Raw genomic sequence first — 114,609 nt, forward strand, 5'->3', positions numbered from 1 at the left:
GCTAATAGCAATGATGATCCGACATTGAATAACGCCATCACCGACCAGAACGCCACCGAAGACAGCCTATTCAGCTATACCTTTGCTGCCGGTAGCTTCGGCGATGTCGATGCCGGTGATACCCTGACCTACAGCGCGACCTTAAGCGGTGGTACCGCACTGCCGAGCTGGCTCAACTTTGATAACGCCACTCGTACCTTCAGCGGCACACCGTTGAATGCGGATGTCGGCACCCTGACGGTAGACGTTATTGCTGATGATGGTAATGGCGGCACCCCGGCGACCGATAGTTTTAATCTGGTTATTACAAACACAAACGATTTACCGAGTGGGAGCGTTACCATCACCTCGGATGGTACCCCAGCTGAGAATGAAACTCTCAGCGTTACCGACACCCTGAGCGATGAAGACGGCCTGGGTGCTATCACTTACCATTGGCAGCGAAACGGCACCGACATAGGTAGTACGGGTAACAATTACACTTTAGTGGATGCGGATGTCGGTCAAACTATCACAGTAGAAGCGCGTTATATTGATATGACTGGCGTGGTAGGGAGTTTATCTAGTGCGCCTCTAAATATAGATGTAGTGCCAATTGAAATTATACCAACAGTCGCGATATCTGCTCCTGCTCCTGCTCCTGCTCCTGCTCTTGTGTCTGAAAGTGTGGATGACCCTGAGATTGAAGAGGTAGTTGAGGATGTGATATCTGATATTGAAACAGTGGTTACTCCAGCAGAAAAGGTTGCGGCTGTAACACCTGAAGAGGTTCAAGCATTTGTTGAGCCGGAAATACCTGCTTTTACTATTGAGGATGCTAAACCTAATCATGTGATTAAACCGCTAGCATTAGCAATAGGGAACCAAACATCCATCGTTACTGACCTTAAAGCTAATTGGGCTCAATTATCAGACCCGCTTTTGTTAGTTAATTCAAGTGGGTTTATGAATGGTTTGGATGAAGTAGAGAAAGATTTCCAAAAACAAATATCTCTAGATCAGATGGTTGTAGGCAGTGGGATTGCGATGTCCACAGGGCTATCCATCGGGTACGTTACGTGGCTAATAAGAAGCGGTGTTTTGTTATCGAGTGTTCTTACTTCTTTGCCAGCTTGGCGTTTTGTTGATCCTTTACCTATTTTATCGACAATGGATGGTACTGATTTATATGAAGATGATGAAGATTCACTTGAAGAGTTAGTTCAAAAAGAGACGTCGCAAGACAAATCTATAAGTAAGGATCCTTAATGTGCTAGACAAAATTTTCGGAAAGCATAGCTCCAAAGCTAGAATAGCACTAGGGCAAGCAAGCATTATAGTGAGTCTTGTCTTGATGGCTGCAATGACAGGTTTATTGCCAAACGAAGGGAATATAAAGCGCGAGGCACGAATAGTGCTGGCAGAAACAATAGCCGTAAACAGTTCATTATATATTACGCGCTCTGATATTCGTCGTATGCATTCTGTTTTAGAAGTGACGGTAAAAAGAAATGCAGATTTATTGTCTGCTGGTGTACGTCGCAGAGATAGTAAATTATTAGCGGATATCGCTGAACACTCTTCTTATTGGGAGCCTCTCGAAGGCTTGGCATCAACGGATACGGATGTGGTGGTTCCAGTTTGGGAAGGCGATCAGCAATGGGGGCAAGTTGAGCTTCGGTTCACTCCAATAGAAGCTCAGGGGATTTGGGGATACTTAACTAATCCTGTTGTTATATTTATCATGTTTTTAAGCACATCTTGTTTTGTTATTTTCTTTTGGTATTTAGGGAGAATGTTAAAGCAGTTAGACCCGTCTCAAGCTGTACCTGACAGGGTTCGATCGGCACTTGATACCATGGCTGAAAGTCTTTTAGTTATGGATATTAAACAAAACATCGTACTGGCAAACCAAGCATTTTCTACGTTAGTAGATCGTCCTGCTGAAAAACTGGTTGGGCTCAAGGCATCCACTTTTCCGTGGCTTGATAATAATAATGATGCCTCTGTCGACAAGTATCCATGGAAAATCGCGATGGAAAGTGGTGAACCGATCACTAACCATATTGTTCGTTTGCAACTACCTAATAAACTCAATAAGTCATTTATGGTTAACTGCTCTCCTGTTCTGCTTCCTGGCGGGAAGGTCGGTGGTGTGCTGGTTAGTTTGGATGATGTCACCGCTTTAGAAGAGAAGGATATTGAGCTAAGACGCTCAAAAGAAGAGGCCGAAACGGCCAACCTAGCTAAGAGTGAGTTTCTGGCAAACATGAGCCATGAAATCCGCACGCCCATGAATGCTATTTTAGGATTTACCGAACTGTTACGCCGTGACCGAGGAGGTTTGCAGCCTGACCAACGTAAGCATTTGAATACTATTTCATCTAGCGGACAGCATTTATTGGATCTGATCAACGACATTCTTGATTTATCCAAGGTAGAAGCAGGGCACTTAGATGTTGAAGTAATAGATTGTAAACCTGCTCAGGTAATTCAGCAGGTCATGCAGACTATGAAAGTAAAAGCGGATGAGAAGGGTCTTGAGCTTAAATTTGAAGCGTTGACAGCTTTACCAGAAGAGATAAAAACGGACCCAGGAAGAGTTAGACAAATTCTTACTAACTTAATTGGTAATTCGATTAAGTTTACTGAACAAGGCTCAATTACTGTGCGCGTTTCAGTCCGGGATCGTACAAACCCTCAATTAAAAGTAGATATTATTGATACCGGTATTGGTATGACTGAACAACAAGTTGGTTCTGTATTTGATCCGTTCGTACAGGCTGATAGCTCAATTACGAGACGCTTTGGTGGAACCGGCCTAGGACTTTCTATTAGTCATAAATTTGCTCATGCACTGGGCGGCGATATTCTTGCCAGTAGTGATTATGGCCAAGGGAGTATTTTTTCATTAATTTTAGACTTGGAAGATACAGTGGGGGCCGCATGGTTAACACCTGATGACTTACTGTTTGAAGTGGAGCATGAGGAGTCGAGTGATGTCATTAAGTGGAAGCTCCCGGTAGCTGACATTCTTGTCGTTGATGATGGAAATGAAAATAGGGAGTTACTGAAGCTCGTATTAGAAGACCTAGGTATAAAGGTGACGACTGCTGTTCATGGGCAAGATGGGCTAGAAAAAGCATTACAACATAGTTTTGATGTGATCTTGATGGATGTACAGATGCCTGTAATGGATGGCTACGCAGCGGTTAGTGAAATGCGCAAAATGGGTTTAAAGCAGTCTGTTGTTGCATTAACGGCACATGCGATGAAAGGGATAGAAAAGCGTTGTATTGAAGCGGGATATAGCCACTACATGACTAAGCCAATCAACATAGAAGCGCTTGTCCAGTTATTGGCGGAGCTACTTGGTGGTGAGAAAGTGGTTGAAAAGACATCATTAACACCGCAGCGAATTAATCCATCTTACATTGATAAGTTTTCTTCTGAACCAGAGCAAGTTGATCGAGAAGGTGAACAAAGTGTTTCTTATCCACCGATCGTATCCACTTTAGCGGTTAACAAGAAATTTATAGACATTATTAAACGTTTTATTACTAAGCTTGAGTTGCAGCTTGAACAGATGAAAAAAGCTTTAAGAGAAGATGACTTTTCTGATCTATCTGATTTGGCGCACTGGCTTAAAGGGTCTGCGGGTAGTGTTGGTTTTGATGACTTTACTGAGGTCGCAAAAGAGCTTGAAGATGCTGCAAAAGCAAAAGACAAAGAGAGTGCTGAAAGTCAATTATCCAGTGTTGAGCAGCTTTATCAGCGAGCTCTTTTAGGGCTTGAACCTTCAAATAATATGATGGAAAAGCCTGATAATACTGAAGCAAAAAAGAGAGTAGTTCAGGAAAAATCGCAGTTAGAATCTTTTGCTAGAGGGCCTATACGTTCGTCATTGATTGAAAATAACCCTAAGTACCAAAAAATTGTAGACCGTTTTATTACTCGTTTAGAAGAGCAGTCCCTTGAAATTGATAAGGCTGTCTATAATCGCAATTATAATGATCTTGGTAAGTTATCTCATTGGCTGAAAGGGTCAGCGGGTAGCCTTGGCTTTGATGATTTAACCGAGCCTGCGAAGGAGCTTGAAGCAGCTGCCAAACGGCATGATCAAACTTTAGTTGAAGAAAGCTATGCTCAAATTAGGTCACTTATTCTTCGAGTAGAAAATGTTAATCCGAATCTCTTTGCCGCAGTCGAGAGTACTCAAAGTGACGACTAATATGCTTAACCTTATTACGATTAACGGATTTATTTTGTTTTCTATCAAGGTTAAGTGGTTTTACAGAGAAGGTTGCTTGAAGTGTGCCTAAAGTGTCTTACACTTAAACTCATGCACGATGCGATAGGTTGAATTAAACCTGTGTGAGAAATATGGAACTTAACTCGGATGTTCTTGATGTGAGTGACAATACAGTTTTGACAAACTCCTTGATTATGATGGTTGATGATGAACCTATCATGATTGATCTGATTCAAGCTTTTCTTGAAGATGCGGGTTACGAAAATTTTTTAGGACAAAGTGATTCGACATGCGCTGTCGAGCTAGTGGCTGACCGTAAACCGGATGTACTGCTGCTTGATTTAGTAATGCCGGATGTTACGGGGTTTATGGTGTTAGAAGCTTTAAGGGGCATGGAGCAAACAAAGCATCTTCCAATTATTGTTCTTACATCATCAAGTGATGGTGCTACAAAGTTAAAAGCGCTTGAATTGGGAGCGACTGACTTTTTAGGCAAACCGGTTGACCCCAGTGAGCTTGTGCTCAGGGTTAGGAACATACTCACGGTTAAGGCTTACCAAGATCAATTAGCATATTATGATGCGTTAACAGGCTTGCCTAATCGTAAGCTTTTCTTGGAGCGCTTAACGGCAGCAGTTGATGCATCACAAGTCAGTAATGAGCAACTGGCAGTTATAGTAATACATTTAAATACGTTTAAAGCTATTAATGATAGTTACGGACCTAAGGTCGGAGATGATGTATTAAGAGAGTCTGCTATTCGGTTACAGAGCTGTTTAAGTGCATTGGAGATGAGTGGTACTTTACACAATCAAGATCCATTGAAGATAATTTCTAAGATCTCTGGTGATGAATTTTCGATTTTACTGAGTTATGAGTTATCTGATGATGAGCTTTCATACGTAGCGGAACGTTTAATAAAAACGTTTGAAGAACCCTTTATTATCGATAAACAAAGTTTATATATCAGTATTAGTTTGGGAATCGCAATGAGTCAGCGTGATGGAGATGATGCTGATATCGTCTTGAAAAATGCGAGTTATGCGGCTCATCACTCACATGATGAAACAACAGGCCAGTTACAGTTTTATTCGAAAGAAGCAAACCAGCATCTGCAGGAACGTCTGCAGATGCAGCAAGACTTAACAAAAGCAATTAAAGAAAAAGAGTTTTACTTGGTGTTTCAGCCACAAGTTGATGCGTTTACAGGTCAAGTTAAAGGAGCGGAGACATTACTGCGCTGGGCGCACCCTGATAAGAATTTTGTATCTCCTGCTGTTTTTGTTCCCATTGCAGAGCAAAGTGGGTTAATGGAAGAGATTGGTTCTTGGGTGTTATTAAGCGCTTGCCGTCAAGCGGCCAGTTGGCAGCAACAAGGGATGAGTGATGTATCAATCTCAATTAATGTATCGAGCCAACAGTTTAGCTCAGATAATTTTGTGCAATTTGTTGGCCAGTGCCTTCAAGATACCAATGTTCGCCCAGCATCAGTGGTGATTGAAATGACTGAAAGCTTGGCAATGAGCGATATTGATAAAACGAATGCAATTCTCAATCAGCTTCAAGCTTTAGGGCTGAAGGTCTCCGTAGATGATTTTGGTACAGGTTATTCTTCCCTTAGTTACTTAAAAAGCTTTCCATTAGATGAGCTTAAAATTGATAAAGCTTTTGTTGATGGGCTTCCTGACAATAAAGGAGACCAGGCGATTACTTCTGCCATTATTACTATGGCAAAGAAGCTCAATTTTTTAGTGGTTGCAGAAGGCGTCGAAAATCAAGAACAGGCTGATTATTTAGCAATCGCTGGTTGTGATTTATTCCAAGGCTACCACTTTGCAAGGCCGCTTGAAGTTGAAGCGTTTCAGGCGTTTTATAAGCAGCACAGATAATCACTTTTATTGTTTATTACTATCTTTTTTTGAAAGGTAAGCCCTTCGATAGTTCGCTAATTTGTGTCCTCATGAGAGCCTCTTCTTCCTCTAAAAACTGAACAATTGCCTGTTTGAATGAGGGGTTGCTGATGTAATGGGAAGACCAGGTCTCTATGGGTTCAAACCCTCTTTGTATCTTATGTTCTCCTTGTGCGCCTGGGTCAAACCGCTGTAGGCCATGTTGCATGCAATACTCTATACCTGTGTAAAAGCAGGTCTCAAAATGCAGGCTGTGAAACTCTTCAATGCATCCCCAGTAACGTCCATAAAGTGTTTGGCTATCTTTAAAGCATAGCGCGGTTGCTACATACTTAGACTCATATTGTGCGGCAAACAAGACTATTTGCTCGGGCATGGTTTGTAATAAATTGCTAAAGAAATCTTGAGTCAGGTACCCCTGTCTGCCACGTTTTAAGTGTGTTAGGTGATAGCAGTGGTAAAAGGTGTTTAATAGCGACTCTGTAATATCACTACCTTCAATGCACTTAATGGTAACGCCTTGCTCTGCGATTTTTTGCCTTTCACGTTTAATGCTTTTTCTCTTGCGAGAGTTAAAACCCTCTAAGAAATGTTCAAAACTCAGATAATCTTTGTTAAACCAGTGATATTGGGTGCCTAACCTGCATATAAAATTTTGGGCTTTCATGTGCTGATGTTGCTCGCCTTCAAAAAAAAGGCCATGCCATGATGAGATTCCTCTTTCAGCACAAACTTGTTTAATAATTTGGCTTAAGAGGGGGAGTACCTCAGTAAGTGGTTTGTTTGTAGCGATGCGAGGGCCTGTTGCAGGCGTAAAGGGGACCGATGTAACAAGTTTTGGATAATAATCTAACCCATGGCGCTCATAAGCGTCGGCCCATGCCCAGTCAAAAACATATTCCCCATAAGAGTGGTTTTTCAAATACAAAGGGAGAATCAGAATGCACTCGTCGTCTTCGAACAAGCGAAGATGAAGAGGTTGCCAACCTGTTTGAACTGATACAGCGCCACTGGACTCTAATGCTTCAAGAAACTCATAACGAATAAAGGGGTGGGACTTGCCTGCAAGGCGTTCCCAATCAACTGAGCCGATATCAGTAATGCTTTTGGATAGATCAAATCGATATGTCATGCTTTATACTGTTGTTTATAGTGACTATTTTCAATGTAATTTAGCGATTTTATTAAGGGGATTGCAATGGATGAATTAGAACTTGAATTTGAACTCGACACACGTCTCTCTAATGACTGTATTGTCATGGGTGATTTTCCGCTTTGTCGTCTCTTGTTGATGAATGATTCAAACTATCCGTGGTTTATTTTAGTTCCACGCAGAGCCGGCGCTACTGAAATTTATCATTTACCCAAAGAAGAGCAGCATCAGCTTATTGATGAATCTTCGATGGTTGCCGAAATTATGGCAGATAGCTTTAGTGCAAGAAAAATGAATATAGCGAACTTAGGGAATATGGTCCCGCAACTACATATCCACCATGTCGCCCGTCATGAGGACGATCTTGCATGGCCAGGGCCAGTATGGGGCAAGCATCCAGCGGTTCCTTATACACAAGAAAAGATTGATAAAATACATTCACGTATCAAATCGATGATCACGGAAGAGGTATCCTTTGTCTTGAATGAAAATATGGGCTAGTTGTCGCTGTAACGTTGCGCTAATTCAGGTATAATTTTGCCCTTTGTTTATACCTGATTTTTAAGTGGTGCTGGTGAACAGCATCCAGCAATAGATAGGAACAGTAGACTATGCGCAGCCATTATTGCGGCGATTTGAGAAAAGAACATATCGGCGAAGAAATTACTTTAACAGGCTGGGTACATCGCCGCCGTGATCATGGTGGAGTTATCTTTCTTGATGTACGTGATCGCCAAGGTATCGCTCAGGTTGTTTTTGATCCAGAACGTGAAGAAAGTTTTGCTATAGCAAACAGTGTTCGTAGCGAATATGTTATTGAAGTTAAGGGTTTGGTTCGTCATCGTCCAGACGGTACGGTAAACAGTGATATGCCTACGGGTGAGATTGAGGTGTTAGGTTTAGAACTGAACATCCTTAATAAAGCTGAGACACCTCCGTTCCCGCTAGATGATCATCAAAAAGTAGGCGAAGATGTTCGCTTGCGTCACCGTTATATCGACCTTCGTCGTCCTGAAATGCAGGAAAAATTACGTTTTCGTTCTAAAGTATCGAACGCCATTCGTAACTACCTAGATGATAACGGCTTCCTTGATATCGAAACGCCTATCTTGAACCGTGCTACGCCAGAAGGTGCGCGCGATTTCTTGGTGCCAAGCCGTACGCATGAAGGTGCTTTCTTTGCACTTCCACAGTCTCCACAGTTATTTAAGCAGCTGTTAATGGTTTCAGGCTTTGACCGTTACTATCAGATCGCTAAATGTTTCCGTGATGAAGATCTGCGTGCTGACCGCCAGCCTGAATTTACCCAGATTGACATTGAAACATCCTTTATGGATGAAGAAGCAATCATGGGTATTACAGAAACTATGATTCGTAAATTGTTTCTTGAGTTAAAAGGTGTCGACCTGGGTGATTTCCCTCGCATGCCTTACTCAGAAGCGATGCAACGTTTTGGTTCTGATAAGCCGGATCTTCGTTTTTCCATGGAGTTGGTTGATGTTGCTGACCTGATGGCTGAGATCGAATTCAAAGTCTTTGCAGGTCCTGCTAAAGATCCTAAAGGCCGTGTGGCTGCTCTTAAGGTTCCTGGTGGCGCTAAACTGACGCGTAAAAACATTGATGACTACACCAGGTTTGTTAGCATTTATGGTGCTAAAGGTTTGGCTTGGATCAAGGTTAACGAAATTGAAAAAGGCGTAGAAGGTCTTCAGTCTCCCATCATTAAGTTCTTAGGTAATGATGTGACGATGGCGATTATGGAGCGTTTGGGTGCTGAAAATGGCGACCTTGTGTTCTTTGGCGCAGATAAAGAGAAGGTTGTTTCTGAAGCACTCGGTGCGCTACGTATCAAAGTGGGTGAAGACCTTGAGATGTCTCAGTGCGAATGGGCTCCATTATGGGTTGTTGACTTCCCAATGTTTGAAGAGACCAGCGATGGTGGCTTAACCGCACTACATCATCCGTTTACTGCACCAAGCTGTACGGCTGAAGAGTTGAAAGCGGATCCTTTATCGGCGTTGTCTCGTGCTTACGATATGGTTCTTAACGGTTGCGAGCTCGGTGGTGGTTCAATCCGTATTCATAACCAAGAAATGCAGGCTCAAGTCTTAGAAATCTTGGGCATCTCTGATGAAGAAGCTGATGATAAGTTTGGATTCTTGTTGAATGCTCTTAAATATGGTGCTCCACCGCACGGTGGTTTGGCATTTGGTTTGGATCGTCTCATTATGTTGATGACCGGTACTGACTCTATTCGTGAAGTTATCGCCTTCCCTAAAACGCAGAGTGCATCTTGTATGATGACGAATGCGCCAGGTGAAGTAAGTGCAGCTCAGCTTCGCGAGCTTAATATTAAGTTGCGTAAAACACCTTAGTAAAGAGTATTAGAATAGCGTTACATGTACGAAATATAAGCTGCCTGCGGGCAGCTTATTTGTAAGTACTTATAAGTTAATGCTTTATTTGCGTATTACAGCAGACAAGGGAGAGATCGATGGCAGGCCATTCGAAGTTCGCTAACATCAAGCACCGCAAGGCTGCACAAGATGCGAAGCGGGGAAAGATATTTACTAAACTTATTCGTGAGCTAGTAGTAGCAGCGAAAGAGGGTGGTGGTAACCCAGATGACAACCCTCGTTTGCGTGCAGCGATAGATAAAAGTCTTGGCTCTAATATGAAGCGAGATACTATCGAGAAAGCAGTGCAGCGTGGCGCGGGCGGCGGCGAAGGCGAAAACTACGATGAATTAACCTATGAAGGTTATGGTTCAGGTGGTGTTGCTTTTCTAGTTGAAACGATGACAGACAATGTAAATCGTACGGTTTCTCAAGTGCGTTCGGCATTCTCAAAAGCGGGTGGTAACTTAGGTACCAGTGGCTCGGTTGCTTACTTGTTTGAAAAGAAAGGTCTATTATCTTTTGAGGCCGGTGCAGATGAAGATGCTATTATGGAAGCGGCATTAGAGCTAGGCGCTGACGATGTTGTTACTCATGACGATGGCTCTATCGATGTGTTTACTACACCTGCAGACTTTTTGGATGTTAAAGAGGGCTTGATTGCGGCGGGTCTTGAAGCTGCGCATGGAGAGGTTTCAATGATTCCATCAACCACAGCTGAATTGGATGCTGAGGGCGGTCGTAAAGTGTTACGTTTGCTTGATACGCTGGAAGACCTCGATGATGTGCAAAACGTATATCATAATGCTGAGATCCCAGAAGAATCTTTACAAGAAGAGTAACGCTCTGTTTAGTGATTTAAAAAGCCGAGGCTCTTTTCTGTAGAGTCTCGGCTTTTTTGATGGTTGTATATTTGTTATGAAGGCTATGCTTATGAGTATTGGCTGAGTGTGTGAGGTTCTGTGTGATAAACAAGGTTGTTGAATGATCATTTTAGGTATTGACCCTGGCTCGCGTATAACAGGCTATGGCCTAATTAATGTGGTGGGTGCTCGTAATGAATATGTAGCCAGTGGTTGTATTCGTATTAAAGGGGATGAGCTACCAGAGCGCCTAAATCAAGTTTTTGCAGGTGTGACTGAGGTGATCAGACAGTTCTCACCACAAGAGATGGCTATTGAGCAGGTTTTCATGTCTAAAAATGCAGACTCTGCACTAAAGTTAGGCCAAGCTCGTGGTGTCGCTATTGTTGCTGGGACACAGCAAGAACTGCCTGTGTTTGAATACGCCGCACGCTCTATCAAGCAATCAGTGGTAGGCAAAGGCTCAGCTGATAAGGTACAAGTACAGCACATGGTTACACAGATACTTAAGCTTCCTGGTTTGCCGCAGGCCGATGCGGCCGATGCGTTGGCTATTGCTTTGTGCCATGCCAATACACGCTTAGGCATGATCAAAATGGCAGGTGCAACAGGGCGTCGGCAGGGGCGTTGGAGGTAATATGGATTACGCGACACTTATTTTTATTGCGGAATTAATCGGGGTATCTGTTTTTTCAATTACGGGTGCCTTGGCAGCGCAAGGCAAGCGAATGGATATCCTTGGGGTGGTTGTGCTAGCTATTGTTACCTCACTAGGGGGGGGAACCATTCGCGATATAACGCTTAATGCATATCCTATTGGTTGGGTTATTAATAATACCTACCTTTGGACAGCCATTGTCTCAGCGGTTTCTGCATTTCTAATTTGCCGATATTTTTTATACCCCCGTAGAACAATGTTGGTGCTAGATGCGGCGGGGCTGGCGTTGTTTGCTGTATTAGGTGCAGAGAAGGCGATGTCCCTTGGAATGGGGCCTATCATCGTCATAATGATGGCCTGTATTACCGGCTGTGCTGGCGGCATGATTCGAGATATCTTAACGCGAGAAATCCCTCTGATCCTGCATAGGGAAGGTGAGCTTTATGCGACATGTGCCATTTTAGGGGCTGTATTTTATGTTGTGTTTTTTGGTTTGATTGAGGAGCGAATATTAGCAATTGCTTCCATGTTAATTATCTTCATTACTCGTTTAGCGGCGATATTTGGCGACCTTTGCTTGCCAGAATTTATTGTTGCGGGTCATAAATTGGAGTCACCAGAAGAGGCAAGAGACCGGTAGCTCTTTCTACTCGAAAGCCGCTTTTAATAAGTTTTGAGTATAGGGGTGAGAAGGCGCGCTGAATAAGGTGTCAGCATCACTATGCTCTATTACCTCTCCTTGCTTCATGACCAGTACTTTATGACTCAGAGCTTTCACGACTGATAAGTCGTGACTAATGAATATATAGCTAAGGGCATATTTTTTCTGTAGATCTTTAAGCAGCTCAACAATTTGTACTTGAACGGTCCTGTCCAGGGCAGACGTTGGTTCATCAAGGATAATAACGTCAGGTTTGAGAATGAGTGCGCGTGCAATCGATATGCGCTGTCGCTGCCCGCCAGAAAACTCATGTGGATAGCGGTGTCGAACCTCGGGGTCAAGGCCTACTTCGAGCAGCGCTTTGGTTATTAGCGATTCTCTTTCTGGTCCTTTTCCTATGTTATGAACGGTTAGCCCTTCAGCGATACATTCTTCAACTGACATGCGTGGGCTGAGGCTGCCAAATGGGTCTTGAAAGACCACTTGAAGCTGTCTCCTTAAAGGTTTTATTTCACTTTGGTTTAAACTATCGATTCTTTGGTTGTGAAAGCTGATTGCTCCTTCGCTATGGATTAGACGAAGTATTGCTAGTCCCAGTGTTGTTTTTCCTGAACCGGACTCTCCTACAACGCCCAGTGTCTCGCCTCGTTGCAGGCTGAGGCTAACGCCGTTAACCGCTTTAATATGATCGACAGTTCTGCCTAAAAAACCGCGTTTAATAGGAAACCAGATTCTAAGATCATCAGTTTCTAAAATACACTCACTATTCTTAGCTACTGGAAGAGGCTTTCCGGTTGGTTCGGCTGTGATTAGTTGTTGTGTGTAGCTGGCTTGCGGCTGATTAAAAATTTGTTGAGTATTACCCCGCTCTACAATTTCTCCTTGGTACATGACACAGACGTTCTTTGCATAGCGCTTAACTATATTAAGGTCGTGAGTAATCAGCAAAATGGCCATGCCAAGCTTTTGTTGTAATTCTTGTAATAGTTCGAGTATTTGCTTTTGTACGGTCACATCTAAAGCCGTGGTTGGTTCGTCAGCAATGAGTAGATCAGGCTCGTTGGCAAGCGCCATCGCGATCATGACGCGTTGCCGTTGTCCGCCAGATAACTGGTGAGGGTAACTAGCTAACCGGCTTTCAGGGTCCCTGATGCCGACTAAAGTAAGCAGCTCTAGGGTGCGCTCTCGTGCTGCACTCCCTTTTAATAGTTTATGTAGCCACAGGCTTTCGGCGATCTGTTTCTCTACTGTATGAAGAGGATTGAGAGAGGTCATCGGCTCTTGGAATATGATGCTGATCTGGTCTCCTCTTATATCTCTAAGCGTTGTTTCCTCGGCTTGTAGAATATCCTTTCCCTGATAATGAATACTGCCAGTAGGGTGGCTGGCTTTAGGGTAGGGAAGTAAGCGTAATAGGGAGAGGGCCGTGACTGATTTCCCAGAGCCTGACTCACCGACTAAAGCCATTGTTTCGCCTTTATTAACCTCAAAGCTAACAGACTTTACCGCCGTTACTGCTGAGCTTCCTTCGCCAAATTGAACACTCAGATTGTCGACCTTCACTAAGCTTTGTGTTGTTGTAGCTTGTGAGTTAGCGTGCATGGTCATAGCAGTGTTTTCCTAGGATCAAAGGCATCACGTACCGCTTCACCGATAAAAATAAGTAGCGTTAACATAACGGAAAGCGTCATAAAGGCAGAGAGTCCTAACCAAGGAGCATGAAGGTTGTCTTTACCCTGGGCAATGAGTTCACCTAATGATGCCGAGCCTGGTGGTAAGCCAAACCCAAGAAAGTCTAATGCGGTGAGGGTAACGATACCGCCGTTGAAGATAAAAGGCATAAAAGTAAGGGTCGCAACCATCGCGTTGGGCAAGATGTGGCGGAACATAATTTGCTGATTCGAAACGCCTAAGGCTCTTGCCGCTCGAACGTACTCTAAGTTTCTTCCGCGAAGAAATTCAGCACGTACTACGTCAACTAGATTCATCCATGAGAAAAGCAACATAATACCCAGTAGCCACCAGAAGTTTGGTTCAACAATGCTGGCAAGAATGATTAATAAAAACAGTACAGGCAGTCCCGACCAAATTTCAATAAAGCGCTGAAAATACAGGTCGACTTTACCGCCATAGAAACCCTGTAAAGCCCCAGCGATAACACCAATGACAGAGCTTGTAAGTGTGAGAACTAAGGCAAATAGAATGGATATGCGAAATCCGTAGATGACGCGTGCCAGAACATCGCGTCCTTGGTCATCTGTACCTAGTAAGTTTTCAGTACTCGGTGGTGAGGGGGCAGGGACAGGTAAATCGTAATTGATGGTGCGGTGGTCATATCGCACGGGGGGCCAGACAATCCAACCATTTCCCTCTTCAGTAATGAGCTCTTGGACGAAGGGGTCTTTGTAGTCAGCTGCAGATTGGAATTCACCGCCGAACTCTGTTTCGTAATATTCTTTTACAACAGGGAAGTAGAAATTATTTTGGTACTTAATTAAGAGTGGCTGGTCGTTAGCAATAAATTCTGCGAACAGGCTGAGTAAGAATAAGGCAAGAAAGATCCATAATGACCAGAAGCCGCGACGGTTTATTTTAAAATTAGCAAGTCGTCGTTGATTGATAGGGCTCATGATTATTGCTCCCTACTTTCAAAGTCAATACGCGGGTCAACCGCTACATACATGAGATCGCTGATGAGCTTCATGAGTAAGCCAATTAGCGTGAATATGTAAAGTGTGCCAAAAATAACCGGGTAATCTCGGTTAATAACGGCTTCGTAACCCAGCAGCCCAAGACCATCAAGAGAAAAAATAACTTCAATGAGCATTGATCCAGTAAAGAATATACCGATCAATGCGGCGGGCATGCCGGCGATAATAAGCAGCATGGCATTACGAAAAACATGTCCATATAGCACGCTCTTTTCTGTTAGTCCTTTGGCACGTGCGGTGAGCACATACTGTTTGTTTATTTCATCTAGAAATGAGTTCTTAGTCAGCATGGTTAGTGTAGCAAAACTGCTGATTACCGAGGCAACAACAGGCAGGGTGATGTGCCAAAAGTAGTCACCAATTTTTTCTAATAGTGAAAGCTCGTCAAAATTTGAAGAAGTCAGTCCTCTTAATGGGAACCAGTCAAAATAGCTTCCGCCAGCAAACAAAACAATCAGTAAAATAGCAAATAAGAAATTGGGAATCGCATAGCCAATGATGATAGCTGTGCTGCTCCATACATCGAAACTGGAGCCGTCTTTTACTGCTTTTCTAATACCTAGTGGGACGGATATCAGATAAGTGAGTAGTGTTGTCCATAGGCCCAGTGAGATAGAGACAGGAAGCTTTTCAATAATAAGATCGATAACACTTTTATCACTGTAAAAGCTTTTACCAAAATCAAACGTTAAGTAGTTACCCAGCATTTGAAAGTAGCGCTCATGTGCAGGTTTATCAAAGCCGTATAGTGCTTCTATCTCTGCGACTAAGCGTGGATCAAGCCCACGCCCTCCGCGATAGCTACTATCATTACTGTTCTGGTTGGCTGTTAAGTCGCCACCACCGGAACTGCCAGGAACAGAGCTATTACTTAAGCCCTCAAGTTGAGCAATAGTTTGCTCAACAGGGCCGCCTGGTGCTGCCTGAATAATAAGGAAGTTGATAGTGAGAATGCCGATCAGCGTTGGGATAATCAGTAGCAATCGTCTAAGAATATAAGCAGCCATTAATTAGCAGGCTCACTAATAGCTTTTTTTACCCACCATGTATCAAATCCTAAATCATAAGTAGGTTTTGCAGCAGGAAAGCCAAACATCTTTTTATAGGCAATACGGTAGCTGCGGCTGTGGAACTGCGGAATAACATAGTAGTTCCACTGTAGGACCCGGTCTAGAGCGCGAGAACGCAGTACCAATTGTTCGCGATCAGGCGCTTGTATGATCAATTGAATCAGCTTATCTACCACAGGGTTTTCAATACCTATAAGGTTGCGACTGCCAGGTTGTTGTGCATTCTTAGAGCCCCAGTATTCAAGAAGTTCATTTCCGGGTGATGAGGATTGGCCAAATGAACCCACAACCATATCAAAGTCAAAAGCGCGTAAGCGGTTGATATATTGAGAAACATCAACTATTCGAATGGTTGTTTCTATGCCCATTCGTTGTAGATTTTTGATCATGGGCGCTACAATGCGCTCAAACTCTTTTTGAACCAATAAGATTTCAAACACCATCGGTTTATTGGTGGCCTTGTTAATTAGTTTTCCGTTAGTAAGCTCCCACCCGGCCCGTTTTAATAAGCGTAAGGCTTGTCTTAGTTCTTTTCGGATTTTCCCCGAGCCATCGTAGCTAGGTGCCTGATAAGCTCGGGTAAATACCTCATCAGGAAGTTGAGCCCTGAAAGGCTCTAAAATTTCTAATTCCTCGGATGATGGTAGGGCTGTGGCAGCCATGTCAGAGTTTGAAAAGTAACTATGGGTACGTGTATAAGCACTGTAAAACAGGTTGTTATTAGTCCATTCAAAATCAAAGGCATAGCTGAGTGCTTGGCGTACTTTAGGGTCTTTAAAGTAAGGCTTGCGAGTATTAAACATAAAAGCCTGCATGCCTGTTGGTTTGCTATGATTAATTTCTTCTTTGATCAGTTTGCCGCTGTCAAATTGTGGCCCCGAGTAGCTGGTGGCCCATTGTTTTGATGAGGTTTCTTGGCGAAAATCGTAAGCACCGGCTTTAAAGGCTTCGAGTGAGACGGTGCTGTCCCGGTAATAATCATAAGTTATTGAGTCGAAGTTGAAGCGGCCTTTATTAACGGCAAGATCTTTTCCCCAATAATCAGGGCTTCTTTGGTAGGTAACCGAGCGCCCAGATTCAAACTTAGCAAGTGTATATGGGCCTGAGCCAATTGGAATGTCTATGGAGGGTGTTGAAAAGTCACGGTCTTGCCAAAAGTGCTTAGCCAGAATTGGAATTTCACCCACAATCAAAGGGAGCTCTCGATTACCGTTATTCTTAAAATGGAATTTAACAGTGAGTGGATCTACCGCTTCAATATTTTGTATATCACCAAGATAAGACTTGTAAAAAGGGGCGCCTTTTTCAAGTAATTGATTAAAAGTGAAAATGACATCTTCAGCAGTAACAGGTTTGCCATCAGAAAAGCGTGCTGTAGGGCGAAGGTAAAACGTGATGCTTTCTCTCGAGTCTGGCATATCTACGCTAGCAGCTAAAAGGCCGTACTGAGAAAAGGGCTCGTCCAAAGCCTTGCTCATTAATGAATCATATATAAGCCCAAGCCCATTGGCGGAGTTGCCTTTAATGATAAATCCGTTGAAACTATCAAATGTGCCTAGTGCCCACTGTTTGATGTCGCCGCCTTTTGGGGCATTAGGGGTGGTGTACTCAAAATGACTAAAATCAGGGGCGTATTTTAGGTCCCCATGCATTGATAAACCATGTTCGGCAGCACTGCAAGAGAGAGGTACTAAACTTAAAAGCGCTGCGCGAATGAAAAGTTTTTTTAGCGAAAACATAGACATAAACTAAAATCCAGAAGGTAAGCTGCTACTGATATAGCAGTTATATCAGTGGCACACAGATAATACTACTGTTCAGTTTTACTCTTTTTTAGAAGTGTAGTGTTTAGCTGACTCAGTTAATGCTTCGTGTAGTGTGCGACGAGGCGTTTTATCTAAAGTGAGTCTTTGTAGTTCGTGGTTTAAATAGGCGTGTTTGCTGCTATTGCCTTCAGCAAGGCCTTTAATTAAATCTTGATCCATCCACTTTTGAATGCGTTTATAAAGGAATACTTTAAAAGCAATGGCTGTGATGGTAGCAACGGCAATGATAAAAACGTCGAGCATATCCATGATTAATTCTGCACTATTCGTGTATCAGTAATAAAAAGTTTTAATTGCTGACCAGGTTTTATAATAATTGAATCGCTACGCAAGTTGTTCCATTCGCGAATATCAGCGACATTGATATTGTAGCGGTCAGCAATAACAGATAATGAATCACCGCTGCGGACCTTATAACCAATTTTTTGTAACGCTAGTGCTTCATCAGTACTGAAGCTTGCAGGTAAAGCACCGATGCGAAATTTTTGCCCAACCTTTAAAGTACTGTCTGATGATAGGTTGTTCCATTGAGCGAGCTCCTTTACGCTGGTTTGATAGCGCTGGGCAATAGCCCAAAGAGTGTCACCAGGCTTCACCTTATGCTGTGAAATAGAGGTTGTTCTTCTCGTTTTCTGTTTTCTAGGTGTGGCTGATGGTGTAAAGGTTGCGTCTTGAGGGATGAGTAGTGTTTTTCCTGCGCGTAACTTATTGGACGCTAATTGATTGGCATTTTTAATCATGCTGATAGGTGTTTCAAATTTTTCGGCAATGACGCTTAATGAATCACCAGATTTTATTTTATACTCCACCCATTGAGAGCGCGATAAAGAAGTAAGCTCACTCATTGCTGCGTGCAAGTCTTGAGATTGTTTTTCAGGAACAAGCAAGCGATGTGGTCCTGATGGATCACTCACTTTACGTAATAGCCCAGGGTTCAGTTGTTGTAGTTCTGCTAGGCGAATCCCGGATACGCTAGCGGCCTGCGCTAGGTTAATTTGCCCTTCGGTTTTAACTACAGAAAAGTAGGGCTCATTTTCAATGGCAGGTACGTCCATATTGTATTGGTCTGGAGAGCGAACAAAAGAAGCGATAGCAAGAATACGTGGTACATAAAGGCGAGTTTCACGTGGGAGTTTAAGGGACCAGAAATCCGTTGGTTTGCCTGCTTCTCGGTTTTTTCTCATGGCTTTTGAGACAGTACCGCCGCCAGCATTGTAGGCTGCCATCGTCAGTAACCAGTCACCCTTGAAGCGTTTGTTGAGGTGTTCAAGATAATCAAGTGCAAAATGGGTCGAGTCGATTATATCTTTGCGCCCGTCATACCAGCTGTTTCTTTTGATACCTCGGTATTTTGCTGTGCTGGGTATAAACTGCCATATGCCAGCGGCATGTCCTGAGGAGTATGCTTGAGGGTCGTAGCGGCTTTCAACAGCGGGTAATAACGCAATTTCAGCGGGAAGACCGCGTTTTAGAACCTCATTTAAAACATAGTGATAATAACGCGCTGCGTTTTCGGTAATACGGCGCATATGCCCCGGATATTTGCTATACCAGCCAATCTGAATATCAACAGCATCATGTTGAGCTTCGTTAGTTAATTGAAGATGCTGACGAGTTAGTTCCCATAGGTCATCAGGAGGTTGTGGGTAGTTTTGTAAAGATTGTGGTTCTGAGTAGATCTCGCTGTTGTCAGTGAAGACAACACTAGGTGTTGTCTCTGGTGTAGCGGGTGGCTCTGGCTGAGTCGTCGCCGTGTCATTTTTTTGTACTGTCTGGCAGCCAGTAATTAGGCTTGAAACAATTAACATTGAAGCAATTAAACAACGCGACATACAATTTACCCAGCAAAATTTGATGCGTAATTTTAGCAGGCTTAAATAGGGGGTCAATGCACCTTATTGCTCAGAAGTTATTTTTCCACTCTCTTATGGCAGTAAAAGCGTCTAATTCATTGTTAACACTAGATTTTATGTAGGAACGAGCTGCCTCTTGTACTGTCTCTTCTTGGCTACGCATAAAGGGGTTGACCATCAATTCTTGAGAGATGGACGACGGTAATGTAGGAATATTTTGCGCTCGAAGCTGTTTGCATCGCTTTATGGTGGTGCTTATATCTAGGTTATTAGGCTCTACAGCGCTGGCAAAAGCTAGATTAGCCAGTGAATATTCATGCGTACAATAAATGCTAGTTTCATGAGGTAGTGTTTTAAAATAATCCATATTTTTTAACATTTGCTCAGCCGTTCCTTCAAATAAACGGCCACACCCTGCTAGAAACAATGTATCTCCACAAAAGAGCTGCGGTGTTTCTGTACTTTTAAAATAACAAATGTGATCAAGTGTGTGTCCTGGTACCTCTTTAACTGTCATGATTTCCCCTAAAAGAGTTATTTTGTCGGAATCTTTTAGAGGGTGAGATATTCCTTTAAATGGTGAGCTTTGGGGGCCGTAAACGGGTACTGAGTAAAGCTCAACAAGTTGCTTGACGCCGCCAGTATGGTCGCCATGGTGGTGTGTTAATAAAATAGCGATTAGAGGGGTGTTAGTTTCGTTTACCGCTTTAATGACGACTTCGGCATCGCCGGGGTCGACCACCACCATTCCAGAATAATCTGCATTAGTTAGCATCCAGATGTAGTTGTCATCAAATGCAGGAAGTGGCAATACATTAAACATAGTAAACCTCATCTTTTTTTATTAGTTGAGATTACCCTAAATGGTGATGACTGTTAACATGTAGGCTTAGTTAATGTTTAGGTTGGTAGCGCTTCAATATGAATTTTCATACCCAACAACCCCTTGAAGAACTGGCTGAGGCACTAAAGCAGTGGTTCTCAAATGATCTAGGCAAAGAGTTGTTAAATGCAGAGCAGCAGATTCTCGACCAGCTGTTACCGAGTTTGTATGGCGTGCATTTGGTGCAGATGGGTGTTGATCCGACAATCGACTTGGCTAGTGAAAGCGCTGTTGCTCATACTTTTATTGTTTACCATAAACTAGAGTTGGGGATGCAGCCGAATAGTCTTATTGCACAAAATGCTGAGTTGCCGCTTGAGCATAATAGTGTTGACGTTGTCTTGTTGCATCACTCGTTAGATTTTGCTGCCAGCCCACACCAAGTTCTACGTGAGGCTGCGCGCGTGCTTCGCCCCGGTGGCCATTTACTAATCGTAAACTTTAATCCTGTTTCATGGTGGGGCTTGTCGCGTTTTTGGACGCGTAAAAGTAAAGAGCCCATTTGGCAAAAAGCACACTTTATTAGCCATCACCGTTTAGTGGACTGGATCAATCTATTGGAATTAACAGAGCTGAAAACTAAAAGTGATTATTTTTTGCCGTCATATGAGTCATCAAATGTGAGGCGAAAATTCGGAAAGTTACAGGGTGTAGGGAGACAGTATTTATCTCGCTTTGGTGCTTTTAATATTATTCTCGCTCGAAAAGATGTGGGCGGCATGACCGCGATACCCCCTGAAAAATCTGGGAAGCGTTTTATTAGACTGCCGGTTGCTGAGCCGGCTACAAGAGGGCAGGCACGTGAAAGCCGTTGAAATATTTACTGATGGAGCTTGTAAAGGCAACCCGGGTCCAGGTGGTTGGGGAGCCGTTCTAAGATATGGTGAAACCGTTAAACATCTCTGGGGTGGAGCTAAGGACACAACTAATAATCGAATGGAGTTATTAGCCGCAATTGAAGCGCTTTCGGCTTTGAAGAGTACTCGCCCCGTTATTCTGACGACTGACTCGCAGTATGTGCGTAAAGGTATTACTGAGTGGATTGCAGGGTGGCGCAAAAATGGTTGGAAAACAGCCGCTAAGAAGCCGGTTAAAAATGCCGACTTATGGCAGCGCCTAGATGAATTATCCGTGCAGTATGAAATCGACTGGCGTTGGGTTAAAGGGCATAGCGGGCATCCAGAGAATGAGTTAGCGGATGATCTTGCAAATCGTGGTGTAGATGAGATTTTAAAAAGGGCCTAAAACAGAATGCGTCAGATTATCCTCGATACAGAAACAACCGGCCTAGAGTGGTCCGAAGGGCACAATATTATCGAAATCGGCTGTGTTGAGATGCAGCGAAGAAAGTTAACAGGTAATCATTACCACCAGTATACAAAACCTGTTCATGAAATTGATAAAGAGGCGATGGCTGTTCATGGTATTACACATGAATTTTTGTCTGATAAGCCACGTTTTAACGAAATAGCTGATGCGTTTTTGGACTACATTCGTGGTGCTGAACTAATCATCCATAACGCAACTTTTGATATAGGTTTCCTAGATGCTGAGTTAGGTCGTAATGGTTACGATGTCCGCATAGCTGATATTTGTACTATTACTGATTCTTTACGCTTGGCGCGGCAAAAGCACCCAGGGCAAAAGAATAACCTGGATGCACTATGCAAGCGATATGGTATCGATAACTCGCACCGTGATCTACATGGCGCTTTATTGGACTCAGAGATACTTGCTGATGTTTACCTGGCGCTAACGGGTGGTCAAACGTCATTACTGTTAAGTGATGATGGTGATCAGGGACAAGAAGGTGACGAAATTGCTATTAAGCGTATGGGAGCGGAATCATTAGGTTTGGCTGTTTTAGCTGCAACAAGTGATGAGCTTGTCGAGCATGAAGCGTTTCTAGATAGGCTTGATAAAAGTGCAGGTGGTGAATGCGTGTGGCGTAAACCTGTCGCTGAATTGAATAGTTAATCTAGTTTGAAAATACAGTAAATAAAAACGGGCTATCTAGCCCGTTTTTTTATGATGATAATTTCCTTAGTGAGGAACGCTGCCTTCGTAAAAATAACTATCCTAGTGCTACGGTAACAGCGATATAGCCGACAATACTCATCACAACAGTGTAAGGAAATGCCATAACAACCATGCGTCCATACGAGAGGCGAATGAGTGGTGCTAGTGCTGATGTTAGCAAGAAGAGGAAAGCAGCCTGGCCGTTTGGTGTAGCAACACTTGGGATGTTAGTTCCTGTATTGATAGCAATGGCGAGAGCGTCGAAGTGACTGCGCGTGATTTCACCCGCTTCAAGTGCTGCAGCAACTTCGTTGATGTACACCGTGGCTACAAAGACGTTATCACTGATAGCAGAAAGCAGGCCGTTGGCTATAAAGAAGAAACCGGGTTGGTCTTTCAAGTCCATCGCAAGCACTGCATGAATGATGGGTTGAAATAGGTGCTGATCATGTATAACTGATACAACAGCAAAGAAAACAACCAAAAGAGCAGTGAAGGGCAGTGCTTCTTCGAAAGCTTTACCAATTTGATGTTCTTCTGTAATGCCATTAAAGGCGGTGAGTAGTACGATGATCGTCAAGCCGATCAAGCCTACTGCAGCAAGGTGAAACGCTAATGCGAGTACTAGGAAGATAGATACTAGCACTTGAACAGCGAGTTCAGCTTTGTGGCGAAGAGTACGTTTCTTCTCTTCTTCTGCGGCAAAGTCCTCAAGAATGTGACGAACTCTAGAAGGAATCTCTACGCCATACCCAAAGATGCGAGTCTTTTCTAGGATGAAGCAAGTAAGCAGTCCTGCTACGAGAACAGGCATAGTGATAGGGGCCATTAATACGAAGAACTGAATAAAGTCCCAGCCTGCTTTTTGAGCAATTAATAGGTTTTGGGGCTCACCTACTAGAGTACAAACACCACCTAGAGCTGTACCTACTGCGCCATGCATCAATAAGCTTCTTAAAAAAGCACGAAAATCTTCTAAGTCATTCCGGCTTGTCTCTTCAACCGACTCATCGTCAGCATGATCATGATCGTGGTCATAATGCTTACCAGATGCAACCTTGTGATAAACGGAGTAAAAACCGACACCTACGCTAATAAGTACTGCTGTTACCGTCAGTGCATCAAGAAAAGCTGATAATAACGCAGCAGATAAAGAAAACAGCAATGACAGCATTGCTTTGGATTTTACCTTTAAAAGAATAATGGTGAAAATCCATAGCAGCATGGTTTTCATGAAGTAGATACCCGCCACCATAAACATTAGCAGTAAGATAACTTCAAGGTTGCCGCTTACTTCATGATAAACCGATTCTGGAGAAGCCAATCCAATAACGATGGCCTCTATGGCAAGAAGTCCGCCAGGTTGCAGCGGGTAGCACTTGAGCGCTAGTGCTAGTGTAAAAATAAATTCAAATATAAGGGTCCAGCCGGTAACAACGGGGCCTGCAACCATCAATAAGATGGGGTTTAAAATCAGAAAGCCAATAATGGCCTGCTTGTACCAGACGGGAGAATTTCCTAGGAAATTACGCATTAGCGCCTGAGGAAAAGTGATGGTCATTTATTATTGCCCTAATTGTTAAACAGGTCGTTTACTACAAACGGATATTCAAATGTTGGTGTAGACTAGCAGTAGATTGATAAAACCTGAATAGTTATACGTCAATAGTGGCTAATTAATTCCGTATTATAGTTTGTTTGTGACATAGATCAGGCGAGGGTTGGTACTTGATAAACATTTAGATAAGTACATCCCCCAATTTTCATAAGAAAATCAATGATAAAAGAGCAAGGAGCGGCAGTGGAGGAGTGTTATATTGTTGGCTCATCAGGGGCCATGTATTTACATAAAACGGGTGGTTATCTGCATGCCACTTTGGATGATTTTGCTAAAGAAGATGTTGAGGCGGTCTACCCAGTGGGAGAGATGAGAGGTTCGCGCATCAATTTAGTGATTCTGAAACGTGGCTCCTCTATTTCCTTGGAAAAAGCCAATCTTAGAGGGTTGTTGTCTGTCTCTCAGAATGAACAAGAATATGTAACGTTATCCCGAGCTGCGCAGCTCGTTGTTTGGCATAATGAACATCGTTTTTGTGGCCGCTGCGGGCATCAAATGAAGCATCATGCCGTGGACTTAGCAAAGCACTGTGAAAGCTGTTCTTTGGTGCAGTATCCGCGTATATCACCTTGTATCATTGTGTTGGTTGTTGATGGTGAACGCTGTATTTTGGCGCGTTCGCCTCGTTTTAAGCCGGGTGTTTTTAGTACGTTAGCGGGTTTCATTGAGGCTGGTGAGACTGCAGAGTCGGCGGTGCATCGAGAAATCAAAGAAGAAGTGGGCGTAGATGTTAAGAATGTGCGCTATGTTGAAAGCCAGTCTTGGCCTTTCCCTCATTCTCTGATGTTAGGTTTTTTCGCGGATTATGCTGGAGGAGAATTAATACCTGATGGTGTAGAGATTGAGGAGGCTAATTGGTATCACCGTGATGAGATGCCTAATTTGCCACCCTCATTTGCGATTTCATCGACATTAATTGAACGCTTCCTTAAAGGTGGCGTCTGATTTATGGCTTGTTTTTAAAGAGTTTTCCTAGCTTTGTCGCGAGCATGACATTACCTTCAGCGCGGAGTTGGCCTTTAAGGAAGGCGCTCATGCCGTCTTGCTCTCCGGTAACGACTTTAATAAAGGTATCGGCATCCATAAGTAATGTAATGGATGGGTCTTGATGTTCACCTTGTTGGGTTGTGCAGGTTTGTTCTTTAATCGAAATATAAAAATCGTCGTCATCTTCTAGTAAAAACTGAAAGATGGCATCAAGGCTACCAGCAGCGTCTGCTTGGAAGCGTGAGGGTAGTTTTTCAATAACGCGAGTTACGGTAATATCTGAACTCATTATAAATACATTCCTGTCAGGAAAAGTAGCGTACAGTTGATTCGTTAATTCGCTTTTATGTTACATTACCGCACTTAATACTGATAACTCTTTTTCTGGAGAAACCTGTTGTCTGAATTTTTCTTTGAATACGGCCTGTTTGCTGCGAAAGCATTCACCGGATTAGTGGTTGTGCTACTGTTAGTAGCCGGCATCATAATGGTAAGTGCACGCAATCGTCGGGATGACGGTGATGGCGAGGTTGATGTTACCTCTATAAATGATCTCTACGAAGACATGAAAGATACAGTTGAAGCCGCTGTATTGGATAAAGATGCCTATAAGCAGCTGCTTAAACAGCAGAAAAAGCAAGATAAGCTTGAAAGTAAGCAGCGCAAGAAAGAAGCAAAAACCGCCCCGTCTAAAGAGCCTGAAGATAAAAAACGTATTTATGTGCTTGATTTTGATGGGGACATTAAAGCCAGCGAAGTTGAACTGCTAAGAGAAGAAATTTCTGCAGTGCTAACTTTTGCTCGTCCTTGTGATGAGGTTGTAATTCGTTTGGAAAGCGCTGGTGGTATGGTGCATACCTATGGCCTGGCAGCTTCTCAGTTGGCGCGTATTAAAGCCAGTGGGATACCACTAACTGTCTGTGTTGATCAGGTAGCCGCCAGTGGTGGTTATCTTATGGCATGCTTGGCCGACCGCCTGATTGCTGCACCGTTTGCATTGGTGGGTTCTATCGGTGTTATTGCGCAGGTTCCAAATTTTAACCGCGTATTAAAAAAGCATGATGTTGATTACGAGATGTTCACCGCTGGTGAGTATAAGCGTACCGTCACAATGTTTGGTGAAAATACCGAAAAAGGTAAGCAGAAATTTGTTGAGGAGCTTGAAGATACACATGCTCTTTTCAAGGAGTTTGTTTCTGAATATCGCCCGCAATTAAATATTGAGAAAGTAGCGACCGGTGAAGTATGGTTTGGCAAGCGTGCTTTAGCTGAAGAGCTGGTTGATGAGCTTTCTACATCAGATGATTATCTGATGACGGCGTGTAATGATGCCGATGTATTTAGAGTACGTTACGAGATGAAAAAAACGCTTCAAGAGCGTTTAAGTGAGATGGCCATTCAAACCTCTGAGGGTATCGTGTCTAAAATTTGGACACGCGTCTCGAATAGCCGTTTTATGACACGATAAATAAAATTTTTCTATAGCTCATTTATGAGCTATATTTTTTATATAGATGTTTTAAACAAGACTTGAAAGGAGGCGGAGCTTGCAGCGGTCTAAAACGGCAAACCAAATACTAAAAGCTGCTGAAGCTTTATTTTCTGAACAGGGGTTCTCAGAAACAACAATGCGTCAGATTACTGCGGCTGCTGATGTGAATTTGGCAGCAGTGAACTATCACTTTGGTTCTAAGCAGGGACTTATTCAAGCTGTTTCTGAGAAATACTTAACGCCTTTTTGTGATTATATTGATGACGCTGTTACTGAGCGTTTATCAAGTCAGTCTGGTGTTACTGTTACCTCGGACGAGTTGATGGAAATGGTGATGCGAGCATTGTTAGAAGTGAGGCATGATAATACGCATGCTTTATCTATGTTCATGCGTCTACTTGATCTCTCCTATATGAAAAGCCAGTCAGTGCTGCGTGAATACATGTTCTTGCAACACCATGTGAAGCTTGAGCGTTTCTTAGAGCTTTTGCGTAACGATTCATCTCCTATGGAAGATGATGAGTTTTTCTGGCGCCTGCATTTTCTTATGGGCTCTATGGTTTTTACTTTATCGAATTTCCACACGCTGATTGCTATCGAAAAAAGTGAATTTGATAAAGAAGTTGAGATAGAAAAGGTTCTACATAGAATGATTCCTGTTTTAACGGCAGGGTTGCAAGCCCGCTCGGATAAAACTTTCTTCTGCCGACTCTGATTAAACCTCTCATGCACTTGCAGTTAAATATTAAACAACAGGTTTTAACCGTACACTTACCAGAAGGTAGTCGGCAATTTCATGTATCGACTGCTTTTAATGGTGTCGGTGAAAAATCTGGCTCAGGCTGTACGCCCAGAGGTCTGCACATCATACGTGCCAAAATTGGCGAGAATTCTCCTCTTAATTCGGTCTTTGTTGGTCGCCGTTTTACCGGCGAGATCTATACGCCTGATTTGGCCAAATTGAACCCCAAAAGAGACTGGATACTGACGCGGATTTTGTGGCTCAGCGGAAAAGAGCCTAACCGTAATCGCTTAGGTTCAGTCGATAGCATGCAACGCTATATCTATATTCACGGCACTCCTGATACTGAGCCTATGGGTGTTGCGCTGTCACATGGTTGTATTCGTATGCGTAATCTAGATGTGATTGAGTTATTTGACCTGGTTCCAGTTGGAACTGAATTATTGATTGAGGAGTAGTAATGTCTTCTGGGCGTTTGATGCTGGATGTGCAAGGGTTGTCATTAGTACAGTCTGAGCGGGATATGATTAGTCATCCAGAAGCGGGAGGGTTAATACTTTTTGGTCGCAATTATCAGTGTAAGTCACAGCTAAGTGATTTGGTTGCAGATATACGAGAACAAAATCCGGGCATTTTGTTGGCGGTGGATCATGAGGGGGGGCGGGTGCAACGTTTTCGCCATGAGTTTGTAAGAATTCCTCCCATGCGTATGCTTGCTCAATTGTGGGTAACGGATCCTGAGAAAGCACAACAGGTTGCAGAAGATATTGGTTGGCTTATGGCGGCTGAGCTCATTAACCATGATATAGATATAAGTTTTGCTCCGGTGCTTGATATTGATTGGTCTCGCAGTGAAATTATAGGCGATCGAGCGTTTGGTCAAAACGCTCCACAAGTTATTTCACTTGCGAGTAGTTTTATGGCAGGAATGCATGATGCTGGTATGGCAGCAACAGGGAAGCATTTTCCTGGACATGGTTGGGTTGCTGCGGATTCTCATCTTGACACCCCCTGTGATGAGCGCGGTTTTGAGGTGTTGTGTGCAGATGATATTAAGCCTTTTAAAACACTAATTGATCAGGGCTTAGACGCTATCATGCCTGCGCATATTATTTACCAGCAGATGGATAACAAAACTGCAGGTTTTTCAGACTTCTGGCTTAAGGCAATATTACGTGAAAAGTTGGGCTTTACTGGGGTGATCTTCAGTGATGATCTGAGCATGGAAGGGGCTTCTGCTGTTGGCGGGTTTGTCGAAAGGACGCAAGCGGCGCTTGATGCGGGGTGTGATATGGCGCTTGTGTGTAATAACCCAGAAGGTGCTGAGCAGGTGCTTACCTATCTTGAAAGTTATCAAGGGCCTTCTACAGTCTCTATAAATATCATGAAGCATAAAAAGTACACTTTTGATGAGCAGCGCTTTGAGCGTGTACAAGATTTAATATTACGATTAGAGGCATAGTTTAGGCATGGATGTAAAAGAAACGATCAATGGGTTTAATGCCTGGTTGGTTCAGTATTTATCATTAGGTCAGGAGAATGGCTGGATTTTAAGTGTGTTTATCATCGTTCTAGTGACGCTTGTGGGAGCCTTTGTTGCGCGCAAGGTGTTTGATCGAATGGCTGATCAGCTGAAACGCACCAAAAATACTTGGGATGATATCTTGCTTGACTCTGCAAGACGTCCTGCTGTAATGATGGTGTGGGTGTTAGGCGGTAGTTGGGCTTTTGATGTTATCGATGCAAAAACAGGGACGGTATTGCTAGACGTAATTGAGCCTTTGCGTAAAGTAGCTGTTATTGTTTTGTTGGGTTGGTTTCTTATACGCTTTGTTCGCGCGGCTGAAAAAGCTTTAATTGACCCTGCTGGAATTGATACGACACTGGATGCAACTACGATAAGCGCAATGGGTAAGTTGCTGCGCTTATCGCTGATAATAACGGTCTCATTGGTTGTGTTGCAAAGCTTTGGGTATAGCATTTCTGGTGTTCTGGCATTTGGTGGGATTGGCGGCTTAGCGGTTGGTTTTGCTGCAAAAGACTTGTTAGCTAACTTTTTTGGTGGCCTGATGATCTATATGGATAGGCCGTTTAAAGTAGGTGATTGGGTCCGCTCTCCCGATCAAAATATTGAAGGAACTGTTGAGGATATCGGATGGCGTTTAACGCGTATAAGAACATTTGATAAGCGTCCTTTGTATGTGCCTAATGCCACGTTTGCCAGCATCTCTGTTGAAAATCCTTCTCGTATGACGCATCGCAGAATCTATGAAACAATTGGGGTGCGCTATTGTGATCTTAAGGCAGTGAAAGGGGTGGTTGTTGAAGTACGTGAAATGTTACGCCAGCATCCTGATCTTGATCAGTCGCAGACACTGATCGTCAATTTGAATAAGTTTGCCCCGTCCTCTCTCGACTTCTTTGTTTATACCTTCACTAAAACAACTAACTGGGTGCGTTTTCATCAAGTAAAAGAAGATGTGTTGCTAAAGATTATGGATATCGTTGAGAAACATGGGGCTGAAGCGGCCTTTCCTACCAGTACGGTTCATCTTATACCTGAAGGTGAGTTTCAGCTTCCCATAGAGACGCTTAAATAGGTCTGTTGCATATAGGGCGTGAGCTCACCGTAAGATTTACGGTGAGCTTTGGTGCTTTGGGGTAGGTGTTTAGTTTAGCGGAGTTGCGTAAACAAGAATGCCAAATAGCGGATGATCTATATAATGTGCTTCTTTGGATTTCATGCGGCGCGGCTCATCTAGTACTGCTGCAATCGTTTTCTGAAATCCGTCCTCAAGTGTAACGGTGCGGCGCAGTTGTAGATCTGGTTTGAAATGTAGATAGTGTCCACGATCTACTGTTATAGCGCCTTCAAGTTCGTGATAGCCATCATCCATTACACTTCCTGCACGAATGGAAACGGGCTTAGAGCTTCTGCCTTTTCTTACGGATTGAGTCCACGCTTTATGGTAAATGACGCGTAGGCCGCTGGTATTACGAATTCTCTTATCGGTGCTTTTTAGCATGAAGCTACGAGCTGAGCGCTCGTTGTATCCGCCGCTAGATAGGCTAATGCCTGATGCAGGCGGTTTATCGGGAGTTGGCCAGTATTCGCTATAGGCAGAGGCATTGTCACGGCTAAAGATGAGAACTTCTATTCCGTAAACTGTTGCTGCTTGAGCGTTGTGCTGTAAAGTCAGCGACAGAAAAACGAAACATAAAGAGATCAGTTTTTTCATTTGTGTACCTTACCCAGTTCTTTTAGCAGGTTTTCGACAGCATTGAAGCGTTGTTCAGTCTCTTCCATCTCTAAAGAAAAGCGGAGATGGCTAGCGCCTTCAAGTTTGTATTTATTTTGTTGTTTTTGCACTAATGTCACAAGCGTAAAAGGGTCTACCTTGGTAGCTTGATCGAATTCAAGGCGACCACTTTGGCTGCCTGCATCCAATTTTATGATGCCGAGTTGTTCTGCCTGTAATTTTAGCGATGTCAGCCTGAACAGGTTCTTAGTCGTTTCAGGTAATAAGCCAAAACGGTCAATCATTTCAATCTGAAGTTCTTTCAGTTCGGTATCGTCTTTTGCGCTGGAAATACGTTTATACATGATTAAGCGGCTATGTACATCGGGTAGATAGTCATCTTTTATCAGTGTAGGAATATGTAAGTTGATTTCCGCTCCGTGATGAAGAGGTCTGTCCATGTTAGGTGTTTTGCCGTCCTTAATGGATTGGATAGCCTCTTCAAGCATTTCCATATAGAGAGTAAAGCCAATGCCTTGGATTTGACCGCTTTGATCGTCGCCTAATAGCTCGCCTGCGCCACGTATTTCAAGGTCATGAGTGGCGAGGGTAAAGCCTGCGCCTAGGTCGTCAGCTAAGGCTATTGCTTCAAGTCGCTTGGTGGCATCTTTGCTAACGTTTTTTTCGGGAGGTGTCAGCATATAGGCGTAAGCCTGGTGGTGAGAACGGCCAACGCGGCCTCGTAGTTGGTGTAGTTGGGCCAGACCAAACTTGTCGGCACGGTCAATAATAATGGTGTTGGCGTTAGGGATATCGATACCTGTTTCAATAATAGTGGTGCACAGCAAAATGTTATGACGCTTATGATAGAAGTCAGTCATGACCTGTTCCAGTTCTCGTTCACGCATCTGGCCGTGGCCTATGCCTATGCGTGCTTCTGGGACTAGTTCTGCTAATTCTTGTGCGGTTTTTTCAATGGTTTTGACTTCATTGTGAAGATAGTAAACTTGTCCTCCACGCAAGAGTTCACGTAAAACCGCTTCTTTAACGAGCGGCCCGTCTGATTCGCGTACAAATGTTTTAACAGCGAGTCTTCGTGCTGGTGGCGTAGCAATAATGGACAGGTCGCGCATGCCTGACATGGCCATGTTGAGCGTGCGAGGAATGGGCGTCGCTGTCATGGTGAGGATGTCAACTTCTGAGCGTAGTGACTTGAGGCGCTCTTTTTGTTGTACGCCAAAGCGGTGTTCCTCATCAATGATTACCAAGCCTAAGTTCTTAAATGTGATATCGCCTTGTAATAGCTTGTGTGTGCCGATGATGATATCGATTTGGCCTGTTTTAAGCTTTTCTATCGCCTCTGTTTGTTGCTTAGCGCTTCTAAAGCGTGAAATAAGTTCAACCGTAACTGGCCAGTCTGCAAAGCGGTCTCTGAAGTTCTCAAAGTGCTGCTGGGCTAGCAGGGTGGTAGGTACAAGAATGGCTATCTGTCTTCCTGAGTTTGCTGCGATAAAAGCAGCGCGCATGGCAACTTCTGTTTTACCAAAGCCTACGTCACCGCATACCAGTCGGTCCATTGGTTGGGGGGATATCATGTCGCGAATAACGGACTGAATGGCTGTTTCTTGGTCGGGTGTTTCTTCGAATGGAAAGCCAGAAACAAACAGTTGATAGTCTTCATCTGGGTCGCTAAAGGCAAAGCCTTTGCGAGCAGCGCGTCGTGCGTAAATATCTAGTAGCTCGGCTGCAGTGTCGCGCACTTTTTCTGCTGCTTTTTGGCGTGCTTTGCTCCATTGCTCCGTACCAAGGCGGTGTAGCGGGGCAAGCTCGTCGCTGCTACCGCTATATCGGCTAATTAAGTGTAGAGAAGCTACCGGTACATAAAGTTTTGCGTTATTGGCATAAGACAGCGCTACAAACTCATTGGTCTGCCCGTCAAGATCGATGGTTTCAAGACCAAGATAGCGCCCAATTCCGTGGTCTATATGTACGACGGGTGCGTTAGGCGCGAGCTCTGCGAGGTTACGAACGACGAGGTCTGTTTGGCCTTTGTCTTTGGCGCGTCTTCTGCGTTGGAATACTTGTCGTCCAAAGAGTTGTGATTCTGATACAACATGAATATCGTCGTCAGTACTTAGCCCTCGATTGATAGGGTATACCGTCAATGCGCAGCTGAGATCGCTATCAATAAACGATTGCCAGCTATCAATCACAGTTGGCTTAATATTGGCTTTAGTCAGTAACTCTTGAAGCGCTTCGCGTCGGCCAGGAGATTCAGCGCAAAATAAAATCTTGTGATTGGGACGTTCTTCTAAAAAACTCTTCAGCAGCGATAGTGGTGAGGATGACTGAGCATTTATTGTTAGCTCGGATGTTTCTTGATATGGCAAATTGAATCTGCCGGCGGTGTCATCTGCTACAGGGTCTGCGCTAAATTGAATGCGACGGAATTGCTTGAGGGCGCCGAAGAACTCGTCTTTAGGGGTGAATATTGCGCTAGGTGGCAAAATGGGGCGTTCGATATCATGGCGGCGCTCTTCATATCGGCCGTTAACATCGTTCCAGAATTGCTGGCAAGGTCTATCAAGGGAGCCGTCGGATATTATCAAAGTCTCTTTGGGTAGGTAGTCAAAGAGTGTTGCTGTCTCGTCAAAGAAAAATGGTAGGTAGTACTCGATTCCTGGTGGTGCAAAGCCGTTGCTGACATCTTGGTAGGTTGGGCAGCGGCGTTGGTCAACATCGAAGGTGCTGCGCCAGTTCTGTTTAAAGCGAGAAATGGCCTCTTCTGTTAGCGGTACTTCGCGCGCCGGTAATAGACGAATCTGCTCAATTTTGTCGATAGATCGCTGTGATTCAGGATCAAAGGTGCGCAGTGTGTCAATTTCATCATCAAAAAGATCAATTCTAAAAGGCGTTTCTGCACCCATAGGGAAAAGGTCAATGATGGAGCCTCTAACGGCGTATTCTCCATGCTCGTTCACGGTATCGACAGCGCGATAGCCTGCATTGCTAAGTTGCTGTCTTAAGTTATCAATGTTAAGAGATTGGCCTGTTTGTAGCAGTAGTGAATGTGCCTGTAAAAAGGTAGAGGGCGCAATTCGGTGCATAAGCGTGCTGATAGGCACGATAACAACACCATGTTTGAGTTGAGACAGCTGCTTTAATGTGCTTACGCGTGTTGAGGTAATGTCCTGATGAGGTGAAAACGTATCGTAGGGCAGGGTTTCCCAATCAGGAAAAGGAAGGATCTCTAAGTTTTGAGCTGCCGAGTAAAAATGAATTTCATTCTCAAGTAGGCTTGCTGTATCGCTGTTGCGTGTGATGACCAAGGTTAGCTGTTGATGCTTTAGCGCTGCTTGGGCTATTAATAACCCAGCGGCACTTTGGTGTGCTTGCCCCACCCATTTGATATCACCTGGTTTTGTCGGTATCGGAAATATCAAATTTGTCACGAAACCTCTCCTGGTTCAGAATATTTAGAAGCGCCCTATATTACAGATTGGCTCAAGGAAGAGATATAAGTGCTTGAAAAATCATCCGGCTAAAGTACTAGGATGAGAGTGTTTGCCCGCGGGCCTATAAAAGGGGATAATGTTTCGCAAATTTTTAACGTGCGTTGATGTAAAGTTGGAGAAGCCTGTGAGCCAAGATCAAGTATTCGCTGAATGGAAAGAACGCGAAGCGACAGCAGAAGCAATGATTCCTTTGATCGGTCGTTTGTACCGTGATCGTAATGTCGAAACTTCTGTTTATGGTCGTCTGATTGTTAAACGTTCTGTAATTGATGTGCTTAAAGCGCATCGTTATGTGCGTCAGATGGAAGCTCAAGAGCTGACAGTACTAGAAACATATCCAGTGCTGGAAGCACTTGAGTCTTTGGATGTGAGCGGTGCTCATATTGATGTCGGCAAAATGGCTGCGCAGTTCCGTGAAAGTGGAAATGGCCGTACCATGAAAGAGTTTCTTGAAGAGCAGTTATCTTCAGTTATCGGTGTAGAAGATCGACAAGGTACTGATGTTGTACTTTACGGTTTTGGTCGTATCGGTCGTTTGTTAGCGCGTTTGCTAATCGAGCGTACTGGTGGAGGCCAGTCTCTACGTTTGCGTGCGATTGTTGTGCGTAAAGGTAAAGCTGATAATGATCTAGAAAAGCGTGCTAGCTTGCTACGTCGTGATTCTGTACATGGCTCGTTTAAAGGTACGATCCAGATTGATGCTGAAAATAACACACTGATTGCCAATGGTAATGAGATTAAAGTTATCTTCGCTAACGCTCCAGACCAGATCGATTACACAGAGTACGGTATTAACAATGCTATCGTCATTGATAACACGGGTATGTGGCGTGACAAAGAAGGTCTTTCTTTGCACCTTAAATCAAAAGGTGTCGCGCGCGTACTACTGACGGCTCCTGGTAAAGGCGTTAAAAATATTGTGATGGGTGTTAACCATCACGATATCGAAGATGAAGATTTGGTTTTGTCTGCAGCTTCTTGTACTACCAATGCCATCACGCCTGTTTTGAAAGCAGTAAATGATGTATATGGTATTGAGAATGGTCATGTTGAAACTGTGCACTCTTACACAAATGACCAGAACTTGATTGATAATTACCATAAAGGTGATCGTCGCGGTCGTGCGGCTGGCCTGAATATGGTTATTACAGAAACGGGTGCAGCTAAAGCCGTTTCTAAAGCTTTGCCTGTTATGGAAGGCAAGCTAACGGGTAATGCTATTCGCGTACCAACGCCAAATGTTTCAATGGCAATTTTGAATCTAAACTTATCAAAAGAAGTTGAGCGTGAAGGTTTGAATGACTACCTTCGTGAAGCATCATTGCACTCTCCATTGCAGAAGCAAATTGCTTATAGCAACTCTCCTGAAGCTGTGTCGAGTGATTTTGTTGGATCGCGTGCGGCCGGTATTGTTGATGCACTGGCGACTATCGCAACAGGTAACCGTTGTGTGCTGTATGTATGGTATGACAATGAGTTTGGCTATAGCTGCCAGGTAATTCGTATGGCTCAGAAAATGGCTGATGTCACTTTGCCTGCTTTCCCTAAAGCTAATAAATAGTTGATATTTGTCAGGAAAAAACCGCTTAGTGCGGTTTTTTTTGATCTTTTATTTTATATTCCAAAAAGAAATAAGCTTATATAAAATGCGTCTAGGTGATTTGCCTAACTAAGCCCAAGGTAGCAGCGGTTTAACCAGGGCTCTTTGTAGATATGGAGTGTGACGCTCAGGTATACTTGGAAAGTTTTTAGGTGGGGTTATTCGTTTTCTTAAATAAGAAGATCAGAAGTGGGGCATTTAGTGAAAGCTAAGCCTATCCGCTGTATCTGACACGAAGGAAACTAGATCTCGAAAAATTTAATCGTGATTGGGTGAGGTGTATGATCAAGATCAATAAAGGTCTAGATCTACCGATAACGGGTTCTCCGGAACAGGCTGTAAAAAGTGCTGTCGCGGAAATTCGGTCGGTCGCCGTGATTGGGCCAGACTATATTGGTTGTAAACCAACAATGGCCGTCAAGGTGGGTGATCGAGTTAAACTCGGTCAAGTGGTCTTTTCCGATAAAAAAACTGAAGGTGTTCAGGTCACTGCTCCAGGTGCTGGTGTAGTAACTGAGATCAACCGAGGAGAACGTCGGGTTCTTCAATCGGTTGTTATTGAGCTGGACGCTGAAGAAGAAGCAATAGAATTCGCACGTTACGATGCTGCTAAATTAGCAGATGTAACACGTGAACAGGTGGTTGAAAACCTACAAGCCTCTGGTTTGTGGACGGCCTTGCGTACTCGTCCTTTTAGTCGTGTGCCTGCTGTCTCAACTATACCTGCTTCTATTTTCGTAACTGCAATTGATACCAACCCTTTGGCTGCAGATCCTGCATTATTCATTAATGAATATGCTGAAGATTTTGCCAATGGATTGAAGCTGCTAACTAAGCTGTCTGAGAAAGCGGTTTATCTGTGCAAAGCACCTGGTACAAAAGTGCCGAGTGTTGATGGTGTTACTGTTGAAGAATTCGACGGTCCTCATCCTGCAGGTAATGCTGGTACTCATATACATCATCTTGACCCCGTGTCTCGTACAAAAACTGTATGGACTATCGGTTATCAAGACGTTGTTGCTATGGGCAAGCTCTTTACTGATGGTCGACTATTTGTTGAGCGTTTTGTTTCAGTTGCTGGACCGCATGTTAATAAGTCGGCTGTTCTTAAAACCCGTGTGGGCGCTAAGTTAGACGAGTTAACAGTCGGTTTGTTGCCTAGTGGCGAAAACCGTTTGATTAATGGTTCAGTTTGGAATGGTGCGACAGCTAAAGGGCCGTTGGCATATCTGGGGCGATATGCAAACCAGGTAACTGTATTGACCGAAGGTAACAAACGTGAATTCTTTGGATGGGTTATGCCTGGTTCCAATAAGTTTTCTGTTCTGAACGTCTTTACATCGTTCCTCTCGTCTGGCAAAAAGTTCGATTTTACAACCACCACAAATGGTTCTGAACGAGCAATGGTTCCTGTGGGACAGTTTGAACAACTGATGCCGCTGGATATTTTGCCAACTCAATTGCTACGTGCGCTAGTCACTGGGGATATCGTAACTGCAATGCAGTTAGGTTGCCTAGAACTCGACGAAGAAGATCTGGCTCTTTGTACTTTTGCTTGCCCTGGTAAGTACGAATACGGACCAATCCTTCGCGATAATCTGACGCGCATAGAGAAAGAAGCCTAAGAGAGGCAGCGTATGAGTATCAGAAATATACTTGATAAAATGGAGCCGCATTTCCATAAAGGCGGCAAGTACGAAAATTGGTATGCGTTGTATGAAGCAGCAGATACCATCTTTTATACACCGGCATCTGTGACCAAAACAGCGTCGCATGTGCGGGATGGTATCGACCTTAAACGTATGATGATTTTGGTCTGGATGTGTACTTTTCCGGCAATTTTTGCGGGCATGTATAACGTTGGTTACCAGGCGAATACTGCAATGGCTGGCATGGGCCTGACTGAAGCTGAAGGCTGGCGTGGTGCTATTGCTGGTGCTTTGACTGGATTCGATGCAAGCAGTGTGTGGGATAACATTATCCATGGTGCTGTTTATTGGTTACCTATTTATATAACAGTCTTTCTTGTAGGCGGCTTCTGGGAAGTTTTGTTTGCAATGAAGCGCGGGCATGAAGTTAACGAAGGTTTCTTCGTAACCTCAATCTTGTTTGCATTGATTCTTCCTCCAACTGTTCCGTTGTGGCAAGTGGCGCTAGGGATCAGCTTTGGTGTGGTTATCGGTAAAGAAGTGTTCGGTGGAACAGGTAAAAACTTCCTGAACCCTGCACTTACTGGACGTGCATTCCTATTCTTCGCATATCCTGCGCAGATGTCTGGTGATGCTATCTGGACTGCTGTTGATGGTTTCTCAGGAGCAACACCTCTAGGTTTGGCTGCAGCGGGTGGTGTTGATGCCATTCTTGCTCAAAACCTGACATGGATGGATGCTTTCTTGGGCCAAATTCAAGGTTCTGTAGGTGAAACATCAACTATCGCCATTATGATTGGTGGTGCAGTATTGCTGATAGCTAAAGTGGCTGCATGGCGTATTGTTGCTGGTGTATTTGCAGGTATGGTCGGAATGACTATGCTGCTAAATATTATTGGTTCTGATACTAACCCGATGTTCGCTCTGCCGTTCTACTGGCATTTTGTGTTAGGTGGATTCGCATTCGGTATGTTCTTTATGGCGACCGATCCGGTTTCTGCGTCAATGACCAATACCGGTAAGCTATACTTCGGTGCGCTGATCGGCATCATGGTGGTGTTAATTCGTGTAGTTAACCCTGCATTCCCTGAAGGTATGATGCTAGCGATTCTGTTCGGTAACTTGTTCGCACCATTGATTGACAACTTTGTCATTCAGGCGAACATTAAACGGAGGATGGCACGCAATGTCGGCTAATAACGATACTATCAGTAAAACGATTACCGTCACCGTATTACTTTGTGTGGTCTGTTCAGTAATCGTATCTGCAGCTGCAGTACTTCTGAAGCCTCAGCAAATTGCTAACAAAGAACTAGACAGAAAAACGAATATTCTGGCAGCTGCTGGTCTAATGGATTCGTCTAAGTCTGTTGATGAGTTGTTTTCACAGATCACTACTAAAGTAGTTGATCTGGAAACTGGCAAATTTACTGATGCGGTTGATGCTGCAACATTTGATGCACGTAAAGCCTCTAAAGATCCTGCTTTATCGAGTAAGTTGGATCGTAAGGATGACATCGCATCAATCAAACGCCAGGCGAAATACCAGACTGTATACTTGGTTGAATCTGAAGGTGAGCTTGAAAAGGTCATTCTGCCAGTTCATGGCTATGGTCTTTGGTCAACGCTTTATGGGTTCCTTGCATTGGAAGGTGACTTAAATACAGTTGTTGGTTTAGGTTTTTACTCTCATGCTGAAACCCCTGGTTTGGGTGGTGAAGTAGATAACCCTCTTTGGAAGTCGCAGTGGCCAGGTAAGAAAGTCTATGCTGATGGCGCTATGGAGCCATTGTTAGGCTTGATTAAAGGTAAGGTGAATCCTGATGCTGCAAATGCAGCTCATCAGATCGATGGCCTTTCCGGTGCGACACTTACCAGTGATGGTGTGTCTCGTATGGTGAAGTTCTGGATGGGTGAAAACGGTTATGCGCCGTTTCTTACTAACCTGAAAGCTGGGGGGGTGTAAATCATGTCTGAAACTAGAGATATTTTGACGGGCCCTATCGTCAAAAACAATCCAATTGCATTGCAGATTCTTGGTGTGTGTTCCGCTCTGGCGGTAACAACGAACATGAATACTGCGTTTGTAATGACGTTGGCAGTAATTTCAGTAACAGCATTTTCAAATATGTTTGTGTCTATGATTCGTAATCATATACCTAGCAGTATTCGTATTATCTGTCAGATGGTTATTATCGCATCGTTGGTAATTGTTGTTGATCAGATTTTGAAAGCCGTTGCTTATGATGTTTCTAAACAGTTATCAGTTTTCGTGGGTTTGATTATCACGAACTGTATCGTAATGGGTCGTGCTGAAGCTTTTGCCATGAAAAATCCTCCTGGGATCTCTTTCATGGATGGTATCGGTAACGGGCTAGGTTACGGTGCCGTACTGATGTTTGTTGCTTTTTTCCGTGAATTGTTCGGATCAGGCAGCCTGTTTGGAATCGAAATTCTTCCATTAGTCACTAATGGTGGTTGGTATCAGGCCAATGGTATGATGTTGTTGCCGCCAAGTGCTTTCTTTATCATCGGCGGATTCATCTGGATTATACGTGCCTATGATAAAAAGCAGGTAGAGGCTCCTGAGTTTATTATGGCGCCCAACTCTAAGAAGGGGGCTGTATAATGGAGCAATATATCAGTCTGGCTATTCGGGCTATTTTCGTCGAAAACATGGCGTTGTCCTTCTTTCTCGGGATGTGTACTTTCTTGGCTATTTCAAAGAAAGTGCAAACTGCTATTGGTTTAGGTATTGCGGTAATTGTAGTGCTTGCAATTACTACACCTATCAATAACTTGCTTTATAACGGCTTGCTGCGTGAAGGCGCGCTGTCATGGGCGGGTTATCCAGAAGTAGATCTGAGCTTTTTGGGTTACATTTCTTATATTGGCGTTATCGCTGCGATCGTTCAGATCCTCGAAATGGTATTGGATAAGTTCTTTCCAGTACTATATAACGCATTAGGAGTGTTCCTTCCTTTGATCACTGTAAACTGTGCCATTATGGGTGCTGCTCTCTTCATGGTAGAGCGTGACTATAACTTTGGTGAAAGTGTAGTTTACGGTGTGGGTGCGGGTGTTGGTTGGGCGTTGGCAATTGCGGCGTTAGCGGGTATTCGTGAAAAATTGAAGTATAGCGATGTTCCAGAGGGACTACGTGGTCTAGGCATTACCTTCGTTACTGTTGGTTTGATGTCTTTAGGTTTCATGTCTTTCTCTGGTGTGCAGCTGTGATTTTGCTTAGACGTGAACAACAGAAGGATGGATTAAGCCTATGAATGCTGAAATCGTTCTCGGTGTTGTCATGTTTACCGTTGTGGTGCTTGCACTTGTAGCGGTAATTCTGGCAGCCCGTTCAAAATTGGTAAGTTCTGGTGATGTGACTATTAGCATCAATGATGATCCAGAAAAAGCGATCACAGTGCCTGCTGGTGGCAAGCTTCTACAGACGCTTGCAAACGTTGGTATTTTTGTGCCATCGGCTTGTGGTGGTGGTGGTACTTGCGCACAGTGTAAATGTCAGGTTCTTGATGGTGGTGGTTCTATGCTGCCAACTGAAGAGTCGCACTTTACAATGCGTGAAGCAAAAGACGGCTGGCGCTTGTCATGTCAGGTTGCTGTAAAGCAAGACATGAATATTGAGTTGGAAGAAGAGATCTTTGGTGTTAAGAAGTGGGAATGTACGGTTGAGTCAAACCCGAACGTTGCTACATTCATTAAAGAGCTAACATTGCGCCTGCCTGAAGGGGAAAACGTAGATTTCCGCGCCGGTGGTTATGTGCAATTGGAAGCGCCTGCTCATGAAGTTCATTATAAAGACTTCGACATTGAAGAAGAGTACCGCGGCGACTGGGATAAGTTTAACCAGTGGAAGTATGTATCTAAGGTGACTGAACCGGTTATCCGAGCATACTCTATGGCAAACTATCCTGAAGAAGTGGGTATTGTTAAATTCAATATTCGTATAGCTTCTCCGCCTCCAGGTAAAGATGACCTGCCTCCAGGTTTGATGTCTTCTTATGTTTTCAGTCTTAAGCCGGGTGATAAGATCACTGTGTACGGACCGTTTGGTGAGTTCTTTGCAAAAGATACTGACAATGAAATGGTCTTCATCGGTGGTGGTGCGGGTATGGCGCCGATGCGTTCGCACATTTTCGACCAGCTGAAACGGTTAAAATCTTCACGTAAGATGTCGTTTTGGTATGGCGCGCGTTCACTGCGCGAGTGTTTCTATAATGAAGAATACGATCAGCTTCAAGCTGATAACGATAACTTCGAGTGGCACTTGGCGCTGTCAGACCCTCAGGAAGAAGATAACTGGGATGGCATGACAGGCTTTATCCATAACGTGTTGTATGAAAACTATCTTAAGGATCATGAAGCGCCTGAAGATTGTGAGTTCTACATGTGTGGACCACCTATGATGAATGCCGCAGTTGTTCAAATGCTGTTGGATTTAGGTGTAGAGCATGAAAATATCTTGCTTGATGACTTTGGTGGTTAAGCCTTGATAGATGCACTATATCGTGCCCTTAAATGGCCGGCAGCATTGCTGCTGGCCTTTTTGTTTTTAGTAGGGTGTAGCGAAAATAAACAGAATTCAGAGGTCGTTTCCTTTTCTGGGGTGACGATGGGTACTACATTTACCGTAAAATGGGTAGGTGTTGATAATGCTCGTGTGGTGACTATCCATGAGGAAGTGACAGGCGCGTTAGCTGACGTTAACCAAGCAATGTCGACATATATAGCAGACTCCGAGTTGTCTATTCTTAATCAATTGCCTGCAGAGAGTGAAGCAGAGCTTAGTGATTCATTATTTTTTATACTAAGTCTTGCGCAAAGTATTAGTAGAAAAACGGTAGGCGCGTTTGATGTTACAGTAGGGCCTCTTGTTAATCTGTGGGGCTTTGGGCCTGATGGCCGTGTTATTAAGGCGCCGACTGATAGTGATGTTGTGCGCTTACAGCAACAGACGGGGTTCGAAAAGCTGGTAATTAACAGTGCTGCTCAAAAAGCGCTGAAGAAAACAGATTTATATGTAGATCTTTCTGCGATAGCGAAAGGCTACGGTGTTGATGTCTTAGCTGGAATTATGGAGAAATATGAAATCCATGACTACCTTGTTGAGATTGGTGGTGAGTTAAGGGCAAAAGGGCATAAGCCAGGTAATCAGGATTGGAAAATTGCGATTGAAAGTCCTGTTAATGGTGAAAGAAAAGTACAAAAAATACTCAGTATCAGTGATACAGGAATTGCTACTTCAGGCGACTATAGAAATTATTTCGAAGAAGATGGTATTCGTTACTCTCATACGATAAACCCAAAAACAGGCAGGCCGATAACACATAAGTTGGCTTCGGTAACTGTTTTGATGCCTACTTGCGCTGAAGCGGATGCAATGGCTACGGCGTTTATGGTTATGGGAGGAGAACGTGCGTACGAATTTGCAGTGAAGCATAATATAGATGCTTTCTTTATTGTAAAATCTAATCAAGATTTTATTGAAAAAATGACACCAGGCTTTGATGAACGCCTAGTGAAGAGAGGTTGATGTGGATATTTTTGTCTTTGTTTTTGCAAGCTTGATGTTAATCATTCTGGCTATGTCGGTTGGCGTTATTATGGGAGGCAAACCAATAGCGGGCTCATGTGGAGGTATGGCTAACCTGGGTATGGATACTGCGTGTGATATTTGTGCGGGTGACAAGTCTATATGTGAAGATGAAGACGAAAAAAATCGTCGTATCGCTGAATTGGCTAAATCAGCAGATCTAGCTTATGAAGTTAAGTCTAAAAGCTGATTGTTGTCTTTCTAGTTGTGGCTTATTCTGTACTATGTGGTCCTAAGTAACTGACAATAAAGATAAACTAAGGGGATATTGATGGCTGTTTATGACTATGACGTTGTCGTGATTGGTTCAGGTCCGGCAGGCGAAGGGGCAGCAATGAATGCTGCTAAGCACGGACGTCGTGTAGCGATTGTTGAAGAGCAGGATTCTGTTGGTGGTAACTGTACACATAAAGGGACTATTCCTTCTAAAGCGTTACGTCACGCGGTTAAGCAGATCATCGAGTTTAATACTAACCCAATGTTTAGAGATATTGGGGAGCCGCGCTGGTTCTCTTTTTCAAAAGTACTCAAGCGTGCCGAAAAAGTGATGTCTAACCAGGTTATGCTGCGAACCAATTTTTATGCGCGTAATCGTGTTGATGTGTTTTTCGGAAGAGCAGAGTTTGAGAACAGCAACACTATTATAGTAAAAGAAACGGCGAAAGGTGATGAGACGCTGCGTACCAAAAGTGTAGTTATTGCTTCAGGTTCACGCCCGTATTGTCCACCAGATATTGATTTTACCCACCCACGTATTTATAACTCAGATACTATCCTTAAGCTAAGTCATACGCCGCGTACATTAATTATTTATGGTGCTGGTGTAATCGGTAGCGAATACTGCTCTATTTTCAGCGGCCTCGGTGTGAAGGTTGACCTAATCGATACTCAGGATCGTTTGCTGTCATTTCTTGATGGCGAAATTTCTGATGCGCTGAGTTATCACTTGCGTAATACAGCCGTTAAGATTCGTCATAACGAAGAGTATGAAAGCGTAATAGGCGATGAGCACGGTGTTATTTTGAACCTTAAATCAGGCAAGCGTATTCGTGCAGACGCTTTTCTTTGGTGTAATGGTCGAACAGGGAATACGGATAATATGAACCTTGAGGCGAGTGGCCTCAAGGCAAATAGTCGTGGGCAATTGACTATAGATCAGCATTATAAAACTGACGTGGAAAATATTTACGCGGTTGGTGATGTTATAGGCTGGCCAAGCTTGGCTTCTGCTGCCTTAGATCAAGGTCGGTCTGCTGCTGCCGACCTAGTTGGCGCGGATAGCTTTCGATACATAGATGAAGTGCCGACAGGGATTTATACCATTCCCGAAATCAGTTCGTTGGGTAAAACCGAAGAGGAGCTCACGGCTGAGCGGGTTCCTTATGAAGTTGGACAGGCCTTTTTTAAAGATACTGCACGTGCGCAAATTTCAAGCCAGCCTGTTGGTATGCTGAAAATTCTATTTCACCGTGAAACACTGGCTATTCTTGGTATTCATTGTTTTGGTGATCAGGCGTCTGAGATTGTGCATATCGGGCAGGCTATTATGCGCCAAGAAGGTGAAGCTAATACGATCGAGTATTTTGTTAATACTACATTTAATTATCCTACAATGGCTGAGGCTTACCGTGTGGCTGCCATAGCAGGGTTAAATCGTATTGCTAATTTGTAAGAGGCTTCTTAATTGAAAAAGATCGGGCTAGTCCCGGTCTTTTTTTTGAACATCGTTATTATAAAAACTGTCTTCGTAGTACCTGCCTTTAATACCTAGTTTTTTTTCTACAAAACGATTGAAGCGGCTCCAGATGAAGAATGCTGGCGTCATCATAATGCCGATTGCTAGCATAAGGCCGCTCCCTTCATAACCCTCTGGCATCTGCAGTGTCACCCAGTCAATAAATCCTAAGTGGCGGCCTAATAAGTAGCTGCTTATTAAAAAAGCAAACCCTAAACCGGTCGCTAAATGGTGGAGCGTGTTACTGCTCATAATCGATTATTTCCTGTAAAGATGGATGCGTAAGCTTGGTAAAAAAGGTTCAGGGTCGATGAGGCTGTCTGATCGTTGAGCTCGGTTGCGTAGTGTGGGTGCTGTGCTTGTTAACAAGTTATGTTCGGGTAATTCGGCTTCATCTAAGAGAGGGGTCAGTATAGGTAGCGGGCAATTTTTTGCAAGACGTCGCCAGTTATTATCATCTGTTTTCCATGCAATGTTAGCGCGTACCACGGGTACTTGAGTTTGGATCTGGGCCATCTTTGTACTCTTGTGTAAGGGAGATAGCTTTTCTATTTGTCTGACAACGTGTGGCTGCGATGTATCTAGTTTTAATAGCATTTGCATTGCGTTTTCTGCACTGAGTTTTTTTATGCTTCGCCCGCTGTTGTACCAACTAAACCTCACGTTGTGAGGAGTCGAGTCTAATAATGGAATATGTCGATAGCATTGTTTTAAGTGTATGCGGCCTAGTCCTTGATTGTTTAGGGTTATCGCTAGTGTTTTAGAGCGTTGATGTAATTGTTCTGATGCTGTGTTTAGCTCAGATTTTTGTAGTAAACCAACAGATGTGCGCAGTTTGTCTTTTACAGTGTTTAATTTAGCAGCGGCTTCAAGTGTTTCTCTATTTGCGCCGACTAAGCCGTAGCAAGATTGCGTTCTACGCCCGTCAGTGTCATCACTATGCCAGATGTTGCTATAGTAATATCTGGCCTGCTCCAATGCTTGTTGTTGTGTAAAAGCGTCGAGCTCTTTTGAAGGAAGTGATATGGCCAGGTGTGATTTTGAGAGTTGTTTGTCAAAAGTAAGCAAAGACTCCGTCAGCTGCTCGAATGCATCGACTATATTCGTGAGTAGCGCAGGAGTAATTGCCATGCCAATTATTGATCGGTCTCAGGGAGTTGGAATGCTTGAGTTTGAATAACGCGTTGTGCGATAAGCATGCGGCAGTTTTCAGGAATGCGATGAAAGGAGATAGCTATATGGAAATTATCTTCGTCTGTGATAACGCGTTGAACCTTTGCGTACAATAAAACTCCTAATAGTGGATTCGAGAAAATAAGCTTTATCTCGATGAAGTCCCCTACATGATATATATTGTCCGAGGTAACAAACTGCATACCGCCTTCGCTTAAATTTACGGATTGCTTGGTAAGACGTTCAATTTTTAAGCCGCTGTTAGCGAGTGTGCGAGTAATTAACTCGAGCTTTTTGGCTTGTAGTGAGAAGAGTTCAGCCAATAAGGGTTGAGACTTGCTTAATTGAATGAGCAGGTCAGTTTGTTGCTTATCAATTTCTTGAACATCGGAGAGCAGTTCAAAATATGGAGATACTTCAAATTGAGCCGGTTTATTAGAATGGTTTGCTTCTTCAGGGGTCACTCGTTGAACTTCTAGTGCAACATTTTTTTCGACCCTATAAAACTGTCTTCGCTCCTGACTCACAGTCACCTCCTGTTCACGTGTTTGTGGCTAGAGTATAGCGGAGATTTTCTTAATATTGTTAGAGTTACTAACCCAACTGTGATTTAATCCGCGACCATGTTCAGACCCTTTTCTATATATGTAGGCCTGCGGTATACCGCAGCAAAGCGCAGTAATCATTTCATCTCTTTTATCTCCTTGGTTTCAATGCTAGGGCTGATGTTGGGAGTGGCTGCATTAATTCTTGTTTTGTCTGTAATGAACGGCTTTGATCGTGAATTAAAAGATAGAATTCTTGGCATGGTTCCGCATGCCACTATCACCGGTTATGAAAATCCTATTGCTGATTGGCAACAATTAGCATCTGTTGTTGAGCAGGATTCAAGGGTGATAGCTACGGCACCTTTTATCAATGCGCAAGGTATGCTGACATATTCAGGCCAAGTGCGTGGCGTTATGGTACAAGGTGTAGATCCTGTTGCTGAGAGCAAAGTATCTATTGTTTCACAACACATGCTTAACGGTGAATGGAGTAACCTTAAGAGTGGTGGGTTTGGAGTGGTTCTGGGTGATCTGTTAGCACGTTATTTGGGTGCGCGTATTGGAGATAAGGTAACACTGGTATTGCCTGAAGCATCAATTAGTGTTGCTGGTGTCACTCCAAGGTTAAAGCGTTTCACAGTTGTGGGTATTTTTTCAGTGGGTGCCGAGCTTGATAGTTCACTCGCTTACATACACATAGATGATGCTGCCCGTTTAAAGCGCATTCGTGAAGGTGTTGAGGGCGTACGAGTAACTTTTCAAGACCTATTTAAAGCGCCGGTTGCTGCCAGAGAAATAACGTCTACTCTTGATGGCTATTTCCTTGTTTCAGACTGGACGCGTACTCACGGTAATCTGTTCCAAGCTATACAGATGGAAAAGAAAATGATCGGTTTACTGTTATTTCTTATTGTATTTGTGGCAGCTTTTAATATTGTTTCAACACTGGTTATGGTGGTAACAGATAAGAAATCTGATATTGCCATATTGCGCACATTGGGTGCGACACCTGGCATGATTATGCGTATTTTTATGGTACAGGGTATTGTTATAGGGTTTGCTGGCACCTTGATTGGTGCGGCGCTTGGTGTCCTTCTGGCGTTGACTGTGACTGATTTGGTTGCCTGGATCGAGCAAGTTCTTGGAATGCAGTTCTTATCTTCTGATGTGTATTTTATTAGTTATCTGCCATCACGTTTGGATTGGAATGACGTGGGTGTTATTGGTGGTTCTGCCTTGTTAATTAGCTTTTTTGCTACGCTCTATCCTGCGTGGAAAGCGTCTAGAACACAGCCAGCGGAGGCTTTGCGGTATGAGTAATGAGTCAGTACTGGTTTGTTGTGGCGTAGGTAAAACATACACTGAAGCGGGAAGTCCTTTAACGGTCTTAAGCGAAGTTTCCCTCAATGTTGCTAAAGGGGAGCGTATTTCTATTATTGGAACATCAGGCTCTGGTAAGAGTACATTACTGAACACGCTAGGTGGATTAGAAGCACCAAGCGAGGGTGAAGTCAGTGTTGGTGGCGAGTCGTTATACGATGTCTCTGAAGAAAAGAGAGCGCAGATTCGTAATCGCCAACTAGGTTTTGTTTATCAGTTTCACCATCTGTTGCCAGAATTTGACGCTATTGAAAATGTGGCAATGCCTTTATTGCTAGGCAAGGTTGCTATTAATGAAGCGCAGACGCGCGCAAAAGCGATGTTAGAGGCGGTTGGTTTATCTGCTAGACTATCTCATAAGCCTGCACAACTCAGTGGTGGGGAGCGTCAGCGTGTGGCTATAGCAAGAGCCTTGGTTACTCGGCCTGCGTGTGTGTTGATGGATGAGCCCACCGGGAATTTGGATAATAATACCGCAAATGATGTGCAGAAATTGATGGAGAGCTTAAACCAAGAGTTCAAAACATCATTCATTATAGTAACGCATGATGCTGAGTTAGCACATAGAATGGATAGAGTGTTGGAGCTGCGTGATGGTGGTTTACACGAAGTAACAAGGTAAGTCGTGTTTTTCCTTATGTTAACTACTGCATGTGGTTAATTTTTTCGCCTGCCTGACCATGTTTTTCGAACGCGCCATATCCATAAAAATGAGATAGTAAAATAAGCGATTACGCCAAATATAGCTCCGCAGAACAGAGATCCTGTTATTAGGGGCCACCAGATAACAGATAAGTCATGTGAAAGAGCTTCATAAGAAAACTCTAACTCCATGTCTAGAATAGGTGTGCCGAGCAGGTAAGTTCCTACTACATAGCTGAAATAAAATATGGGGGGGATTGTGAGTGGGTTGGTGATCCACACTAAACCAACTGATATAGGCATGTTGCTGCGAACAAAAAGAGAAAGTACCGCAGCAATGATCATTTGCATCGGTACAGGTAAAAAGGCACAAAAAACACCCACGAGAAAGGCTTTAGCAACAGATTTACGTGTTAAATGCCAAAGTGCAGGGTCGTGTAAATGACGGCCTAGCCAGCTGAGATGTTTGTGGTTACGTAGTGATGACTCATTTGGCATGAATCTTTTGATAAGCTTCCGAGGCATAGGAAGTATACTTCATCAGAAAAAGATAAACGTATTATGCACAGCGCAGCTGTGTAAGCCAACATAGAGATCATGGATGATCATATATATTGTAGGTTTTTTTGTCATAGCTTGGCTTCCCTCTTTGCCATCATTATATTGGCTGGTTTGTTTTCCTGTACTTTTGACTCTTTCATTTTGTTATTTTCGATCCCTGCGTTTTCAATTGTTGGCATTAATGGCCGGTTTGGCTGTGGCCTTGATCTATGGTCATACGCAGTTACAGCATCGCTGGCATCCCGCAGATGCCGCACCAACTTGGCGGATAGAAGGTGTTGTTGAAGGGCTTCCTGAGTATAAAGGCAAGCACATAAAATTTAACATACGTATTAAGAAAGTCCTTAATGTGGTTGTGGCTGGGGTCAGGCCTCAGAGCACTCCACGTTTCATTAGATTGAGTTGGTATCGTACTAATGAGCAGCTAACGCCTGGCGACTTGCTTGAGCTTGATGTGAAACTTCGTCCACCTCACTCTTTATGGAATCCAGGTGGTTTCGATTATGAGCAATGGGCTTTAGGGCGTGATATTGATGCTGTTGGCTATGTAAAAGCACTTTATGTGCATCAGCCTGCATCGAGTGCCTCAATAGATGTATGGCGGTTTAGTTTGATTGAATGGCTGGGCAATCGTTTGAGGTTCCAGCCGGTTGTATTATCAACATTGCAGGCACTGCTGCTTGGCGATAAAAGTGGGTTTGTCGATTGGCAATGGTCTTTGCTGCGTAGTACTGGTACTACACACTTAATGGTTGTAAGTGGTCTGCATATTGGTATTTGCGTGTTATTGGGTTGGTGGTTTGGCCGTATTATTGCTGTTTTAGTGTTTAGGGGTAAGGAGTCTCGAATCCCGCATCACTGGTTATCTGTGGCTGTTGCTTTACTGGTGAGTGGTGGTTATGTTGCGTTGGCCGGTTTTAGTATCCCGACACAAAGGGCGTGGGTTATGGCGGCGGTGTTACTGGGAGCGCAATTAGTGATGCGTCGGCCTAGTGTGTGGTTTCGTTGGTGGTCGGCCTTAGCTATTGTGCTTACTTTACATCCTTTGGCCGTCCATGAAATTGGTGCCTGGTTGTCTTTTTCCGCGGTTGCTGCATTATTATTTTTAGTGACATCCCGTCAGCAAAGCACGGCATGGCTGATGTTGTTTAAAAGCCAGTGGTGGATCTTTTTAGCATTAACTCCCTTAATGCTCTTGTTCTTTTCGCAGGTGTCTATTAGTGCGCCATTTGTAAATATTCTGGCTATCCCTTTTTTGTCGCTCCTGCTCTTGCTCATAGTTCCGGCTATGCTGCTGGAAGCGGTCGGCGTTAGTTGGGGGTTAGATCTTGTTAGTGTCTTGATTCAGCGCTTATGGGACGGTTTGGCTTGGGTAGATGGGTTGAGTGATCATGGGGTTGTTAATATTCAACAACCCAGTTTTATAGTCATTCTCTTTGCAGGTTTGGGTGTGGTAATGATGCTCCAGCCGATCAGTAGGAAAGTAAAAGCGCTCGGCGTAATGTGTTGGCTGCCTATATTTATACCGCCGCAAAGCAGTGTGCCATTAGGGCGAATGAGTGCTGTTGTGTTTGACGTAGGGCAAGGTACTTCAATGATAATTAGAACGCATGGGCATACTCTTTTATATGATACAGGTGCTGCTTATCCCAATGGTAATACCGCTTTTGAGCGTTCTGTGTTGCCGTATTTGAAGCTTAAAGGAATTGAATCTATTGATAAGTTGATTGTTAGTCATGATGATAACGATCATGCTGGCGGTGTATCTAAGGTTGTTGAGATGGTGCGTATTGGCGCGATAGAAAGCGGGATGCCGGATGCGATTAATATAACTGCCCAACGCTGCCAAGAGGGCGTTAGTTGGCAATGGGATGGCGTAGAGTTTAGTTATATTCATCCAAAGCCTAGTCTGTCGGCTAGCGATAACGACCGTTCGTGCGTATTGGAAGTGCGTAGCAAGGCGTGCAGTTTATTAGTAACAGGTGATGCAAGTGTTCGGATTGAAGAAAAAGTATTAGCTAATTCAAAGGTAAATGCGCCTATTCACTGGCTGGTAGCAGGGCATCATGGAAGCCGTACTTCAACGGGGCTTGTATTTCTTGAGGCGTATAAGCCAGAAAATACACTTATTTCTGCAGGTTTTCTTAATCGTTATGGGCATCCGCATGAGGAGGTTGTTTCTCGTATAAAGGCCGTCGGTAGTCAGGTTTTTCGTACGGATCAGCAAGGCGCCATAATTTTGGATGAAACGACTGATGATGAATGTCGTGTTCAAACATGGCGGCAAAAAGAAAAACGTTACTGGACAGCCAGTTGAGGGCATACTCCAATGGATTTGTGTGTGTTAAAGTAGCTCGATTCTAAAGGAGAGTTGAACGTGTTTGAATTGATTGCATCGGGTGGTTGGCTAATGATTCCTATCATTGGTTGTTCGGTATTAGCGCTGGCTATTTGTATGGAGCGCTTATGGGAGTTACGTGCAAGTAAGATTGCGCCGCCTGATTTAATGAAAGATGTGTGGGGCTGGCTAAAAAGCGGTGCCATGACAGCTGAACGCATGAAGGAAGTAAAGAAGAGCAGCCCTCTTGGGCGTATCATCGTTGCGGGACTAAATAATGCTCGTCATGGTCGAGAGATCATGAAAGAAAGCATTCAAGAAACAGCGACTCAGGTTATACATGAATTAGAGCGTTTTCTGACAGCATTGGGGACCATTGCGGCTATTGCTCCTTTGCTGGGTTTGTTGGGTACTGTTATTGGGATGATTAAGGTTTTTACTGAGATTATGATCCAAGGAACAGGCAATGCTTCTGTGTTGGCGGGCGGTATTTCAGAAGCGTTGATTACCACTGCGTCTGGATTGGCTATTGCTATCCCTACGTTAATATTTCATCGCCATTTTCAGCGTAAAATAGACTCTCTTGTTGTCGAAATGGAGCAGCAAGCAGTGAAATTAGTGGAAGCTGTTCATGGTGAACGTGACGTTGATCATGATAAATAGCGGAGATTTATTGTGAAGTTCCAGCGCCAGAATAGAGAAGAGGTCAGTGTAAATCTTACGCCGCTTATTGATGTAGTGTTTCTGTTACTGATTTTTTTCATGGTCTCGACAACCTTTACAAAAGAAAGTCATTTAGAAATTGATTTGCCACAAGCTTCTGAAGAAACCACAGTTCAAGATACACCTAAAGCGATAGAAATTATTATTGATGAAGAGGGCCAGTACAGTGTTAATGGCGCTCCGCTAGTCAATACCCAAGAAAAAACCTTGCGTCAGGCTATGCTTAAATTGATAGGGGGTGATGATAGGCCTGCATTAGTTATTACTGCAGATGCAAAAACACCGCATCAATCCGTGGTAACCGCCATGGACGTTTCAGGGAAGCTCGGCTTTGAGAAGCTTAGTATTACGACAAAGCAGTCTGCAGAATAGCTAATGAGTCTACTTGAAAAAGCTTGGTATGACGGTTCGCGATGGCCTGTATTGCTGTATCCATTAGAGAAGCTTTTTATTGCCGTATCGCGCTACCGCCGACACAAATATGAACTGACTCAGTGGCGTGCTCCTGTGCCAGTGATTGTGGTTGGCAATGTTAATGTAGGAGGCACGGGGAAAAGCCCGCTGGTCATTGCCTTAATTAAGTTGTTGCGAGAGCAGGGTTATAAGCCTGGTGTTGTCAGTCGCGGTTATACCGCAAACCCTCCGGAGTACCCCTTTAGTGTGCTTCCTGACTCTACATCGCAAGATGTAGGTGATGAGCCTTTAATGATAGTGCAGCGCACTCAGGTGCCGATGGTTATTGACCCTGATCGCGTGAACGCGTGCCAGCAATTATTAAAGGTGCATACGTGCGATATAATCATCAGCGATGATGGTTTGCAGCATTATGCGATGGGGCGTGATATTGAAATAGTTGTTGTTGATGGTAAGCGTGGTTTGGGTAATGGTCACTGCTTACCTGTTGGTCCTTTGCGTGAGCGACCAAGCCGACTTAAACAAGTTGATATGATTGTCATTAATGGTGAAGGCGGCTTTAGTCATGAGCCGTCAATCTCGATGCACTTGTTGGCTACTATGTTAGTTGGGCTTAACGATGGGCATTGTTATGATATTTCTGCACTTAAGGCAACGAATGTTCATGCGGTTGCAGGAATAGGCAATCCAAGTAGGTTTTACGATACGCTAAAGAAAGAAGGTTTTGATCCTATCAAGCATAGCTTTCCTGATCACCATTTGTTTCAGGAGGCTGATATCACATTTGATGATGGGCTTCCTGTTATTATGACCGAAAAAGATGCGGTTAAATGTAGAGGTTTGAAAATTGAGAACCCTGCTTATTATCTACAGGTCGATGCGCAGTTGCCCGATGCATTTGCGCATCAGTTAAAAGAAAAGCTTAAATTACATAAAGAGAGTGATATTAATGGATAAAAAATTATTGGATATCCTGGTCTGCCCTGTCTCTAAAGCACCGGTAGAGTACAGTGCTGAAACTAACGAATTGATTTGTCGTACCAGTGGCTTGGCCTATCCAGTGCGGGATGATATTCCCGTAATGTTGGAGAGTGAGGCGCGTACACTAACATCTGACGAACGCTTAAAAGACAAATAGGAATGAGTAATGGGATTCAGTGTAATTATACCTGCCAGATTTGCATCAACGCGCTTTCCGGGTAAGCCATTAGCAGACATTGCGGGCAAGCCTATGGTGCAGCATGTATACGAGCGAGCCCTTCAAAGTGAAGCTGAGCGTGTTATTGTGGCCACTGATGATGAGCGTATTGCTACTGTTGCTTCAGGTTTTGGTGCTGAAGTGTGTATGACCAAAGCAGATCACCCTTCAGGCACTGATCGATTGCAAGAAGTGGTACATTCATTAGGGTTTTATGCAGACGATATTGTTGTCAACGTGCAAGGGGATGAGCCATTGATTCCTCCGCGTGTGATTAACCAGGTCGCTCATAACCTAAAGGCAGAGCCTGATGCTGGCATAGCTACATTGTCAGAGCCTATTGAAGATGTAGCAAGTTTACTAAATCCCAATGTCGTTAAAGTAGTCACTGATCACCGTGGTTTGGCTGTTTATTTTAGTCGGGCTCCTATTCCGTGGCCGCGAGATGAGTTTTCGGTTGCTAAAGATGTTATGCCCTCTAGCTATAATTGGCAGCGCCATATTGGTATTTATGCTTATCGTGTGAAAATGCTCAATGAGTTTGTACGTTGGGCTCCAGCGCCTATCGAAGAAGCTGAATGCTTAGAGCAGTTGCGTGCTATGTGGAATGGTGCTCGTATACATGTAGAAGTAGCGGATGAATTGCCGCCAGCAGGTGTTGACACACCAGAAGATCTTGAGCGCTTGCGTGAGTTGTTTGCGTCTTGATAAGTGTCATTGATTAAAGTCGTGCGCTTTTTTGAGTTTTATTGACCGTCGCTATTTATTCATACAGGCTTGGTTGTCGAATAATAAACATAACAAGGAATAGTAATGCAAAATTTGACTAGGTTTAGGTCTTTTATCCAAGACTTTACCCGCTTAATTGATATCGTTGGCAATGACGAAAAGAAAATTTTTGTGGCAGGAAAGGCGCTTCTTCAAAATCTGATTAATCATGATGATTGGTTGCCTGAAGAGTTCTCTGAAGCCTCTTCTGATCAATATCAGCAGTTTTTATTACACTGCGATCCTCATGAGCGCTTTTCTGTAGCGAGCTTTGTCTGGGGGGCAGGCCAATTAACGCCTATTCATGATCATACCGTATGGGGAATGGTCGGCGTCATGCGCGGTGGTGAGGTTTGCGAGGAGTTTAGTGTGGATCAAGCAAGCGGGGAGTTGGTTGCTGCTGGCCAGCATGCTCTACACGTAGGTGATGTTGATTTGGTTTCTCCAACGGTGGGGGATATTCATCGAGTTTCGAATGCTTTAAGCGATGATGTCTCTATCAGTATTCATGTGTATGGGGCCAATATTGGTATGGTTGACCGGCATACTTATGATCAAAATTCGAAGAAGGTACAGTCCTTCATCTCTGGATATACTAATCCAGTATTACCCAATATTTGGGGTTGATATTTAATGAATCAGCAAGTGGTCAGTATTGGCTTGGTTAACCCAAAGAGTCCAACAAATGTTGGGGCTGTTATGCGTGCAGCGGGTTGTTATAGAGCCAGTGCTGTTTTTTATACGGGTGCGCGTTACTCGCGTGCAGCAAAGTTTAATACTGATACAAAAGATGTCCGTAGCAATATTACATTAGCTGGAGTTGACTGCTTGCTTGAGCATGTACCTGTAGGGTCAAAAGTTGTTTGTGTTGAACTAGTAGAAGGAGCGACTTCGCTGCCTGAGTTTGAGCACCCGGATAACGCTTTTTATATTTTTGGGCCAGAAGATAGCTCTCTTGATCAGCAAGTTGTTGATCGTGCAGACGCTGTTGTCTATATACCGACAGTGGGCTGCATGAATTTAGCCGCTACTGTCAATGTTGTTTTGTACGATAGGCTTGCTAAATCGTCTTTAGTCGTTGAAGGCGATGAATTAATTCGTCAAAGCAGAGATACTAATAATAAAGTAAAGATTAGTGCTTTGACTACAGACTGAAGCTGTATATAATTAGCCTAGCTTGAAAGTTCGACTTATATTTATGTGTTCCATTTCGATGTTCTTTGTTGAGTGCTCGTTCTGTTTTCATAAGTAATAGCAAAATTTCCAGCTTCATAGCCCGAGCATAAAGTGACGGCATCCATGATTCATGAATTAACAGGATATTATTATGTCTACAACTACTGGCACAGTAAAATGGTTTAACGAAGAGAAAGGTTTCGGTTTCATCGAGCAGGAAAACGGCCCTGACGTTTTCGCTCATTTCCGTGCTATCGCTGGTGACGGTTTCAAAACTTTGGCTGAAGGCCAGAAAGTTGAGTTTACTGTTACTCAGGGCCAGAAAGGTCTTCAAGCAGAAAACATCGTAGCACTTTAATTTAAAGTGTTATGTAACCGGTGTTGAATTAATGCCGGTTGCTCTTCCATTTATTTGGAAAGAGAAAAAAAGGGTAAGCTTAATTGTCTTGCCCTTTTTTTTTGTCTGCTGTTTAGGTTTTTATTTTATTGGCAATTCATTTGATTTTGGCTGTTAGCTGGTTTTGGTAGCAGGGCATATATGCTGCCTTTTTGTTTCATCTCGCCTGCTAGTTTTTCTGCTCGCTTTCCTCGCCCAAAAAATACATCAGCCCGAACAGGCCCGTTGATTGCGCCGCCTGTATCTTGTGCGAACACGAGGCGCTGGTAAGGCTTGTTGGTGCCGGGTAGTGTTGTGGTAACCCATAGCGGCGTGCCCAGTGGAATTATTTTTCTGTCTACAGCTACGCTGCGCTCAGGTGTCAGCGGAACGTTGAGAGAGCCGCGAGGGCCGAACTCCAAGTCGTGTCTCATCGTAAAAAAAACATAGCTAGGGTTTTGGTTTTTCAGTGCTTGAGCTTTAGATGGATTAGTATCGAGCCATTGCCTGATAGTGTCTAAAGAAACTTCTTCGCGTGTTAGTGCTCCTGTTTCAATGAGCTTTTTTCCAATAGCTACATAGGGGTGGCCATTTTGATTGGCGTAACCTACGCCAACCATGCTTCCATCTGTGAGTTGTATTCGGCCTGATCCTTGGATGTGTAGAAAAAAAGCAGCATCTGGATCATCAACCCAGAGTAGTTCTTGGCCCTTGAGTGGGGACTCTGGTTTATCAATTTCAGCACGACTGTAATAAGGAATAACGGTGTTTCCAGTGACTCGTCCGCGTACGCGCTTTCCTTTGAGTTCTTTGAAACGAGAATCAAGCTTAACCGTTAGCATGTCTTTCGGTGTTTGATATAGCGGGTAGCTGTATTGATCGTCTGGTTTTAGGCTGCCATTGAGTGTTGGCTCGTAATAACCTGTTATTAGGCCTTCGTTTTTTCCGGCAGTGCCGATGATCGTGTGAGGTATAAAGTTTTCTTCTATGAAGCGGCGAACTTCTACATCGGATGCCAAGGTAAGAGACTTGGCCGCATTGCAAATGTTCTTCCACTCAGGCAATTTTTTACTGAGCCTTGGGCATTGGCTAAACAGTGCTGGCAGTGCTTCGCTAAAAGAGTCTTGTTGCCAACCATTAAGTTTGTTCCAGCACGTGGCGTTGTTGACTCCGAGTGGCTGAGGAGTGACTGAGCTGCAGCCATGGAGTAGTAAAGCGATGCAGCTGGTGGCTAGGGTGCGAGGGGACAATAAGCAGCGGGTGGTACGGGTAAGCATTTGTGAAATTCCTTAAAGTCTATCTTAGGCCTGCATCTTGCTTATTTATTAAGAGCTATGCAAGAGCGAGGGTTGAATCAGTAAGTTGGCTATTAGTGCTGAAAGAGCATTTGGCGGTTTTATGCTGCTTTAGCCCGCATAGTGGCTGGGTTGTTGTTTATTTGGGTTGTTCTCAGCATTCGCAGAAAAGGGGCGTTCTGTTTGCCGTAACTGCTAGGGCGAGGCAAATCGTGGCCGTTTTATGTTGATATTCTAAATAGGTGATTAGTTATGATAATTGAACAGAGTATGATCGCGATGAGTGCTGAGCATCAAAAAACTGAGTCAGTCAGTTATATACGGCGAGACAATCTCTCTGATTTTGGGCAGAATTTTACTCAGGCGCAATCGTTACTGGATGGGTTGGATATTCCAGAGGTGGCTGCAGGTGGTAAAGAAGCTGATGAAAGCCAGCAAGCGGCATCGATACTTATAATGACCGATCAGGGGTTGCAGTTCAGAGAGGGTGAGGTCGATGAAAATGCCGAGTTGCAGCAGAGCTATACTCAGGCGCGGTTGTTTAAGGCTTTATTTGAAGCGATCACTGGAAAAGAGATTCCTGTTGTTGATGATACTTTTTCTGGGAGTGAAGAGTTAGCAGTGGGTGATTATGCGTCTGGAAGGGTGCAAAACTCTGAAGCAACAGCGTTTTTGTCTGAAGAAAAAACACTTCAGGTAACAGTGCATATTTCTGAATCCATAGAAGAATACGAATCAACTCGTTTTAGTGCCGCAGGTATTGTTAAGACGTCTGATGGAGCAGAAATAAATATTAATTTGGATATGGCAATGGAGCGTAAATACTCCGCAACGCGTGAAGTGAGCTTTACACAAGAGGTGCGTTTTAAAGATCCTTTGCTGCTTAACTTTAACGGCACTGCGGCTGAGCTTTCAGATGAGTCTTTTGAGTTTGATATTGATGCTGATGGCGAAATGGAGTCGTTAAGTTATTTGGAGGGGGCTAGTGGTTGGTTGGGGTTGGATAAGAATGATAACGGTCGGATTGATGATGGTTCTGAGTTATTTGGCGGTCTAACAGGGCGGGGCTTTGATGAGTTGCGTCAGTATGATAGTGATGAAAATGGTTTTATCGATGCTGGTGACGATATATTTAATGATCTGCTGGTATGGAATAAAACGCTAGAATCTGATGAGCTACTATCGCTGCAGGAGAGTAATGTCGGCGCCATATATACAGGTTCTGAAAAAACCCCGTTTGATATAAAAAATGAAAATAATCAGACGCTTGGAAGAGTCATTGAAAGTGGGTTCTATATTGCGGAGACCGGAGAAGTTGGCACTGTTCAGCAGATTGATATGGCGGTTTGAGGATGAGTAGAGAAGATTGGTTTTTAGTCTGCTTTGTTGAGTTCCTGAAAAGTTGATAATCCGGTAAACTCCTTTTGATAGTTATTCGAAGGAGTTTTTATGTCTGTTTTATTCAGGCGTGTAGTGGGTGTGGGCTGTTCTGTTTTGGTTTTGCTGCTGCCGGTAGTGTCAGAGTCTGCAGAGAAGAGTCGTGTGGGTCTTGAGAAAATGAAATTAGCTTCCTCGGTAGGCGCTAAATGTTCAGGATTTTATGATGGTGTTTTTGCTTTACTGCATAATTTAGATCAAGCTGCTGATCAGCAGGCATTGAATGTAATTCAAAAGAGCTGGCCGGGAATTAATAAGCGTTATCTGTTTAGGCAGTCGACATCAGCTATGTTAATGACGGGTATTTTTATTAAACAGATAAATCAAAAATTTACTCTTGAAGAAAATTTTTCATTTCAAAGTTTCAGTCAAGACTATGTCTCAAGCCGAAAATCGGCAATGGCTTGGCAGGATGGCAAGGCTGCTAATGAAGCGCAAAGTCGTCAGCATCAGCAGTGCGAGCATATTCTTCAGATTACTAAAAACAACGGCACATTAAGTGATCGAGTGATTAATGCTGCTATGGAAAAGAGGTCTATGGCTTTAGGGGTGGATCTTAAGTCAATGGATTAAAAAATAGGCAGCTCTTTATGTGATGAGCTGCCATATATTTTATGCGAAGTGCTTGGCTTCTTCGTTTCGAGCGTGCGCGGCACCAACGCGACAGCCGTAAACACCGACTTCACCTTTCCAGCGCATCCATTCAGCAAATTGACCTATGGCATTAAACATTTGAGAAATAGATGATGCCTGTTCTATCTGTGGGGTGTCGAATGCGCCCATTGCATGTAGCTCTGCTTCAATGCGACGGTCATCATCAGCAATACCCGTAAATTTCATACTCATGATTTAACTCCAGTCAACTATTAATATAGACTAAAGTTTACTCTCTTATTGTGCGCTGCACAATAAAGTATGACAAGTTATTTTAGACCTTCGGCTAAGAGCGCATGAATGCCTTCTATGTCTTTTTCAGAGAGCTTGTCATCAGGGATCGCGTTATTAAGTCCTTGGTTTAGGCGTTCTGTAAACTGCTCCGGTAGCTCCTCTGTATCGGCTAAGGCTAGGCTAACATGGCCTAGAAGGTAGCTTGAATAAAAGCGTCGGTCGTCATCACCGTCTAGTTCTTGTTGAAGGAGCCAGCTGTAGAGAGTGTCACCATTTGTGTTTGGCATATCAGAATGTTTCCATGGATTTCAGTTGAAGAGCGTAAGTTTTTCCATCGCCTTCAATTTGTTTAAGTTTAACAATCATGTAGTCAAGCTTAGGGGCATACCAAATGTAGGTTTCGCGGGTAGCCTTTGGGCCTCTGTCCATCTCAACCTTGATGGTTTCAAATTCACCGAGAGGAGATTGTATTTTTTCTTCGCCGATAATTTTGAAGTCGTATTCTTTGAGGCGACCACCGTCTGCTATTTTGTAGCTAAAAGGTCCTTTTTTTCCTGCTTTCAGGTCAAGACGCATCTGTAGCTGGTAGCTTAGCTTGTCTTGTGCTTTGTCAGGAATACCCATTTTCCATGGTTTATCATCAACGTTATTTTGAACGCTCATGTTTGCCCAGTCGAAAGCGAGTTTAGCTTCGCGTTTTTTGCCTAGAACGAGTTTTTTATAGTGGTATTTTTGAGGAGCCACTTCATAGTTGTTAAATACAACCGTACTTTTTTCATCGATTGATGCGATAAGAGCACTAGCATATGTGCGAAATAGCCACTGTCCATCAGGGGTGCTGGATAGTGAGCGTTCGACTTCTCCTTTTAAAGCAATCCCCGCATCCCATTCTGATGAGTAGACGGCAGTAAAAGGGGGGACTGGGGAGGTGCTGTTTGCGTTTGTAATTGCCGGAATCAGAAGGGCTGAAGTAAGTAATACCTTGATAAATGAAGACATAATTAAGAGTCCTTAAACAAGCTTAGGCGTCGTACCCTAATCTGAAACCAGAATCTGGTAAAAGTTCATCATCCAGATGTATGCCATCTTCGTCAAAGCGAACTCGGTCTGCACAAATCCATTCGACAGCTAATGGGTATGCAACATGTTCGCGTGTGTGAACGCGGCTTTGCAGGCTCTCTTCATCGTCATTTTCTAGAATGGGAACAACTGCTTGTATCAGCAGTGGGCCGCCATCTAGTTCTTCGGTTACATAGTGTACTGTGCAGCCATGCTCTTGATCGTTTGCAGCAAGTGCTCGTTGATGTGTGTGCAGGCCTTTGTACTTGGGTAAAAGTGATGGATGTATGTTAAGCATGCGCCCTGAGAAATGCTGAACAAATCCCGATGAAAGGATTCTCATAAATCCAGCAAGAATGATTAGGTCGGCTTGGTTGGCATCGATACAGCGACGAACTTCGTCGTCAAAGGCTTCGCGAGAGGCGAAAGCTTTGTGATCTATGCATGTTGTTGGGATTCCTGCGTTAGCGGCACGAACCAATCCGTATGCATCGGTTTTGTTGCTGATAACCTGAACGATCTGGCCGTGAGTACGGCCAGATTCGATAGCATCCATGATGGCTTGCAGGTTAGAGCCGCTTCCCGAAATCAGTACTACAATCCGTTTCAGGGGCATTGCTTTACTCCGCGTCGATCAGCTCTACTTGCTCTTCGCTATCGTTGGCTGCATCAATATGACCAATGACCCAAGCGTCTTCACCTGTTTCTTTTAGCAGGTTAATAGATGCTTGTGCTTGATCAGCAGGAACACAAATTACCATACCTACGCCGCAGTTGAATGTGCGGTACATTTCACGCGAATCAACGTTTCCAGCTGATTGAAGCCATTGGAACACGCCAGGTATTGTCCATGAATTAGTGTTGATAACTGCTTTTGCATTATCAGGCAATACACGAGGGATATTTTCCAGTAAACCACCACCTGTGATGTGTGATAGTGCGTTTACTTGGCCATTTTTTAACAAGTTAAGAACAGACTTAACATAAATGCGTGTAGGCTCAAGTAGTGCATCTTTTAGCGTGCGGCCTTCGATGTCTTGATCAAGATCTGCATCAGATACTTCAATGATTTTACGAATCAAAGAATAACCATTTGAATGCGGGCCTGAAGAAGCTAATCCAATCAAAGTATCGCCTACGCTAACTTTGCTGCCATCAATAATTTCGGACTTTTCTACAATACCTACACAGAATCCGGCAAGGTCGTAATCGTCGCCTTCATACATGCCTGGCATCTCAGCCGTTTCGCCGCCCACTAGGGCTGCGCCTGAAAGCTCACAGCCTTGGCCAATACCAGTAACAACATCAGCTGCCATTTCGATATTGAGTTTCCCAGTAGCGTAGTAGTCGAGGAAGAACAAAGGCTCTGCTCCTGCTACGATAAGATCGTTAACGCACATAGCCACCAAATCAATGCCAATGGTGTCGTGTTTTTGCAGCTCCATTGCTAGGCGTAATTTTGTACCAACACCATCGGTGCCAGAAACAAGTACGGGCTGTTTGTATCCTTCAGGGATTTCACACAGCGCTCCAAAGCCGCCCAGACCGCCCATGACCTCTGGGCGAGCTGTACGCTTTGCAATACTTTTAATTCGATCAACTAATGCATTTCCTGCATCAATATCAACGCCAGCGTCTTTGTAACTAAGTGATGTTTGGTCAGAACCAGTAGACATGCAATGCAACCTTTCAGACAGGGTAAATAACAGGTGAAAAAATATGCGCAGCATTCTAACAGGTTGCGGGAGTGGCGGCTATTGTATGTTACAGTTTTCAGTTTGAAAAATGTCTCTGGTTCATTTGATGAGTATGCAAAACCTTCGTTGTTTCATTATTGCTCCATTAATAGTGTTGAGTCTCTTGATATCCACTCCGCTCAGGGCTGAGTTAGTTGAAAACCTGTATCAGACAGAACTCCTTGTTTCTGATCGTTTAACACACCCCGATGATATTTCTTTGCGGTCCGGTTTAAAGCGCATCTTGGTCAAGGTAAGTGGTACCGCGCTGGCTTCACATATCGTTGATGAGTTTGTTTCTGATCCTGATCTTTATATGAGTGAATTTCATTTTGAATCTACTTATCAAGTACGTACGGATGTTGAAGGTAATGATTATCTTGCGCAGCGTCTGGTATTACTCTTTGAGCAGGCATCTATAGATAAGTTGTTAAATAGCCGTAAATTTTTTCCTTTGGGAAAATATAGGCCGCGGTTGCTTGTTTGGATGCTGGGCTATGAAAATAAGACACTATCGAGTTTTAGGGATGGTTTGCAAGAGTATGCTACGCAGGCAGGGCTCCCAATGACTTTGTTGATGGCCAATCAAATGTTTATTAAGCAGCAAGCAAAAGGGCGGCTGATTGATAAAATTAATGAACGTTCCAGGAGTTATCCTAAAGCGTTGGTTGTTGTTGTTTTCTTGGATAAAAACAAAGTTATGCATTGGGCAGTTGTTGATGGGGCTTCTGATGACAGGCTTCAATGGGCCTTTTCAAAAGGAGGCTTGGCTCAACAGTTAGTAAAGGCTTTTGGTGCATGGCTTGATTCTTCAGGAATTAAAATTGATGGCAAAAGATCTTTGGCGAAAAATTCTCATCAGATAATCGTGACAAGAGTAAAAAATATGGCAGACTATGCAGCAGTTATGGAATACGTCCGGTCGTTGCCTTCCATTGACTTAATAAAGGTTGCATCAATGGATAATCAAACATTGACCCTGGCATTACAAAGTCAGCTGAATAATGCTGAAGTATCGCGCTTGTTGAGCTTAGATAGGCGTATGTTATTTATGCGCCCCTTGCAGGCAGAAGCAGAGGTGGAAAACTCTTTGCGTTGGAGCTGGTTTGGTGCACGAGGTAGGTAAGGTTTAATGGATAATGTTCTCGCTTCTCAACGATTTTTTTTGCTGTTAGCTGTTATAGCTTCAGGCTTTTTATTGTATTTATTGGGGCCAATTTTATCTCCGTTCTTAATTGGAGCGCTACTGGCTTATTTGACGGATCCGGTAGCCGATCGGCTTGAAGAATTAGGCACATCACGTACAGCCGCAGTTGTCATTGTATTCGTTATTCTGACTACTCTGATAACGATGTTAATCCTGTTGTTTATCCCAAAATTAACGCATCAAATTCAGGTAATGATACATCAGGTACCTGCTGTTATTGCGCTGTTTGAAGAGAAGGCTATACCCGCTATGCAAGCGTTTTTGGGTGATGGTGTTTCTTTTGGGGACATGGAATCATTCAAACAGCTAGTGGCTAGCCATTGGGAAACAACTGGCGATATCATGGCACAAGTCGCTTCAGGTATTACGCGTTCTGGTTTGGCTGTTGTTGGTTGGATAGCAAACTTGTTGCTTATACCGGTCGTAACATTTTACTTGTTACGTGACTGGGATGTGATGATGGATAAAATAGGGCATCTATTACCACGAAGTGTTGAGCCTGTAGTTTCTCGTTGGGCAAAAGAAAGTGATGAGGTGTTGGGGGCTTTTATTAAGGGGCAGTTGCTAGTCATGTTGACGCTGGGCTGTGTCTACGCAGTGGGCTTGTGGTTGGTTGGTCTAGATTTGGCTTTGCTGTTAGGTATGTTGGCTGGGTTGGCAAGTATTGTTCCTTATATGGGCTTTATTGTCGGAATTTTTGCTGCTGGTGTGGCTGCTTACTTGCAATTTCATGACCCCATAATACTGTTATGGGTGTCTGCTGTTTTTGGTGCAGGCCAAGCTTTGGAAGGAATGGTTTTAACGCCTTTGCTTGTAGGTGACAAAATTGGGCTGCATCCGGTAGCCGTTATTTTCGCAATTATGGCAGGTGGGCAGCTTTTTGGTTTCGTTGGTGTGTTGATAGCACTTCCGGTAGCGGCTGTAATTATGGTATTTTTGCGCCATGTTCATGACGGATATAAAAATAGCCACTTGTACGGCTCTGATACCGTTGTTGATGTAATCACAGATGAAGCACCGCAAGAACAGGATATAGGCTTAGATGAACAGCGCTAATGCGCCACAGCAGCTCCCGCTAGGAGTGACTCTCAGGGATGATGCGCGATTTGAAAATTATCAGATAGGTGATAATGGACTCGTGTGCGAAATGCTTCGCCAGGCTGCAGTGGGTGTAGGAGAGCCTTTTCTTTATATATGGGGTGCTAAAGGAACGGGTTGTTCTCACTTGTTGCAAGCTGCTTGCCATGCGGCGGAGCCCCGAAAAAGAACCGCTGTCTATCTTCCTTTGAATGAGTTATTGGGCTTAAGTCCAGTGATTCTTGAGGGGATGGAGCATCTCGATCTAGTATGTATAGATAATGTAGAGGCTGTAGCTACATCGCCAGTATGGGAAGAAGCATTATTCCATCTATATAATCGCATTCGTCAAGAACAAAACACCCTGATTGTTGCGGCTAATTCAGCACCACGTCAGTTAACCATTAAATTGCCAGACCTTGTTTCTCGTCTTAGTTGGGGGGCTGTTTTTAGCGTAGCAGCGCTTAACGATGAAGATAAGGTGCAAGCTATCCAGTTACGTGCAAAAATCCGTGGTATTGACCTTGCCGAGGACGTAGCGCGGTATTTAGTGCATCATGCAAGTAGAGATATGAATGATTTGTGTTTGATGCTTGATCGCCTTGATAAAGCATCGCTAATGGCGCAAAGAAAAGTAACAATTCCTTTTATAAAGCAAGAGATGGGCTGGTAGTTCTTTTTAGCGAGTCTCTCTTGTTTATGCAGTTGGTTCAGTATTTTTAGTCATCTATTAATTACATAAATTGTTAAGGCACGTCCTATGTCCAATGAAGATACAAAAATAAAGCGTGATTTTTTTGCACGTGATGATGATGAGCAGCAAGCATTTTTGAGCCAAACTTGGTGTGATAACTGCCAGGCTGCGGATCTGGGTATGCACACGCCTCTAGAATATGAATTAGATGGGACAATCTTTGTAGAGGGTTCTTGTAACAAGTGCGGTGAGCAAGTTTTTACTGAACTAACCGAAGATGATCTGTAATTCTCTTTTAAATAGTCATTTTTAGCATTAAGGTTTATTCGTGTCTGCATTTGATAATCGTTTTGGTGGCACTCGTCGCTTATATGGCACCGACGTTGTAGAGCGTTTTCGTGATTCCCATGTCTGTGTTATAGGCATAGGAGGGGTTGGTTCATGGGTCGCTGAGGCACTAGCTCGTTCTGGTGTCGGTGAAATTACGCTAATAGACCAAGATGATATTTGTGAAACGAATATCAACCGACAAATACATGCATTGGATGGAACGGTAGGGCAATCTAAAATAGCAGTGATGGCAGAGCGTATACGTTTGATTAGCCCTGAATGCCTTGTGCATGAAGAGCATGCGTTTATTAATCGTGAAAATACTCCTGAATTAATCCAAGATTGTTTTGATTATGTGGTCGATGCAATCGATAGTGTTAAAGATAAAGCCGCACTGATTGGTTACTGTAAGCGTTTTAAGGTACCCATTGTTTCTGTGGGCGGAGCTGGAGGGCAGCTCGATCCTACCTGTGTGAGTGTTGTTGATCTTTCTAAAACCTATAATGATCCCTTGGCAGCTAAAGTACGCTCAATGTTGCGACGCCATTATGGGTTTAGTAAAAATGGTAAGAAGTTCGGTGTTGACTGTGTTTATTCCACTGAGCAGTTGCGCTACCCTCAGCCTGATGGGTCGGTATGTGGGCAGAAAATGATGTCTGATGGTCAAACTAAATTAGATTGTGATGGTGGTTTTGGTGCAGCAACAGTAGTCACCGCCACATTTGGTATGGTGGCTGCCTCGCGGGTGCTCAATAAAATCATGCTAAAGGCGAGTGCGGAGTAGTCGTTTAAAACTTAACAAAAGCTGAAGAAGCAGTTATAATTCAACAAGTAAAATTGAATCTATTTCAATGTCGTTCTTACTGCATGGATGCAAATAAAATGAACTTACAGCAAAGAAGTCGGTTTGCTCAGAGTAATCAATATCACGGAACTATTGTGAGACGTTTAATATGCTTGGACTGAATCATTGCTATCAGATGCCCCTTTCCGTAGAAGGTTGCCTTCAGCAGGCTCCACTAAGCAGCATTAATGCCCGTAACCTTTTCGGTTCTAATGCTAAAAACAACGATGCTGTTATACCTGATGTTGTTACAAAGGCAGAGCTGCGTTTGCTTGCTGAATGGTCCGTACCTGACCTGATTGATATATTAAATTTCCCTGAAGAAAGTGTTGAAAAGCACTCTGAAGACTATATCCGTTTTCATGAGCGTGCGGGTCGTGTTATTGAGGCGTTATTAGGCAGTGTTAAAACTGATTTATTGACAGTGCGTTTTGGTGTGGGCGGCGTGGTTTCAGATCTCAATGTTTCATTTGAATTAAATGACGAGTTTTTAGCAAGCTTATGGCGTCATGAACGGCCTATTAGTCATTGGGTACGTAAAGAATATAATGAATTAATGGGGGTGGCTGTTTTAGGACGTCCATATGCGCTGGCAGCGGCTACGCTTGACGTACATAGAATTAGTGGTATGACTCGCATCGAAGCAATTGAAAATCAATGCTACGATGCCTACTTGCGCCAAATTTATCTTCGCGCTTTTAATCTGTATGGTGTTTTCCCGCTGGCTCATGATGAGCTAGGAATTAGTGGGGTTGATCCATGGATGCAAGTGGCATCTGGCAAAGACATAGTGGCTTCTAGATGTACTGGAAGACAGTTGCAGTTATTTGCTCGTAGGCAGTTTAGAGATTTTAAAATACCCTTCGAAGTTTACTCGATCTTAAAGCATCTTCCTTTGCGTCTTGGTATCTCTGCACGACTTGCTGTATCTAATTGGGATGGCTTGTTGCAAGAAGAGTTATCTGCAGCATGGCTGCGAGGTGAAACAGGTGAGTGGATAGAGAAAGCACTGGACTCAATTACTGACTCAAACAAATCGGATGCTCAAGGTTATATGCTAGGGGCATAGCCTGCCTTATGAACAAATTGTGATGTGTCACTGCAGTATTCTATAGGTTTGTTATGTTGAAATGCATTGTTTTAAATTAACTGTCAGTGACTTTTCCGCGCATCTGTTTGGTTTTCCCTCGTTTATTTTTACTATCCAATCTTCTTGTTTTAGAGCCCTTAGTTGGCTTGGTTGGCTTTCTTGCTTTTTGTTGCACTGTAGCGCTTTTTATAAGTTCTAATAACCTCGTTAAAGCTGCTTCTTTGTTTTTTTCTTGAGTACGAAATTGCTGCGCTTTAATAACAACGATACCTTCTTTGGTGATGCGATGGTCGTTGGTATTGAGTAGTTGCTGCTTGTAGTAGTCTGGTAGTGAGGATGCGTTGATATCAAATCTCAGGTGGATGGCGCTTGAGACTTTGTTAACGTTCTGCCCCCCAGCACCTTGAGCGCGTATCGCTGTTAGTTCGATTTCGTTATCGGGTATCATGACGTAATTTGAAATTTGAAGCACGTACGCTTGCCTTTTTATTTAATGGTTAGTTGTTGTTTTCTTGTCAGCGACATAGGTGTGGCTGAGCTTAGATGTTAGTTGCATTCTCCCAGACGTTTCCCGCTCCATGTGGTCGTCATTTCTAGTTTCATTCCTTGCATAGACATTGCAATGATAGCTTTACCTTTAACTTTAGTGTCGTTTACCTGCATATTACCACGCCCTGTTACTAAGTTGCCTTCAAGGTTGCAGCTCATATTCCATTGTATGTTTTTTCCATTAACTCGCACGTCGGTCGCTTTGCAGTTGCCACGAGTTTTTTGTGTGAAATGGTCAGCGCTTATAGTTTTTTCACGAATACATTCAACATTCTTATTAACGAGAGGTTTTGCCAGCATTGGCATTGAGGCTCTGCTGGTGATTTCCCACTTTCCTGCATTAAAAGGAACGCTGTCTACAGTCGCTGCATGGGTTTGGTTTATGGAGAGTGCAAGTGCGCTGAGCATAAAGGCGCACGATAGTAATGTTTTCATGTTGATTCTCTTTGGCCTTGCCAAGTAATGGCATAAGTAAGTTAATCATCTCAGCTGTACTAGCTGACGTCTAATAGAAATTAATTCATGGCGAGTGTTTTGCCCACTTAGCGACAGATAAAGTAGATTTACGTATAATGATTCGTCATTTTTACCTGAGCCAGGAGAATCTCTATGTCCCACACAGTGGTGTGTGCCCTTTATAAATTTGTTGTTCTGGATGATTACCAAGAACTGCGCGCACCTTTGCATGAGGTAATGAAGAATAATGGTGTGCGTGGAACGCTATTATTAGCCCAGGAAGGGATAAATGGCACAGTATCAGGGACGCGAGAAGCAATTGATGCTTTGCTTATTTGGCTCAAATCAGATGAGCGTTTAGCGGATATAGACTACAAAGAGTCTTTGCATGAGCGTCAGCCATTCAAGAGAAGTAAAGTTAAGCTAAAAAAAGAAATTGTTACTCTGGGTGTGGAAGGGATCGATCCCAAACGAGTTGTGGGCACTTATGTTGAGCCTAAGGATTGGAATGTGCTCATTAGCGACCCGGATGTAGTGCTGGTGGATACTCGTAATGACTATGAGGTTCAGGTGGGTACATTCCGTCATGCTGTCAATCCAAATACAGAAACGTTTAGAGAGTTTCCTGAATATGTGAAGCAGAATATGAATCCTGCTAAACAGAAAAAAGTTGCGATGTTCTGTACGGGTGGTATTCGTTGTGAGAAATCAACCGCGTATATGAAGGAGCAGGGCTTTGATGAGGTTTATCATCTTAAAGGTGGAATTTTAAAATACCTAGAAGAAGTGCCTCAAGAAACATCATTATGGGAAGGTGAATGTTTTGTTTTTGATGATCGAGTCACGGTAAATCATCAGCTGGAAAAAGGCCAGTATGATCAGTGTAATGCCTGCCGTATGCCGATAACTCAAGCTGATAAAGAGAGTGAGCAATACGTCTCAGGCGTTAGTTGTCCTCATTGTTTTGGTAAGCATACGGCTGAACAGGTTCAGCGTTTTGCTCAGCGTGAAAAGCAAATGCAGTTAGCCAATGAGCGAGGCGAAGGGCATATCGGTGATGCTGCTGTGATGACGATGCAAGAACGACGAGAAGCTAAACGTGCAGCACGAGCGCGACTGATAGCTGAGCAGCAAAAATCTAACAAATAGTTGTTTATTTCAAAGTTGGATCTGTTTTCATTATTGGGTTATTTACTGGTGTGAGTGAACTCATGCTAGTAAGGAGTTTTATGCAGGCTTACAGGCTATTAGGTACGGCGAATTTACCGCTTGAAAGAGATTCTATAGTGAGCCAGTTAGTACTGACAGGCTGGAATTTATTAATTCATAGTGAAGATGAAGATGTACTTAAGAAAGGCCGCATTCAGCTGAATTTGCAGGGTGAAGGCACCTTGTTGTTGGATGCTAGCTTTAAAGGTAAACCTGAAGACATCTCTGAGCTGGTCAGTTGTTTTGATAAGCATTCGGGGCATTATGCATTAGATCTTTTTGGTGATTCAGCTCGGCTTGTTAGACGCTTTATTAAATGATTGGAAGAAATCATTAGATTATTTTCCAATTACGGATAACAAGCTTCTTCAGCTGTGCTATAACTTTTACAAAGTAATTTCATTTTGGAGATGTAAATGACGGACTCTGAAGGACAACAACAGCGTCGTTTTGAGTGTCTATTATCAGCTGTCGACCAGATAGTTGTAATTTTAAATAGTGCTGGGGAAGTGCTTAGAGTCAATGCTGGAGGAGCGTCTTGGTTAAATACCGAAGCAATGCTTTCTAGAACCTTCTCTTCGCTGTTTGCCGATGAAATAGCAGAACATATATCATCCTCGGTTAATAAAGCTCTGAAAAGCAATGAGCCTCAAAAGCTAACAGTCTCCATGAAGCCAGAGCATTCATTTCATTGGCATGAGCTTGGCCTAAGTAGTGCTCAGGTTTGGGATACAACACTGGTTGCAGTGAGTTCTTCTGAGCTTATGTGGGTTGCTCGTGATGTATCTGTATCTAAGCGAAATGAGCAAAAACTTTTCAAACAAGCACAGCGAGATCCTTTAACGGGTGCTTACAATCGTCGTTCATTGCTGACTGTTCTTGATCACTCTGTTGCGCAAGCGCAGCGTTACGATTGGATCTGCTCCTTTTTATTGATTGATGTTGATCACTTTACTCACATTAATGACCAATACAATTGGGATACTGGCGATAAAGTATTGCAGCAGTTTGTAAAGGCTATGCATGGCTTTCAACGAACTGCCGACTTTTTTGCGCGCTTCTCTGATGATCGTTTTGTTATGTTTTTACCTGAAACTAATCAAGAGCAAGCATTACTGGCTGCAGAGCGTGTAAGAAAGCTTGCTGCTGAACAACAGGTGCCATGTGTTGCTTCTGATGGAGGTGAGTTTATTTTGAATTTCACCGTAAGCATTGGGGCCGCTTCGTTGCAAGATGCACAAGATACTCCCGAAAGCATTCTGAAGCGTGCCGAAGAGAATTTATTTATTGCAAAGCAGAGTGGTACTAACCGAATCGAAGGTGAGCCCAGTTAATCGCTATATTTTAACGTTTTCAGCTAACCGCAATGTTTTAAGTAATATTTCTTGGCGCCTTTCTACGGCGCCAAATAGCCCCGCCTGAAAAAATCAGCAGTGCTAGCCAAATCATTGAAAACGTTATTAAGTCCCCGTCGTCAAACGGCTCATCTAAAATAAGAACAGCGCTTAAAAGCTGAAGTGTTGGTGCAAGGTAGGTCATAAACCCAAGTAATGTCAGGCTGAGTCTATGAGCGGCAGCAGAAAAAGCCAACAAAGGTAATGCCGTAAGGACTCCGGCGAGAATAAGTAAAGCACCGTCCGTATTGATGCTGAAATGTTGCTCACCTTGAAATAGTAACCATAGCCAATAAGCGGCGGCGAAGGGCAGTAATAGAATAGTTTCAAGCATGAGCCCAGTGACGGTATCTATTTGTGTTTTCTTACGAACAAGCCCGTAAAGCCCAAAGCTAATAGCTAGCGTGAGAGCGATCCAAGGAAGTTCTCCCATACCTATTATTTTGTAAGCAACCCCTAGTGATGCGACTAAAATGGCAACTTTCTGATAAACAGCCAGAGACTCTTTAAAGAAAATGACCCCCAAGCATATAGCCACTAATGGATTGATAAAATAGCCTAGGCTGGCATCAACAGCGCGGTTTACGCTAACCGCCCAAATATATAGTCCCCAGTTAGTCGCAATAAGAAGTGAAGAGCAAAAAAGCGCAAGGACTAATCGACGGTTGAGTAGTGCTGCTTTAGCGCGCCCCCAGTGTTTGGTGAGTGTGAGAATAATAGCGACAAAAAGAAAAGACCATATCACACGATGAAGTAGTACTTCTGTGGCAGGAATATGCTTTAGTAAGCTGAAAAAAAGTACAAAGCTTCCCCACATTGAATAGGCAAATAGGGCAAGCAATAAGCCGCGATTAGACTCTGTCACAGTGAACATTCCATATATTAAAAACGAATTCTAACAGTAAAGTCTAATACAGCAAGGAAACAGATTGTTGTGTAAAAGATGTTTTTTAGGGATGGTGAAGAATACGTAGTGGAGAACTTCAAAAATCCCCCTCGCTTTAACAAGCGAGGGGGGGGGAATTACATAGATATCATGTCGGGATGGCGCTTTAGGCAATCAATCATTGCTTGCATCTCGACTTCTGTACCAATCGTGATACGCAAGTGATTATCAATGCCAGGGCGGCTGAAATGGCGAACTAATATCTGTTGGCTTCTTAGAAAGCCCATTAACTCTGCTGCTTCGATATAGCGGTGTGAGGCAAATACAAAATTAGTTTTGGATGGAATAATCTTAAAACCTAAAGATTGTAATTGCTGGCTAGTCCATTCACGCATTTTGATGATCTGCTGAGTGGTTTCTACAAAGTAGTCATTGTCTTTAATAGCGGCAATAGCTGTTGCTTGTGCCAGCATATCTAATGGGTAAGAATTAAAGCTGTTTTTTACACGCTCTAATCCTTCAATTAGCTCAGGGCTACCTATCGCAAAGCCAACACGCATTCCGGCTAATGAACGAGACTTAGATAATGTCTGGATAACCAGAAGGTTTGGATACTTATCTACTAACTTGATAGCTGTTTGAGCACCAAAATCTACATAGGCCTCATCAACAACGACTACCGTTTCAGTGTTTCGTTGTAATAATGCTTCTACCTTTTCTAACGTGAGAGCTCTACCCGTAGGTGCATTGGGGTTGGCAAAAATAATACCGCCATTAGCTTGGGCATAGTCATCCAACACAATGCAAAAATTATCTTGTAGAGGGATATGCTTGGCTTCAATACCATAGAGGTTGCAGTAGACATCATAAAAACTATAAGAAATGTCTGGCATCAACAGTGGTTGGGGCTGACGGAAAAAAGCCATAAAGGTATGCGCGAGTACTTCATCGGAGCCATTACCTACAAAGACTTGTTCACTTTTTACATTAAAATGTTCAGCTAGTGATAGCTTAAGCGCAGATGCATCTGGGTCTGGGTAAAGACGTAGACGATCAGTATCAAACTGATGGATCGCTTCTAACACCATTGGGGAGGGTGGGAATGGATTTTCGTTGGTGTTCAGTTTAATGATATTGCTCCCCTTTGGCTGCTCACCCGGTACATAAGGTGTTAGGCTTTGGATAGCTTCACTCCAGTATTTGCTCATGGCAATCACTCATTTTAATGCTGGGAGGCGACAGCCGCCACCCGTTAAACAGGAGAGTGGAGCATAGCAAAAAAGCAACTCGCTGAACATTGACTCATTGGCAGATTTTATTTTTAAGGATTTCAGTTTCGTTTCAGTTTCAGTCTTTAAAGTAAGCCACATCAAGCAACAATAAGGCAGTGTTGGCAAGTAACTCCCACTATATTGATGTTAAGTAGCAGCTTATGGAAAATAAGTTTTGGTAGTCTAAACTCTAGATAGCCTAATCTACTCAAAACATTAGATTTAGTGATATAAGTGCTTTAAACGCCGCGTGCTTGAAATAGTTCTTAATGGAAAGGTTTAGTTGTAAAAATAACTAAAAAAGTGATCGATTTAACTCGGAGCAATAAAAATGAATAAAACAAGCTTAACTACAGCATTACTAATTGGCGCATCAGCAGCAATTCTAAGTACAGGTGCAGTTGCAGGCCCTAACAGCCAACTGAAAGTTTCTGAAGCAGCACCCGCTGAGGTTCAGGCCAAAGTGCAGGGTTGGTTGGCAGGAGATAAAATCCGCGGTCGTAAGGATAAGTGTTTTGGTATTGCTCTAGCGGGTGAAAATGATTGTGCAGCAGGTGCTGGTACAAGCTGTGAAGGTACATCAACTAAAGACTTCCAAGCAAATGCTTGGACTTATGCTCCAAAAGGTACGTGCGAATCGATCGTAACGCCTCATGGAACAGGTTCACTTGAAAGTTAATGAATCCCCCTTGCCTTCGTCGTCTTTGATTGCGGGGGCTCACTTAGGTGCTGGCCTTGGTTTAAAGGCTGAGCACCTAGATGATATTTTGGCATTACCCGCTGTTAGTGAGACGTGCACTGGTAGTCATCTTTGGTTTGAGGTTCATACAGAGAACTATTTTGTAGCGGGTGGGCCACGACTCAGTTATCTCAGATCAATTCGTGAAAATTATGATCTTAGTTTTCATGGGGTAGGGGGATCACTCGGTTATGATCATCAATCTATGCCTGAGCATCTTAAGCAGGTAAAAACGTTAATTGATGAGTTTCAGCCGGCGCTTGTCTCAGAGCATGCTGTTTGGTCTCGCTCTAAAGGGGCATATTTTGCAGACCTTATGCCGTTGCCTAGAACACATGATGCACTTCAGTCATTAGTTGAAGGGATTGATCGTTATCAGTTAGGTATAGGACAGCGCATTTTAATTGAAAATCCAAGTAACTATCTGGATTTTACCAGTGAGATGGATGAGCCTCAATTTCTTGTTGAAGCGGCGCATCGCAGTGGTTGTGGTTTATTAATCGATATTAATAACCTGTATATCAGTAGTAAAAATACAGGTATTGATGTCGTTGAATATTTATCGCAGATTCCTGCTGATCTTGTTGGAGAGATCCATATAGCAGGACATGATCCTGATCCAGAGTTAGGGCAAGCGTTACTTATTGATAGTCATGCATCAGCAGTAGATTTGCCGGTATGGGCGCTGCTAGAACATGCCTTGTCTTTATTTGGGCATAAGCCTGTTTTGGTTGAACGGGATGCCAATATACCGCCGTTTGCCGAGTTGATGCATGAGCGCCAAACTGCACAGGGCTATTTAGAACAACTTAGAAGTAATGCCGCATAATATCTTTTTACAGGAGGCTGTTGATGGCTATTAGTTCTTACATTGATGCATTTTCTATTTACCTGCGAACAGGTGATGTTAGTGGGATGAATGACTTTTGCGTTAATGCTGAGCACTTAAAGCGTATGTCGGTATACCGCAATGGTTTTTATAAAGGCTGTGTTGATGCGCTGGCTGCAAACTTCCCTATGTGTGAGAAATTTGTAGGAAGTAATAACTTTAAAGATATTGCTCGTATATATGTTGATCATTACCCACCAGAAAAAGGTACCTTGGTAGGTTATGGGCTGAACTTTCCTGACTTTTTAGATGACTTTATTACGGAGCTAAAAAAGCAGCCTGAGGTGTTAAAGCTGCCGACAAATTTGACTGATTTGGCGCGCTTAGATTATGCCTGGCTAATGAGTTTGATGAGTGCTGACACTAATCAAGCTCTGACAGCTGAAAAAGTCACATGGTTAATGAATGGAGGCTATGATTTTACGCAATCAGTAGTGACACTGAGTGCTAGCGTTATTCTTCTTCAAGTAAGAGTCGGCACGTTGATGCAATGGATAGCATTAAAAACTAATTCAAGCGAAATTGTTCAAGAAGAAAATAGTGCCAATGAATTGGCGCAAAGTGAGAACTCTTTATCTTCAGATCTAGTGATGTTGTGGCGAGTACAGGGTTCGGTGCAGGTGCGTGCTCTTTCTTCTCCTGAGTGGGCAGTTATGCATGCTTTGCAAGGAGAGGGAGATGTGCTGGAAAAGGCTTTTGATACAGCTTTAGTGTTGGATTCCGACTTTGATGTTAGTGATGTTTTTTCAGCCTGTATACAAAATGAAATATTAGAAATTGATATGACTAAATACAATCATAATAAATAAGGAATTAATATGGGCATGGTGGGGAAGTTGCGTGAAATTTATGTACAAATAGGCCAGCAATTATCACGGTTTTTAGAGCCGCTGGCGTTATTTTTTCTCCGCTTTATGGTGGCTAAAGTTTTTCTGGATTCTGGGTTAGGTAAATGGGATGGTTTCTTAAAGTTTAATGTCGATAAGTATGATTTGTTCATGTACGAGTTCTTCTGCCCTGATCCTGTAAGACCTGGGGCATTGCAGCTTTGTAACCCTGAAACACTCGAGTATGTTGAAGGCTCGTTTGTTGTGAGGATGATTGAGCTGCTCGCGGTATTTGCTGGTATAGCCGAAGTGGTGTTGCCAGTATTGCTCATCATCGGGCTGTTTTCTCGTTTTGCGGCGTTAGGGCTTATTGGTATGACAATGTTTATTCAATTGGCTGTATTCCCAACGTGGGATCATTGGATTAACCCGGCATCATGGTGGGCAGTGTCGCTACTCGTTATTGTTGCGCGTGGTCCAGGGATTCTGTCGATTGATAGGTTGCTGGGTTTAGACGCAAAACCAATACTAGCTAAGTGATTTTTTGAACAGATAAGAGCACCCGGCGCTTAGTTGTCTAGGTGCTCTTTTGGGTACTTGAAGTGCTTGATAAAAGCGCCTATTGAGAGAGCAAGCCGCGCTCTACCAGCACTTCTTTTACAGCAAACATGCCATTAAGCGCTGCGGGAAAGCCTGCGTATACAGACATCTGTAGAACAGTCTCTTTTATTTCTTCAGGAGAACAGCCTACATTCAGTGCTGCGTTGATATGAACTATTAATTGAGGTCGGCAATTACCCATTGCTGTTAGTGCTGCAACGGTAGCTATTTCCCTTGATTTTAAATCTAAGCCTGGTCTTGAATAGATATCGCCGAAAGGGTATTCAATAGTGTAGCGTGCTAAGTCGGGACAAACATCTTGCAGGCTCTCGATCACATTATGTCCTGCTTCACCATCAATCTCCTCTAATTTGTCTAAACCAACAGCATATCTTGATTTGTTCATTGCCTTGCTCCTTTCTAATAGGTAATTGAGGCAAGGTTACAAGTTAGAGTTTACTCTAGGTCAAGAGGTTTTATTGAGCGTGTAGTATTCAATTTTCGCATCGAGTGCGGATAGATGCTGAATCTCATTTTCGATTCTAGATTTTAATTTATCGCGATGTTGCTCAAGTAATGCTTGGCGTTCTTGGTTTGTGCTCTCACCCAATGCTCTTAGGTTTGAATACTCTAAAATGCTTTCTAGTGGCATTCCTGTTTCTTTGAGTCTGATAATAAAAGCGACCCACTCTAAGTCTTTTGTAGTAAAAAAGCGATGGCCGTTTGAGCTGCGGTGAATATCGCTGAGAAGGCCAATTTTTTCATAATATCTCAGAGTATGAGCTGATAGGGTCGTACGTGCAGAAAACTCTTTCATATTCATTGAGGATATCCTTATATTGGTAATATTATGTAATGAATGTGAAAAATCACGTCTAGTAGGTTTTGGTTATGAAGTAATAGAAGTAGGGCGTTGTTATAGCGAGTGCTGATACCTAATTACATATCAAAATATCGGATCAGGTATCAGCATTTATGCATTACTTTTATTTTACATGTGCTTCCATTTCATCGCCGATTCGTTTTCTCATATCCATGAGGCGTAATGCGGAATCTCTTAGGCGAATATCATGCTCAGTAACTGGAATCCATTCAGGGATATCGGTTGGTTTACCTTGGTCATCAACGGCAACCATAATGACAATACAATGGGTGGTTAGGTGGCGCTCGGTATCTTTTGGGTCACCTGCACGTACATCAATCCCAATATGCATTGATGAGCGGCCGGTATAAATTACCTTAGCCGCGACTTCAACAATATTGCCTACATGGATCGGCTTAACGAAACGTATGCCGCCAGCATACGCAGTAATGCAATATTTGCCACTCCACCCGGCAGCACATGCGTACGCTGCAAGGTCAATCCATTTCATCACGGCACCGCCGTGAACTTTTCCGCCGAAGTTTACGTCAGCTGGCTCGGATAAAAATCTTAGCGTTATTTTTCTGTCTTGGCCTGCCATGAAAACCTCAAATTTATGCTTTATAGAAAGTATGTTTATTATATAGACTAAAGGAGTGTGTGAGAAATGCTTCACTGATTTCTAAGAAGAGGTTGCTTTATGAGTACTCGTTTCCAGTCTGTGTGTATCGTTATCAGCAGTTGTGTTTTTTTACTGATTCCTTTCGTTGGTCACGCCGCTGAGAAGGCGCCAAAAGAGCTTGTAATTGATCATGTTATGTTTCCGGTGTACCTAAATAACTCATTCTTAAAAGTAGTAAAAAAGTCATGGGAAAAGCATAAGGTAGGTAAAGTTGATATAGGGCCTCAAAACTCTAGTTACAAAGGTGTTTTCTTTGGTAGTAAGAGTTTTTATGTGGAGCATTTATCCAATGTTAAATCAGAGCCTTATTGGAGTAATGCTGTTTACCTTGCTGTGCCTAAAAAATACTGGGGCTATTATAAGAGTCCCGCTTTAGTCACCAAAAACTTTTTGGTTCCTTACTTTGGTTGTGGTTATCAGCTCATTAATCCTGAATACAAATACATCAATAGTAAGGTATCTAAAGGCGTGCCTTATGATGGTTTTACGCTTTTGATATCAGAAGCTTTACGAAAAGAAATTGTTAATGTGGCAGGGCAAAAGTGGTCGTTGCCAAGTAACGGAAAAGTACGTGTTCATGAAAAGTTGATTCGTGTTAATGAGATGGCCGTGATTAACGAGAAGTCAGAACTTATAGCGCCTTTGTATCAGCCAAACCCGATACTGCGAGAGTATCTTTAAGAGGTAGTATTACTCTAAGTATTTTTTATTCCTGAGAATAAGGCTGCTTTAAAGCAGCCTTTGCTTTTCTTTTGCTAGCAGACTCGTAATCAGGGCTGTAGCTCTTGCAGTTTTTCAGCCACGGCGTCTAAACCACCTTTGTTAAATGCATTGAGTAAAGCAGATCCTACAATCGCTACATCGGCATGGCCTTTGAGCGAGCTGATATCGCTAGCAGTGTTAATGCCAAAACCGACCGCTAATGGTAATGAAGTAAACTTTTTAATCGTATCTAGATAGCTCTGGATATCTTGCGCTTTTGTGTCATCCCGGATGGGGGCTTGCTGTCCAGTCACACCTGAACGGCTTACGCAATAAAGCATGCCTTGCGCGTGCTTTATAACTGTTTTAATCCGTTCTTGCTGCATGTCAGGAGTAATTAGCCATATCGGAGAGACTCCATTCTCGGGTAGGGGGACAAGCATGGAGTGATGATCAATAGGCAGGTCAGGTATGATTATACCAATGACATCATCTCCCATTTGCAGTGCTAGCGACTCAAAACCAGATTGTAACAGTGGGTTTAAATAGCTCATTAATAGCACGCGACTTTGTGGGTAGCGTTGTGCGAGTTGTTTTATATCTTTAAGACACTGAGCTAATTTAGGTTGATGCTTCAGTGCATGATGGCATGCCGTAGTGATGGTTGGGCCGTCTGCTACAGGGTCGGAGAAGGGGAACTGTACCTCGAGAATCTCAACGCCTTTCTCAAGCATAAGTTGCATGATGTCGAGACTTTCTTCTATGCTCGGGTAGCCATAAACAACATGGGTCATCATTAAGAGGGGCTTGTTTTGCCTTTGTTTTTGTATGAATGAGGCTAGTTTATTCATTGTGCTGCCCCCTCTTTTAAGTAGCTATGTAAGAATTCAGTGAACGGTTCGTCATGCAGTGCCTTGGCTATGTTGAAAATATCTTTATCACCACGTCCCGAAATGTTGATGACCAGGTATTCGTCGGGTGACATAGTGGCTGCTTCTTTCAAACCTCCCGCTACGGCATGAGAGGACTCTAGCGCAGGGATTATTCCTTCGTGGCGCGTGAGTAGCTTAAAGGCTTCAATGACTTCTATATCATTAGCACTGGTCATGCGAACTTTTCCTTGTTCTTCTAAATCAGCCAGTATTGGAGAGACACCAACGTAATCAAGCCCTGCGGATATAGAGTGTGTAGGTTGTAACTGGCCTTCGTCATCTTGCAGAAAGCGTGTTGCAAAGCCTTGAGCAATACCAAAACGTGCTTGATCTGTATTGAAGCGCATTGCATGTTCGCCAGGAGCATCGCTGCGCCCGCCAGCTTCAACACCTACAAGCTCTGTTTGTGTATCGACGAAGGGCAAGAAAATACCACAAGCATTACTGCCGCCGCCAACACAGGCATAGATACGATCAGGGTGTTTAGCAAACTGCTGCATGGATTGTTCTTTTACTTCTTCACCGATAACGGACTGAAAACCTGCGACCATTTCTGGGTAAGGTGCGCAGCCACAGCTGGTACCAATTAAATAGTGAGTGTCTTCATAACTAGAAGACCAGTCGCGAAGAGCTTCATCTAGCGCATCTTTCAGTGTGGCGGCACCTGTTGATACCGGTACCACTGTCGCGCCAAGCTGCTTCATCCAGAAAACATTAGGATATTGGCGTTCAATATCGTGTGCCCCCATATAGACAACGCACTCCAGTCCAAGGCGAGCAGCAACCAGTGCGCTGGCGACACCGTGTTGGCCTGCACCTGTTTCGGCGATAACGCGTGTTTTCCCCATGCGCTTAGCGAGCAGCCCTTGGCCTATGACATTATTCATTTTATGGGCGCCGCTATGGTTTAAATCTTCACGTTTTAGGTATATCTGCGCACCGCCTATCTTTTGTGTGAGGTTGGCGCAATAGGTTAAGGGGGTGGGGCGTCCTGAAAAGTGCTGCATTTCAGATTTGACCAGTTGAACGAAGGAGGTGTCAGCCATGGCTTCGCGATAAGCTTTTAGCAGTTGTTGTTGGCTGCTATAGAGTATTTCGGGGATAAAGCTCCCACCGTATTGACCAAAACGTCCTTCATCATTCATGATCGTGCCTATATGTATTAATTTATTAACTAAACGGTTCGGTAAAGATAATAAAAATTCTTACTGGCGTCAATGGAGTATTTATGGCGCGTGGACGTCCTTCTAAAAAACAGGTGATTTTGGATGCAGCACGGCAGCTGTTTGCAGAGTCAGGCTATCAAGGCACATCGATTGATTTGGTTGTGCAAACTGCCAGTGTTTCAAAACCAACGGTATACAATAATTTCCCGACGAAACAGGCACTATTGCAGGCATTACTCGAGGAGCTATCATCAGAAGTACAGTTACAACGACAAGCTATTGTTGATGATAGTAGCTTGTCAGTAATTGGACGCTTGATAGCGATTTTTCGCCACCTAGCCACCGTGCCTGAGTATCTTGCGGTATATCGGATGTGTTACGGGGAAAGGCATAAACTTGATGAAGTGACTTATCAGTTATGTGCGCGTTTTGATCAAGTGCTACAAGATGATTGCAAGGCATTATTGCATGGGCAGAAAGAAGACAATGATAAAATTCTCGTTGTTATTGCTATCTGTAGAGAGTCGCTGTTGATTCCTGCTCTATCAGGCGGGCAAGCGGCTTCGCAGGAGGTCATTGAAACAGCCTTATCCCGGGTGATTTAGCGGTAGCTATGCTCGTTACTGATCAACTTTGTTGTCGGCTGATGAACATTGCAGTGACGGTATCCATTGTATTGATATGTTGTATAAACCACGGAACCATAACGTCCCTTAAGTAGTGCTCTAGTTGTGATAAATCATATTCTTTTTGCCATGTATTAAGCACTGCTTGCATCTGTGTAAGCACTCGCTCATGCTCACCTTTATGGCAATCATAGGGTGGAAATGCGGCGTCAACCATCTGCAACTCTTCACGAGCAAAGTGTTCAACATTATGTTGATAAAGCTCTGCCAGCAGTTCTGTAATCTTAGATGTATTATCAGTCTCAGTATTTTTGGCTAAGGCTATTTCGGCATGTAACTGGTTAGCTATCTCTGTGGCTGTAGCATGATCATCATTCATGAAGTTGAGTGCGACATGAGGAACGGCAGATAAATCCAATAGCGGCATCGGGCTTTCCTTTTTATAACGACTGTATCAACGATTATATAGGTGAGAAGAAATTATCATGCATAGTGCTGTGTGGAATTGATATTAATCAAACAGAAATTGATTAACCTAGTAGTGGTGCGATTCTTTAATTGGCAGTGATAAAGCATAATCGTTTTATCAAGGTGATGTAATGAATAGTGCCGTTGCATGATCCATCGTAATTGTGTGGTTTTTAAGCCATAAAGGAAATATTTCATTCATGTACGTTTTTAATGAATGGGTATCTTGATAATGCTTCCAATGGTCAATCAGAGCCTTTAGCTCGTTCAGTAGGCGGTCATGTTCTTGCTTATGCTGTGAAATGGCAGGGAATTGAGCCTCCTTCATAGAAGACTCCTCTTTCTCAAAGTGCGTGCCTTTGTGGCCAAGTAGTGTTTCTAGTAAGGGTAAAATTAAATTTTTATCGTTGCTATCTATTTCTATTTTAGCAATGGTTTGGTTGATTTCTGAAATTAAGCGAGCTGCTTCTTCATGATCATCATTGATGAAGTCTAGAGCAACTTTTGGGATACCGTGTTTTGTTAAATAGCTCATATTTGGCACCACGATCTTATTGTTATTTTTATTGCATTTGAGGCTACTTGAATAACTCTGTTAGCAGTATGTTTCTTTAGTCTAGTCTTAAAAATAGGCTGGCTGTTTAGTTAAAAGTTCATTTTCATATCTTCTCTGACTTGTTTTGTATCAATTTCTAATTGCAGAAGTCGCGCCTTGTCAGATGATGTGAGGCCGGGCTCTCTTCGTGCAAAAACGATTTGCTTTAGCGCTCTGTCTATTTGCCCTGTAAGTAAAAAATACTCTACTCTGGCTTGGTGTACGGCGGTTGTGTTGCCTGCTTGCCCTAAGGCTTCAGACAGTAAGTACCAGGCATTGATATCAGTGGGATAATCTTTCTTTAGTTTATTTAAAACATCGACAGCTTTTTCGGGGCGCTCTGCTCCCATGTGTGCTTTTGCTAGTAGCTGCTCAACAGCATAGTGCCTAGGGAAAAGACTAGCGAGTTCTTCTAGTTGTTTGCTGGCAGTTAGCCATGCTTGGGCTGCGAGTTGCAGTTCTGCATTGGTTAATTTTACAAACAGATGCTGCTTCCATGAGGTAGGGAGCTTATTTAATGCAGCTTTGGCTTGCTTAAATTGGTTCATTCGAATGGCGGCCATAGCTAATCCATAATAGCTCAGTGGCGTTTGTGTCGATTGTGCGGACGTTTGATAGTGATTCAATGCTTTTTGTGGGTTAGTGGCAAAATGTATGCTGAGTCGCGTGCGAACAATATCAAAATCAAGTGATAGCTTTGCTGCTGGGCTTGCTGGGAGCTGAGAGGCGCGGTTTAAAGAGTCAGCAATACGTGACTCAGTTACTGGGTGTGTCAAAAGAAACTCGGGAGGGCGTGCCCCCTGAAAACGCTGCGCTTGTTGCATTCTTGAAAACATACGTGGCATTGCATGAGGATCAATGCCGGCAGCGGCCATATTTTGCATACCTATACGGTCAGCTTCTTGCTCGTTTTGACGACTGAAAGCGAGCCTTGATGATTGCTGAGCTGCAATTGAACTAGTAATGGCGGCAACGCCTGCTTGTGTATCTGCCGCAGCAATAAGGATACTGGCTAACATAGTAGCTAGGGTGAAAGGGCGGTTACGACGTGTTTCTTCTAATTGCGCTGCAAAGTGGCGTTGGCTCAAGTGAGCCAGCTCATGCGCAATGACTGAAGACAGCTCGTCCTCTTTTTCAGCAGAGAGTAATAACCCACCATGGATACCGACGACGCCCCCGGGAACGGCAAAAGCATTAAGTGTCGGGTTATCTAGAACAATAAGTTCTAAGCGTCTGTCTTGTAGCTGGCTATGTGCGGTAAGTTGCCATAAAAGGTCGTATAAATAAGAATAGGTAATTGGATCATCAAGAAGGGGCGCACTGCCACGTAGAACTCTCGCCCACGCTTGGCCGATTTTATGTTCATTGTTGAGTGATATGATACCGGAAGTGGCATCTTCAATAAGAGGTAAATTATTATTCGCTTGTGTCTGTGTGGCGATTAAGAGAGTAACTGCACAGAAAAAAGTGTTAATAAAGCGCATTCAGTCCTTCCTGTTCTCTTTCATGGGCGTGTGAAGCATGTCATTATCTTACCCCGTTGCTATAAGCGATGCCTGCCTAAAGGTAGTAATTATTCGTAATGTATTGAAATATAGGCCTTATATGCAAGATAGTGAAATCGATCAAACGCTAGACGTTAGAGAATTAAATTGTCCTTTGCCATTATTAAAAGCAAAACAGGCATTAAATAAACTTGCTCCTGGGCAAGTGCTTAAAGTGATTGCTACGGATGTTGGATCGGTCAGAGATTTTAAAGCCTTCACCGATCAATCAGACCATGAATTGCTAAACTCGTTCATTGGTGAGTCTGAATATACCTATTTGATTCGACGTGGCTAACTTAATTTTGACTGGATAGATCGACTATGAAAGCAATTATCTCTAAATGGGTAGAGCGGTACTTTTCTGATGAAGAGGCACTGTTTTTGTTTCTACTACTGGGTTCATTTTTACTGATTATACTCACCTTAGGTAAGCCGTTAGCTCCTGTGTTTGCTGGGCTGATTATTGCGTTTTTGATGCAGGGCGGAGTGGATACTCTTGTTAAAAAGAAGTTGCCACACCTACTTTCTGTTGCGATTGTATTTACTGCTTTTTTAAGTTTTTTGCTGGCATTATCTTTGATTGTATTTCCCTTGGCTTGGAAACAATTATCAAATTTATTTCAGGAGCTTCCGGGAATGGTGCAGGAAGTGCAGGCATTATTACTGGTGTTACCTCAGGAGTACCCGCAATGGGTATCTGAATCTCAGATTCGAGATATTATGCAGTTAGCATCCAGTGAGCTATCGAATGCAGGCCAATGGATATTTACCTTCTCATTGAACTCTTTAACTGGTGTGATGACGCTCTTAGTTTACTTGGTTTTAGTACCTATTTTAGTTTTCTTCTTTCTTAAAGACGGGCGCTCGTTAGTGAGCTGGTGGATCACATTCTTGCCTAAAAAGCGTCAGATGATGACAACCGTTTGGCAAGAAATGGATGATCAAATTGCGAATTATATCCGCGGTAAAGTGATAGAGATTTTGATTGTAGGCAGTGTTACCTACGTGACTTTTCTAACACTGGGTATTAATTATGCGGCCCTATTAGGGATTATTGTTGGGCTGTCTGTGTTGATACCTTATATCGGCGCTGCTTTGGTGACATTGCCGGTGGCTTTGATCGCGTTCTTTCAGTGGGGCTGGGGTGGTGAGTTTATGTACTTAATGATTGCTTATGGAATCATTCAGGCGCTGGATGGTAATGTACTGGTTCCTTTATTGTTTTCAGAAGCAGTAAATTTACACCCTATATCGATTATTGTTGCTGTCTTGATATTTGGAACGCTTTGGGGGTTCTGGGGGGTGTTTTTTGCAATACCTCTAGCGACGCTAGTGAAGGCTATTTTGAATGCTTGGCCTGGTCCGTTGGATGATGAGCCGCATGAAGAGGCTGCCGCTTAATAATCTAAGCTTTTTTAGTTTGATGTAATGCTCGTTACAACGAGAGCATTACATCAAACGCGGTAAAGTCGACCAAACTAGAGATTTTTTACCACAGCTAGAACCTCGTCAACATGCCCTTTGACTTTTACCTTGCGCCACTCTTGATGTAGCACTCCTTTTGTATCAATCAAAAAAGTACTGCGCTCAATTCCCATATATTCTTTGCCATACAGCTTTTTTAACTTAATCACGTCAAAGTGCTTGCACAGAGCTTCTTCAGGGTCGCTGATTAGTTCAAAAGGGAAGCTGTGTTTTGCTTTGTAGTTTTCGTGTGTGCGCATACTGTCGCGGCTAACGCCTATGATTTCTGTATTGGCATCTTGAAACTCCTCATAAAAGTCTCTGAAATTCTGTCCTTCTGTGGTACAACCCGGTGTATTGTCTTTAGGATAAAAATAAATCACCAAATTTTTGCCCTGTAATGTAGACAAAGAAACGGTAGTTTTGCTTGTCGCAGATGCTGTGAAATCCGGTACTGATTGTCCTACAACTATGTTTGGCATTATTCTTTCACCTGTATTTACAAAAAAGCGGCGTGGTTACTACGCTTATGTACTTTATTTCGTATAGAATATCGAGCCTTATACGATATCAGATCAGGTTTTGGATGTGTGCACATAAATGCAACATACCAAACCTAAGTTAACGGAGAGTAAAATGATTACCGGCAGCATTGTGGCGCTAGTGACTCCAATGAAAGACAACGGAGAGATCGATTGGGTTGGTCTTGATAAGGTTGTGGATTTTCATTTGGAAAACGGCACAGACTCTATTGTGGCAGTTGGCACAACAGGTGAGTCTGCAACACTTAATTGTGAAGAGCACTGTGCGGTAATCAAACGTGTAGTTAAACGCGTTAATGGCCGCATTCCTGTGATTGCAGGTACGGGTGCTAACTCAACGGCTGAAGCCATTCAGTTAACACGTGAAGCGAAAGGTGCGGGTGCTGATGCTTGTTTGTTAGTGACGCCTTATTACAATAAGCCGACCCAAGAAGGTTTATATCAGCATTACAAAGCGATTGCTGAAGCGGTTGATATTGATCAAATTCTATACAATGTTCCTGGGCGTACAGCGTGTGATATGTTGCCGCCAACGGTACTTCGTTTGGCTGAGATCTCTAATATTATTGGGATTAAAGAAGCGACAGGTGATATTGAACGTGCACGCCTTCTTATTGAAAAAGCACCAGAAGGCTTTGCTATTTATTCCGGTGACGATGCCACAGCTATTGAGATGATCATCGCAGGTGGGCAGGGTAATATTTCTGTAACGGCGAATGTAGCCCCAGCTGAAATGGCTCAGATGTGTCATTTTGGCTTGGAAGGTAAAGCAGAAGAGGCTCGCGCATTGCAGCAGCGTATGATGCCATTGCACACTCAGCTGTTTGTTGAAGCGAACCCTATCCCCGTTAAGTGGGCCATGCATGACATGGGATTGATGGACCTTGGTATTCGTTTACCGCTGACTGTGTTGTCTGATGAGTTTCATCCTGCAGTGCGTCAAGCGCTCGTTGATAGCAACGTTACAAAGTAAGGAATATCTGATGAATACACGGTTGCTTTCATATGCAGTTTTGGTTGGGCTGGTATCTACCAGCGGTTGTAGCATTATTGGTAAGAATCCAATTTATGGCGAAAATGGTGTCTTTAAAGACCGTAACCAAGAGTATGAGAAGGCAACCGTTAGTAAAGAGTTAGAGATACCCACTCACATACAAGCTAAGCGTACACAGGATCAGTTTGTGATCCCTACCGTTGGCCAAACGGCTTCAGTGAGAACGGCAGGGTTTGAAGTGCCGCGTCCGGAATTCTTTTATGCTGACACAGGTAGTGATGCAGTAAACTTCAAAAAAGTAGGTGATCAAAAAATTATCGTTGTTGATGAGCCTATTGCAGCTGTTTGGGAAAAAACACTGGACTTTATGAAGTATAACGGTGTTCAGATAGCCAGTGCTGATGCTCGCCAAGGTGTAATTGAAAGTGATTGGATTTTAATCAATGGCCCAGAGCTCAGTTTTATGGATCGTTGGGTTAAGCATTTAACGCTTCAAGATATCCCAGGTGGATCTCGTAACAAGCTGCAGGTTAGCTTACGTCCAGATCCGCAGGATTATGAGCGTACTTCGATCGAAATGAAGCATGTTCAGTTTCCGGAAAAGCAGCAAGTCGCTGATATTGACTGGGAAACCTCGTCGCAAGATGTTGGCTATAAATCGGATATGATGTTTGAAATGTTGCGTTACATGAGTAAGGCAACAGTTAAACCAGAAGAGCGTTCACTTCTGGCGCTTCAGCAAAAGCAAGCTTCTCGCCCGTTATTGGGTCGCGATTCTCGTGGTAATCCGGTACTTAAAATTGATGCGGCAATTGATTTGTCTTGGAATATGCTGAATGCTGCCGTTGACAACGCAGGCATGGATATAGGCACGCGTAATCAAAGTATTGGTATGCTCTATATGACGTATACCACATCGACGCCTGTTGAAAGTAAGAAAGATATGGGCTTTTTTGAATGGATATTTTCTGACCGTGAAGAAATTAAGCTAGATACTAGCGTTATAACTTCTGCGTTGGGTGTGGAAGAAACTACAGATGTAGTTTATAGCGCTAAAGCGGCGAAAGATGTACCTGTGTTGGAAGAAGGTGAAGTCCAAGCATTAGCAGACCCTAATAATCCGGCTAACCAAAAAGGTTATAAGATTTGGGTTGGTGGTCGCGTTATTTATGTATTTGGTGGCGATGACACGAAAGGTGCGTTTAACGCAGAAACTAATGCTTACGAACATGTTGGTAAATACCAATTGAAGATGAATCGTACTCGCTCTGGAGTTTATGTCACTGTACAAAATGACCAAGGCTTGGCCGCTCCTGCGATTATTGCTGAAGAAATTCTTTGGCTAATTAAAGATAATGTGCCGGCAAGCTAGGACAGCTTTAGCATGAGCTAAGTCGTGTATTTTATGAATAATGAAGGGGCCTTGTGCCCCTTTGTTATGTCTAGCGTTTTTGGAGAGCAAAATGAAAGCAGTATTTCTTGATGTTGAAAGCTTGGATGACCTGGATCTTACTCGTCTTGACGCTGTGTTCGAGACGTTGGTGACGTATAAAAGTACAGCACCTGACGAGGTTGCTGAAAGGGTGTGTGATGCTGATGTCATTATTGTTAATAAAGTGCAGCTTAACAAAGTTATCATAGAAAGTACGCCACAATTGACGCTGATTTGCGTGGTAGCAACAGGTACTAATAATGTAGACTTGGAAGCAGCACAGCAGAATAATGTTGCCGTTTATAATTGTCAGGCTTATGGCATTCCCTCGGTAGTTCAGCACACCTTTTCATTGATTTTAGCCTTGCATACTAACTTGCTGAGTTATGATCGTGCAGTGCGCGCTGGAGAATGGCAAAAGGCTTCTCAGTTTTGCCTTTTGGATTATCCTATACGCGAATTGAGTGGTCGTAAAATAGGTATTATTGGTTATGGCCATTTAGGGCAAGGTGTAGCCAAAATAGCTGAAGCTTTTGGTATGCAGGTGCTTGTGGCAAGTCGTTCGCTTGATGATGACCGGGTAGGTCGGGTTCCGCTTAAGGAGTTGTTGCCTATGGTTGATGTGTTGACTATACACTGTCCGTTGACTGATGAGACACATAACCTTATTGATGCAGGGGCTTTATCATTGATGAAAAATGAAGCCGTACTAGTCAATGTTGCTCGCGGAGGCGTTGTTAATGAAACCGCGCTTGCAAATGCGCTTCGAAGTGGTGAGTTAGCGGGTGCGGCCACTGATGTGTTAACAGTCGAGCCTCCAAAGGAAGGGAATGTTTTGTTATCTGCAAATATCCCTAACCTGATAGTAACTCCCCACAGTGCATGGGGCAGTAAGGAGGCGCGACAGCGTATTATCGACCAGACTGTTGAAAATATTGCTGCTTTTGGTTGTGAAGGGACTGATAGAAAAGTGGTGTAAAGCCTCTTATATGAGGCTTAAAATGGAGCTTTTGCAGTAAATGATAATGGCTCTTGCGTAAAAGGGTGTGTAAAAGATAGTTCTTCTGCGTGCAGTAATAAGCGCTCAGAAAGTGCTAATGCTTCTCCCTCGGCATAAAAGCGGTCGCCTGCAATGGGGTGGCCCAGCCACTGCATATGTACGCGTAGCTGGTGAGAGCGTCCTGTTTCTGGGTAGAGAAGAACGCGAGTACTCTCTTCCATTTTTTCAATTATTTCCCAGCGAGTTAGTGCGCTTTTTCCTTTTTCATGGTCGACCATTTGCAGTGGGCGGCGCTCCCAGTCGCAACGTAACGGCTCTTCAATTATACCGTTATCTTCTATGGGTGTGCCGCTAATTATTGCGTGGTATCGTTTAGATACTTGCCGAGTTTGAAATAGGCGGCTTAGCTCAACAAGAGACTCTGCTGTAAGGGCAAGCATCATTAAGCCGGATGTGGCGTAATCTAATCTATGCACGATACGAGCCGTAGGGTGGCCTTCTGCTTGTACTCTTCGCCCTAGGCAGTCTTGTTTGTCGGGTCCCTTTCCAGGTACCGATAAAAGGTCATGGGGTTTGTTGATGATAACTAGGTGATCATCTGAAAAAAGAACTGGAATCATCGTTTGAATGTCCCTTTGTTCTTCTTAGTTTTAGCCTTCGTTTTACCTAATGCCATTTTTTTGAAGAGTGCCATCGATTCCACATGGTTGGTATGTGGGAACATATCCATTACATTAAAGCGCGTTAACTGATAGCCTTTTTCTAATAGTAGCTTACTGTCTCTTGCGAGCGCTGATGGGTCGCAAGAGATGTAAAGTATCTCTGTGGCTTGTGTTGGCAATTGTTTAATAACGTCATAAGCACCCGTTCTAGGGGGGTCAAGAACGATCTTATTGGGTGACGACTTAAGCCATTGCTGGTGTTTGTTGTCAGTGGATAAATCAGCACGAAAAAACTGCGCATTATCAATGTTATTAAGCGTAGCGTTATCGGTCGCTCGCATGACCATTTCATTAGAGCCTTCAATGCCTATAATTGCTTTAACGTGATGAGCTATAGGTAGAGTGAAGTTGCCGAGTCCACAAAAAAGGTCTAAGACGACATCGTCTTTTGTGAGCTCAAGCCAGTTGATGGCTTGTCGGATCATTTGTCGGTTAACGCCGGCATTAACCTGTAAGAAGTCACCGGGATTAAATTCTAATTGAATATTTTCATCTGGAAGTGAGTAGCTGTTAGGAGCTAACTCGAGCAGTGTTAATGTTTCAGCATCCGTTTTTAGGTAAAGGTTAAATTGTTTGCTCTTAGCAAAGTCGATAAGTGATTCTTTGTCTGTATGCTTGGGTGTGCCTTTACAGCGCAATAGTAATGATTGTGAACTATCACCAAAGAACAGCTCAGCATGAGTATAGGATTTACTATTGGGTATTTGATCAAGTGCGGTTTTAAGGTCGATGAAAATTGACTCGCCGCGTTGATCTAAAACTGGGCAAGAGGATATCTGTAGTAGTTTGTTGCTCTGCTTGCGTCTAAAGCCAACAATAGCTTCATCGCTTTTATAGCGTACATTAAGTCCTAGTCGTGCGGAACGACGATAGTTCCATGGTGCTGAGCGGATAGGCTCCTCAATAATGAGAGGTGTCTGTTCACCAAAGCGTGTTAGTTGATTGAGTACATTGGCTTGCTTGCTAATGATCTGAGCATCGTGGGCTAAGTGCTGTAATTGGCAGCCGCCGCATTCGCCATAGTGTGTACAGAGTGGTTCAGTGCGTTCTGTCGATGGTTTAACAATTTTGACGAGTTTTGCTTCATCGTAGCGTTTATGTTGAGTGGTAATGAGAGCCTCAACATCTTCATTACTTAAGGCGTCATCGACAAAAATAGTCTTACCTTGATGTCGAGCTACACCTCGGCCATCCTGGCTGAGTGATTCAGTATGAAGCAAAAGAGCTTCGCCTGATAACGGTTTGCTTTTGGCGCTAGGACGGCCAAAACGAATTGATTGTCTTTTCATATTACTTTCCAGAATAAGCTGGCCGCATTTTATCATAGTGAGGATCAAGTCATCAGGCTCATTCTTACTTCTTTATATTGTATAGTGAGCGCCTGAATATTTTTTGGAGCAGTGGTCGTGGCTGAGCATCCGTTCGCACCTTATGTGCGCATTTTAGGTAAAGGCAAAAAGGGTTCCCGTTCGTTAACGCAGCAGGAAGCTTTTGATGCAATGAGTATGATATTGGCGGGTGATGTGAGGCCCGAGCAATTAGGTGCTTTTTTAATGTTGCTGCGCGTTAAAGAGGAGTCACCACAGGAGTTGGCAGGCTTTGTTCAGGCGGCTCGTTTGCATGCCCATGCTCCAGAGGCGCTTGATGTTGATCTTGATTGGTCTACTTATGCAGGTAAAAAGCGGCAGCTTCCTTGGTTTTTACTGGCAGCTCTGGTGCTGTCTGAAAATAATACCCGTGTATTCATGCACGGCTCTAAAGGTCATACAGAGGGCCGGTTATATATAGAAGAGATGCTTGTACTTTTTGGCTTGAGCGCTGCAAAAGGTTGGAATCAAGCCTCTTCTGATTTGGATGAGCAGCAGTTTGCTTATATGTCGATCAATGAGATGGTGCCGCGTTTGGGGGATATCATTCAGCTGCGTCCAATTTTAGGGCTGCGATCTCCCGTACATACGTTATGTCGATTGATTAATCCCTTGGGTGCGCCTTGTACTGTAGATGGTGTGTTTCACCCGGCTTATGCGCCTATGCATCAGGAAACAAGTTTGTTGTTAGGCGTTCAACAAGGTTTAACTATTCGTGGTGATGGAGGGGAGGCTGAGCTTAAGCCTGATTCTGGCTGTGAAATACGCTGGATTAGGCAGGGGGAGCTGTCAGATGAGCAGTGGCCTAGAATTTATCAAAAACGTCTAGTAAAAGACGAGGTGCTGGATCCTGCTTTATTGTTAGCTTTTTGGCGTGGAGAAAGCGAACATGATTACGGGGAGGGCGCGGTGATCTCAACATTGGCTGCCCTTTTAATACTACTTAATAAGGCAAATCAACAGGCCGATGCGTTGGTGTTGGCGCGAGACTTATGGGAGCGGCGTAACCGCTCACGTTTTTAATCAGTCTGACATTGTGTCGGTTAAGGTGCGATACTAATCGCGCCTTAGCCGATCCGAGACAGCAATAGGCGATGGAAAGTTAAAGATAACCACATAGGTAGAAAGTAAAAAGGTAAGAATAGCAGTGGCCTGAATAACATGAGAGGCTTCTTGTCCTATCATGGCTGTACTTGTGGCAATGTAAGCTATCAAGAGTGAAAACTCGCTGATTTGTCCTAATCGAAAGCCTACTTCCCAAGACATTGCGTTATCTTCTTTAATAGTCTTGAGTAGCAAGTGAAATACAACCGGCTTTAAACCAACAACAAGTAAAGCCAATACAACCGATGGGATAATAATGAGCCCAACTAATTCAAGGTTGAAGCTAGCACCAACCGAGAAGAAAAAGAGAATCAGAAAGAAATCACGTAGTGGTTTAAGGTTGGTTGCGATGTATTGTGAGATAGGGCTAGTCGCCAGTGTAACTCCTGCCACAAAAGCGCCCATTTCTGCTGATAAACCAATGTATTGAGCTCCTTCTGCCATCCCAAGGCACCAGCCAATAGCGAGTAAGAATATATATTCATGAAACCGGTCAAATTTTTGTATTAGTTTAAGAATAATATATTTAACCAGAGCGAAGCCGCCGATCACTAACAGTGGGAGCGCGAGTAATGGTTTTATCAGATCCATTGCACCGCTGTTCTCATTTTGTCCGCTGTATAAAAAGAGTAGTACTAGAATTGCGATAACATCTTGTAGTAAGAGTAACCCGACGACTAGTTCGCCCGTATGGCGGTGGTGCAATACAGTGGTTGGTAAAAGTTTGATGCCAATGATGGTGCTTGAAAACATCAATGCTGCGCCGATAATTAATGACTCTGTTTGTGTATAGCCAAATAACTGTGATGCCGCATAGCCTGTTGCTAAAAAGAGTACGGAGCTGCCTAATGCGACCCAAGTGGCTTTTTTTATCATCTGCACTAGATGAGAAGGCTGCATATCCAAGCCTAGTAAAAACAATAGAAAAATTATTCCAACATGCGATATATCAGAGAGTAATGCTGTATCTGAGATTAATTTGTAGCCATAAGGGCCTAGAATAGCGCCTAGGACAATATAAGCTACAAGCAGGGGTTGGCGTGTGTATAGAGCAGCAGAGGCGAGAATGGCAGCGCCAGTAAAAATTAGAAAGAAAGAAAAAACTACTGAATGTTCAGTCATTTAACAGGCTCCGTATAAGCATCTGCACAGTGTAACAGATGCGGATATTGTCTGTTTAGCGACGAATAATTAGAGAGTGATTTTTATCGAAATATAATGGTGTGAAGATTGCTGAAGCGGTACTTTGCTGCTCAATATCTGATCAATTTACTCGGAATTAGATTCAGTGTATCCTGATGGCATTATTTGTACTTATGTTTGTATTCAGGTGTAAAAAATGAACATGACGGTTACCGAAGGCGCAGAAGAGTATCTGGCCGATTTATTATCTAAACAAAATGTAGAAGGCATCGCTGTACGGATGTTCGTAACTCAGCCGGGTACGCCGTACGCGGAAACATGTTTGGCTTATTGTCGACCAGAAGAGCTGGTTGAAGATGATGAAGTAATGGAGTTAAGCAAAATTCGCTTCTACTTTGAGCGTAATAGCTTGCCGTACCTGGAAGAAGCGCTTGTTGATTATTCTCAAGACCGTATGGGTGGCCAGCTGACCATAAAAGCACCTAATGCTAAGGTGCCTAAGGTTTCTTCTGACAGCCCAATGAGTGAACAGATTAACTACATTCTTTACAGTGATATTAACCCTGGTTTGGCTTCCCATGGTGGTGAAGTTAAATTGATAGAGTTGGTAGAAGAAACTGATGGCTTTGTTGCTGTTCTTCAGTTTGGCGGTGGTTGTCAGGGCTGTAGTGCTGTTGATATGACGTTAAAAGATGGCGTAGAAAAAACGTTAGTAGAGCGTCTACCAGGTTTGCTTGGAGTGCGTGACGTGACGGATCATAGTGTGACAGAGAACTCTTACTACAAGTAATCCTATTGGCCAGGCGTATTGTTATTAAATGCGTCTGGCACATTGCTCAATCTGCATTGTGTTGCTATAAATAATTCATGTGCAGACCATCCTTATTAAAAAATGCGAGCAGCAATTGATAAAGGTTGTTTTCTTGTATGTAGCCCCCATAGTCTAATTCAGGCATCGAAAAGTCTATTTAGTAGACATTTATGTCTGTTTTTTATATCGCACCCTGAAACTTAAGAGGTGCCTTGCAGAGAGGCAATATCCATTATGGATCAGTTTGAAGCTACCGATATTATTAATGTAGAGCTTCCCGTACTGCCGCTACGTGATGTGGTTGTGTATCCGCACATGGTCATCCCACTGTTTGTCGGCCGAGAAAAATCCATTGAGGCACTCGAAGCCGCGATGGAGTCTAATAAAGAAATTTTGCTGATCGCGCAAAAAAATGCATCTGATGATGAGCCTGTTGCAGGTGATTTACATGAGATCGGAACCGTTGCCAGCGTTTTACAAATGTTGAAATTACCCGACGGCACGGTCAAGGTTTTAGTTGAAGGTGATTATCGCGCTAGAATACTAGAGCTTGATGATACAGATAATTATTTTACGGCTCAGGTAAGCAGTCTTCCGGTAGAAGCACTTACTTCAGCTGAAAGTGAAGTGTATAAGCGTACTGCGTTAGAGCAGTTTGATCGCTTTATACAAATCAATAAAAAAATCCCATCTGAAGTACTGGCGTCTTTACAGAATATTGATGATATAGGGCGTTTGTCCGATACCATTGCAGCGCACATGTCACTGAAACTAGATGAAAAGCAAAGCATTTTAGAAATGCTGGACAGTCGTCAGCGCTTAGAGCATCTGATGTCGCTGATGGAAGCGGAAATCGACTTAGTAGAAGTTGAAAAACGCATCCGTGGGCGTGTTAAAAAGCAGATGGAAAAAAGTCAGCGTGAGTACTATTTGAATGAGCAGATGAAGGCCATTCAGAAAGAGCTTGGTGACTTGGATGAAAATGGCGTTAGTGACATTGATGAGCTAAAAAACCGAATTGATGCTGCAGGTATGCCAAAAGAGGCGTACGACAAAACAATTGCTGAGTTCAATAAGCTAAAAATGATGTCATCAATGTCGGCCGAAGCAACAGTAGTGCGTGGTTATATCGATTGGATGTTGCAGATTCCATGGTCTAAGCGCTCTAAAGTACGCCATGATATGAAACGTGCAGAGCTTATTCTTGATGAAGATCATTTTGGTTTGACTGAAGTGAAAGAACGTATTCTAGAATATCTTGCTGTGCAGCAGCGAGTGAAGAAGCTCAAAGGTCCTATTTTATGTTTGGTTGGACCTCCAGGTGTTGGTAAGACATCTCTAGGGCGCTCAATTGCTCGTGCGACTAATCGTAAATATGTTCGTATGGCATTAGGTGGCGTGCGTGATGAGGCTGAGATTCGCGGTCACCGCCGTACCTACATAGGTTCTATGCCAGGCAAGCTTATTCAAAAAATGGCGAAAATTGGTGTTAAGAACCCACTTTTCCTATTAGATGAAATTGATAAGATGGGTATGGATCAACGTGGCGATCCTGCTTCTGCATTGCTGGAAGTGCTTGATCCTGAGCAGAACTCAACGTTTAACGATCATTACATGGAAGTGGACTACGACCTGTCTGATGTGATGTTTGTTTGTACTTCTAATTCAATGAATATCCCAGGTCCACTTCTGGATCGTATGGAGCTTATTCGTATCCCTGGATACACTGAAGACGAAAAGTTAAATATCGCTCTTAAATATTTGGTTCCAAAGCAAATAAAACAAAATGGCTTGAAAGAAAAAGAAGCTAAAATTGAAGATTCAGCGATTATTAATTTAATTCGCTACTATACTCGTGAAGCAGGTGTACGTGGTTTAGAGCGCGAGATTGCTAAAATCTGTCGCAAGGTGATTAAAACAATTGCTTTGGGCGAAGCTGATGAGCAGTTAATCGTTACTGATGAGAATCTGGAACGCTTTAGTGGTGTTAAAAAGCACAGCTTTGGGCTGGCTGAAGAAGAGGATCTCGTAGGGCACGTGACTGGCTTAGCGTGGACTCAGGTAGGTGGCGATATGCTTAGCATTGAAGCGACTGTTATGCCGGGTAAAGGCCGTCAGATCACAACCGGTTGTCTAGGCGATGTGATGAAGGAGTCTATTTCAGCTGCGCTTACGGTTGTGCGTAGCCGTGCTAAAGCATTAGGCATCTCGTCAACTTTCCATGAGAAGCAAGATGTGCATATTCATGTGCCAGAAGGAGCGACACCAAAGGATGGGCCAAGTGCAGGTATAGGTATGTGTACAGCACTGGTTTCTGCCTTGACTGAGATACCGGTTCGTTCTGATGTAGCGATGACAGGTGAAATTAATTTGCGGGGTCAGGTCATGCCAATTGGTGGTTTGAAGGAAAAATTGTTAGCAGCCCACCGTGGTGGAATAAAAACTGTTATCATTCCTGACGAAAATCAACGTGACCTGAAAGAAATACCTGATAATATAAAGGCCGATTTAGATATTAAGCCGGTAAAGTGGATTGACGAAGTGCTTGACATTGCACTTAAGTTTCAACCTAAACCGCTGAAAGATGAGCCTGTCGAAGCGGTTTCAACAGAAAAAAAATCTGCTAAAGCTACAACAGAACAAATAAATACACATTAATGCGAAACACAGGCAGAATCAGGGGTTGAGCACTTGACACCTAATTCTGCCAGTTGGTATAAAGTGCGGGATATTTGTGCTGAGCATGGACTACAGAACATAAATAATAAACGACTCGATAAAGGGGAACATCGTGAACAAGTCTGAACTGATCGACGCTATTGCAGCTTCTGCTGATATTCCAAAGGCGGCTGCAGGTCGTGCATTAGACGGTGCGCTTGAAGCAGTAACTTCTGCATTGCAGAAAGGCGAATCTGTTGCACTAGTTGGTTTTGGTACATTTTCTGTAAAAGAGCGCGCGGCACGTACTGGTCGTAACCCGCAGACAGGGAATCCAATTGAGATTGCTGCTGCAACTTTGCCAAACTTTAAGCCTGGTAAAGCGCTAAAAGACGCAGTAAACAAGTAAGGGTTTGATCGAGTTAGATCATAGTCCAAACGTGGAGCGGTAGTTCAGCTGGTTAGAATACCTGCCTGTCACGCAGGGGGTCGCGGGTTCGAGTCCCGTCCGTTCCGCCACGATAAAAAGCGCATTCAGGCGAATGCGCTTTTTTTTTAACTATAGGGTTTGTTTTAGGTGAATCATGCTGCAATCCATCAGAGATAATTCGCAGAGTATTGTTGCCAAAGTCATCGTTGGTTTAATTATTGTTACCTTTGCGTTGTTTGGAGTGGAGTCATTAGTAAGTTTGACCTCAGAGTCAGATGCGCCAGCGACAGTCAATGGTGAAGAAATATCTAGTCAAGAGTTATATCAGGCAACAGAACTGCAAAGACGTCAGTTGTTATCCCAAATGGGTGAGAACGCAGATCCGGCATTACTGGATGATGGTTTAATCAGCAGTATGGTGTTGGATAGTTTGATTGAACAGAAATCTCTGCTGTTAGCCGCAGAAGATAAGAATTTGATGATATCTGATCGTATGATCGATCAGATGATTGTTAATACCGCTGATTTTCAGGTGGATGGTCAATTTAATCGTAATCAGTTTGAAGCCTCGCTCAGAAGTGCTGGTTTCACTCCGCTGATGTATAGAGATCTGCTAAGAAAAGAGCGTGTTATTGAGCAAGAGCGAAATGCTTACCAATTATCGGCATTTGCTGTTCCGCAAGAGCTTGAGCGTATCGTTGCTTTGGATCGCCAAACGCGTGACATGAGCTATTTCCTACTGCCACTAACGGATGTAATGGCTCAGGTTAATGTTTCAGAAGATGAAGTTAAATCTGAATATGAAGCAGAGCGCTCATCGCTAATGACACAAGAACAAGTGGCTGTTGAATATATTCTGCTAAATAAAAATGACCTGAGAGACGATGTCGATGTTTCTGATGATGAGCTAAAAGCTCAGTATGATCAGTATTTGGCATCTTTTCAGGCAGAAGAAGAGCGCGATGTTGCGCATATCTTAATTGAAGTGACTGCTGAGCAAGATGATACGACGGCGCTAAGCAAAGTGATGGCGCTACAAGCGCGTATAAAGGCTGGTGAGTCATTTGAGACTTTAGCTAAAAGTGAGTCCGATGATGTTGGTTCTGCGTCTTCTGGTGGCGGTTTGGGTGTAAATGGCAAGGGTGTATTCTCTGAGCCTTTCGAGCGCTCAATGTATGAGTTGTCAGTTAATGAGGTATCAGAACCTGTTCGAACAGAGTTTGGTTACCATCTGATCAAAGTAAGCGGTATTTCTAAAGAAGAAGTGTCAAGCTTTGCTGAACTTAAATATGACCTTGCTGATGAAATTTTGGATCAGAAGGTTGAAGCTATTTATGTTGAGCGTCTAGAGCAGATGGCTGATATCACTTTTTCTGCAGGCGATTTGGTTGAGCCTTCTGAAGCGCTTGGCTTGGTGATAGTGTCCAGCGATCCTTTTGATAGGGCTGGGGGCAATGCTGACGTTACTCGAAATGCTAAAGTAATTTCAGCTGTCTTTAGTAGCGATTTGATTCAAGAGAAGGTGAACAGTCCTCTGATTGAGCTAGATAAGGAGCGTACGGTTGTTGCGCGAGTGAAAACGTATTTTGAGCCAAGAGAGCAAACGTTTGAAGAGGTTTCTTCTGAGTTGAAGCAACAGTTAGTCCAGCAAAAGGCCAGCGATTTGCTTGAATCTAAAGCAAAGGATGCTGTTGCGCAGCTTAATGCTGGAGAGTCTCTGGATAGGGTTGCTGCGAATGCTAAGGCTGAAACTAAAGTGGCAGTTTCACGTTCAACTTCGGATATTCCGTTAGAGGTGCGTAATCTTGCTTTTTCTTTGGCAAAGCCTATTGATGGTAAAGCTGTTGCTTCTCGAGCTGTTTTAAATGACGGTGGTATGGCGGTGGTACTATTGACTAGCGTTAATACACCAGAAATAACTCTGTCTGAAGAAGAGGTTCAATCGATGGCTGGTTTCTTAGGAACGCGCTTCGGGCAGCAAGAATATCAGGCACTGGTTAGCCAGTTGAAGAGTTCTGCAGAAGTTGAGAAAAGGTAGTTTTTTCACAAATTAAAAACGCACTTTTTAGTGCGTTTTTTTATGGGCGAAGGCTTTTATCTCTTTTTGATAACAAGGCTGCCTATTGAGTATCCTGCACCGAATGAGCAAATCAGGCCGTGGTCACCGCTACTAAGGTCTGCGTGGTGTTGATGGAAGGCAATAAGTGATCCTGCCGACGCGGTGTTGGCATATTCATTAAGTACGATAGGGGCCTCGTTTTCGTTGGCATTTCTGCCAAGAAGCTTTCGAGTAATTAAGTGATTCATATTAATATTGGCCTGGTGTAGCCACCAGCGTTGTACATTCTCTACTGCAAGATTATGTTGCTCTATGTGTTGTAAAATGTGTTCAGCGGCCATAGGGCAGACCTCCTTGAATACTTTGCGCCCGTTCTGATGGAATAGGGCATCTAGTGCAAACGGGTCTGTATCACTGACTCTGGCGGTGTAGCCAAAGTTTGATCGTATGTTGTTTGAAAATACGGTTGCAGCTTTGGTGCTCAGTATTTCGTAGCTATGCTCAGATTGACATGTAGCTGAGTCTTCAATAACGGTGGCTACTGCGACATCTCCAAAAATAAAATGGCTATCGCGATCGCAGTAATTAACTTGTGGAGATGTTAATTCTGGATTGATGATTAATACCCCCGTTGCGGTACCTGCCTTGATCATTTCATAAGCTCTATGTAAGCCAAATGTGGCAGAGGAGCAAGCTACTTGCATGTCAAAGCCAAAGCCTTGTATACCAAGTGCATGTTGAACTTCAATAGCAATGGCTGGGTAAGCACGTTGTGTATAGGAGCAAGCAACAATAATAGCGTCAATTTGGTCGGCTGATTTGTTTGCTGCTACGAGGGCTTTTCGTGCTGCGGCTAGTGCTATCTCAGCTTGTACTGAGAGCTCGTTGTCGGCTCTAGCAGGGATGCGTGGACGCATGCGGGAGGTGTCAAGAATACCATCTTTGCAATAAGCGAATCGACTTTTAATACCAGAGGCTTTTTCTATAAACTCAGCAGTAGATGACGGTTTTGCGCTAATGTTTCCTGCTTCTATATCGTCAGAGTGTTCTGTATTAAACGCTTCAGCCCAGGCGTTATAAGCTATAACCAGCTCTTCGTTTGTAATGGTGTTCGCAGGAGTCCAGAGACCGATACCGCTAATGACAGGTTTTTTCATGGCATATTACTTCATTAAATAGAGGCTATTAACAACAGTATAGACAAGAAAAGTGCTACGAATAAAGAGAGTATATTTTGAGGCGAGGTGGCTCGGGGCCGTATTGGCCCCAAAATGGTGTTACTTAGTGATGAGCAGGTCGGCTTGTAGTGATTTTTGGGAGTTCTAGGCGGAGTAGCGCTTTAAGTTTTGAAGCAACTGAAGTGTAAAGCTCACCTAAATATTCACTGCGTAGCTGATGTGCTTGGTCTATATAATAAGCAGTATCAATGTTGCCGTCTTTGTCTGTATGTAGTTCTATATCGTTGTTCATTGGTTTCTCGCTTAAGTCGTTTGGTGTTGATTTATGCGTTTATACTAAGGTCTAGGTGCTACTTGCACAAACGATCAATTTTCATCAAAATGATGAGATATTTTCATCAATGAGGTGTTAGTTATCAGACGCTTGCCCCCACTCAATTCAGTACGAATTTTTGAAGCTGCGGCCCGTAATGAAAGCTTTGTGGCAGCGGCTGAGGAACTTTCTGTGACGGCATCGGCCGTTAGCCATCAAGTAAAAACACTTGAGCAGTTCTTGGGTCTTGAATTATTTCGAAGAAATAAAAGAAAAGTTGAGTTGACGCCTATGGGTGAGCAGTACTTGGTGTCTATCAAGTATGCTCTGGATGAAATAGAAGTGGCAACCAAGCGTCTAACGGCCAATCCAGAAACCGATATAGTTACAATTAGTGTGGCTCCAAACTTTTTGACACGGTGGTTGATGCCAAGGATGCAGCGCTTTCAGGAAAGATTTCCTGATGTAGAGCTGCAAATTAGTGCTTCAGCAGGGCTCATTGACTTTAATAAATCAAATACAGACATGGCGATCTATTTTGGGCATGGCGATTGGCATGATATTGAGGTGCATTTTCTTAGAAAGGTACTGTTAGTGCCCGTATGCAGTCCTGGGTTGATAAAAAGTGGGAAGCAATTAGCTAAACCTGAAGATTTGCGAAAGCATACTCTTATCCAGGTCAGTAAGCGCCTTTATGAGTGGCAGGAGTGGTTGCAGCTAGCTGGTGTGGAGCACTCGGGGTTCGGTAGAGGGTTGCAATTATCGAGTAGCCAGCTGGCCACCGCGGCGGCCCAGGAAGGGCTCGGTGTAGCGCTAGCTGACAGCACGTTGACATCAAGAGAGATAAAGGACGGCAAGTTAATAATGCCATTTGATATTATGTTGAATACGCATAAATCTTTCTATCTGGTACATAAAAAGAATCGGTCTTTAACTTATGGTATGCGTGCATTTAAGGATTGGGTGATTGAAGAGATGCATAAGAGTAGTGTTTGATCGTTTATTAGTAAGGTTCTAATACTTGAGGTGAAACTAAGGAGTTGATATGCGCACAATTGGGTTGTTAGGTGGGATGAGTTGGGAGAGTACGGTTACCTACTATCAGCTTATTAATAAAGGAATTAAGAAGGAGTTAGGAGGGCTGCATTCTGCACAGGTTATCTTAACTAGTGTTGATTTTCAGCTGATAGAAACGTGTCAGGCTCAAGGGGATTGGCAGGGTGCGGCCAGTATTTTAAGTAAGGCTGCATTGAGTGTTCAAGCCGGTGGCGCTGATTTTTTGCTGATCTGTACAAACACTATGCATAAAGTGGCCAGTGCTATTGAAGCAGAAATCGATATACCTTTGCTGCATATAGCAGATGCCACAGCGCAAGCATTGATTTTTCAGGGTGTTTCACGTGTCGCTTTATTAGGGACTCGGTTTACGATGGAGCAAGATTTTTATAAGGGCCGCTTAACTGACGTTTATGGTTTGGATGTCGTTATTCCCAGTAATGCTGATCGAGCTATTATTCATCATGTAATTTACCACGAGCTCTGTGTGGGTAAGGTATTAGAGAGTTCTAAAAAAGAGTATTTGAGAATCATTGATCAAATGGCTGATCAAGGAGCAGAAGCGGTGATTCTTGGGTGTACTGAAATTGGTTTGCTGGTCACGCAAGACGATACAGATATGCCGTTATTTGATACAACAAAGATACATGCGCAAGCCGCCGTTGCTTACGCTTTGAGTACGACTTGATCCATTTATGAGTCGAGTCTTTTATGTTGGTTTGCTTGTTATAGCTTTGTGACACTCGCATAGTAAATGTTTTCAAATGTTCGGTATTCCGTACATGTAATTACACGCCTGACTAAAATTTCATATCAAAACCTATAAAAATAACTTTTCAATCTATCGCGTAAATATTCTCATTTCTAGAATATAGAATTATTATTATGTATATATATCAAATACTTAATTATGTTAATTCAAGTTGATTGTATTTTTAATAAATCACGTTTGTTTTTTTAATGTAAAAAAAATTATTACATATCTTGCATTTGTAAAAAATAATGAACACTATCTGCAGATAGTAACCATCAATAGTTTTAATCGCCAGTGTCAAAAAAAAGGCACGCGGCGTTATTATCAAAAATTTAACGAGGCTATCACCATGAGTAAATCAGCTTTTGTTTGGGAAGACCCTTTCCTGTTAGACCAGCAGATTAGTGATGAAGAACGAATGATTCGTGATGCGGCGCGTGATTATATGCAAGGGCAGCTAATGCCACGCGTATTAATGGCGAACCGTAATGAAACATTCGATGTTGAAATTATGAAAGAGCTGGGCGAGCTGGGTTTGCTGGGTAGCACTTTACCAGAAGAGTATGGCTGTGCCGGTGCTAGCCATGTGAGCTATGGCCTTGTCGCTCGTGAAGTTGAAAGAGTCGATAGTGGTTACCGTTCAGCTATGAGCGTCCAGTCTTCGCTTGTAATGCATCCTATCTATGCATATGGCAGTGAAGAGCAGCGTCAAAAGTATCTTCCAAAACTGGCCAGCGGTGAATGGATTGGCTGTTTTGGTCTAACAGAGCCGGATGCAGGTTCTGACCCTGCTGGAATGCGCACCCGTGCTACCAAGGTTGACGGTGGCTACATCGTTAAAGGTAGCAAGATGTGGATTACTAATTCACCTGTTGCACAAGTTTTTGTTGTATGGGCAAAACTAGACGGTGTTATTCGTGGTTTTGTACTAGAAAAAGGTATGAAGGGTCTATCTGCACCTAAGATCGAAGGTAAGTTCTCATTACGTGCCTCTATCACTGGTGAGATTGTGATGGAAGATGTCTTCGTTCCTGATGAAAACATTTTACCTAACGTTTCTGGCTTGTCTGGTCCCTTCGGTTGCTTGAATAAAGCACGCTTTGGTATCGCTTGGGGGGCTTTAGGTGCTGCTGAGTTCTGTTGGCAGGCTGCGCGTCAATACACCTTAGATCGCAAACAGTTTGGCCGTCCACTCGCACAAACTCAGTTGGTACAGAAAAAACTAGCAGACATGCAAACAGAGATTTCTATTGGTTTGCAGGGTTGTCTTCGTATGGGGCAAATGATGGATGCTGGCAACTGCCCAGTTGAGCTGATTTCCCTAATGAAGCGTAATAACTGTGGTAAAGCGTTGGATATTGCTCGTGTTTCGCGCGATATGCATGGCGGAAACGGTATTGCTGATGAGTTCCACGTGATTCGCCATGTGATGAACCTTGAAGCGGTCAATACGTATGAAGGTACGCATGATATTCATGCGTTGATTCTGGGCCGTGCTCAAACTGGTTTACAGGCCTTTTTCTGATGAGCGGGGCTCTGTCTCACATCCGTGTTCTGGATTTGAGCCGTATTTTGGCTGGCCCTTGGGCCGGCCAAATGCTGGCCGATTTCGGAGCTGAAGTGATTAAAGTTGAACGTCCTGGAAGCGGTGATGATACCCGTGGCTGGGGGCCCCCTTTTATGAAAGGGAGTGAGTCTGAAACGTGTGATGCGGCCTATTTCCATTCTGCTAACCGCGGCAAACAGTCAGTTGCGGTTGATATGGCTCGTCCAGAAGGTCAGGCAATTATCCGTGAGCTTGTAAAAGTTTCGGATGTTGTGCTTGAGAACTATAAAGTGGGCGGTTTGAAGCGTTATGGACTTGATTACGATTCATTAAAAGAGCTTAACCCGCGCTTGGTTTATTGCTCGATCACTGGGTTTGGTCAAGATGGTCCCGACGCTCAACGCGCTGGATATGACTTTATGATTCAGGGCATGGGCGGTTTGATGAGTGTGACAGGCGAGCCCGATGGTATGCCTATGAAAGTAGGTGTGGCTTTAGTCGATGTGATGACGGGCCTGTATGCCGCTAATGCGGTGCAAGCGGCATTGCTACACCGTGAAGAAACCGGTGTCGGTCAATACATTGATCTGGCATTGCTGGATGTGCAAGTGGCAACGCTGGCCAATCAAGCAATGAATTTCCTTGCTGCAGGAAAACCTCCTGGAAGGCTGGGGAATGCGCACCCTAATATTGTGCCTTATCAGGCGTTTCCGACGGCCGATGGTCATATTATTTTGGCGGTTGGCAATGATCAGCAATTTCAGCGCTTTTGTGAAGTTGCTGGATGCCCTGATTTGGCAAAAGAAATTGTATTTAGTACGAACCAAAAGCGCGTAGAAAATCGAAGTGATTTGATTCCGCTATTACTTCCTCTGCTGTTAACAAATAGTACGCAGCAGTGGCTTGAGAAATTGACAGAAGTGGGCGTGCCATGCGGTCCTATTAATACTATCGAACAAGTATTTGATGAGCCGCAAATTAAACATCGTCAGATGCAAGTTTCTCTTGCTCATCGTGATGCTGGAGACGTTCCTTCTGTTGCAAATCCTGTGAAATTTTCTGAGACACCGATCGCGTATCATCAGGCGCCTCCTGTGCTCGGTGAGCACAGTTCTCATATTCTTGAATCTATTCTGGATATGACGTCTGAAGAAATAGAAAGTCTGTGTAATCAAGGTGTTATTCAAAGAGGTTAAGAGATGTTATCACTAAAAGACGCGAGTTTACTTAAAACGCAGGCCTTCATAGATGGCGAATGGCAAAGTGCATTAAGTGGCCAGACAATGCCTGTTTTAGATCCAGCAACGGGTCAACAGATTGCTGAAGTTCCGGATATGCGCGTGCAAGAAACTCAGCAAGCTATTGCTGCTGCTGAAAAGGCTTTTCCGTTGTGGAAAGCAAAAACAGCGAAAGAGCGTGCGCTTATCTTGCGTCGTTGGTTTGATTTAATTGTTGAAGCAAAAGATGACCTTGCGCACTTGATGACAGCTGAACAAGGTAAGCCTCTTAGTGAAGCCGCGGGTGAAGTTTTGTATGGCGCTTCCTTCGTTGAGTGGTACGCAGAAGAAGGTAAGCGTGTTTATGGTGATCTGATTCCAGCTCAAGCCGCGGATAAGCGCATTATGGTGAGTAAAGAGCCTATCGGAGTTGTGGCAGCGGTTACGCCATGGAACTTTCCTAATGCGATGATCACTCGTAAATGTGCTCCAGCTCTAGCGGCCGGTTGCACCATGGTATTGAAGCCTGCTGAAGATACACCTTTGTCAGCACTGGCTTTGATGGTGCTAGCTGAGCGTGCAGGTATTCCTAAGGGCGTTATTAATGTTGTGACAACGGCACAGCCTGCGGTAGTTGGGCGAGTTCTAACGGATAGCCCTGTTGTTCGTAAGCTTTCATTTACTGGCTCAACAGGTGTTGGGAAGCAGCTGATGAGACAGTGTGCTGACACAGTCAAGAAGATGTCTCTTGAGCTGGGTGGTAATGCGCCGCTTATCATTTTTGATGATGCAAACTTAGATAAAGCGGTTCAAGGTGCGGTGATTTCGAAATTCCGTAATGCTGGGCAAACTTGTGTCTGTACTAACCGTATTTTGGTGCAGTCTAGTGTTTATGATGAATTCGTAGAAAAATTTAATAAAGCGGTGAATGAGCTAACAGTAGGGCATGGTTTGCAAGGTTCTTTTGATCAGGGTCCTATGATTAATCAAGCAGCCATTAGCAAAGTGTCTGAGTTGTTGGACGATGCCGTTCAAAAAGGCGCGCGATTAGTGTGTGGTGGTCAAGAACATGCGTTGGGCGGTACTTTTTATCAGCCAACCATCATCGCCGATGTGACCAATGACATGCGAGTTGCTCGTGAAGAAATATTTGGCCCTATCGCTCCGGTGTTTCGTTTTGAAACCGAAGCGCAGGCCATCGCAATGGCCAATGATACCGAATATGGCTTGGCGGCTTACTTCTATGCAAACGATTTGAGTCGTGTATGGCGCGTTTCAGAAGGGCTTGAGTACGGCATGGTTGCAGTAAATGAAGGCGTACTGTCTACCGAAGTTGCTCCCTTTGGTGGCGTTAAAGAATCAGGTATCGGTCGTGAAGGTTCGCGATACGGTATCGATGAATATCTTGAAATGAAATACACCTTGCTGGGTGGCATTAATTAATAGGAAAGTTTGGAATGACAACGAATAAAGAGATGCAAGCACGCCGCGAAAACTCGGTTGCTCGCGGTGCGGCAAATATCACTCAGTTTTATGCAGAAAAAGCGGTAAACGCTGAAGTTTGGGATGTTGAAGGTAAGCGTTACATCGACTTTGCTGGCGGTATTGGTGTATTGAATATTGGGCATTTACACCCAAAAGTTGTAGCGGCTGTTGAAGCGCAGCTACATAAGCTCATGCATACTTGTTTTCATGTTATGCCTTACGAGCCGTACATTGCGTTGGCTGAAAAGCTGAACGATATTACACCTGGTAACCATGCTAAGAAAACTTTGTTGTTAAACACCGGCGCTGAGGCTGTTGAAAATGCGGTTAAAGTTGCTCGTGCAGCAACAGGCCGCTCGGCAGTTATCGCTTTTAACGGCGCATTTCATGGCCGTACGATGATGGGTATGGCGTTGACGGGTAAGGTTGTACCTTATAAGCAAGGGTTTGGTCCTTTTCCTGCTGAGGTTTTCCACGCACCTTACCCTAATGCGTACTATGGTGTTTCAGCTGATGATTCACTTAACGCTGTTAAAAACTTGCTGAAAACAGATGTTGATCCTGGCCGTGTAGCGGCGATTATTATTGAACCTGTTCAAGGTGAAGGCGGTTTTTATCAGGCGCCTACTGAATTTATGCAATCTCTGCGTGCTCTATGTGATGAGCATGGCATCTTGATGATTGTCGATGAAGTTCAGTCTGGTTTTGCACGTACGGGTAAAATGTTTGCTGTTGAGCACTCTGGTGTGACACCTGACTTTATCTGCATGGCAAAAAGCTTGGCCGGTGGGATGACATTGTCTGCTTTAGTGGGTAGCGCTGAGCTAATGGACGTTCCAGGCCCTGGCAGTATCGGTAGTACTTATGGTGGTAGCCCTATGGCATGTGCTGCTGCATTAGCGACTATCGAAGTGATCGAAGAGGAAGGCCTGCTCGAGCGTAGTAATGAAGTAGGGCAGTTAATCACTTCTCGCTTCTTGGCTATGAAAGAGTCTGGATTAACCTGTATTGATCATATTCGTGCAACCGGCGGTATGATTGCGTGCGAACTGTTCGACGAGCAGGGTAATCCAAACCCTGATTTGGCAAAACAACTAGTCGCAAAAGCAACAGCGAGTGGGTTGTTGTTGCTTTCTTGCGGTACTTTTGCAAATACAATTCGTGTGCTCGTTCCATTAACGGCTTCTAATGCGTTAATAGAAGAGGGATTGGATATTATGGAAAGCTGCTTACGCGAGTTGTAATAGCCTAGCCAGATAACTGACTATTGGTTTTTATCAATCAGTAGTCAGTTTTTTATTGTCCGGCTAAATATTTGATATAATCCAATAAACGTAATTATTACAGGGTATTGGTGTGGATGTTGGTGAGAGATTAAAACAGATACGTAAACTTAAAGGTATTTCCCAGCGTGAGTTGGCGAAGCGTGCTGGTGTTACTAATAGCACAATATCTATGATAGAAAAAAATGGCGTAAGCCCTTCTGTTAGTTCTCTTAAAAAAATCTTAGCGTGTGTCCCTATCTCGATTGGTGATTTCTTTGCGAATGAAGCTGAGCCTGAGAAAGTGGTTTTTCGGGCAGACGAGCAGCCAGATGTAGGAACTGACAAGGTTAAGTTGCTTTTAATTGGAGCAACGGTAAAAGGGCGTACCACTAATATAATGCGTGAATACTACCCGCCCGGAGCTGATACTGGGGCTGACATGCTACAGCATGAAGGGGAAGAGGGTGGTGTTGTTTTAAAAGGTGTCATTGAGCTGACAGTTGGGCTTGATGTTTACAATCTGGAAGAAGGAGATGGGTTCTATTTTAGCAGCACCATCCCCCACCGTTTTAGAAACACATCAAATGAAGAGTGTCAGATTATCAGCTCCAATCCAGCAAGCTAGATAAAACATCTAGGTTATGTCTAATACGGTGTTATGCATTTACATGCCACTGTATTAGAAATAACGCTCAAGCCCTATTTGTATATGGTCATCTTTGTCCATCCAAGAGAGTAGGTCGGCATTATCATCTGTTGAGAAGAATCTACCGTCTACCGATATTTTCCATTTGTCTCCTAGTCGCCGGCTCGCTTCAACTTGAAAGCTGCTGCTGTCGTAGTCAACATCGTAAATTACTCCCGCTAGCAGTTCTGTGCTTGATGTGTCATTGAGTGCTAAGCGTGCGCCGATCGAGATATCATTTTGGAAAACTGCTGATGCATCTTTTCCTCGTTGGTCCCAGCCATACTCCAATAGTACCCCTAAGTCGGCGTTGCTTTCTTGGACACCATAAAAGGTGTATTCGAAACCTGCTTGCGCTGCCCAATAGGTGTCTGACTTGCTGTCGCGCCAGATGGTTTCTGCTTTCCATAGCCAGCTCTCTATTGTGGCTTGCAAGTCAAATCCGAATTGATTCATCTGCTCATAATAGGGTACTAGAATAGCTTCGCCGTTTTTTGTTCCCATTTCTAAAACGGGATCTCTATTGGTTCCACGAAACCAGTGGGCACCTACGTCGAAATCTCCAACAGAGTGGCTCCATCGCACGGCTAAGTCTGTATGAAGTTCATTATTGCTTGCTTCATATCGGGCTTGCTCAGTGTCAACCACCATGCCTGAGCGTAGGCGGCCCTTCTTTCCTGGGAAGGTTTGTTCCCGAAAACCAGGTAGCACGTATAGATCAACAATTCCCCAGTCTTTTACCAGAGAAAGGTTGATCATCGATTGTCCTAGCTTGTCTTCACCATCAATATCTTCGACGCTGTCGCTTTGGTTTATCACATCAACAAGATGCTGAAACTCAGTCACCCCCCAGAATACTTTTTGTATTCCGGTTCGCAGTTCCCAGTCATCCCCTTGATGTATCCAGCTCAACTCGCGTATATCAGCATGCGTTCTTTCATTGTCATGCTGGTCTAGCCGTAAAAATGGCTTAAAAGTTAAAGAATCTAAACCATCGTTCCATTGCCAGAAAAAATCAGGTTCAACGGCTACAGAAGTATTCACATCCTGATATTGGTCAGAGAATTGTGGGCTTTCAGGAAACAGTCTTAACTCAGCGGTTACTTTACCCGAAGCTTCAAATTCCACATTGGCGTTAGCTTGAGAAGTAAATGCTAATATTAGCCCCATGCTGGTTAGTTTAATTCCATGTTGGTAGTTGTAGCTTCGAAGTAAAGACATATTAACGAGCCCGTTTTAATGAGTTTTTATTAAAGTCTGCGTCATTTAGGCCTTCTTTAAAGCGATAATCGCTCCAGATAAGGTCTGTATTTTTCTTGGTTTGATGATTTACCATTTTCATCAGATCAGGACGCCAATGCTTGCCTAGGTATTGTTTATAACCATCATAGGTGAGTGTTTTTAATGGTGCACCTTTTCTGTCATAAAATTCAATTTTATGTAGTCGGTATTCCGACTGGTCGATCCAAGAGATGCGACGCGTGTATCCTGAGTATTTATCAATAGGATATTGCTCAATAACGGAGCATTGTTCGACGCCGCAAGGCTCGTTACGTAGAAATTTATAGGTGTACTTTTCGATTTCAAAAGACGTGAGGTCCTCGTAAGCAAATTCTGAACCCATAAAAGGACCTGATTTATTTCTTGAGGCTATGCGTTTCACTCGCTTTAATGCGGGTAAGTAAAGCCATTGATCATCGGCTCCTACGGGGTGTGAAAAGCTCAGAAAAGCAGTCCCTTTTACATCCAGAGGCTTATCAAAAATACTTAAGCTTTTGTCGCCGTCAGTTTCTTGCTCAAGTGATTTCAAACGAATTTCTCGTATGCTTTCCTGGCCTTGACTATTACGCAATACCATGGTCATTTGGGCCTGCATATCCCTCCAGCCTAAATCGCTTTGCTTGGTTTTTTGGGCAATAGCTAGGCCTTTGTCTTCTGCTGATTCAGCCGTGGCATAAGAGGCTGATCCGAGTATCAAAGCGGATAGAATCCAGCTAAGCGGTTTTAGTTGAAGGTTCATCAGTCTCTCCTTGTTTGTTCTCATTAGTAATCTGGTCGTTAGTGGTATTGTTGCTGTCGAGCTTCATTAACAGAGGCGGCAGGAATAAGAAATCCACAACCAGCGCAATGAGTATAGTTATAGCCGTGAGCAGCCCCATATCAGCATTGATCTTGAAGCTTGATTGGGCTAATACCAAGAACCCTGCGACTAAAACGAAAGTGGTAATCCACAGGGCTCGTCCTACACTCGCAAAGGCGTACTGCACCGCCTCTGTGGAGTCTTTACCTTTGTCGACTCGGGCGTGGCGGTACTTGCTCAGAAAATGCACAGTATCGTCAACAACAATACCCAGTGTCATACCTGCAACAACAGATAGTGCTAACCCTACTTGACCATCAATAAAGTACCAAATACCAAAACCCATTGCTGCGGGTGCTAAATTTGGCAGTAAGCTTATGAGTCCATAACGCACGGATTTTAATGCAATCCCCAATAAGAAAGAAATTAATATCAGTGCAAAAGTAATTCCGATCAGCATGCTCTGAATATTACGTTGTCCAATATGAGCAAACATTAGTGTTGGGCTGGCAATTTGAACTGTATATTGAGGAGCGTTGTCTGCAAACCATTTGTACAGTCGTTCTTCTAACTTAACTTGTTCGTTACTCGTTAGATTTTTAAACGTACCAACAATACGTGATGAAGACTTATCGACATTCAACTGGTTGTTGAGATCTAGCCCGTAAGGAAGTGACATCTCATATAGTAATAGGTATTGCGCGGCGAGTTCGCGATTCTCAGGCAGTTTGTAGTATGCTGGGTCATCGCCATGCATATTTTTATTCAAGCGCTTAACGATATCAGTCAGAGTGCTTACATGGTCAGTTTCTGGTTGAGCTCTTAACCATTGGCTAAAGTTCTCTACAGTATTTAGGTAAGCGGGTGCATTAATACCACTGGATTCGCCTGTGTTGACTGAGATCTCAATAGAAGTCAAACCTGAGAGGTTATCCTGCATGAAATCGGTTGCTTGGCGAAAGGGAACTGTCTCATCAAAGTACTTAACAAAGTCATCATTAAGCTTATTAAAGGGTACGAATACTACCAAGGCGAGAATGATAACTGTCATGCTTGGGAGTAAAGTTTTCCGGTAGGAGATAACGAAAGCAGAAAGTTTGTCCATTAATCCCGTTGTTTCTTCTTTTTGAGGCTTAACTTTGATGGGTAGAAGCATCAACAGAGCTGGGAAAAGAGTAATGGATAGCACGAAAGCAATCATGACTCCTGCTGCCACCATGTTTCCAAGGTCACGAAACGGAGGAGAGTCAGAAAAGTTCATACTCAAGAAACCTATCGCAGTCGTCGCGCTGGTTAGGAATACCGGACTAAAATTGATACGTAAGCTGGTTCTTAAGGCTTTACTTTTTTCTTCACCTTGTCTTAGTTCGTAAAAGAAGCTTGCTAAAATATGCACGCAGTCAGCGACAGCTAGTGTCATAACAACCGTTGGAGTGCTGATGGAGGGCCCTGTTAAATAGAACCCCGTCCAGCCTGCTAACCCCATTGTGCTCAATATAGTGAAAATAATAATAACAATGGTCGCCAGTGCGCCACTAAATGTGCGTAGCAAAAATATAATAGCGACGATGACTATAAGAAACATGAGTGGAACGAGTGTTGTAAAATCGTTCTGTGATGCCTCAGCAAAACTGTTGTTCATCATAATCATGCCCGATAGGTACAGATCTACCCCTGGGTTGGCTTTGACGAATTGAGCTTCTAATTCCCTTATTTTACTTACAACTTCCGGAACTTCCGCGACAGGGTTTATGCCTGGTAGCTGTATAGTAATATTTACAACAGAAACGTGCCCTTGGGGTGATATTAACTTGCTTCGCATCAGAGGGTCGTTGGTTGCCAGTGTTTTTAATCTTGGCATATCGTTCTGAACGAGTGTTTCTGGATCGAGCACCAGATCCTCAACGATAAGGTCATCATCCTCCGCAACAGTGTGCTGAAAGTTAGTGATGGAATCGACGCGAGTTGAATAAGGTACTTGCCATGACTGTAATGTCAATTCATGAATAGCAGCAAGGCGTTCCGGCGTGAAGATAGAGCCTTCTTTTGGCGCGATAATAAACGCTACATTATCGCTTTTGTTATAAACCTTTTGCATGCTTTCAAAAGAGGTCAGCTGTGGGTTTTCCTCACTGAAGAACACACGGTAATCACTTTTGAAAACTAGGTTTTTAGCACCTGCTGCTGCAGCTACCACTAGAATGATGCTGACCAGTAAGACCCAGATAGGGTGCTTAATGGCAACATCAAAGACACGTTCTTTCATAATTCACTCCGTTTATGACGAACAGCCACTCGTTAATAAAATAGCAACATTGGTACGTTGCTAATGGTTAGATTGCGAGGATATTCCCTCTATCCTTCAGGAGGTTAACTTCTTGTAAAAAGGTAGTAGACTTAAATTTACTGATGGTGCTAGCCCAATCAAATTCATGAGTAAGGGGATGAAATTGAAATCCATCAAAAAGAATATGTACATTGTTGATCAGCTCGCGTTCTACGATTAGATTGGAGCGTGTTCCACAGTGTTCAATATTCTGTAAAAGGAGCGCGTTTGTTCCAAAACTAAGGCTCCAGCAGGCAAAAGAAAGCTGTTCTAATGTCATGGGTACAGGAGGAGATATTTCACCCCTGTTCAGAGAATCTTGGAAAATAGAGACAATAGGACCAATGAGTTTTCCTTCCAGTTGGAGGTGCTCTTCTTGCCTTGATGCAGATGCTTTATCTGTAATATTGGATGTTTTTGCAGTGAGCACTAGCATAAACAGTGTTGGGTAAAGCTTTGCATAAAGCATATAAGCGAAATGAATAGCGAGACCTTGCTCTCTTGGTAGGCCTTCATACTTATGCGCCCGGTTAAATAGCTCAGCTAGAATGCTCATGCCACGGTTACATAGGCCAAGAAGAAGGTCTTCTTTGCTATTGAAATGGTTGTAGACAGTGCCTTTTGAAAAGGGTAACTCTTTTACCAGCTTATCAATAGTCAGTGCTGCAATGCTTTCGCGTTGTATGAACGCGTGAGCACAGTCCAATAGGATGTTTTCTCTTTCGAGTTGAGCTTTGTGATCGAGTATACGTGGAGACATAAATAATTCTTTTAGTGACGATTCGTCAAAAATAGCTCAAAAGAATATAAATGTAAAATTAATTAATTATTAAGACTACGTTGCAAGCCTTTAGCGGCCATGATTCGAGTAGATATTTCTTCAATCGAAAAAGTCGTTGTGTTGATAAAAGATATTTTTTGAGAAGCAAAAAGCCTTTCAACAAATCTGATTTCTGTATCGCATTGGTTGAGAGACGAGTAGCGGCTATTAGGGCGGCGTTCATGGCGAATCGCCGTTAGTTGAAAAGGGTCAATGGTTAGGCCGTATAGTTTGTCTTTATAAGGCTCTAAGCATGCCGGAAGTCCATTGCTTTCCAGGTCATCTTCTGTAAGCGGGTAGTTTGCAGCACGAATACCAAACTGTAGCGCCATATAAAGGCAGGTCGGTGTTTTGCCGCAACGAGATACGCCTAATAAGA

At 43.5% G+C, this 114,609-nt stretch carries 117 protein-coding genes and 1 tRNA gene (1 of these 118 only partly in view); 73 read left to right on the plus strand and 45 right to left on the minus strand.

Going from position 1 to position 114,609, the window contains the following annotated elements:
- The 3 genes from G511_RS21915 to G511_RS0105495 all read left to right on the plus strand — a co-directional run.
- On the plus strand, positions 1–1,248 hold a 1,248-nt coding region (locus tag G511_RS21915), incomplete at its 5' end, for a putative Ig domain-containing protein (RefSeq protein WP_036551408.1).
- A gap of 1 nt (position 1,249) precedes the next feature.
- Positions 1,250–4,210 (plus strand): Hpt domain-containing protein, encoded by a 2,961-nt coding sequence (locus tag G511_RS23775; protein WP_028468742.1) that lies wholly within the window; start codon positions 1,250–1,252, stop codon positions 4,208–4,210.
- Positions 4,211–4,362: 152 nt separating this feature from the next.
- Positions 4,363–6,120 carry a two-component system response regulator gene (locus G511_RS0105495; RefSeq protein WP_036551411.1) on the plus strand — a complete coding sequence of 586 codons (1,758 nt, stop codon included), beginning with the start codon at positions 4,363–4,365 and terminating at the stop codon, positions 6,118–6,120.
- Between the two features lie 19 nt (positions 6,121–6,139).
- On the opposite strand, the gene G511_RS0105500 is transcribed toward G511_RS0105495, so the two are convergent.
- Positions 6,140–7,273, minus strand: a complete 1,134-nt coding sequence (locus tag G511_RS0105500) for a GNAT family N-acetyltransferase (RefSeq protein ID WP_028468744.1) — start codon at positions 7,271–7,273, stop codon at positions 6,140–6,142.
- A gap of 66 nt (positions 7,274–7,339) precedes the next feature.
- Between G511_RS0105500 and G511_RS0105505 the strand changes: the two genes are divergently transcribed.
- From G511_RS0105505 to G511_RS0105525, 5 genes are all read left to right on the plus strand, one after another.
- Positions 7,340–7,795, plus strand: coding sequence for an HIT domain-containing protein (locus G511_RS0105505; protein ID WP_028468745.1), 456 nt, complete (start codon positions 7,340–7,342; stop codon positions 7,793–7,795).
- Positions 7,796–7,905: 110 nt separating this feature from the next.
- The gene (gene aspS / locus G511_RS0105510; protein WP_028468746.1) at positions 7,906–9,669 is read left to right on the plus strand and encodes an aspartate--tRNA ligase; all 1,764 of its coding nucleotides are present in this window, start codon (positions 7,906–7,908) and stop codon (positions 9,667–9,669) included.
- Between the two features lie 119 nt (positions 9,670–9,788).
- The gene (locus G511_RS0105515) at positions 9,789–10,532 is read left to right on the plus strand and encodes a YebC/PmpR family DNA-binding transcriptional regulator (RefSeq protein ID WP_028468747.1); all 744 of its coding nucleotides are present in this window, start codon (positions 9,789–9,791) and stop codon (positions 10,530–10,532) included.
- Between the two features lie 142 nt (positions 10,533–10,674).
- Entirely contained in the window at positions 10,675–11,190 is a 516-nt protein-coding gene (gene ruvC / locus G511_RS0105520) for a crossover junction endodeoxyribonuclease RuvC (protein ID WP_028468748.1), read from the plus strand.
- A 1-nt stretch (position 11,191) separates the two neighbouring features.
- Positions 11,192–11,851, plus strand: coding sequence for a trimeric intracellular cation channel family protein (locus G511_RS0105525; protein ID WP_028468749.1), 660 nt, complete (start codon positions 11,192–11,194; stop codon positions 11,849–11,851).
- A gap of 6 nt (positions 11,852–11,857) precedes the next feature.
- Here G511_RS0105525 and G511_RS0105530 read toward each other — a convergent pair whose 3' ends face one another.
- From G511_RS0105530 to gloB, 7 genes are all read right to left on the minus strand, one after another.
- The gene (locus G511_RS0105530; RefSeq protein ID WP_028468750.1) at positions 11,858–13,474 is read right to left on the minus strand and encodes an ABC transporter ATP-binding protein; all 1,617 of its coding nucleotides are present in this window, start codon (positions 13,472–13,474) and stop codon (positions 11,858–11,860) included.
- Between the two features lie 2 nt (positions 13,475–13,476).
- Positions 13,477–14,502, minus strand: coding sequence for an ABC transporter permease (locus G511_RS0105535; protein WP_036551415.1), 1,026 nt, complete (start codon positions 14,500–14,502; stop codon positions 13,477–13,479).
- A 2-nt stretch (positions 14,503–14,504) separates the two neighbouring features.
- On the minus strand, positions 14,505–15,590 hold the full coding sequence (locus tag G511_RS0105540) for a microcin C ABC transporter permease YejB (RefSeq protein WP_028468752.1): 1,086 nt from the start codon (positions 15,588–15,590) through the stop codon (positions 14,505–14,507).
- Positions 15,590–17,398, minus strand: coding sequence for an extracellular solute-binding protein (locus tag G511_RS0105545; RefSeq protein WP_036551418.1), 1,809 nt, complete (start codon positions 17,396–17,398; stop codon positions 15,590–15,592). The genes G511_RS0105540 and G511_RS0105545 overlap by 1 nt, the downstream gene beginning before the upstream one ends.
- 78 nt (positions 17,399–17,476) lie before the next feature.
- Positions 17,477–17,728, minus strand: coding sequence for a hypothetical protein (locus G511_RS0105550; protein ID WP_028468754.1), 252 nt, complete (start codon positions 17,726–17,728; stop codon positions 17,477–17,479).
- Positions 17,729–17,730: 2 nt separating this feature from the next.
- Positions 17,731–19,311 carry a LysM peptidoglycan-binding domain-containing protein gene (locus tag G511_RS0105555; protein WP_028468755.1) on the minus strand — a complete coding sequence of 527 codons (1,581 nt, stop codon included), beginning with the start codon at positions 19,309–19,311 and terminating at the stop codon, positions 17,731–17,733.
- A gap of 70 nt (positions 19,312–19,381) precedes the next feature.
- Positions 19,382–20,155: a hydroxyacylglutathione hydrolase gene (gene gloB, locus G511_RS0105560; RefSeq protein WP_028468756.1), complete on the minus strand. Its 774-nt coding sequence runs from the start codon at positions 20,153–20,155 to the stop codon at positions 19,382–19,384.
- 98 nt (positions 20,156–20,253) lie between these two features.
- Here gloB and G511_RS0105565 point away from each other — a divergent pair, with 98 nt between their 5' ends.
- The 3 genes from G511_RS0105565 to dnaQ are packed head-to-tail and all read left to right on the plus strand — an operon-like array spanning position 20,254 to position 22,192.
- Positions 20,254–21,030: a class I SAM-dependent methyltransferase gene (locus G511_RS0105565; protein ID WP_028468757.1), complete on the plus strand. Its 777-nt coding sequence runs from the start codon at positions 20,254–20,256 to the stop codon at positions 21,028–21,030.
- Positions 21,017–21,460, plus strand: coding sequence for a ribonuclease HI (rnhA, locus tag G511_RS0105570; RefSeq protein WP_028468758.1), 444 nt, complete (start codon positions 21,017–21,019; stop codon positions 21,458–21,460). The genes G511_RS0105565 and rnhA overlap by 14 nt, the downstream gene beginning before the upstream one ends.
- 6 nt (positions 21,461–21,466) lie before the next feature.
- On the plus strand, positions 21,467–22,192 hold the full coding sequence (dnaQ, locus tag G511_RS0105575; RefSeq protein ID WP_028468759.1) for a DNA polymerase III subunit epsilon: 726 nt from the start codon (positions 21,467–21,469) through the stop codon (positions 22,190–22,192).
- Positions 22,193–22,289: 97 nt separating this feature from the next.
- Here the strand turns inward: dnaQ and nhaB are convergent, their stop codons facing one another.
- The gene (nhaB, locus tag G511_RS0105580) at positions 22,290–23,795 is read right to left on the minus strand and encodes a sodium/proton antiporter NhaB (protein WP_028468760.1); all 1,506 of its coding nucleotides are present in this window, start codon (positions 23,793–23,795) and stop codon (positions 22,290–22,292) included.
- A gap of 216 nt (positions 23,796–24,011) precedes the next feature.
- Here nhaB and nudC point away from each other — a divergent pair, with 216 nt between their 5' ends.
- Complete coding sequence (gene nudC / locus G511_RS21925) at positions 24,012–24,797, plus strand: NAD(+) diphosphatase (RefSeq protein WP_084629022.1); 786 nt, start codon at positions 24,012–24,014, stop codon at positions 24,795–24,797.
- Between the two features lies 1 nt (position 24,798).
- On the opposite strand, the gene G511_RS0105590 is transcribed toward nudC, so the two are convergent.
- Positions 24,799–25,128 carry an SCP2 sterol-binding domain-containing protein gene (locus G511_RS0105590; RefSeq protein WP_156905154.1) on the minus strand — a complete coding sequence of 110 codons (330 nt, stop codon included), beginning with the start codon at positions 25,126–25,128 and terminating at the stop codon, positions 24,799–24,801.
- Between the two features lie 108 nt (positions 25,129–25,236).
- Between G511_RS0105590 and sohB the strand changes: the two genes are divergently transcribed.
- From sohB to G511_RS0105615, 5 genes are all read left to right on the plus strand, one after another.
- Complete coding sequence (gene sohB / locus G511_RS0105595; RefSeq protein WP_028468762.1) at positions 25,237–26,307, plus strand: protease SohB; 1,071 nt, start codon at positions 25,237–25,239, stop codon at positions 26,305–26,307.
- Positions 26,308–26,386: 79 nt separating this feature from the next.
- Positions 26,387–27,046 (plus strand): TetR/AcrR family transcriptional regulator, encoded by a 660-nt coding sequence (locus tag G511_RS0105600; protein WP_028468763.1) that lies wholly within the window; start codon positions 26,387–26,389, stop codon positions 27,044–27,046.
- Positions 27,047–27,057: 11 nt separating this feature from the next.
- A complete protein-coding gene (locus G511_RS0105605) occupies positions 27,058–27,531 on the plus strand; it encodes a L,D-transpeptidase (RefSeq protein WP_028468764.1) in 474 nt (157 codons plus the stop codon).
- A gap of 2 nt (positions 27,532–27,533) precedes the next feature.
- Positions 27,534–28,535: a beta-N-acetylhexosaminidase gene (gene nagZ / locus G511_RS21930; RefSeq protein WP_156905155.1), complete on the plus strand. Its 1,002-nt coding sequence runs from the start codon at positions 27,534–27,536 to the stop codon at positions 28,533–28,535.
- Positions 28,536–28,542: 7 nt separating this feature from the next.
- Positions 28,543–29,673, plus strand: coding sequence for a mechanosensitive ion channel family protein (locus tag G511_RS0105615; protein ID WP_084629023.1), 1,131 nt, complete (start codon positions 28,543–28,545; stop codon positions 29,671–29,673).
- Between the two features lie 69 nt (positions 29,674–29,742).
- Here the strand turns inward: G511_RS0105615 and G511_RS0105620 are convergent, their stop codons facing one another.
- Both G511_RS0105620 and mfd read right to left on the minus strand, forming a co-directional pair.
- Entirely contained in the window at positions 29,743–30,312 is a 570-nt protein-coding gene (locus tag G511_RS0105620; protein ID WP_028468766.1) for a CsiV family protein, read from the minus strand.
- Complete coding sequence (mfd, locus tag G511_RS0105625) at positions 30,309–33,764, minus strand: transcription-repair coupling factor (RefSeq protein ID WP_028468767.1); 3,456 nt, start codon at positions 33,762–33,764, stop codon at positions 30,309–30,311. The genes G511_RS0105620 and mfd overlap by 4 nt, the downstream gene beginning before the upstream one ends.
- A 187-nt stretch (positions 33,765–33,951) precedes the next feature.
- On the opposite strand from mfd, the gene G511_RS0105630 reads away from it, so the two are divergent.
- From G511_RS0105630 to sthA, 10 genes are all read left to right on the plus strand, one after another.
- A complete protein-coding gene (locus tag G511_RS0105630) occupies positions 33,952–35,388 on the plus strand; it encodes a glyceraldehyde-3-phosphate dehydrogenase (RefSeq protein ID WP_028468768.1) in 1,437 nt (478 codons plus the stop codon).
- Between the two features lie 320 nt (positions 35,389–35,708).
- Positions 35,709–37,052: a Na(+)-translocating NADH-quinone reductase subunit A gene (locus G511_RS0105635; protein ID WP_028468769.1), complete on the plus strand. Its 1,344-nt coding sequence runs from the start codon at positions 35,709–35,711 to the stop codon at positions 37,050–37,052.
- A gap of 12 nt (positions 37,053–37,064) precedes the next feature.
- Complete coding sequence (locus G511_RS0105640) at positions 37,065–38,273, plus strand: NADH:ubiquinone reductase (Na(+)-transporting) subunit B (protein ID WP_028468770.1); 1,209 nt, start codon at positions 37,065–37,067, stop codon at positions 38,271–38,273.
- Positions 38,263–39,042, plus strand: coding sequence for a Na(+)-translocating NADH-quinone reductase subunit C (locus G511_RS0105645; RefSeq protein WP_028468771.1), 780 nt, complete (start codon positions 38,263–38,265; stop codon positions 39,040–39,042). Before G511_RS0105640 ends, G511_RS0105645 begins: the two co-directional genes overlap by 11 nt.
- A gap of 3 nt (positions 39,043–39,045) precedes the next feature.
- Positions 39,046–39,705: an NADH:ubiquinone reductase (Na(+)-transporting) subunit D gene (locus tag G511_RS0105650; RefSeq protein WP_028468772.1), complete on the plus strand. Its 660-nt coding sequence runs from the start codon at positions 39,046–39,048 to the stop codon at positions 39,703–39,705.
- Entirely contained in the window at positions 39,702–40,313 is a 612-nt protein-coding gene (gene nqrE, locus G511_RS0105655; RefSeq protein ID WP_236591140.1) for an NADH:ubiquinone reductase (Na(+)-transporting) subunit E, read from the plus strand. Before G511_RS0105650 ends, nqrE begins: the two co-directional genes overlap by 4 nt.
- Before the next feature lie 40 nt (positions 40,314–40,353).
- Positions 40,354–41,583 carry an NADH:ubiquinone reductase (Na(+)-transporting) subunit F gene (nqrF, locus tag G511_RS0105660; protein ID WP_028468774.1) on the plus strand — a complete coding sequence of 410 codons (1,230 nt, stop codon included), beginning with the start codon at positions 40,354–40,356 and terminating at the stop codon, positions 41,581–41,583.
- Positions 41,584–41,709: 126 nt separating this feature from the next.
- A complete protein-coding gene (locus G511_RS0105665) occupies positions 41,710–42,630 on the plus strand; it encodes an FAD:protein FMN transferase (protein WP_245573823.1) in 921 nt (306 codons plus the stop codon).
- Between the two features lies 1 nt (position 42,631).
- Positions 42,632–42,880, plus strand: a complete 249-nt coding sequence (nqrM, locus tag G511_RS0105670) for a (Na+)-NQR maturation NqrM (protein ID WP_028468776.1) — start codon at positions 42,632–42,634, stop codon at positions 42,878–42,880.
- A gap of 81 nt (positions 42,881–42,961) precedes the next feature.
- Positions 42,962–44,362, plus strand: coding sequence for a Si-specific NAD(P)(+) transhydrogenase (gene sthA / locus G511_RS0105675; protein WP_028468777.1), 1,401 nt, complete (start codon positions 42,962–42,964; stop codon positions 44,360–44,362).
- Between the two features lie 27 nt (positions 44,363–44,389).
- Here the strand turns inward: sthA and G511_RS0105680 are convergent, their stop codons facing one another.
- Genes G511_RS0105680 through G511_RS0105690 form a run of 3 tightly spaced genes read right to left on the minus strand, consistent with a single transcriptional unit; the run spans position 44,390 to position 46,125 of the window.
- Complete coding sequence (locus G511_RS0105680; protein WP_028468778.1) at positions 44,390–44,677, minus strand: hypothetical protein; 288 nt, start codon at positions 44,675–44,677, stop codon at positions 44,390–44,392.
- Positions 44,678–44,683: 6 nt separating this feature from the next.
- Positions 44,684–45,556, minus strand: a complete 873-nt coding sequence (locus G511_RS21935) for a hypothetical protein (protein ID WP_051221611.1) — start codon at positions 45,554–45,556, stop codon at positions 44,684–44,686.
- Between the two features lie 5 nt (positions 45,557–45,561).
- Positions 45,562–46,125, minus strand: coding sequence for a PilZ domain-containing protein (locus G511_RS0105690; protein ID WP_028468779.1), 564 nt, complete (start codon positions 46,123–46,125; stop codon positions 45,562–45,564).
- 96 nt (positions 46,126–46,221) lie between these two features.
- Here G511_RS0105690 and G511_RS0105695 point away from each other — a divergent pair, with 96 nt between their 5' ends.
- Positions 46,222–47,466 (plus strand): lipoprotein-releasing ABC transporter permease subunit, encoded by a 1,245-nt coding sequence (locus G511_RS0105695; protein ID WP_028468780.1) that lies wholly within the window; start codon positions 46,222–46,224, stop codon positions 47,464–47,466.
- The gene (lolD, locus tag G511_RS0105700; RefSeq protein WP_028468781.1) at positions 47,459–48,148 is read left to right on the plus strand and encodes a lipoprotein-releasing ABC transporter ATP-binding protein LolD; all 690 of its coding nucleotides are present in this window, start codon (positions 47,459–47,461) and stop codon (positions 48,146–48,148) included. The genes G511_RS0105695 and lolD overlap by 8 nt, the downstream gene beginning before the upstream one ends.
- Before the next feature lie 35 nt (positions 48,149–48,183).
- On the opposite strand, the gene G511_RS0105705 is transcribed toward lolD, so the two are convergent.
- Positions 48,184–48,666, minus strand: a complete 483-nt coding sequence (locus tag G511_RS0105705) for a DUF2062 domain-containing protein (RefSeq protein WP_245573824.1) — start codon at positions 48,664–48,666, stop codon at positions 48,184–48,186.
- Positions 48,667–48,769: 103 nt separating this feature from the next.
- Here G511_RS0105705 and G511_RS0105710 point away from each other — a divergent pair, with 103 nt between their 5' ends.
- From G511_RS0105710 to G511_RS0105750, 9 genes are all read left to right on the plus strand, one after another.
- A complete protein-coding gene (locus tag G511_RS0105710; protein ID WP_028468783.1) occupies positions 48,770–51,046 on the plus strand; it encodes a DNA internalization-related competence protein ComEC/Rec2 in 2,277 nt (758 codons plus the stop codon).
- A gap of 60 nt (positions 51,047–51,106) precedes the next feature.
- The gene (locus G511_RS0105715; RefSeq protein WP_028468784.1) at positions 51,107–51,730 is read left to right on the plus strand and encodes a MotA/TolQ/ExbB proton channel family protein; all 624 of its coding nucleotides are present in this window, start codon (positions 51,107–51,109) and stop codon (positions 51,728–51,730) included.
- Positions 51,731–51,742: 12 nt separating this feature from the next.
- Complete coding sequence (locus tag G511_RS0105720; RefSeq protein ID WP_028468785.1) at positions 51,743–52,162, plus strand: ExbD/TolR family protein; 420 nt, start codon at positions 51,743–51,745, stop codon at positions 52,160–52,162.
- A gap of 3 nt (positions 52,163–52,165) precedes the next feature.
- Positions 52,166–53,161: a tetraacyldisaccharide 4'-kinase gene (gene lpxK / locus G511_RS21940; protein WP_036551422.1), complete on the plus strand. Its 996-nt coding sequence runs from the start codon at positions 52,166–52,168 to the stop codon at positions 53,159–53,161.
- Positions 53,154–53,342: a Trm112 family protein gene (locus tag G511_RS0105730; protein ID WP_028468786.1), complete on the plus strand. Its 189-nt coding sequence runs from the start codon at positions 53,154–53,156 to the stop codon at positions 53,340–53,342. The genes lpxK and G511_RS0105730 overlap by 8 nt, the downstream gene beginning before the upstream one ends.
- A gap of 9 nt (positions 53,343–53,351) precedes the next feature.
- Entirely contained in the window at positions 53,352–54,110 is a 759-nt protein-coding gene (gene kdsB, locus G511_RS0105735; RefSeq protein ID WP_028468787.1) for a 3-deoxy-manno-octulosonate cytidylyltransferase, read from the plus strand.
- Positions 54,111–54,215: 105 nt separating this feature from the next.
- Positions 54,216–54,797 (plus strand): cysteine dioxygenase family protein, encoded by a 582-nt coding sequence (locus G511_RS0105740; RefSeq protein WP_028468788.1) that lies wholly within the window; start codon positions 54,216–54,218, stop codon positions 54,795–54,797.
- Between the two features lie 6 nt (positions 54,798–54,803).
- Positions 54,804–55,325: an RNA methyltransferase gene (locus G511_RS0105745; protein WP_028468789.1), complete on the plus strand. Its 522-nt coding sequence runs from the start codon at positions 54,804–54,806 to the stop codon at positions 55,323–55,325.
- A gap of 172 nt (positions 55,326–55,497) precedes the next feature.
- Entirely contained in the window at positions 55,498–55,704 is a 207-nt protein-coding gene (locus G511_RS0105750; RefSeq protein ID WP_028468790.1) for a cold-shock protein, read from the plus strand.
- Positions 55,705–55,829: 125 nt separating this feature from the next.
- On the opposite strand, the gene mltA is transcribed toward G511_RS0105750, so the two are convergent.
- Positions 55,830–56,999: a murein transglycosylase A gene (mltA, locus tag G511_RS21945; protein ID WP_051221613.1), complete on the minus strand. Its 1,170-nt coding sequence runs from the start codon at positions 56,997–56,999 to the stop codon at positions 55,830–55,832.
- Positions 57,000–57,269: 270 nt separating this feature from the next.
- On the opposite strand from mltA, the gene G511_RS21950 reads away from it, so the two are divergent.
- Positions 57,270–58,367 carry a hypothetical protein gene (locus tag G511_RS21950; RefSeq protein WP_051221615.1) on the plus strand — a complete coding sequence of 366 codons (1,098 nt, stop codon included), beginning with the start codon at positions 57,270–57,272 and terminating at the stop codon, positions 58,365–58,367.
- Between the two features lie 99 nt (positions 58,368–58,466).
- Positions 58,467–59,027, plus strand: coding sequence for a hypothetical protein (locus tag G511_RS0105765; RefSeq protein ID WP_028468791.1), 561 nt, complete (start codon positions 58,467–58,469; stop codon positions 59,025–59,027).
- A gap of 39 nt (positions 59,028–59,066) precedes the next feature.
- Here the strand turns inward: G511_RS0105765 and G511_RS0105770 are convergent, their stop codons facing one another.
- The 5 genes from G511_RS0105770 to purM form a co-directional block, all read right to left on the minus strand.
- A complete protein-coding gene (locus G511_RS0105770; RefSeq protein ID WP_036551426.1) occupies positions 59,067–59,300 on the minus strand; it encodes a hypothetical protein in 234 nt (77 codons plus the stop codon).
- Positions 59,301–59,377: 77 nt separating this feature from the next.
- Entirely contained in the window at positions 59,378–59,629 is a 252-nt protein-coding gene (locus G511_RS0105775; RefSeq protein WP_028468793.1) for a YfcL family protein, read from the minus strand.
- Between the two features lies 1 nt (position 59,630).
- The gene (locus tag G511_RS0105780) at positions 59,631–60,341 is read right to left on the minus strand and encodes a DUF3108 domain-containing protein (protein ID WP_028468794.1); all 711 of its coding nucleotides are present in this window, start codon (positions 60,339–60,341) and stop codon (positions 59,631–59,633) included.
- Positions 60,342–60,363: 22 nt separating this feature from the next.
- Positions 60,364–61,017, minus strand: a complete 654-nt coding sequence (gene purN / locus G511_RS0105785; protein WP_028468795.1) for a phosphoribosylglycinamide formyltransferase — start codon at positions 61,015–61,017, stop codon at positions 60,364–60,366.
- Between the two features lie 4 nt (positions 61,018–61,021).
- Entirely contained in the window at positions 61,022–62,077 is a 1,056-nt protein-coding gene (gene purM / locus G511_RS0105790; protein ID WP_028468796.1) for a phosphoribosylformylglycinamidine cyclo-ligase, read from the minus strand.
- Between the two features lie 127 nt (positions 62,078–62,204).
- On the opposite strand from purM, the gene G511_RS0105795 reads away from it, so the two are divergent.
- From G511_RS0105795 to G511_RS0105820, 6 genes are all read left to right on the plus strand, one after another.
- Positions 62,205–63,263 carry a DUF2066 domain-containing protein gene (locus G511_RS0105795; RefSeq protein WP_028468797.1) on the plus strand — a complete coding sequence of 353 codons (1,059 nt, stop codon included), beginning with the start codon at positions 62,205–62,207 and terminating at the stop codon, positions 63,261–63,263.
- Between the two features lie 6 nt (positions 63,264–63,269).
- Positions 63,270–64,400: an AI-2E family transporter gene (locus tag G511_RS0105800; protein ID WP_028468798.1), complete on the plus strand. Its 1,131-nt coding sequence runs from the start codon at positions 63,270–63,272 to the stop codon at positions 64,398–64,400.
- Positions 64,387–65,094 carry a DnaA regulatory inactivator Hda gene (gene hda / locus G511_RS0105805; RefSeq protein WP_028468799.1) on the plus strand — a complete coding sequence of 236 codons (708 nt, stop codon included), beginning with the start codon at positions 64,387–64,389 and terminating at the stop codon, positions 65,092–65,094. Before G511_RS0105800 ends, hda begins: the two co-directional genes overlap by 14 nt.
- A gap of 87 nt (positions 65,095–65,181) precedes the next feature.
- A complete protein-coding gene (locus tag G511_RS0105810) occupies positions 65,182–65,403 on the plus strand; it encodes a hypothetical protein (protein ID WP_028468800.1) in 222 nt (73 codons plus the stop codon).
- Positions 65,404–65,443: 40 nt separating this feature from the next.
- Positions 65,444–66,229 carry a tRNA cyclic N6-threonylcarbamoyladenosine(37) synthase TcdA gene (gene tcdA / locus G511_RS0105815; protein ID WP_028468801.1) on the plus strand — a complete coding sequence of 262 codons (786 nt, stop codon included), beginning with the start codon at positions 65,444–65,446 and terminating at the stop codon, positions 66,227–66,229.
- Between the two features lie 169 nt (positions 66,230–66,398).
- Positions 66,399–67,358: a hypothetical protein gene (locus G511_RS0105820; protein ID WP_028468802.1), complete on the plus strand. Its 960-nt coding sequence runs from the start codon at positions 66,399–66,401 to the stop codon at positions 67,356–67,358.
- A gap of 76 nt (positions 67,359–67,434) precedes the next feature.
- Here the strand turns inward: G511_RS0105820 and arfB are convergent, their stop codons facing one another.
- Complete coding sequence (arfB, locus tag G511_RS0105825) at positions 67,435–67,851, minus strand: alternative ribosome rescue aminoacyl-tRNA hydrolase ArfB (protein ID WP_028468803.1); 417 nt, start codon at positions 67,849–67,851, stop codon at positions 67,435–67,437.
- Positions 67,852–67,925: 74 nt separating this feature from the next.
- Entirely contained in the window at positions 67,926–68,363 is a 438-nt protein-coding gene (locus G511_RS0105830) for a DUF3617 domain-containing protein (RefSeq protein WP_028468804.1), read from the minus strand.
- Between the two features lie 174 nt (positions 68,364–68,537).
- On the opposite strand from G511_RS0105830, the gene trhO reads away from it, so the two are divergent.
- From trhO to G511_RS0105845, 3 genes are all read left to right on the plus strand, one after another.
- Complete coding sequence (gene trhO, locus G511_RS0105835; RefSeq protein ID WP_028468805.1) at positions 68,538–69,533, plus strand: oxygen-dependent tRNA uridine(34) hydroxylase TrhO; 996 nt, start codon at positions 68,538–68,540, stop codon at positions 69,531–69,533.
- Positions 69,534–69,613: 80 nt separating this feature from the next.
- Positions 69,614–69,913, plus strand: a complete 300-nt coding sequence (locus tag G511_RS0105840) for a hypothetical protein (RefSeq protein WP_028468806.1) — start codon at positions 69,614–69,616, stop codon at positions 69,911–69,913.
- Between the two features lie 96 nt (positions 69,914–70,009).
- The gene (locus G511_RS0105845) at positions 70,010–70,927 is read left to right on the plus strand and encodes a sensor domain-containing diguanylate cyclase (RefSeq protein WP_028468807.1); all 918 of its coding nucleotides are present in this window, start codon (positions 70,010–70,012) and stop codon (positions 70,925–70,927) included.
- A 37-nt stretch (positions 70,928–70,964) separates the two neighbouring features.
- On the opposite strand, the gene rarD is transcribed toward G511_RS0105845, so the two are convergent.
- Both rarD and hisC read right to left on the minus strand, forming a co-directional pair.
- Positions 70,965–71,852, minus strand: a complete 888-nt coding sequence (rarD, locus tag G511_RS0105850) for an EamA family transporter RarD (RefSeq protein ID WP_028468808.1) — start codon at positions 71,850–71,852, stop codon at positions 70,965–70,967.
- A 158-nt stretch (positions 71,853–72,010) separates the two neighbouring features.
- Positions 72,011–73,081 (minus strand): histidinol-phosphate transaminase, encoded by a 1,071-nt coding sequence (hisC, locus tag G511_RS0105855; RefSeq protein WP_028468809.1) that lies wholly within the window; start codon positions 73,079–73,081, stop codon positions 72,011–72,013.
- 394 nt (positions 73,082–73,475) lie between these two features.
- Between hisC and G511_RS0105860 the strand changes: the two genes are divergently transcribed.
- The 4 genes from G511_RS0105860 to G511_RS0105875 are packed head-to-tail and all read left to right on the plus strand — an operon-like array spanning position 73,476 to position 76,139.
- On the plus strand, positions 73,476–73,823 hold the full coding sequence (locus tag G511_RS0105860; RefSeq protein ID WP_028468810.1) for a BufA1 family periplasmic bufferin-type metallophore: 348 nt from the start codon (positions 73,476–73,478) through the stop codon (positions 73,821–73,823).
- Positions 73,813–74,712 (plus strand): MNIO family bufferin maturase, encoded by a 900-nt coding sequence (gene bufB, locus G511_RS0105865; RefSeq protein ID WP_028468811.1) that lies wholly within the window; start codon positions 73,813–73,815, stop codon positions 74,710–74,712. Before G511_RS0105860 ends, bufB begins: the two co-directional genes overlap by 11 nt.
- A gap of 23 nt (positions 74,713–74,735) precedes the next feature.
- A complete protein-coding gene (locus G511_RS0105870; protein ID WP_028468812.1) occupies positions 74,736–75,581 on the plus strand; it encodes an HvfC/BufC N-terminal domain-containing protein in 846 nt (281 codons plus the stop codon).
- Positions 75,582–75,596: 15 nt separating this feature from the next.
- A complete protein-coding gene (locus G511_RS0105875; RefSeq protein WP_245573825.1) occupies positions 75,597–76,139 on the plus strand; it encodes a DoxX family protein in 543 nt (180 codons plus the stop codon).
- A gap of 79 nt (positions 76,140–76,218) precedes the next feature.
- Here G511_RS0105875 and G511_RS0105880 read toward each other — a convergent pair whose 3' ends face one another.
- The 3 genes from G511_RS0105880 to G511_RS0105890 all read right to left on the minus strand — a co-directional run bounded on the left by G511_RS0105880 (position 76,219) and on the right by G511_RS0105890 (position 77,662).
- Positions 76,219–76,605: a carboxymuconolactone decarboxylase family protein gene (locus G511_RS0105880; RefSeq protein WP_028468814.1), complete on the minus strand. Its 387-nt coding sequence runs from the start codon at positions 76,603–76,605 to the stop codon at positions 76,219–76,221.
- 60 nt (positions 76,606–76,665) lie between these two features.
- Positions 76,666–77,022, minus strand: coding sequence for a MerR family transcriptional regulator (locus G511_RS0105885; RefSeq protein WP_028468815.1), 357 nt, complete (start codon positions 77,020–77,022; stop codon positions 76,666–76,668).
- Positions 77,023–77,185: 163 nt separating this feature from the next.
- Positions 77,186–77,662 carry an acyl-CoA thioesterase gene (locus tag G511_RS0105890; RefSeq protein ID WP_028468816.1) on the minus strand — a complete coding sequence of 159 codons (477 nt, stop codon included), beginning with the start codon at positions 77,660–77,662 and terminating at the stop codon, positions 77,186–77,188.
- Positions 77,663–77,761: 99 nt separating this feature from the next.
- On the opposite strand from G511_RS0105890, the gene G511_RS0105895 reads away from it, so the two are divergent.
- Positions 77,762–78,424, plus strand: coding sequence for a hypothetical protein (locus G511_RS0105895; protein WP_028468817.1), 663 nt, complete (start codon positions 77,762–77,764; stop codon positions 78,422–78,424).
- 89 nt (positions 78,425–78,513) lie between these two features.
- On the opposite strand, the gene trpA is transcribed toward G511_RS0105895, so the two are convergent.
- Both trpA and trpB read right to left on the minus strand, forming a co-directional pair.
- A complete protein-coding gene (gene trpA, locus G511_RS0105900) occupies positions 78,514–79,296 on the minus strand; it encodes a tryptophan synthase subunit alpha (RefSeq protein WP_028468818.1) in 783 nt (260 codons plus the stop codon).
- Positions 79,293–80,522 (minus strand): tryptophan synthase subunit beta, encoded by a 1,230-nt coding sequence (gene trpB / locus G511_RS0105905; RefSeq protein ID WP_036551434.1) that lies wholly within the window; start codon positions 80,520–80,522, stop codon positions 79,293–79,295. The genes trpA and trpB overlap by 4 nt, the downstream gene beginning before the upstream one ends.
- 83 nt (positions 80,523–80,605) lie before the next feature.
- Here trpB and G511_RS0105910 point away from each other — a divergent pair, with 83 nt between their 5' ends.
- Positions 80,606–81,148, plus strand: a complete 543-nt coding sequence (locus G511_RS0105910) for a TetR/AcrR family transcriptional regulator (RefSeq protein WP_028468820.1) — start codon at positions 80,606–80,608, stop codon at positions 81,146–81,148.
- A gap of 22 nt (positions 81,149–81,170) precedes the next feature.
- On the opposite strand, the gene G511_RS0105915 is transcribed toward G511_RS0105910, so the two are convergent.
- The 3 genes from G511_RS0105915 to G511_RS0105925 all read right to left on the minus strand — a co-directional run bounded on the left by G511_RS0105915 (position 81,171) and on the right by G511_RS0105925 (position 83,716).
- Positions 81,171–81,596 carry a bacteriohemerythrin gene (locus G511_RS0105915; protein WP_028468821.1) on the minus strand — a complete coding sequence of 142 codons (426 nt, stop codon included), beginning with the start codon at positions 81,594–81,596 and terminating at the stop codon, positions 81,171–81,173.
- 159 nt (positions 81,597–81,755) lie between these two features.
- Positions 81,756–82,172 (minus strand): hemerythrin family protein, encoded by a 417-nt coding sequence (locus G511_RS0105920; RefSeq protein WP_028468822.1) that lies wholly within the window; start codon positions 82,170–82,172, stop codon positions 81,756–81,758.
- 110 nt (positions 82,173–82,282) lie between these two features.
- Complete coding sequence (locus G511_RS0105925) at positions 82,283–83,716, minus strand: M48 family metalloprotease (protein ID WP_028468823.1); 1,434 nt, start codon at positions 83,714–83,716, stop codon at positions 82,283–82,285.
- A gap of 37 nt (positions 83,717–83,753) precedes the next feature.
- Between G511_RS0105925 and G511_RS0105930 the strand changes: the two genes are divergently transcribed.
- Positions 83,754–84,074: a sulfurtransferase TusA family protein gene (locus G511_RS0105930; RefSeq protein WP_342664782.1), complete on the plus strand. Its 321-nt coding sequence runs from the start codon at positions 83,754–83,756 to the stop codon at positions 84,072–84,074.
- Between the two features lie 26 nt (positions 84,075–84,100).
- On the plus strand, positions 84,101–85,180 hold the full coding sequence (locus G511_RS0105935) for an AI-2E family transporter (protein WP_028468825.1): 1,080 nt from the start codon (positions 84,101–84,103) through the stop codon (positions 85,178–85,180).
- A 77-nt stretch (positions 85,181–85,257) separates the two neighbouring features.
- On the opposite strand, the gene G511_RS0105940 is transcribed toward G511_RS0105935, so the two are convergent.
- Complete coding sequence (locus G511_RS0105940) at positions 85,258–85,725, minus strand: peroxiredoxin (RefSeq protein WP_028468826.1); 468 nt, start codon at positions 85,723–85,725, stop codon at positions 85,258–85,260.
- A 154-nt stretch (positions 85,726–85,879) separates the two neighbouring features.
- Between G511_RS0105940 and dapA the strand changes: the two genes are divergently transcribed.
- The 3 genes from dapA to G511_RS0105955 all read left to right on the plus strand — a co-directional run bounded on the left by dapA (position 85,880) and on the right by G511_RS0105955 (position 89,190).
- Complete coding sequence (dapA, locus tag G511_RS0105945) at positions 85,880–86,758, plus strand: 4-hydroxy-tetrahydrodipicolinate synthase (RefSeq protein WP_028468827.1); 879 nt, start codon at positions 85,880–85,882, stop codon at positions 86,756–86,758.
- Between the two features lie 10 nt (positions 86,759–86,768).
- Entirely contained in the window at positions 86,769–88,151 is a 1,383-nt protein-coding gene (bamC, locus tag G511_RS0105950; protein WP_036551436.1) for an outer membrane protein assembly factor BamC, read from the plus strand.
- Between the two features lie 91 nt (positions 88,152–88,242).
- Complete coding sequence (locus G511_RS0105955) at positions 88,243–89,190, plus strand: 2-hydroxyacid dehydrogenase (protein ID WP_028468829.1); 948 nt, start codon at positions 88,243–88,245, stop codon at positions 89,188–89,190.
- Positions 89,191–89,207: 17 nt separating this feature from the next.
- Here G511_RS0105955 and G511_RS0105960 read toward each other — a convergent pair whose 3' ends face one another.
- Together G511_RS0105960 and rlmD are read right to left on the minus strand one after the other, a co-directional pair.
- Complete coding sequence (locus G511_RS0105960; RefSeq protein ID WP_036551439.1) at positions 89,208–89,831, minus strand: RluA family pseudouridine synthase; 624 nt, start codon at positions 89,829–89,831, stop codon at positions 89,208–89,210.
- A complete protein-coding gene (gene rlmD, locus G511_RS21955) occupies positions 89,828–91,222 on the minus strand; it encodes a 23S rRNA (uracil(1939)-C(5))-methyltransferase RlmD (protein ID WP_051221616.1) in 1,395 nt (464 codons plus the stop codon). The genes G511_RS0105960 and rlmD overlap by 4 nt, the downstream gene beginning before the upstream one ends.
- Before the next feature lie 117 nt (positions 91,223–91,339).
- On the opposite strand from rlmD, the gene G511_RS0105970 reads away from it, so the two are divergent.
- The gene (locus tag G511_RS0105970) at positions 91,340–92,323 is read left to right on the plus strand and encodes a glycosyl transferase family protein (RefSeq protein WP_028468831.1); all 984 of its coding nucleotides are present in this window, start codon (positions 91,340–91,342) and stop codon (positions 92,321–92,323) included.
- Between the two features lie 33 nt (positions 92,324–92,356).
- On the opposite strand, the gene G511_RS0105975 is transcribed toward G511_RS0105970, so the two are convergent.
- On the minus strand, positions 92,357–93,526 hold the full coding sequence (locus G511_RS0105975; RefSeq protein ID WP_028468832.1) for a cation:proton antiporter domain-containing protein: 1,170 nt from the start codon (positions 93,524–93,526) through the stop codon (positions 92,357–92,359).
- A 217-nt stretch (positions 93,527–93,743) separates the two neighbouring features.
- On the opposite strand from G511_RS0105975, the gene nfuA reads away from it, so the two are divergent.
- From nfuA to G511_RS0106000, 5 genes are all read left to right on the plus strand, one after another.
- Entirely contained in the window at positions 93,744–94,337 is a 594-nt protein-coding gene (gene nfuA / locus G511_RS0105980) for a Fe-S biogenesis protein NfuA (protein ID WP_028468833.1), read from the plus strand.
- A gap of 255 nt (positions 94,338–94,592) precedes the next feature.
- Positions 94,593–97,016, plus strand: coding sequence for an endopeptidase La (gene lon / locus G511_RS0105985; protein ID WP_028468834.1), 2,424 nt, complete (start codon positions 94,593–94,595; stop codon positions 97,014–97,016).
- Positions 97,017–97,149: 133 nt separating this feature from the next.
- Complete coding sequence (locus G511_RS0105990) at positions 97,150–97,425, plus strand: HU family DNA-binding protein (RefSeq protein ID WP_028468835.1); 276 nt, start codon at positions 97,150–97,152, stop codon at positions 97,423–97,425.
- A 33-nt stretch (positions 97,426–97,458) separates the two neighbouring features.
- A tRNA-Asp gene (locus tag G511_RS0105995) sits at positions 97,459–97,535 on the plus strand.
- Positions 97,536–97,600: 65 nt separating this feature from the next.
- Positions 97,601–99,484, plus strand: a complete 1,884-nt coding sequence (locus G511_RS0106000; protein ID WP_028468836.1) for a SurA N-terminal domain-containing protein — start codon at positions 97,601–97,603, stop codon at positions 99,482–99,484.
- Between the two features lie 56 nt (positions 99,485–99,540).
- On the opposite strand, the gene G511_RS0106005 is transcribed toward G511_RS0106000, so the two are convergent.
- Both G511_RS0106005 and G511_RS0106010 read right to left on the minus strand, forming a co-directional pair.
- Positions 99,541–100,662 (minus strand): beta-ketoacyl-ACP synthase III, encoded by a 1,122-nt coding sequence (locus G511_RS0106005; protein ID WP_028468837.1) that lies wholly within the window; start codon positions 100,660–100,662, stop codon positions 99,541–99,543.
- A 124-nt stretch (positions 100,663–100,786) separates the two neighbouring features.
- Positions 100,787–100,975 carry an RSP_7527 family protein gene (locus G511_RS0106010; RefSeq protein ID WP_028468838.1) on the minus strand — a complete coding sequence of 63 codons (189 nt, stop codon included), beginning with the start codon at positions 100,973–100,975 and terminating at the stop codon, positions 100,787–100,789.
- A gap of 114 nt (positions 100,976–101,089) precedes the next feature.
- On the opposite strand from G511_RS0106010, the gene gcvA reads away from it, so the two are divergent.
- The 7 genes from gcvA (at position 101,090) to G511_RS0106045 (ending at position 108,944) form a co-directional block, all read left to right on the plus strand.
- Positions 101,090–101,992, plus strand: a complete 903-nt coding sequence (gene gcvA, locus G511_RS0106015) for a transcriptional regulator GcvA (protein ID WP_342664783.1) — start codon at positions 101,090–101,092, stop codon at positions 101,990–101,992.
- 49 nt (positions 101,993–102,041) lie between these two features.
- Positions 102,042–102,740: an aspartate/glutamate racemase family protein gene (locus G511_RS0106020; protein ID WP_028468840.1), complete on the plus strand. Its 699-nt coding sequence runs from the start codon at positions 102,042–102,044 to the stop codon at positions 102,738–102,740.
- Between the two features lie 415 nt (positions 102,741–103,155).
- Positions 103,156–104,331: an acyl-CoA dehydrogenase gene (locus tag G511_RS0106025; protein ID WP_028468841.1), complete on the plus strand. Its 1,176-nt coding sequence runs from the start codon at positions 103,156–103,158 to the stop codon at positions 104,329–104,331.
- A complete protein-coding gene (locus tag G511_RS0106030) occupies positions 104,331–105,548 on the plus strand; it encodes a CaiB/BaiF CoA transferase family protein (RefSeq protein ID WP_028468842.1) in 1,218 nt (405 codons plus the stop codon). The genes G511_RS0106025 and G511_RS0106030 overlap by 1 nt, the downstream gene beginning before the upstream one ends.
- A gap of 3 nt (positions 105,549–105,551) precedes the next feature.
- Positions 105,552–107,012, plus strand: a complete 1,461-nt coding sequence (locus G511_RS0106035; RefSeq protein ID WP_028468843.1) for an NAD-dependent succinate-semialdehyde dehydrogenase — start codon at positions 105,552–105,554, stop codon at positions 107,010–107,012.
- Positions 107,013–107,026: 14 nt separating this feature from the next.
- Positions 107,027–108,298, plus strand: coding sequence for a 4-aminobutyrate--2-oxoglutarate transaminase (gene gabT, locus G511_RS0106040; protein ID WP_028468844.1), 1,272 nt, complete (start codon positions 107,027–107,029; stop codon positions 108,296–108,298).
- Positions 108,299–108,410: 112 nt separating this feature from the next.
- Positions 108,411–108,944, plus strand: a complete 534-nt coding sequence (locus tag G511_RS0106045) for a cupin domain-containing protein (RefSeq protein ID WP_028468845.1) — start codon at positions 108,411–108,413, stop codon at positions 108,942–108,944.
- A gap of 54 nt (positions 108,945–108,998) precedes the next feature.
- Here the strand turns inward: G511_RS0106045 and G511_RS0106050 are convergent, their stop codons facing one another.
- The 5 genes from G511_RS0106050 to ppsR all read right to left on the minus strand — a co-directional run.
- Positions 108,999–110,225, minus strand: coding sequence for a hypothetical protein (locus G511_RS0106050; protein WP_245573826.1), 1,227 nt, complete (start codon positions 110,223–110,225; stop codon positions 108,999–109,001).
- Position 110,226: 1 nt separating this feature from the next.
- Positions 110,227–111,024, minus strand: coding sequence for an outer membrane lipoprotein-sorting protein (locus G511_RS0106055; RefSeq protein ID WP_028468847.1), 798 nt, complete (start codon positions 111,022–111,024; stop codon positions 110,227–110,229).
- Positions 110,999–113,350: an efflux RND transporter permease subunit gene (locus tag G511_RS0106060; RefSeq protein ID WP_028468848.1), complete on the minus strand. Its 2,352-nt coding sequence runs from the start codon at positions 113,348–113,350 to the stop codon at positions 110,999–111,001. Before G511_RS0106060 ends, G511_RS0106055 begins: the two co-directional genes overlap by 26 nt.
- A 67-nt stretch (positions 113,351–113,417) precedes the next feature.
- A complete protein-coding gene (locus tag G511_RS0106065; RefSeq protein WP_028468849.1) occupies positions 113,418–114,170 on the minus strand; it encodes a TetR/AcrR family transcriptional regulator in 753 nt (250 codons plus the stop codon).
- A 62-nt stretch (positions 114,171–114,232) separates the two neighbouring features.
- Positions 114,233–114,609, minus strand: the 3' portion of a protein-coding gene (gene ppsR / locus G511_RS0106070) for a posphoenolpyruvate synthetase regulatory kinase/phosphorylase PpsR (protein WP_028468850.1). The gene runs 445 nt beyond the window's last position; the window shows 377 of its 822 coding nt (coding positions 446–822); its start codon lies off the right edge, out of view; its stop codon occupies positions 114,233–114,235.

Source organism: Neptunomonas japonica DSM 18939, from assembly GCF_000422765.1.
In the GTDB taxonomy this organism is placed as follows: Bacteria; Pseudomonadota; Gammaproteobacteria; order Pseudomonadales; family Balneatricaceae; genus Neptunomonas; species Neptunomonas japonica.

Excerpts from the sequence above, each read along its gene's own strand:
- G511_RS0105910 (WP_028468820.1), top strand. The coding sequence starts at position 80,606 with ATGGCGCGTGGACGTCCTTCTAAAAAACAGGTGATTTTGGATGCAGCA.
- G511_RS0105710 (WP_028468783.1), top strand. The coding sequence starts at position 48,770 with ATGATCATATATATTGTAGGTTTTTTTGTCATAGCTTGGCTTCCCTCT.
- G511_RS0105650 (WP_028468772.1), top strand. The coding sequence starts at position 39,046 with ATGTCTGAAACTAGAGATATTTTGACGGGCCCTATCGTCAAAAACAAT.
- G511_RS0105495 (WP_036551411.1), top strand. The coding sequence starts at position 4,363 with ATGGAACTTAACTCGGATGTTCTTGATGTGAGTGACAATACAGTTTTG.
- G511_RS0105525 (WP_028468749.1), top strand. The coding sequence starts at position 11,192 with ATGGATTACGCGACACTTATTTTTATTGCGGAATTAATCGGGGTATCT.
- gloB (WP_028468756.1), bottom strand. The coding sequence starts at position 20,155 with ATGTTTAATGTATTGCCACTTCCTGCATTTGATGACAACTACATCTGG.
- G511_RS0105750 (WP_028468790.1), top strand. The coding sequence starts at position 55,498 with ATGTCTACAACTACTGGCACAGTAAAATGGTTTAACGAAGAGAAAGGT.
- G511_RS0105555 (WP_028468755.1), bottom strand. The coding sequence starts at position 19,311 with ATGTCGCGTTGTTTAATTGCTTCAATGTTAATTGTTTCAAGCCTAATT.
- G511_RS0105535 (WP_036551415.1), bottom strand. The coding sequence starts at position 14,502 with ATGAGCCCTATCAATCAACGACGACTTGCTAATTTTAAAATAAACCGT.
- G511_RS0105545 (WP_036551418.1), bottom strand. The coding sequence starts at position 17,398 with ATGTCTATGTTTTCGCTAAAAAAACTTTTCATTCGCGCAGCGCTTTTA.
- G511_RS0105565 (WP_028468757.1), top strand. The coding sequence starts at position 20,254 with ATGAATTTTCATACCCAACAACCCCTTGAAGAACTGGCTGAGGCACTA.
- lon (WP_028468834.1), top strand. The coding sequence starts at position 94,593 with ATGGATCAGTTTGAAGCTACCGATATTATTAATGTAGAGCTTCCCGTA.
- nfuA (WP_028468833.1), top strand. The coding sequence starts at position 93,744 with ATGAACATGACGGTTACCGAAGGCGCAGAAGAGTATCTGGCCGATTTA.
- G511_RS0105845 (WP_028468807.1), top strand. The coding sequence starts at position 70,010 with ATGACGGACTCTGAAGGACAACAACAGCGTCGTTTTGAGTGTCTATTA.
- G511_RS0105515 (WP_028468747.1), top strand. The coding sequence starts at position 9,789 with ATGGCAGGCCATTCGAAGTTCGCTAACATCAAGCACCGCAAGGCTGCA.
- G511_RS0105840 (WP_028468806.1), top strand. The coding sequence starts at position 69,614 with ATGCAGGCTTACAGGCTATTAGGTACGGCGAATTTACCGCTTGAAAGA.
- G511_RS0105890 (WP_028468816.1), bottom strand. The coding sequence starts at position 77,662 with ATGGCAGGCCAAGACAGAAAAATAACGCTAAGATTTTTATCCGAGCCA.
- G511_RS0105820 (WP_028468802.1), top strand. The coding sequence starts at position 66,399 with ATGCTTGGACTGAATCATTGCTATCAGATGCCCCTTTCCGTAGAAGGT.
- G511_RS0106030 (WP_028468842.1), top strand. The coding sequence starts at position 104,331 with ATGAGCGGGGCTCTGTCTCACATCCGTGTTCTGGATTTGAGCCGTATT.
- G511_RS0105975 (WP_028468832.1), bottom strand. The coding sequence starts at position 93,526 with ATGACTGAACATTCAGTAGTTTTTTCTTTCTTTCTAATTTTTACTGGC.
- aspS (WP_028468746.1), top strand. The coding sequence starts at position 7,906 with ATGCGCAGCCATTATTGCGGCGATTTGAGAAAAGAACATATCGGCGAA.
- G511_RS0105880 (WP_028468814.1), bottom strand. The coding sequence starts at position 76,605 with ATGAACAAATCAAGATATGCTGTTGGTTTAGACAAATTAGAGGAGATT.
- nqrF (WP_028468774.1), top strand. The coding sequence starts at position 40,354 with ATGAATGCTGAAATCGTTCTCGGTGTTGTCATGTTTACCGTTGTGGTG.
- G511_RS0106065 (WP_028468849.1), bottom strand. The coding sequence starts at position 114,170 with ATGTCTCCACGTATACTCGATCACAAAGCTCAACTCGAAAGAGAAAAC.
- G511_RS0106005 (WP_028468837.1), bottom strand. The coding sequence starts at position 100,662 with ATGAAAAAACCTGTCATTAGCGGTATCGGTCTCTGGACTCCTGCGAAC.
- kdsB (WP_028468787.1), top strand. The coding sequence starts at position 53,352 with ATGGGATTCAGTGTAATTATACCTGCCAGATTTGCATCAACGCGCTTT.
- nagZ (WP_156905155.1), top strand. The coding sequence starts at position 27,534 with ATGTCTTCTGGGCGTTTGATGCTGGATGTGCAAGGGTTGTCATTAGTA.
- G511_RS0105870 (WP_028468812.1), top strand. The coding sequence starts at position 74,736 with ATGGCTATTAGTTCTTACATTGATGCATTTTCTATTTACCTGCGAACA.
- G511_RS0105935 (WP_028468825.1), top strand. The coding sequence starts at position 84,101 with ATGAAAGCAATTATCTCTAAATGGGTAGAGCGGTACTTTTCTGATGAA.
- G511_RS0105550 (WP_028468754.1), bottom strand. The coding sequence starts at position 17,728 with ATGGATATGCTCGACGTTTTTATCATTGCCGTTGCTACCATCACAGCC.
- G511_RS0106000 (WP_028468836.1), top strand. The coding sequence starts at position 97,601 with ATGCTGCAATCCATCAGAGATAATTCGCAGAGTATTGTTGCCAAAGTC.
- ruvC (WP_028468748.1), top strand. The coding sequence starts at position 10,675 with ATGATCATTTTAGGTATTGACCCTGGCTCGCGTATAACAGGCTATGGC.
- sthA (WP_028468777.1), top strand. The coding sequence starts at position 42,962 with ATGGCTGTTTATGACTATGACGTTGTCGTGATTGGTTCAGGTCCGGCA.
- hda (WP_028468799.1), top strand. The coding sequence starts at position 64,387 with ATGAACAGCGCTAATGCGCCACAGCAGCTCCCGCTAGGAGTGACTCTC.
- G511_RS0106025 (WP_028468841.1), top strand. The coding sequence starts at position 103,156 with ATGAGTAAATCAGCTTTTGTTTGGGAAGACCCTTTCCTGTTAGACCAG.
- G511_RS0105885 (WP_028468815.1), bottom strand. The coding sequence starts at position 77,022 with ATGAATATGAAAGAGTTTTCTGCACGTACGACCCTATCAGCTCATACT.
- G511_RS0106020 (WP_028468840.1), top strand. The coding sequence starts at position 102,042 with ATGCGCACAATTGGGTTGTTAGGTGGGATGAGTTGGGAGAGTACGGTT.
- G511_RS0105635 (WP_028468769.1), top strand. The coding sequence starts at position 35,709 with ATGATCAAGATCAATAAAGGTCTAGATCTACCGATAACGGGTTCTCCG.
- rlmD (WP_051221616.1), bottom strand. The coding sequence starts at position 91,222 with ATGAAAAGACAATCAATTCGTTTTGGCCGTCCTAGCGCCAAAAGCAAA.
- hisC (WP_028468809.1), bottom strand. The coding sequence starts at position 73,081 with ATGAGCAAATACTGGAGTGAAGCTATCCAAAGCCTAACACCTTATGTA.
- G511_RS0105745 (WP_028468789.1), top strand. The coding sequence starts at position 54,804 with ATGAATCAGCAAGTGGTCAGTATTGGCTTGGTTAACCCAAAGAGTCCA.
- G511_RS0105775 (WP_028468793.1), bottom strand. The coding sequence starts at position 59,629 with ATGCCAAACACAAATGGTGACACTCTCTACAGCTGGCTCCTTCAACAA.
- G511_RS0105615 (WP_084629023.1), top strand. The coding sequence starts at position 28,543 with ATGGATGTAAAAGAAACGATCAATGGGTTTAATGCCTGGTTGGTTCAG.
- G511_RS21935 (WP_051221611.1), bottom strand. The coding sequence starts at position 45,556 with ATGGCAATTACTCCTGCGCTACTCACGAATATAGTCGATGCATTCGAG.
- G511_RS0105605 (WP_028468764.1), top strand. The coding sequence starts at position 27,058 with ATGCACTTGCAGTTAAATATTAAACAACAGGTTTTAACCGTACACTTA.
- dnaQ (WP_028468759.1), top strand. The coding sequence starts at position 21,467 with ATGCGTCAGATTATCCTCGATACAGAAACAACCGGCCTAGAGTGGTCC.
- G511_RS0105925 (WP_028468823.1), bottom strand. The coding sequence starts at position 83,716 with ATGCGCTTTATTAACACTTTTTTCTGTGCAGTTACTCTCTTAATCGCC.
- G511_RS0105960 (WP_036551439.1), bottom strand. The coding sequence starts at position 89,831 with ATGATTCCAGTTCTTTTTTCAGATGATCACCTAGTTATCATCAACAAA.
- G511_RS0106060 (WP_028468848.1), bottom strand. The coding sequence starts at position 113,350 with ATGAAAGAACGTGTCTTTGATGTTGCCATTAAGCACCCTATCTGGGTC.
- G511_RS0105665 (WP_245573823.1), top strand. The coding sequence starts at position 41,710 with ATGGGTACTACATTTACCGTAAAATGGGTAGGTGTTGATAATGCTCGT.
- G511_RS0105830 (WP_028468804.1), bottom strand. The coding sequence starts at position 68,363 with ATGAAAACATTACTATCGTGCGCCTTTATGCTCAGCGCACTTGCACTC.
- G511_RS0105705 (WP_245573824.1), bottom strand. The coding sequence starts at position 48,666 with ATGCCAAATGAGTCATCACTACGTAACCACAAACATCTCAGCTGGCTA.
- mltA (WP_051221613.1), bottom strand. The coding sequence starts at position 56,999 with ATGCTTACCCGTACCACCCGCTGCTTATTGTCCCCTCGCACCCTAGCC.
- G511_RS0105645 (WP_028468771.1), top strand. The coding sequence starts at position 38,263 with ATGTCGGCTAATAACGATACTATCAGTAAAACGATTACCGTCACCGTA.
- G511_RS0105505 (WP_028468745.1), top strand. The coding sequence starts at position 7,340 with ATGGATGAATTAGAACTTGAATTTGAACTCGACACACGTCTCTCTAAT.
- lpxK (WP_036551422.1), top strand. The coding sequence starts at position 52,166 with ATGAGTCTACTTGAAAAAGCTTGGTATGACGGTTCGCGATGGCCTGTA.
- G511_RS0105680 (WP_028468778.1), bottom strand. The coding sequence starts at position 44,677 with ATGAGCAGTAACACGCTCCACCATTTAGCGACCGGTTTAGGGTTTGCT.
- G511_RS0105740 (WP_028468788.1), top strand. The coding sequence starts at position 54,216 with ATGCAAAATTTGACTAGGTTTAGGTCTTTTATCCAAGACTTTACCCGC.
- G511_RS0105795 (WP_028468797.1), top strand. The coding sequence starts at position 62,205 with ATGAGTATGCAAAACCTTCGTTGTTTCATTATTGCTCCATTAATAGTG.
- G511_RS0105590 (WP_156905154.1), bottom strand. The coding sequence starts at position 25,128 with ATGAGTTCAGATATTACCGTAACTCGCGTTATTGAAAAACTACCCTCA.
- lolD (WP_028468781.1), top strand. The coding sequence starts at position 47,459 with ATGAGTAATGAGTCAGTACTGGTTTGTTGTGGCGTAGGTAAAACATAC.
- G511_RS0105530 (WP_028468750.1), bottom strand. The coding sequence starts at position 13,474 with ATGCACGCTAACTCACAAGCTACAACAACACAAAGCTTAGTGAAGGTC.
- trhO (WP_028468805.1), top strand. The coding sequence starts at position 68,538 with ATGTCCCACACAGTGGTGTGTGCCCTTTATAAATTTGTTGTTCTGGAT.
- G511_RS21950 (WP_051221615.1), top strand. The coding sequence starts at position 57,270 with ATGATAATTGAACAGAGTATGATCGCGATGAGTGCTGAGCATCAAAAA.
- purM (WP_028468796.1), bottom strand. The coding sequence starts at position 62,077 with ATGTCTACTGGTTCTGACCAAACATCACTTAGTTACAAAGACGCTGGC.
- G511_RS0105770 (WP_036551426.1), bottom strand. The coding sequence starts at position 59,300 with ATGAGTATGAAATTTACGGGTATTGCTGATGATGACCGTCGCATTGAA.
- G511_RS0105940 (WP_028468826.1), bottom strand. The coding sequence starts at position 85,725 with ATGCCAAACATAGTTGTAGGACAATCAGTACCGGATTTCACAGCATCT.
- trpB (WP_036551434.1), bottom strand. The coding sequence starts at position 80,522 with ATGAATGATGAAGGACGTTTTGGTCAATACGGTGGGAGCTTTATCCCC.
- G511_RS0106035 (WP_028468843.1), top strand. The coding sequence starts at position 105,552 with ATGTTATCACTAAAAGACGCGAGTTTACTTAAAACGCAGGCCTTCATA.
- G511_RS0105955 (WP_028468829.1), top strand. The coding sequence starts at position 88,243 with ATGAAAGCAGTATTTCTTGATGTTGAAAGCTTGGATGACCTGGATCTT.
- nudC (WP_084629022.1), top strand. The coding sequence starts at position 24,012 with ATGATAAAAGAGCAAGGAGCGGCAGTGGAGGAGTGTTATATTGTTGGC.
- G511_RS0106055 (WP_028468847.1), bottom strand. The coding sequence starts at position 111,024 with ATGAACCTTCAACTAAAACCGCTTAGCTGGATTCTATCCGCTTTGATA.
- G511_RS0105895 (WP_028468817.1), top strand. The coding sequence starts at position 77,762 with ATGAGTACTCGTTTCCAGTCTGTGTGTATCGTTATCAGCAGTTGTGTT.
- G511_RS0105540 (WP_028468752.1), bottom strand. The coding sequence starts at position 15,590 with ATGGCTGCTTATATTCTTAGACGATTGCTACTGATTATCCCAACGCTG.
- G511_RS0105930 (WP_342664782.1), top strand. The coding sequence starts at position 83,754 with ATGTCATTATCTTACCCCGTTGCTATAAGCGATGCCTGCCTAAAGGTA.
- G511_RS0106050 (WP_245573826.1), bottom strand. The coding sequence starts at position 110,225 with ATGTCTTTACTTCGAAGCTACAACTACCAACATGGAATTAAACTAACC.
- G511_RS0106010 (WP_028468838.1), bottom strand. The coding sequence starts at position 100,975 with ATGAACAACGATATAGAACTACATACAGACAAAGACGGCAACATTGAT.
- G511_RS0105875 (WP_245573825.1), top strand. The coding sequence starts at position 75,597 with ATGGTGGGGAAGTTGCGTGAAATTTATGTACAAATAGGCCAGCAATTA.
- purN (WP_028468795.1), bottom strand. The coding sequence starts at position 61,017 with ATGCCCCTGAAACGGATTGTAGTACTGATTTCGGGAAGCGGCTCTAAC.
- G511_RS0105810 (WP_028468800.1), top strand. The coding sequence starts at position 65,182 with ATGTCCAATGAAGATACAAAAATAAAGCGTGATTTTTTTGCACGTGAT.
- nhaB (WP_028468760.1), bottom strand. The coding sequence starts at position 23,795 with ATGACCATCACTTTTCCTCAGGCGCTAATGCGTAATTTCCTAGGAAAT.
- G511_RS0105640 (WP_028468770.1), top strand. The coding sequence starts at position 37,065 with ATGAGTATCAGAAATATACTTGATAAAATGGAGCCGCATTTCCATAAA.
- G511_RS0105920 (WP_028468822.1), bottom strand. The coding sequence starts at position 82,172 with ATGAGCTATTTAACAAAACACGGTATCCCAAAAGTTGCTCTAGACTTC.
- trpA (WP_028468818.1), bottom strand. The coding sequence starts at position 79,296 with ATGAATAAACTAGCCTCATTCATACAAAAACAAAGGCAAAACAAGCCC.
- G511_RS0105800 (WP_028468798.1), top strand. The coding sequence starts at position 63,270 with ATGGATAATGTTCTCGCTTCTCAACGATTTTTTTTGCTGTTAGCTGTT.
- G511_RS0105860 (WP_028468810.1), top strand. The coding sequence starts at position 73,476 with ATGAATAAAACAAGCTTAACTACAGCATTACTAATTGGCGCATCAGCA.
- G511_RS0105500 (WP_028468744.1), bottom strand. The coding sequence starts at position 7,273 with ATGACATATCGATTTGATCTATCCAAAAGCATTACTGATATCGGCTCA.
- G511_RS0105730 (WP_028468786.1), top strand. The coding sequence starts at position 53,154 with ATGGATAAAAAATTATTGGATATCCTGGTCTGCCCTGTCTCTAAAGCA.
- bamC (WP_036551436.1), top strand. The coding sequence starts at position 86,769 with ATGAATACACGGTTGCTTTCATATGCAGTTTTGGTTGGGCTGGTATCT.
- G511_RS0105780 (WP_028468794.1), bottom strand. The coding sequence starts at position 60,341 with ATGTCTTCATTTATCAAGGTATTACTTACTTCAGCCCTTCTGATTCCG.
- gabT (WP_028468844.1), top strand. The coding sequence starts at position 107,027 with ATGACAACGAATAAAGAGATGCAAGCACGCCGCGAAAACTCGGTTGCT.
- G511_RS0105765 (WP_028468791.1), top strand. The coding sequence starts at position 58,467 with ATGTCTGTTTTATTCAGGCGTGTAGTGGGTGTGGGCTGTTCTGTTTTG.
- G511_RS0105620 (WP_028468766.1), bottom strand. The coding sequence starts at position 30,312 with ATGAAAAAACTGATCTCTTTATGTTTCGTTTTTCTGTCGCTGACTTTA.
- G511_RS0105695 (WP_028468780.1), top strand. The coding sequence starts at position 46,222 with ATGTTCAGACCCTTTTCTATATATGTAGGCCTGCGGTATACCGCAGCA.
- G511_RS0105915 (WP_028468821.1), bottom strand. The coding sequence starts at position 81,596 with ATGCCGCTATTGGATTTATCTGCCGTTCCTCATGTCGCACTCAACTTC.
- dapA (WP_028468827.1), top strand. The coding sequence starts at position 85,880 with ATGATTACCGGCAGCATTGTGGCGCTAGTGACTCCAATGAAAGACAAC.